This window comes from Pseudomonas sp. GW822-FHT02D10 (assembly GCF_058802345.1).
The window spans coordinates 1-115,343 of record NZ_JBXAOB010000006.1 but is presented as its reverse complement, the minus strand read 5'-3'; the positions used below and the strand labels follow the sequence as shown (position 1 = coordinate 115,343).

96 protein-coding genes, 1 tRNA gene and 6 pseudogenes (1 of these 103 running past the window's edge) are annotated in these 115,343 nt (G+C 52.3%); 41 read left to right on the top strand and 62 right to left on the bottom strand.

What is annotated here, in order from left to right; genetic code table 11:
• The 8 genes and pseudogenes from AC1RPZ_RS12095 to AC1RPZ_RS12060 form a co-directional block, all read left to right on the top strand.
• Window positions 1–129 carry the 3' portion of a hypothetical protein gene (locus AC1RPZ_RS12095; protein WP_493137255.1) on the top strand. It extends 312 nt beyond the left edge of the window, so the window shows 129 of its 441 coding nt (coding positions 313–441); its start codon lies beyond the left edge, outside the window; its stop codon occupies window positions 127–129.
• Between the two features lie 77 nt (window positions 130–206).
• A complete protein-coding gene (locus AC1RPZ_RS12090; RefSeq protein WP_493137254.1) occupies window positions 207–1,916 on the top strand; it encodes a phytoene desaturase family protein in 1,710 nt (569 codons plus the stop codon).
• 15 nt (window positions 1,917–1,931) lie between these two features.
• On the top strand, window positions 1,932–3,416 hold the full coding sequence (locus AC1RPZ_RS12085; RefSeq protein WP_493137253.1) for an NAD-dependent succinate-semialdehyde dehydrogenase: 1,485 nt from the start codon (window positions 1,932–1,934) through the stop codon (window positions 3,414–3,416).
• 133 nt (window positions 3,417–3,549) lie between these two features.
• Complete coding sequence (locus AC1RPZ_RS12080; RefSeq protein WP_493137252.1) at window positions 3,550–5,061, top strand: APC family permease; 1,512 nt, start codon at window positions 3,550–3,552, stop codon at window positions 5,059–5,061.
• Between the two features lie 180 nt (window positions 5,062–5,241).
• Window positions 5,242–6,600: an aspartate aminotransferase family protein gene (locus AC1RPZ_RS12075; protein ID WP_493137251.1), complete on the top strand. Its 1,359-nt coding sequence runs from the start codon at window positions 5,242–5,244 to the stop codon at window positions 6,598–6,600.
• Window positions 6,601–6,937: 337 nt separating this feature from the next.
• On the top strand, window positions 6,938–9,916 hold the full coding sequence (locus AC1RPZ_RS12070; protein ID WP_493137250.1) for an FAD-binding and (Fe-S)-binding domain-containing protein: 2,979 nt from the start codon (window positions 6,938–6,940) through the stop codon (window positions 9,914–9,916).
• 729 nt (window positions 9,917–10,645) lie between these two features.
• Window positions 10,646–10,861, top strand: coding sequence for a hypothetical protein (locus AC1RPZ_RS12065; protein ID WP_493137474.1), 216 nt, complete (start codon window positions 10,646–10,648; stop codon window positions 10,859–10,861).
• A gap of 89 nt (window positions 10,862–10,950) precedes the next feature.
• Window positions 10,951–11,402, top strand: a pseudogene (locus tag AC1RPZ_RS12060) (DUF1206 domain-containing protein); the annotation flags it as partial.
• Between the two features lie 15 nt (window positions 11,403–11,417).
• On the opposite strand, the pseudogene AC1RPZ_RS12055 reads toward AC1RPZ_RS12060, so the two are convergent.
• Window positions 11,418–11,633 (bottom strand): annotated as a pseudogene (locus AC1RPZ_RS12055) (DUF4427 domain-containing protein); the annotation flags it as partial.
• A gap of 267 nt (window positions 11,634–11,900) precedes the next feature.
• On the bottom strand, window positions 11,901–12,545 hold the full coding sequence (locus AC1RPZ_RS12050; protein WP_493137249.1) for a hypothetical protein: 645 nt from the start codon (window positions 12,543–12,545) through the stop codon (window positions 11,901–11,903).
• A gap of 793 nt (window positions 12,546–13,338) precedes the next feature.
• On the opposite strand from AC1RPZ_RS12050, the gene AC1RPZ_RS12045 reads away from it, so the two are divergent.
• The 5 genes from AC1RPZ_RS12045 (at window position 13,339) to AC1RPZ_RS12025 (ending at window position 16,322) form a co-directional block, all read left to right on the top strand.
• Window positions 13,339–14,244 carry a phytanoyl-CoA dioxygenase family protein gene (locus AC1RPZ_RS12045; protein WP_493137248.1) on the top strand — a complete coding sequence of 302 codons (906 nt, stop codon included), beginning with the start codon at window positions 13,339–13,341 and terminating at the stop codon, window positions 14,242–14,244.
• Between the two features lie 64 nt (window positions 14,245–14,308).
• Window positions 14,309–14,761: a flavodoxin domain-containing protein gene (locus tag AC1RPZ_RS12040; RefSeq protein ID WP_493137247.1), complete on the top strand. Its 453-nt coding sequence runs from the start codon at window positions 14,309–14,311 to the stop codon at window positions 14,759–14,761.
• On the top strand, window positions 14,758–15,069 hold the full coding sequence (locus tag AC1RPZ_RS12035; RefSeq protein WP_493137246.1) for a hypothetical protein: 312 nt from the start codon (window positions 14,758–14,760) through the stop codon (window positions 15,067–15,069). Before AC1RPZ_RS12040 ends, AC1RPZ_RS12035 begins: the two co-directional genes overlap by 4 nt.
• A 257-nt stretch (window positions 15,070–15,326) precedes the next feature.
• On the top strand, window positions 15,327–15,938 hold the full coding sequence (locus AC1RPZ_RS12030; RefSeq protein WP_493137245.1) for a cytochrome P450: 612 nt from the start codon (window positions 15,327–15,329) through the stop codon (window positions 15,936–15,938).
• Between the two features lie 180 nt (window positions 15,939–16,118).
• On the top strand, window positions 16,119–16,322 hold the full coding sequence (locus AC1RPZ_RS12025) for a hypothetical protein (RefSeq protein WP_493137244.1): 204 nt from the start codon (window positions 16,119–16,121) through the stop codon (window positions 16,320–16,322).
• A gap of 1,073 nt (window positions 16,323–17,395) precedes the next feature.
• Here the strand turns inward: AC1RPZ_RS12025 and AC1RPZ_RS12020 are convergent.
• The 7 genes from AC1RPZ_RS12020 to AC1RPZ_RS11990 form a co-directional block, all read right to left on the bottom strand.
• Complete coding sequence (locus AC1RPZ_RS12020; RefSeq protein ID WP_493137472.1) at window positions 17,396–17,965, bottom strand: MFS transporter; 570 nt, start codon at window positions 17,963–17,965, stop codon at window positions 17,396–17,398.
• Between the two features lie 264 nt (window positions 17,966–18,229).
• Window positions 18,230–18,916, bottom strand: coding sequence for a TetR/AcrR family transcriptional regulator (locus AC1RPZ_RS12015; protein ID WP_493137243.1), 687 nt, complete (start codon window positions 18,914–18,916; stop codon window positions 18,230–18,232).
• A gap of 77 nt (window positions 18,917–18,993) precedes the next feature.
• Complete coding sequence (locus AC1RPZ_RS12010) at window positions 18,994–20,460, bottom strand: APC family permease (RefSeq protein ID WP_493137242.1); 1,467 nt, start codon at window positions 20,458–20,460, stop codon at window positions 18,994–18,996.
• A gap of 228 nt (window positions 20,461–20,688) precedes the next feature.
• Entirely contained in the window at window positions 20,689–21,870 is a 1,182-nt protein-coding gene (locus AC1RPZ_RS12005) for a cytochrome P450 (RefSeq protein ID WP_493137241.1), read from the bottom strand.
• A gap of 13 nt (window positions 21,871–21,883) precedes the next feature.
• Window positions 21,884–22,312, bottom strand: a complete 429-nt coding sequence (locus AC1RPZ_RS12000) for a flavodoxin domain-containing protein (RefSeq protein ID WP_493137240.1) — start codon at window positions 22,310–22,312, stop codon at window positions 21,884–21,886.
• A 36-nt stretch (window positions 22,313–22,348) separates the two neighbouring features.
• Entirely contained in the window at window positions 22,349–23,641 is a 1,293-nt protein-coding gene (locus tag AC1RPZ_RS11995; RefSeq protein ID WP_493137239.1) for an FAD-dependent oxidoreductase, read from the bottom strand.
• Window positions 23,642–24,400: 759 nt separating this feature from the next.
• Entirely contained in the window at window positions 24,401–25,618 is a 1,218-nt protein-coding gene (locus tag AC1RPZ_RS11990; RefSeq protein ID WP_493137238.1) for a DUF3422 domain-containing protein, read from the bottom strand.
• Window positions 25,619–26,073: 455 nt separating this feature from the next.
• On the opposite strand from AC1RPZ_RS11990, the gene iolG reads away from it, so the two are divergent.
• On the top strand, window positions 26,074–27,066 hold the full coding sequence (gene iolG, locus AC1RPZ_RS11985; RefSeq protein ID WP_223507686.1) for an inositol 2-dehydrogenase: 993 nt from the start codon (window positions 26,074–26,076) through the stop codon (window positions 27,064–27,066).
• Between the two features lie 25 nt (window positions 27,067–27,091).
• A complete protein-coding gene (locus tag AC1RPZ_RS11980) occupies window positions 27,092–28,054 on the top strand; it encodes a Gfo/Idh/MocA family protein (RefSeq protein ID WP_493137237.1) in 963 nt (320 codons plus the stop codon).
• Window positions 28,055–28,205: 151 nt separating this feature from the next.
• Here the strand turns inward: AC1RPZ_RS11980 and AC1RPZ_RS11975 are convergent, their stop codons facing one another.
• The 21 genes from AC1RPZ_RS11975 to AC1RPZ_RS11875 all read right to left on the bottom strand — a co-directional run bounded on the left by AC1RPZ_RS11975 (window position 28,206) and on the right by AC1RPZ_RS11875 (window position 50,328).
• A complete protein-coding gene (locus tag AC1RPZ_RS11975; protein ID WP_493137236.1) occupies window positions 28,206–29,480 on the bottom strand; it encodes an NAD(P)/FAD-dependent oxidoreductase in 1,275 nt (424 codons plus the stop codon).
• 318 nt (window positions 29,481–29,798) lie between these two features.
• A complete protein-coding gene (locus AC1RPZ_RS11970) occupies window positions 29,799–31,409 on the bottom strand; it encodes a purine-cytosine permease family protein (protein ID WP_493137235.1) in 1,611 nt (536 codons plus the stop codon).
• A gap of 387 nt (window positions 31,410–31,796) precedes the next feature.
• Window positions 31,797–32,684 (bottom strand): alpha/beta fold hydrolase, encoded by an 888-nt coding sequence (locus tag AC1RPZ_RS11965; RefSeq protein ID WP_223507682.1) that lies wholly within the window; start codon window positions 32,682–32,684, stop codon window positions 31,797–31,799.
• Window positions 32,685–32,726: 42 nt separating this feature from the next.
• Window positions 32,727–33,500, bottom strand: coding sequence for an SDR family NAD(P)-dependent oxidoreductase (locus AC1RPZ_RS11960; protein ID WP_223507681.1), 774 nt, complete (start codon window positions 33,498–33,500; stop codon window positions 32,727–32,729).
• A gap of 179 nt (window positions 33,501–33,679) precedes the next feature.
• Window positions 33,680–35,116 (bottom strand): NAD(P)(+) transhydrogenase (Re/Si-specific) subunit beta, encoded by a 1,437-nt coding sequence (locus AC1RPZ_RS11955; RefSeq protein ID WP_493137234.1) that lies wholly within the window; start codon window positions 35,114–35,116, stop codon window positions 33,680–33,682.
• On the bottom strand, window positions 35,113–35,469 hold the full coding sequence (locus AC1RPZ_RS11950) for an NAD(P) transhydrogenase subunit alpha part 2 (protein WP_493137233.1): 357 nt from the start codon (window positions 35,467–35,469) through the stop codon (window positions 35,113–35,115). Before AC1RPZ_RS11950 ends, AC1RPZ_RS11955 begins: the two co-directional genes overlap by 4 nt.
• Before the next feature lie 11 nt (window positions 35,470–35,480).
• Entirely contained in the window at window positions 35,481–36,602 is a 1,122-nt protein-coding gene (locus tag AC1RPZ_RS11945; protein WP_493137232.1) for a Re/Si-specific NAD(P)(+) transhydrogenase subunit alpha, read from the bottom strand.
• Between the two features lie 53 nt (window positions 36,603–36,655).
• Window positions 36,656–37,717, bottom strand: a complete 1,062-nt coding sequence (locus AC1RPZ_RS11940; RefSeq protein ID WP_493137231.1) for a Gfo/Idh/MocA family protein — start codon at window positions 37,715–37,717, stop codon at window positions 36,656–36,658.
• Window positions 37,718–37,801: 84 nt separating this feature from the next.
• Window positions 37,802–38,779 (bottom strand): Gfo/Idh/MocA family protein, encoded by a 978-nt coding sequence (locus AC1RPZ_RS11935; protein ID WP_493137230.1) that lies wholly within the window; start codon window positions 38,777–38,779, stop codon window positions 37,802–37,804.
• Window positions 38,780–38,870: 91 nt separating this feature from the next.
• Window positions 38,871–40,034, bottom strand: coding sequence for a Gfo/Idh/MocA family protein (locus AC1RPZ_RS11930; RefSeq protein WP_493137229.1), 1,164 nt, complete (start codon window positions 40,032–40,034; stop codon window positions 38,871–38,873).
• A 136-nt stretch (window positions 40,035–40,170) separates the two neighbouring features.
• Entirely contained in the window at window positions 40,171–41,892 is a 1,722-nt protein-coding gene (locus AC1RPZ_RS11925) for an acetyl/propionyl/methylcrotonyl-CoA carboxylase subunit alpha (protein ID WP_493137228.1), read from the bottom strand.
• The gene (locus AC1RPZ_RS11920) at window positions 41,889–43,487 is read right to left on the bottom strand and encodes a 5-oxoprolinase subunit B/C family protein (protein WP_493137227.1); all 1,599 of its coding nucleotides are present in this window, start codon (window positions 43,485–43,487) and stop codon (window positions 41,889–41,891) included. The genes AC1RPZ_RS11925 and AC1RPZ_RS11920 overlap by 4 nt, the downstream gene beginning before the upstream one ends.
• The gene (locus AC1RPZ_RS11915) at window positions 43,480–44,265 is read right to left on the bottom strand and encodes a LamB/YcsF family protein (protein ID WP_493137226.1); all 786 of its coding nucleotides are present in this window, start codon (window positions 44,263–44,265) and stop codon (window positions 43,480–43,482) included. Before AC1RPZ_RS11915 ends, AC1RPZ_RS11920 begins: the two co-directional genes overlap by 8 nt.
• 48 nt (window positions 44,266–44,313) lie before the next feature.
• Window positions 44,314–44,604, bottom strand: coding sequence for a putative quinol monooxygenase (locus AC1RPZ_RS11910; protein ID WP_493137225.1), 291 nt, complete (start codon window positions 44,602–44,604; stop codon window positions 44,314–44,316).
• A gap of 31 nt (window positions 44,605–44,635) precedes the next feature.
• Window positions 44,636–45,085: an OsmC family protein gene (locus tag AC1RPZ_RS11905; RefSeq protein WP_493137224.1), complete on the bottom strand. Its 450-nt coding sequence runs from the start codon at window positions 45,083–45,085 to the stop codon at window positions 44,636–44,638.
• A 26-nt stretch (window positions 45,086–45,111) separates the two neighbouring features.
• Window positions 45,112–45,915: a putative hydro-lyase gene (locus AC1RPZ_RS11900; RefSeq protein ID WP_493137223.1), complete on the bottom strand. Its 804-nt coding sequence runs from the start codon at window positions 45,913–45,915 to the stop codon at window positions 45,112–45,114.
• Window positions 45,916–45,947: 32 nt separating this feature from the next.
• Window positions 45,948–46,361: a GlcG/HbpS family heme-binding protein gene (locus AC1RPZ_RS11895; protein WP_493137222.1), complete on the bottom strand. Its 414-nt coding sequence runs from the start codon at window positions 46,359–46,361 to the stop codon at window positions 45,948–45,950.
• A gap of 15 nt (window positions 46,362–46,376) precedes the next feature.
• Window positions 46,377–47,198 carry an SDR family NAD(P)-dependent oxidoreductase gene (locus AC1RPZ_RS11890; protein WP_493137221.1) on the bottom strand — a complete coding sequence of 274 codons (822 nt, stop codon included), beginning with the start codon at window positions 47,196–47,198 and terminating at the stop codon, window positions 46,377–46,379.
• Between the two features lie 6 nt (window positions 47,199–47,204).
• Window positions 47,205–48,326 (bottom strand): acetoin dehydrogenase dihydrolipoyllysine-residue acetyltransferase subunit, encoded by a 1,122-nt coding sequence (locus tag AC1RPZ_RS11885; RefSeq protein WP_493137220.1) that lies wholly within the window; start codon window positions 48,324–48,326, stop codon window positions 47,205–47,207.
• Between the two features lie 5 nt (window positions 48,327–48,331).
• Window positions 48,332–49,339 (bottom strand): alpha-ketoacid dehydrogenase subunit beta, encoded by a 1,008-nt coding sequence (locus AC1RPZ_RS11880; protein WP_493137219.1) that lies wholly within the window; start codon window positions 49,337–49,339, stop codon window positions 48,332–48,334.
• An 11-nt stretch (window positions 49,340–49,350) separates the two neighbouring features.
• Window positions 49,351–50,328, bottom strand: coding sequence for a thiamine pyrophosphate-dependent dehydrogenase E1 component subunit alpha (locus AC1RPZ_RS11875; protein WP_493137218.1), 978 nt, complete (start codon window positions 50,326–50,328; stop codon window positions 49,351–49,353).
• A 331-nt stretch (window positions 50,329–50,659) separates the two neighbouring features.
• Here AC1RPZ_RS11875 and AC1RPZ_RS11870 point away from each other — a divergent pair, with 331 nt between their 5' ends.
• Complete coding sequence (locus AC1RPZ_RS11870) at window positions 50,660–51,553, top strand: LysR family transcriptional regulator (RefSeq protein ID WP_493137217.1); 894 nt, start codon at window positions 50,660–50,662, stop codon at window positions 51,551–51,553.
• A 525-nt stretch (window positions 51,554–52,078) separates the two neighbouring features.
• Window positions 52,079–52,696 (top strand): annotated as a pseudogene (locus tag AC1RPZ_RS11865) (class I SAM-dependent methyltransferase); the annotation flags it as partial.
• 540 nt (window positions 52,697–53,236) lie between these two features.
• Here the strand turns inward: AC1RPZ_RS11865 and AC1RPZ_RS11860 are convergent.
• Together AC1RPZ_RS11860 and AC1RPZ_RS11855 are read right to left on the bottom strand one after the other, a co-directional pair.
• A complete protein-coding gene (locus tag AC1RPZ_RS11860; protein WP_493137216.1) occupies window positions 53,237–54,703 on the bottom strand; it encodes an APC family permease in 1,467 nt (488 codons plus the stop codon).
• Between the two features lie 335 nt (window positions 54,704–55,038).
• Entirely contained in the window at window positions 55,039–55,974 is a 936-nt protein-coding gene (locus tag AC1RPZ_RS11855; RefSeq protein ID WP_493137215.1) for a LysR family transcriptional regulator, read from the bottom strand.
• 131 nt (window positions 55,975–56,105) lie between these two features.
• Between AC1RPZ_RS11855 and AC1RPZ_RS11850 the strand changes: the two genes are divergently transcribed.
• Genes AC1RPZ_RS11850 through AC1RPZ_RS11840 form a run of 3 tightly spaced genes read left to right on the top strand, consistent with a single transcriptional unit; the run spans window position 56,106 to window position 58,687 of the window.
• Window positions 56,106–57,110: a threonine ammonia-lyase gene (locus tag AC1RPZ_RS11850; RefSeq protein ID WP_493137214.1), complete on the top strand. Its 1,005-nt coding sequence runs from the start codon at window positions 56,106–56,108 to the stop codon at window positions 57,108–57,110.
• 39 nt (window positions 57,111–57,149) lie between these two features.
• Window positions 57,150–58,220, top strand: a complete 1,071-nt coding sequence (locus tag AC1RPZ_RS11845) for a glutamate cyclase domain-containing protein (protein WP_493137213.1) — start codon at window positions 57,150–57,152, stop codon at window positions 58,218–58,220.
• Entirely contained in the window at window positions 58,217–58,687 is a 471-nt protein-coding gene (locus tag AC1RPZ_RS11840) for a RidA family protein (protein ID WP_493137212.1), read from the top strand. The genes AC1RPZ_RS11845 and AC1RPZ_RS11840 overlap by 4 nt, the downstream gene beginning before the upstream one ends.
• A 49-nt stretch (window positions 58,688–58,736) precedes the next feature.
• Here AC1RPZ_RS11840 and AC1RPZ_RS11835 read toward each other — a convergent pair whose 3' ends face one another.
• Complete coding sequence (locus AC1RPZ_RS11835) at window positions 58,737–59,639, bottom strand: LysR family transcriptional regulator (RefSeq protein ID WP_223545226.1); 903 nt, start codon at window positions 59,637–59,639, stop codon at window positions 58,737–58,739.
• Window positions 59,640–59,748: 109 nt separating this feature from the next.
• On the opposite strand from AC1RPZ_RS11835, the gene gcl reads away from it, so the two are divergent.
• The 3 genes from gcl to AC1RPZ_RS11820 all read left to right on the top strand — a co-directional run bounded on the left by gcl (window position 59,749) and on the right by AC1RPZ_RS11820 (window position 63,323).
• Complete coding sequence (gene gcl / locus AC1RPZ_RS11830; protein WP_493137211.1) at window positions 59,749–61,530, top strand: glyoxylate carboligase; 1,782 nt, start codon at window positions 59,749–59,751, stop codon at window positions 61,528–61,530.
• Between the two features lie 23 nt (window positions 61,531–61,553).
• The gene (gene hyi, locus AC1RPZ_RS11825) at window positions 61,554–62,336 is read left to right on the top strand and encodes a hydroxypyruvate isomerase (RefSeq protein ID WP_493137210.1); all 783 of its coding nucleotides are present in this window, start codon (window positions 61,554–61,556) and stop codon (window positions 62,334–62,336) included.
• Between the two features lie 93 nt (window positions 62,337–62,429).
• Complete coding sequence (locus tag AC1RPZ_RS11820; RefSeq protein WP_223545227.1) at window positions 62,430–63,323, top strand: 2-hydroxy-3-oxopropionate reductase; 894 nt, start codon at window positions 62,430–62,432, stop codon at window positions 63,321–63,323.
• A gap of 189 nt (window positions 63,324–63,512) precedes the next feature.
• On the opposite strand, the gene AC1RPZ_RS11815 is transcribed toward AC1RPZ_RS11820, so the two are convergent.
• The 9 genes and pseudogenes from AC1RPZ_RS11815 to AC1RPZ_RS11775 form a co-directional block, all read right to left on the bottom strand.
• The gene (locus AC1RPZ_RS11815) at window positions 63,513–65,468 is read right to left on the bottom strand and encodes a DUF262 domain-containing protein (protein WP_493137209.1); all 1,956 of its coding nucleotides are present in this window, start codon (window positions 65,466–65,468) and stop codon (window positions 63,513–63,515) included.
• The gene (locus AC1RPZ_RS11810; RefSeq protein WP_493137208.1) at window positions 65,465–66,943 is read right to left on the bottom strand and encodes a DUF262 domain-containing protein; all 1,479 of its coding nucleotides are present in this window, start codon (window positions 66,941–66,943) and stop codon (window positions 65,465–65,467) included. Before AC1RPZ_RS11810 ends, AC1RPZ_RS11815 begins: the two co-directional genes overlap by 4 nt.
• A 213-nt stretch (window positions 66,944–67,156) precedes the next feature.
• Window positions 67,157–68,362, bottom strand: coding sequence for an MFS transporter (locus AC1RPZ_RS11805; protein ID WP_493137207.1), 1,206 nt, complete (start codon window positions 68,360–68,362; stop codon window positions 67,157–67,159).
• A gap of 186 nt (window positions 68,363–68,548) precedes the next feature.
• Entirely contained in the window at window positions 68,549–69,184 is a 636-nt protein-coding gene (locus tag AC1RPZ_RS11800; RefSeq protein WP_493137206.1) for a TetR/AcrR family transcriptional regulator, read from the bottom strand.
• A 796-nt stretch (window positions 69,185–69,980) separates the two neighbouring features.
• A pseudogene (locus AC1RPZ_RS11795) lies at window positions 69,981–70,565 on the bottom strand (SDR family NAD(P)-dependent oxidoreductase); the annotation flags it as partial.
• Window positions 70,532–70,780 (bottom strand): SDR family NAD(P)-dependent oxidoreductase, encoded by a 249-nt coding sequence (locus AC1RPZ_RS11790; RefSeq protein ID WP_493137205.1) that lies wholly within the window; start codon window positions 70,778–70,780, stop codon window positions 70,532–70,534. The gene AC1RPZ_RS11790 and the pseudogene AC1RPZ_RS11795, both read right to left, overlap by 34 nt.
• 7 nt (window positions 70,781–70,787) lie before the next feature.
• Window positions 70,788–71,738, bottom strand: a complete 951-nt coding sequence (locus AC1RPZ_RS11785; protein ID WP_493137204.1) for a C-terminal binding protein — start codon at window positions 71,736–71,738, stop codon at window positions 70,788–70,790.
• A gap of 83 nt (window positions 71,739–71,821) precedes the next feature.
• Window positions 71,822–73,297, bottom strand: a complete 1,476-nt coding sequence (locus AC1RPZ_RS11780; RefSeq protein ID WP_493137203.1) for an APC family permease — start codon at window positions 73,295–73,297, stop codon at window positions 71,822–71,824.
• Between the two features lie 236 nt (window positions 73,298–73,533).
• Window positions 73,534–75,066: an aldehyde dehydrogenase family protein gene (locus tag AC1RPZ_RS11775; protein WP_493137202.1), complete on the bottom strand. Its 1,533-nt coding sequence runs from the start codon at window positions 75,064–75,066 to the stop codon at window positions 73,534–73,536.
• A gap of 401 nt (window positions 75,067–75,467) precedes the next feature.
• On the opposite strand from AC1RPZ_RS11775, the gene AC1RPZ_RS11770 reads away from it, so the two are divergent.
• The 3 genes from AC1RPZ_RS11770 to AC1RPZ_RS11760 all read left to right on the top strand — a co-directional run bounded on the left by AC1RPZ_RS11770 (window position 75,468) and on the right by AC1RPZ_RS11760 (window position 79,050).
• Window positions 75,468–76,733, top strand: coding sequence for an aspartate aminotransferase family protein (locus tag AC1RPZ_RS11770; RefSeq protein ID WP_493137201.1), 1,266 nt, complete (start codon window positions 75,468–75,470; stop codon window positions 76,731–76,733).
• 132 nt (window positions 76,734–76,865) lie between these two features.
• Entirely contained in the window at window positions 76,866–77,987 is a 1,122-nt protein-coding gene (locus tag AC1RPZ_RS11765; RefSeq protein WP_493137200.1) for an LLM class flavin-dependent oxidoreductase, read from the top strand.
• Window positions 77,988–78,165: 178 nt separating this feature from the next.
• On the top strand, window positions 78,166–79,050 hold the full coding sequence (locus AC1RPZ_RS11760) for a fumarylacetoacetate hydrolase family protein (RefSeq protein ID WP_493137199.1): 885 nt from the start codon (window positions 78,166–78,168) through the stop codon (window positions 79,048–79,050).
• 66 nt (window positions 79,051–79,116) lie between these two features.
• Here the strand turns inward: AC1RPZ_RS11760 and glcC are convergent, their stop codons facing one another.
• Window positions 79,117–79,896 (bottom strand): transcriptional regulator GlcC, encoded by a 780-nt coding sequence (gene glcC / locus AC1RPZ_RS11755; RefSeq protein WP_493137198.1) that lies wholly within the window; start codon window positions 79,894–79,896, stop codon window positions 79,117–79,119.
• 265 nt (window positions 79,897–80,161) lie between these two features.
• Between glcC and glcD the strand changes: the two genes are divergently transcribed.
• The 4 genes from glcD to AC1RPZ_RS11735 are packed head-to-tail and all read left to right on the top strand — an operon-like array spanning window position 80,162 to window position 84,361.
• Window positions 80,162–81,661: a glycolate oxidase subunit GlcD gene (gene glcD, locus AC1RPZ_RS11750; RefSeq protein ID WP_493137197.1), complete on the top strand. Its 1,500-nt coding sequence runs from the start codon at window positions 80,162–80,164 to the stop codon at window positions 81,659–81,661.
• The gene (glcE, locus tag AC1RPZ_RS11745; RefSeq protein ID WP_493137196.1) at window positions 81,661–82,713 is read left to right on the top strand and encodes a glycolate oxidase subunit GlcE; all 1,053 of its coding nucleotides are present in this window, start codon (window positions 81,661–81,663) and stop codon (window positions 82,711–82,713) included. Before glcD ends, glcE begins: the two co-directional genes overlap by 1 nt.
• 7 nt (window positions 82,714–82,720) lie before the next feature.
• Window positions 82,721–83,938: a glycolate oxidase subunit GlcF gene (gene glcF, locus AC1RPZ_RS11740; RefSeq protein ID WP_493137195.1), complete on the top strand. Its 1,218-nt coding sequence runs from the start codon at window positions 82,721–82,723 to the stop codon at window positions 83,936–83,938.
• A gap of 9 nt (window positions 83,939–83,947) precedes the next feature.
• Entirely contained in the window at window positions 83,948–84,361 is a 414-nt protein-coding gene (locus tag AC1RPZ_RS11735) for a heme-binding protein (protein ID WP_493137194.1), read from the top strand.
• Window positions 84,362–84,574: 213 nt separating this feature from the next.
• Here AC1RPZ_RS11735 and AC1RPZ_RS11730 read toward each other — a convergent pair whose 3' ends face one another.
• From AC1RPZ_RS11730 to AC1RPZ_RS11715, 4 genes are all read right to left on the bottom strand, one after another.
• Window positions 84,575–86,395, bottom strand: a complete 1,821-nt coding sequence (locus AC1RPZ_RS11730) for a sigma-54-dependent Fis family transcriptional regulator (RefSeq protein ID WP_493137193.1) — start codon at window positions 86,393–86,395, stop codon at window positions 84,575–84,577.
• Window positions 86,396–86,647: 252 nt separating this feature from the next.
• A complete protein-coding gene (locus AC1RPZ_RS11725; protein ID WP_493137192.1) occupies window positions 86,648–87,397 on the bottom strand; it encodes a glucose 1-dehydrogenase in 750 nt (249 codons plus the stop codon).
• Between the two features lie 241 nt (window positions 87,398–87,638).
• Window positions 87,639–89,786, bottom strand: a complete 2,148-nt coding sequence (locus AC1RPZ_RS11720) for a methyl-accepting chemotaxis protein (RefSeq protein ID WP_493137191.1) — start codon at window positions 89,784–89,786, stop codon at window positions 87,639–87,641.
• A 54-nt stretch (window positions 89,787–89,840) separates the two neighbouring features.
• A complete protein-coding gene (locus tag AC1RPZ_RS11715; protein ID WP_493137190.1) occupies window positions 89,841–90,308 on the bottom strand; it encodes a 6,7-dimethyl-8-ribityllumazine synthase in 468 nt (155 codons plus the stop codon).
• 614 nt (window positions 90,309–90,922) lie between these two features.
• Between AC1RPZ_RS11715 and AC1RPZ_RS11710 the strand changes: the two genes are divergently transcribed.
• The 4 genes from AC1RPZ_RS11710 (at window position 90,923) to AC1RPZ_RS11695 (ending at window position 94,997) form a co-directional block, all read left to right on the top strand.
• Window positions 90,923–91,444, top strand: a complete 522-nt coding sequence (locus AC1RPZ_RS11710; protein WP_493137189.1) for a flavin reductase family protein — start codon at window positions 90,923–90,925, stop codon at window positions 91,442–91,444.
• A gap of 166 nt (window positions 91,445–91,610) precedes the next feature.
• A complete protein-coding gene (locus AC1RPZ_RS11705; RefSeq protein ID WP_493137188.1) occupies window positions 91,611–92,075 on the top strand; it encodes a 6,7-dimethyl-8-ribityllumazine synthase in 465 nt (154 codons plus the stop codon).
• Window positions 92,076–92,639: 564 nt separating this feature from the next.
• Window positions 92,640–93,749: a sugar diacid recognition domain-containing protein gene (locus AC1RPZ_RS11700; RefSeq protein WP_493137187.1), complete on the top strand. Its 1,110-nt coding sequence runs from the start codon at window positions 92,640–92,642 to the stop codon at window positions 93,747–93,749.
• A gap of 105 nt (window positions 93,750–93,854) precedes the next feature.
• Window positions 93,855–94,997 carry a glycerate kinase gene (locus tag AC1RPZ_RS11695; RefSeq protein ID WP_493137186.1) on the top strand — a complete coding sequence of 381 codons (1,143 nt, stop codon included), beginning with the start codon at window positions 93,855–93,857 and terminating at the stop codon, window positions 94,995–94,997.
• 17 nt (window positions 94,998–95,014) lie between these two features.
• Here the strand turns inward: AC1RPZ_RS11695 and AC1RPZ_RS11690 are convergent.
• The 5 genes and pseudogenes from AC1RPZ_RS11690 to AC1RPZ_RS11670 form a co-directional block, all read right to left on the bottom strand.
• Window positions 95,015–95,173 (bottom strand): annotated as a pseudogene (locus tag AC1RPZ_RS11690) (isocitrate/isopropylmalate family dehydrogenase); the annotation flags it as partial.
• Window positions 95,174–95,394: 221 nt separating this feature from the next.
• Entirely contained in the window at window positions 95,395–95,760 is a 366-nt protein-coding gene (locus AC1RPZ_RS11685) for a histone-like nucleoid-structuring protein, MvaT/MvaU family (RefSeq protein ID WP_493137185.1), read from the bottom strand.
• Between the two features lie 278 nt (window positions 95,761–96,038).
• Entirely contained in the window at window positions 96,039–96,386 is a 348-nt protein-coding gene (locus AC1RPZ_RS11680) for a hypothetical protein (RefSeq protein WP_493137184.1), read from the bottom strand.
• Between the two features lie 548 nt (window positions 96,387–96,934).
• On the bottom strand, window positions 96,935–98,593 hold the full coding sequence (locus tag AC1RPZ_RS11675; protein ID WP_493137183.1) for a UvrD-helicase domain-containing protein: 1,659 nt from the start codon (window positions 98,591–98,593) through the stop codon (window positions 96,935–96,937).
• Complete coding sequence (locus tag AC1RPZ_RS11670; protein WP_493137182.1) at window positions 98,590–100,524, bottom strand: ATP-dependent nuclease; 1,935 nt, start codon at window positions 100,522–100,524, stop codon at window positions 98,590–98,592. Before AC1RPZ_RS11670 ends, AC1RPZ_RS11675 begins: the two co-directional genes overlap by 4 nt.
• 456 nt (window positions 100,525–100,980) lie before the next feature.
• On the opposite strand from AC1RPZ_RS11670, the gene AC1RPZ_RS11665 reads away from it, so the two are divergent.
• Window positions 100,981–101,397: a hypothetical protein gene (locus AC1RPZ_RS11665; protein ID WP_493137181.1), complete on the top strand. Its 417-nt coding sequence runs from the start codon at window positions 100,981–100,983 to the stop codon at window positions 101,395–101,397.
• A gap of 23 nt (window positions 101,398–101,420) precedes the next feature.
• On the opposite strand, the gene AC1RPZ_RS11660 is transcribed toward AC1RPZ_RS11665, so the two are convergent.
• The 5 genes from AC1RPZ_RS11660 to AC1RPZ_RS11640 form a co-directional block, all read right to left on the bottom strand.
• Window positions 101,421–102,743 (bottom strand): type II toxin-antitoxin system HipA family toxin, encoded by a 1,323-nt coding sequence (locus AC1RPZ_RS11660; protein WP_493137180.1) that lies wholly within the window; start codon window positions 102,741–102,743, stop codon window positions 101,421–101,423.
• Between the two features lie 153 nt (window positions 102,744–102,896).
• Window positions 102,897–103,313: a DUF6957 family protein gene (locus AC1RPZ_RS11655; protein ID WP_493137179.1), complete on the bottom strand. Its 417-nt coding sequence runs from the start codon at window positions 103,311–103,313 to the stop codon at window positions 102,897–102,899.
• 100 nt (window positions 103,314–103,413) lie between these two features.
• Complete coding sequence (locus AC1RPZ_RS11650) at window positions 103,414–103,809, bottom strand: DUF6957 family protein (protein ID WP_493137178.1); 396 nt, start codon at window positions 103,807–103,809, stop codon at window positions 103,414–103,416.
• 380 nt (window positions 103,810–104,189) lie between these two features.
• Window positions 104,190–104,525 (bottom strand): hypothetical protein, encoded by a 336-nt coding sequence (locus AC1RPZ_RS11645; protein WP_493137177.1) that lies wholly within the window; start codon window positions 104,523–104,525, stop codon window positions 104,190–104,192.
• Between the two features lie 23 nt (window positions 104,526–104,548).
• Entirely contained in the window at window positions 104,549–105,277 is a 729-nt protein-coding gene (locus AC1RPZ_RS11640; protein WP_493137176.1) for a metallophosphoesterase, read from the bottom strand.
• Window positions 105,278–105,585: 308 nt separating this feature from the next.
• Here AC1RPZ_RS11640 and AC1RPZ_RS11635 point away from each other — a divergent pair, with 308 nt between their 5' ends.
• Complete coding sequence (locus AC1RPZ_RS11635) at window positions 105,586–106,047, top strand: helix-turn-helix domain-containing protein (protein WP_493137175.1); 462 nt, start codon at window positions 105,586–105,588, stop codon at window positions 106,045–106,047.
• Between the two features lie 508 nt (window positions 106,048–106,555).
• Here AC1RPZ_RS11635 and AC1RPZ_RS11630 read toward each other — a convergent pair.
• The gene (locus tag AC1RPZ_RS11630; RefSeq protein WP_493137174.1) at window positions 106,556–107,797 is read right to left on the bottom strand and encodes a DUF4427 domain-containing protein; all 1,242 of its coding nucleotides are present in this window, start codon (window positions 107,795–107,797) and stop codon (window positions 106,556–106,558) included.
• Window positions 107,798–108,852: 1,055 nt separating this feature from the next.
• Here AC1RPZ_RS11630 and AC1RPZ_RS11625 point away from each other — a divergent pair.
• The 3 genes and pseudogenes from AC1RPZ_RS11625 to AC1RPZ_RS11615 all read left to right on the top strand — a co-directional run.
• Window positions 108,853–109,341: pseudogene (locus tag AC1RPZ_RS11625) on the top strand (L-asparaginase family protein); the annotation flags it as partial.
• Between the two features lie 199 nt (window positions 109,342–109,540).
• Entirely contained in the window at window positions 109,541–109,822 is a 282-nt protein-coding gene (locus AC1RPZ_RS11620; protein ID WP_493137173.1) for a DUF1654 domain-containing protein, read from the top strand.
• 4 nt (window positions 109,823–109,826) lie between these two features.
• Window positions 109,827–110,516, top strand: a complete 690-nt coding sequence (locus AC1RPZ_RS11615) for an endonuclease (protein WP_493137172.1) — start codon at window positions 109,827–109,829, stop codon at window positions 110,514–110,516.
• A gap of 14 nt (window positions 110,517–110,530) precedes the next feature.
• Here AC1RPZ_RS11615 and AC1RPZ_RS11610 read toward each other — a convergent pair whose 3' ends face one another.
• Window positions 110,531–110,896 carry an SPOR domain-containing protein gene (locus AC1RPZ_RS11610; RefSeq protein WP_493137171.1) on the bottom strand — a complete coding sequence of 122 codons (366 nt, stop codon included), beginning with the start codon at window positions 110,894–110,896 and terminating at the stop codon, window positions 110,531–110,533.
• Between the two features lie 248 nt (window positions 110,897–111,144).
• Here AC1RPZ_RS11610 and csrA point away from each other — a divergent pair, with 248 nt between their 5' ends.
• Window positions 111,145–111,339, top strand: a complete 195-nt coding sequence (gene csrA / locus AC1RPZ_RS11605; RefSeq protein WP_060838422.1) for a carbon storage regulator CsrA — start codon at window positions 111,145–111,147, stop codon at window positions 111,337–111,339.
• Window positions 111,340–111,679: 340 nt separating this feature from the next.
• Here the strand turns inward: csrA and AC1RPZ_RS11600 are convergent, their stop codons facing one another.
• From AC1RPZ_RS11600 to AC1RPZ_RS11590, 3 genes are all read right to left on the bottom strand, one after another.
• Entirely contained in the window at window positions 111,680–112,135 is a 456-nt protein-coding gene (locus AC1RPZ_RS11600; RefSeq protein WP_493137170.1) for a DUF2214 family protein, read from the bottom strand.
• Window positions 112,136–112,528: 393 nt separating this feature from the next.
• The gene (locus AC1RPZ_RS11595) at window positions 112,529–113,245 is read right to left on the bottom strand and encodes a metallophosphoesterase (protein ID WP_493137169.1); all 717 of its coding nucleotides are present in this window, start codon (window positions 113,243–113,245) and stop codon (window positions 112,529–112,531) included.
• A gap of 274 nt (window positions 113,246–113,519) precedes the next feature.
• A tRNA-Val gene (locus AC1RPZ_RS11590) sits at window positions 113,520–113,596 on the bottom strand.
• A gap of 184 nt (window positions 113,597–113,780) precedes the next feature.
• Here AC1RPZ_RS11590 and AC1RPZ_RS11585 point away from each other — a divergent pair.
• Window positions 113,781–115,064: an NAD(P)/FAD-dependent oxidoreductase gene (locus tag AC1RPZ_RS11585; protein ID WP_493137168.1), complete on the top strand. Its 1,284-nt coding sequence runs from the start codon at window positions 113,781–113,783 to the stop codon at window positions 115,062–115,064.
• Window positions 115,065–115,343 lie beyond the last annotated feature (279 nt).

Sequence of the window (115,343 nt, the reverse complement as noted above, 5' to 3'; positions counted from 1 at the left end):
ACTTGGCGGGTACTAGGCGGCAGCGGGATTTTTGAAGGCGCATCGGGCACCGTCACCGGTAACTTTGTTGGCAATCCTGACGACACATTCACAGATCACCAAGTATTCAAGCTGATCCTGCCAAACTGACAGGAACAAGCGGCCCGCGCTCGGCACCTCCAACAAGGGCACGGGCTCACAGTATGGTTCTGATGGGGATCATGAAAATGGCACATGAAACGTTCGACGCAGTAATCATTGGAGCAGGACACAATGGCTTGGTTTGCGCTAACTACCTTGCGCGGGCAGGCTTAAAGACAGTTGTCCTAGAAGCTCGCAACATCATTGGCGGCGCTTGCACTTCTGAAGAGCTGATACCCGGAGCAACCTTCTCCTCGTGCTCATACATTCAGATGATGCTTCGTTCTGAGGTGGTCGACGATCTCGAACTGAAACGCTTCGGGTTGAATTCAGTTTCCCCTGCGATGCAGGAAATGGCCCTGTGGGATGACGGTGACAACGTCATGCTGTGGCAGGAGATCGACAAGACCCTGCGCTCCGTTGAAAAGCACAATAAGGTTGATGGCGAAGGCTTCATGCGCTTCGCCACTCGCCTAAAGCGGTTCGGCGATCTCACGCACGAAATTCAGCTGAGCGATCCTCCCAGCCAAGCGCAGTTGCGCGAAATCTTCCAAAAAGCAGGTGAGATCGAACTCTACGACGAGTTCATGGAAGCTTCGGCAGAAGAGTTGCTTCAGAAGTACATCCAGTCCGACCGGCTGCGTGGCTTCATGATGTTCATGGGGTTGGTGTCCACATGGGGCAGCCCCAACACTCCAGGTACAGCGTACGTATACGGTTATCACGCGCTTGGCGAGTTTGAAGGTTCATTCGGCCGTTACGGGTTGCCGGAAGGTGGCATGGGCAGCATCAGTCAATCCATGGTCAATGGCCTAGTCGCTCATGGTGGTGAGGTTAGACTGTCTGCCGCTATCTCAAAAGTCTTGGTCGAGGACGGCAAGGCCGTCGGTGTAAAGCTAGCGAACGGGGACACGATAAGCGCCTCGCTAGTTGTTTCCGGCGCCGATCCTACGAGATCCCTCGTTGGACTTTTGCCAGAGGGAGCTCTGCCGCCAAACGTCCGCGCGTCGGCTGAAAACATTGACCAGCGCGGCTCTATGGCTCGAATCCACCTTCTTGTAGATGCCTTGCCCGACTACGTCGGTTTCGAACCAGGATCTACTGGCCCCCAACACCAAGGTCTAAATATCCTCGGGCCCTCTCCAGCTTTGTACGAGAAGGCATGGCAGGCTCAGCAGAAAGGTGAATTCCCAGACGACATGGTCGTCGAAGCGTTGATTCCATCAGTGACACATCCAGGACTGGTTACGAAACCTGGTACTCACACGTTGTCACTCGGTGTTCAGCAACTGCCATTCGACCTGGCGCATGGTGATTGGGACAGCCGCAAGGAAGAATGGGCAGACAAGGTTCTCGAAATCTACTTCCGGTATGCCCCCAATATGCGTAATCACATCTTGGCTCGGCATGTCATCACACCGTTGGATCTGCACCGCGACTACAACATCACGGGTGGGAACATCTTTCATCAATCGATGATCGGTTTGAATAACCTGTTCGACCAGCGACCGATTCCCGAAGCGGCTCACTACCGTACACCGGTACCTGGCTATTACCTCTGTGGCTCAGGAAGTCACCCTGGAGGCGGCGTCAGCGGAATGCCAGGGCATAACGCGGCGCAGCGCATTTTGGCCGACCTAGCAGGCAACTCTGACACCGTGGCAGGTCGCAAGATCAAGAAAAATCAAGGCGGCTTCTTGGATGGCTTACTGAAAACCGAAGTGGGACAGAAGCTCGGATATCAAGTGGCCCGCTCTCGGATTTTCCGTAGTTTGACTGAACGCTTGAGCAAGTAAGCGAAGGGTACTCCAATGAAATTCCCAATTTTCCCAAATGACAACGCGGCCCCAATTGAATGCTCATTCTTCGTCGGCGGAACCTGGGGAGTTACTGACCGTTTCTTCCAAGTTTATTCGCCGTCGAAGGGCAAGGCGATAGCGAATGTTGCTGCAGCCGACGCTGATGTGGCACACCAGGCCGTAGAAAAAGCAAGCTCCACTTTTGAAGTCTGGCGCCGTACTACTCCCTATGTGCGAAGTGAATTGCTGAAAGCATGGCATGCTGCAATGCTCGAACACATCGAGGGACTGGCACTCACGATCTCCATGGAGATGGGGAAGCCTATCCAGGAAGCGCGCGGTGAGGTGCGGTACGCGGCTTCGTTCATTGAGCTTTATGCTCGTGAAGTACTACGTACTGCAGGCGATGTAATCCCAAGCCACGCGGGCGACAAGAGGTTGGCTAGCTGGCACCAACCGGTAGGCCCAGTCTACGCGATCACTCCTTGGAATTTCCCAGCAGCGATGATCACTCGCAAACTGGCCCCTGCGCTCGGGGCCGGTTGCACCGCAATAGTGAAGCCGGCAGAGCAGTCACCTTTGACTGCACTGTACCTAGCTTGGCTTTGGGAAAAGGTCGGAGGCCCAGCCGGGACATTACAGGTCATTACAACTAATGACCCTGTGGCGGTCTCAAAAGTCATGTTTGATGATGCCCGTATTCGGAAGCTCACATTTACAGGCAGCACTGAGGTCGGCAAAGCACTCTATCGGCAGTCGGCAAACACGCTGAAACGTGTGTCGCTGGAGCTAGGGGGGCATGCACCCTTCATCATCTTTGAAGACGCTGATCTGGATGCTGCCGTCGCGGAAGTCATTTCTTGTAAATTCCGCAATGCGGGGCAGACCTGCGTTTGCACCAACCGAATATACGTTCACCGCTCTATTGCGAATCAGTTTGCTGACAAGCTAGGACATGCAGTATCAGACTTGAAGGTCGGTGATCCGCTCTCAGAGGACACTCGTATCGGGCCTTTGGTGGACGCTCAAGGTCGGGACAAAGCACTAGCGCACATCAAAGATGCTATAGGGAAAGGAGCTTCCGTAGTGGCGGGCGGCAAAGCTCTCGATGGGTTATTCGTGCAGCCTACAGTGCTCAACGGTGTTACCGAAGAAATGCTCATCATGAGCGAAGAAACTTTCGGGCCAGTTGCACCGTTGATCGTCTTTGATTGCGAGTCAGAGGTGGTGCGGAAAGCGAACGCGTCTCCCTATGGATTGGCAGCCTACCTTTGGACGCGTGACCTCACCAGGGCCTACCTAGTAGCTGAAGCGCTGGACTACGGGATGATTGGAATCAACGACGGCGCACCATCTACCGCACAGGCCCCATTCGGCGGTGTGAAGGACAGCGGGCTTGGTCGAGAGGGCGGCCCGTGGGGCTTGCAGGAATATATGGACGTTAAGTTTGTATCCACAAAACTCACTCGAACAGAACTTTTCAATGAGGCGCCCTAGCACCTAAAAACACTCAGGGTAAATATTGCCTTATAAAAAAATAAATACTAGAGATAAGGCGCTTTTTAAGTGCCTTACAGAAAAAATTAGTTCTGCCTCGATTTACAATAAAATCACATACGAGGTTTCACCCATGTCGATCAATATTAGCAACAAAGCTGATCGGGGCTCGATGCTCCATTCGATGGACGAAAAATCGGCGAACGCTTCTGCGCAAGGTCTACAGCGCAACAGCGTCGGTATTATGGGAATAGTATTCTTTGTTATCGCTGCAGCCGCGCCTCTAACCGTGGTGGTTGCCTTGTTCCCGGTCATTATTGGCTCTGGGAACGGCATCGGCATTGCCGGGGCATTTTTGACCGTAGCCCTAATATTGCTGCTCTTCTCTTTCGGCTACGTCGCCATGAGTCGCCATATCACTAATGCTGGTGCTTTCTATGCTTATATCACTAAAGGGCTAGGTCGCCCTGTTGGTTTGGGTGCCGCCTCACTGGCGATTTTCTCATACAATGCCATTCAATTAGGATTGTATGGTGGCATTGGCTATTACTTGAATGAACTACTAAGTAAAAGTGCAGGGATACATTTACCATGGTGGGTATACTCCTTTGCATCAATGGCTGCATGTCTATGGTTGGGGCTGCGCAGACTGCATGCTGGCGCTGTAGTGCTCGCGATATTGCTGACATTGGAGACCGCCGTAATTCTCGTCCTCGACATCGGGATATTGATGAGCAACACCACACCCGCTGTCAGTACGTTCTCGTTCGAGCCGTTCAGCTTGAATGCAACGTTTTCTGGAGCAATTGGCGTTGCTATGATGTTTGCTCACGCATCTTTTATAGGGTTTGAGGGGACTGCCATTTACGGCGAGGAAGCTCGTAATCCCAAAAGAACAGTACCAATCGCGACTTACGTGGCTGTTATTTTCATGGGTGTATTTTACTCCGTCACAGCGTGGCTGCTGATCAACGCAATGGGTGTAGAACATGCCGTAGAAATTGGGAAGCAGCAATCGGGCGAACTGATTTTTTATGTAAGCAATCAAGTACTTGGAGGATATGCATCACAGGTTTTCCAAGTGTTGGTTATCACAAGCTTGTTCGCAGCCATTGTCACCTTCCACAACAACGTGGCTCGCTATTTGTTTGCACTTGGGCGTCAGGGACTGATTTCCAAAGCACTTGCACTGACTCATCCGGTGCAGCGCTCTCCCCACATTGCGTGTTATGTGCAAACGGTGATGGTCGCTGTAGTTGTCGCGTTCTTTGCGATTATGCAATTGAGCCCATACGAGACTTTGTTCACCTGGTTTACAGGAGTTGGCGCTGCGGGGATCATCATGACCCAAACATTAGCAAGCATCGCAATTTTCGTATTTTTCCGCCGAAACAAAGTTGATAACCGTTCTTGGCATACGTTCGTTGCGCCTCTGCTCAGTGTCGCCGGGCTGTTGCCTTTGCTCTACGTGGCACTTACAAGCTTTGATGTGCTTCTCGGGGTTCAAGGGGTCTTGGATTACATCTTCAAGGCGATGATGCTTGGGTCTTTTGTCATTGGAGTAATTGGGGCTTGGTATCTCAAAGTCTGCGAGCCGAAGAAATATGAGCGTCTAGAGTCTTCACTGGGCGATCAAACGGCGTGAGTGAGCACATCTGGAGCCAGGACTGCCGGCCTATGATTAGTCAAAGTCTAATTTAGTAATCCGAAAGCCGCATTACTTACGGTAGCGGGCTTGGAGATCTATGAGATTTCCAAGAACGCATCCCTCTTCCGAACGTGCTCAGCACTTCGAAGCTGAAATTTTTAGATCAACACAATAGGTATGATCATGAGCAATATTCCGAAAGGCTACCGTGGCGACATGGCCAACGGCATGGATCCAAACGCAGTACATCACTTGGACGCTGTCACTCAGAAGCACATCGAGCGGCGCAAGGATTTGCTAGGCCCAGCTTACCGACTGTTCTACTCTGACCCTGTAGAAATTGCGCGTGGTCAAGGTGCTTATCTTTACGACAGCCAAGGTAACGAATATCTCGATGCTTACAACAACGTGGTATCCGTAGGGCATAGCCACCCTCGTGTAGTACAGGCAATAACTCAGCAAGTTCAAACTCTGTGCACCCACACCCGATATCTTCAAAAACCTTTGCTTAACTACGCTGAGCAACTGCTGAACACCCATCACGGCCGTATCGGTAGCGAAGGCCGTACGATGTTCACTTGTACAGGTTCAGAAGCAAACGATCTTGCAATGCGTATTGCTCGCTACCATACCGGCAAGACTGGCGTGATCGTCACAGCTGAGGCGTATCACGGTAACTCGGCCGTTACTGCCGGGTTCTCGCCATCCTTGGGCCGCAAGTCGAAGCTTGATCCATTCGTCAGGGTCGTACCCGCGCCGGACTCTTATCGAATCCCTCGTGAGGGAATGGGCGAGTGGATGGCGGCAAATGTGAAACGTCAAATCGAGGACATGGAGCGTCATGGCGGTGGGCTAGCTGCGTTCATCGCTGATTCCCTATTCTCGTCAGACGGTTTGTACAGTGAACCAACAGACCTGCTTGCTCCGGTCGCAGAGGTAGTTCGGGCGGCGGGTGGACTGTTCATTGCGGACGAAGTCCAATCCGGTTTTGGTCGAAGTGGTACCCACATGTGGGGTTACCAGCGCCATGGGGTCGATCCGGACATTGTCACCATGGGTAAACCGATGGGCAATGGTTATCCTGTAGCAGGCGTGGTTGTCAGAGAGGATGTTGTCTCCGCATTTGGTCGTGACATGCGCTACTTCAATACCTTTGGCGGCAATAGCGTTGCCATTGCTGCAGCGCAGGCGACCTTAGATGTTATCCAAGAGGAAAAACTCATGGAGAACTCCCATAGAATGGGCCAGTTCCTCCTGGAAGGACTCCGTGATATCGGCACCCGTTACGAGGCAATCGGCGATGTTCGCGGTGCAGGCCTGTACTTTGGTGTTGAACTGGTTAAAGACTTGGGTGGCAAGCAACCGGATATGGATCTTGCCCTGGCTGCTGTCAACCGACTCAGACAGCATCGTGTTCTTATTTCCGCGACCGGAGCTGATGCCAACATCCTCAAAATCAGACCGCCTTTGATCTTCCAAGAGAAGGATGCGACCCGTCTGTTGGAAACCGTAGAGGCAGTATTCGCTAGTTTCTGAGTTGCAAGGCGGGACTATGGCCTTGATAGGTAAATAGCCCCGCCGTCACTTGACCTACGGCAACACAAACCAGTTGGGTGACCTGCAGCTTTATATTCTCATTCCAAGCGCTAACTTACACTTAAAGCTCATAAAATTATCGTCGATTCCGAGACTCGAATTTCTCGTGAGAGCATTCAACATGCAAGCGATCATATTTTTACGATAGCTGGCGCATTATTTCTAATTCTTGATCCAGGCATAGTGATTGCGTTGGGTGGATAGCGAAATATTGACGTCGGGCTCTTATCCATAAAGCGCCGTATATGCCAATTTACCCTGATTGTAGGTTCTGAAGATGCTAAATAATGCCTCTCTGACTAAAGACGAAGAAACTACTCCAGTTTCCCGTTCAATATCGCCCGGTACCGCTCGCCCCGACCTCAACATTTTGCTAGGACTAAGAGATGGCCTGGAAAAGAGCTCAACTTGCGAAGTTAGGTTTGATTCGGCAACTCGCGCCGTTTATGCATCCGAAGCCTCAAACTATCGCCAATTACCCATAGCAGTTGTCATTCCCAAGACGTTGGATGATTTGGTTTCGGCGGTAAAATTCTGCAAAAAAGCCGATTTGCCCATCTTGCCACGAGGCGCTGGTACATCAATGTGTGGGCAGTCGGTGAACGCGGCTGTAATCATTGACGCGTCTAAATACCTGAACCGTATCGTGCACATGGATCAGACAAGGCGAACAGCTGTAGTCGAACCTGGGGTTATTTGCGATCAGTTGAAAGGAGCAGCGGTCGGGTTAGGCCTTACTTTCGGCCCTGATCCGGCGACACATAGCCGCTGTACCCTTGGTGGAATGATTGGGAACAACTCTTGCGGCGCACACTCGGTAATGGCCGGCAAGACGGTTGAAAACATCGAGCGTCTGGAAATCCTCACCTATGACGGCGCGCGATTTTGGGTTGGGCCAACCGACGAAGCGGCCTACGCGGAGCACATGCGTGCAGGTGGACGAAGAGCCGAGATTGTCAAATCCTTGAAATCACTGGTCGACGAAAACGAAGAGGCAATCCGGACTGGGTTTCCCAAATTGAAGCGCCGGGTATCTGGCTATAACCTCGACCAGTTGCTGCCCGAAAACGGTTTCAATATTGCACGCGCCCTGGTTGGGGTCGAGGGCACCTGCGTCACCATCCTGCAAGCAGAGACGACACTCGTTAAAAATCCGACCCATCGCGTGCTCGTCGTGCTGGGATTCACCGACATCGTATTCGCTGCCGATTCCGTCCCCCAACTTCTACCTCTAAGTCCTATCGCAATGGAGGGCCTGGACGAAGGGATCGTGGGGGGATTACGACTGAGGGGAATGAAGCTCCACGACATCGCAGAGCTCCCTGAGGGTCAGGCGTGGTTGATGGTGGAATTTGGGGCCGACTCCGCGGACGCTGCGATAAGCGCTGCTCAGAAGTTGATGGCTATCCAGGCCAATCTGCCCGGATCGCCTTCTGGACGACTGATTACGGATAGCGGATTGATGAATCGCATCTGGACTATCCGAGAAACAGGCGCCTCCGCCACATCATTGGGTCTAGACCCTAACGAGCCTGATCCGGTGGTGGGCTGGGAGGACGCAGCAGTCGAGCCCGTCCATCTGGGGGCGTACCTTCGAGAGTTTTCTGCACTGGTCTCCCGTTACGGATACAAAACTAATCTTTACGGCCATTTTGGTGATGGCTGCATCCACTCTCGAATAACGTTCGACTTGAAGTCGGACAAAGGTATCGCTGACTGGCGAACGTTTTTGGATGAAGCCGCTCACCTTGTAGTGAAATTTGGAGGGTCGCTCTCGGGAGAACATGGTGATGGTCAGGCCAAAGGCGAGTATCTCCATATCATGTATTCGCCAGTCATAATGGGCGCTTTCCGGAAATTTAAAGGTATCTGGGATCCGCTAAACAAGATGAACCCTGGGAAACTGATCGATGCTATGAGCGTCGACAGCAATCTTCGGCAGGGCCCAGACTATCAGCGCCGGGCAATCCCAAGCCTATTTACTTACAACGAAAAGCTGGGAGAAAAAGGCTTTGCTCGAGAGACTGAACGCTGCATCGGGATGGGAAAATGCCGTTCGCTTGAGGGAGGGACTATGTGCCCCAGCTTCCGAGCGACCCGTGATGAGCGTTACTCGACCAGAGGGCGGGCACGGTTGTTTTTTGAAATGCTCAAGGGCGAGGTGATTGAAGACGGCTGGGACAGCAGTGAGGTGAAGGACTCGCTCGATCTGTGCCTTGGCTGCAAAGGATGCAAGACCGATTGCCCCACGAACGTGAACATTGCTCGTTACAAGTCTGAGTTCTTGTATCGGCATTACGCCAAACGGAGCCGCCCGTTGATGGACGCGGTAATCGGAAGGATCGGGCAATGGCTGCCCCTCGCCACACACATTGCTGCGCCATTGAACTATGCAATGAAAAACCGCCTCTTCCGAACGATAGGGAGCATGGCTGGTTTGGCTCCCGATGTGAAGTTTCCTGTGATCACCTCTCAGAGCTTTCTGTCCAGTACCACAGCGAAGCGGCTGCTCGGTCGTAAGGGCAAGCGAGGTCAAAGAAAAGAGGTTCTACTCTGGGTTGATAGCTTCAACAATGGTTTCACGCCGAAGGTGCTGGAGGCCGGTGTGGAAGTGTTGGAAAAATTGGGGTTCACCGTTCTGCTCATGGAAAAACACGTCTGCTGCGGCCGCCCCTACTACGACGTGGGAATGCTCGACCAAGCGAAGGTGAATCTTGAGGCGATCTTGACTCAGCTAGCGCCAGCTCTTAGCGATGAGCTTCCGATTGTGGTACTAGAGCCAAGCTGTCTATCGGTATTCAGAGATGAAATGCCAGATCTCTTTCCGACCGACTTGCGAGCTAAACAGCTTACAAAGTCTATTCAAACGATCAGCGAGTTTTTGGTCAGAGAAAAGGTCGAGCTTCCTGAGTCCGCTCAGAGCCTGCATGTTCATGGCCACTGCCACCAAAAGGCATGCGGTGGTATGGGAGCAGAGGAAGATATATTGAAACGCCTTGGCGGCGATGGGAAGGTTATGGCCACAGGATGCTGTGGAGTTGCAGGAGCGTACGGATACCACAAAAAAACTGCGCCGGTAGCTAAATCCATTGGGCTTAATGAATTTAAACCTCACTTGGACGCGATACCTGAGGATGCTCAGGTGGTGGCCGACGGCTTTAGCTGTAGAGGTCAAATACGCAACGTCAGCGGCCGTGAACCCGAGCACGTTGCTGAAGTTCTTGCGAAGCTCCTTCGGAATGAACCGATGCGCTGAATAACGGCATTAACATCCTCTAGCCGCCCTCACGTCTTGTTGGCTTGGTGAGCAATCTTTTCGTGGTTGAGGTTTTGTCGAAAGCACACGCGTTAGTACATTCGACAGTATGAAGTGGGGCTATCCGATGGTAGCCCTTCTTACGCGATGATAGATGGACTTGGTTTGGCAAGGTACCTATCACCGAGGAATCGACGATGCCAGGAACATTGCATCCATCATTAAGGAGATATGGGCATGCGATGATTTGAACACAACCTACGCCTCCCACGAAGTCTCTGTCCTCATGCAGAGAATCAGTGAGCCCTGTCATAAATTGTCTCAGCTCAGTCCTGCATAATTGTTGAAATCATGGAGTCATACCGGTACTCCTAAAGCACCAGTTTCAGCAGGGAACGCACCATGCATTCGAGATTCAGGGTCATCGAAACAACCAGAATGGATGATGGCATCAAGCAGTATCGGGTTGTGGATCTCGTCGAGGGAGGCTCTGCTAGCAAACACGGTGTGTTCAAGTCCAGGATCGAGGCGGAGGATGTTTGTTCGCTCCTGAATGCCGAGCATCCTCGTCAGAGTGGCGTAGGGCGTACGTCCCTGAGTCTTTGAACCACGCGTCTCGGCACGCCGATTACAGGTGACTATTTCGGATCGGTGAATACCTACAGTGCAGACATAGGCTGCACAGTCTTTAACACCTCCTCCTGCTACGCTTCTCTTTTCCACGGAGGAATCGCGACGGACAACGAAGACCTGCTCCCTTCCCTGCTGTTCGAGATCAATCAGAATCAACTGGCTCTCGAAGCCGCGATCATGGAGCTCACGCTTTGGGTCGAGGAGCGTGGATCGGGTGACGTTGCCGAGAATGTACGCGGAGCTCTGGCTACCATCGACCGCAACGAAGAATTTGTCACAATGATGCTCGCAGTACTCATAACGCCTGAGTGACCCTTCTGAGTTACTGAAGATTTCTACCTCTACCGAACCCCTCCCGAAGCGATAGGTCTGCTCCTATATGACCTTCGGGAATAAATCCAATGTCCACTCAACACACACTTGTCATGCTCGCTCGAGGCGGACATGCTGCTCGGGGCATTCTGTATCTGATCATAGGTATCTTCGCTCTGCTGGCTGCTCAAGACTCGACAAAACCGAAGGACAGTCACAAAAGCCTGGAGGCATTGTTAAGCCAGCCATTCGGATATGTTTTGGTTGGGCTAGTGGTGGCTGGTCTACTCGCCTTCGCAGGATGGCGTTTGATGCAAGCTATTCGCGACGTCGACTACCACGGTACGAAACTCAAGGGGTGGTGATTCGTGCAGGTTTGTTGGTGGGAGGTTTGATCAACGGCGCTCTCGCGTTTGCCTTGGGCCTGCTCATTAGCGGCGTCAGAAGCTTAGACAATTCCGAAAGTGGGGAGACGAAGTATTTACTGGCGCATCTTTTGTCTTTGGATCACTCAAACGTGTTGGTTTACCTCGTGGCGCTCAAAGCAGCCAGTTGCTCAGGACGAGCCCCCTGCATAGCAAGGAACACCATTTGGATCCTTGGAGTTCAGGACACTGAAATAGCAGCTACGTAGCCCCCACCGCTCTTCAAGCCCTTCTGAAATCTTGGTCGCTATCAACTCACGCTCACGAAGATCACGGTTCCAACCAAACTTATCTAGCTCCTCCATAGATGCCAGGTAGCGAGCCTGCTTGTCGACCTTGATCCGGCCTGTGACGACTAATTCCTAACATATATGTGCGTGTTGTCTTCAAACCACAGCCAGCACCTGCCCTCTTCCCGGAGCTCCCCCCTTGGCGTTGAACGATCCAGAATGGATACGCGATGGGAGAAATCGTCTTAGTACCGATAAGCCAACAGATTGCTGATCTCCATGCATTTTTTGAAGTAAAAGCACGCCTTGAAGAAAGCATGTTGGATTGATACATCGCCAAGCCCATCGAGCGTGGCTGGGAGCTGATCGCAGACAAGAATGTGGTCAAAATGGGTCGACGAGACCAGCTTCCTGTCGATCAGGGAGAATGTCGTACTGAACCTTCTGTGTCGCTACCAAGTCCGGCACCACTACACTGATTTCAGACCACTTCTTCAAGGTCAGCTTGAGCCCCGGAATCGGACAGCGATCAAACCCATCGTCCGCAATCCTGGCGATGCGGCCATCGTAATCGCCGGCAAAATTCCATCGCCATTCGACAGACGTCTTATCCGGCTCTTGGGCAGCGAACCACACCTTCTTTCCAGGCAGTCCATCATCTTCCGAGGGGGTGGTCGCGACTGGGGTAATGCCACCGCGTTGCGCCACCTTCGCCTGGAACGTCAGTGCGCACTGCCTCACAGCAGGATTCTGAGCTTTTAGGCCATTGCGCACAGTGATGAGGTCGGCCAGGTGGAAGTCGCTGAAGCAGACCGCTGGCTGAGCATCCTCAATGGTGCACTTGCCTTCCCGTACACCATAGGTCGCCCAGACATGCTGAGACCGGATGGACATTCTCAGTAGCAACCCCCCAGGCCATTCATCATCCGGGTGGTCACAGCTCACTGGGAAGGCTTCCGGCACAAACTCTGGACTTGATGTCACTCTCAGATCCACATCACGAAAATAATGAGCAATGCGTGCAGGCATTCTCACTTGACTCTTCTTGGGTTTGGACTCTTCCTAGTTAGGTATATCGACGTTCTATTGGCCTTACCCTATATCGGATCTCGAACACAGATGGCTTTAGGCCTATCATAAACCCTAGCCCCTACATTCCAAAAGTCCAGCGCCGACTAGAACTTTACCATCAAGAGAAAATACGAACAATCAATATCACCTTAAATATAGATTACTTGTTTTGCAATACATAACAAAAACGCGCTAACCAAAAAACTAGATTCACCTTACTGCACTATCAGAAAGTAAAATTATAGTACCCCAAGACACCAATATAACTAAAAATGAAAATAGGACTCGACCAGATCAAAATTAAAAAACCACACCCATCACACCCCGTCATAACGGATACAAGACGAACCACCCGCCTCAATCTGGTATCCCTATACGGCTCACAATCATCCTTTACGCCCGCCTCACCCAGCGCATCAAAACGGGGCCTTCGTGCTGAGATGTGGTGCATAAACGATGCCGTACACCTATGCCCACAACCTCAGCTCTCAAAGCCCGAGCGCCCGTCGCGCTCAGATGCGCGGCGGCATTTGATTGCCGCGCGATACCACCTGTAATTCTTATAACAACATGAAATCAAAGGGTTAAATCACTATTTGGCGCCGTTGGCCGAGGCACGTCCATCCCCTACAGGCCGAGCCCAAGCTCCAAAGTGGCATACCCCTTGCTGCACCCTAACGAACGTTCGCTAGCGTTCCGTTCCAAACGTTATCGCTGCGACTTAATCCACAAATGCCGGTTAGGAGTGTTTATGTCGCTTATCCACCTTCCTCACGATGCCTCGGTTGACGACGTTGTCCGCTGCCTGGACGCCGAAGGCTACTGCATCATCGACCACGCCGTCTCTGAAGAGGTGGTCGATGCGATCAATGATCAAATGCAGCCCTACATCGGCGCGACCGATGACGGTACCAATAACGCACTGGGTAAGCAAACACGCCGCAGCGGCGCCATCATTGCGCGTTGCCCGGCTGCGCACCCACTGATCATGCACCCGGCGGTGTTGGGTGCCACCGAAAAATACCTGGGCCGTAATGCTTCGAAAATTCAGCTGCACCTCACACAAGTGATTTCAATTGGCCCAGGCAACAAAGAGCAATTCCTCCACCGCGACGAGGGCTGCTGGGAATGGTTTGATCATTTCCCACTAGAGTTTCAAACCCAGGTCAGCACCATCTGGGCACTGGATGATTTTATCGACGCCAATGGCGCTACTCGTGTCATTCCAGGCAGCCACAAGCACACAAAAATCCCGACCGATTTCGGCTTGGCAGACACGGTAGCGGTGGAGATGAAAAAGGGGTCGGTGCTCATTTACTCCGGAAAAACGATTCACGGGGGCGGCCCGAATAGCACGGATACCTGGCGCCGTGCGCTTAACGTTGACTACTGCATCGGCTGGCTGCGCCAGGAAGAAAACCAATATCTGGTGGTTCCTCCTGAGCTGGCCAAAAAACTCCCAGAGGATATGCAGCGGCTGATCGGCTATGACTTCGGTGCGGCTGCACTGGGCTATGTCCGCGAATTCGAAGACCCAATTGTCTCGCTGTACCCAGAGAGAAAAGGCGACGGAAAGATCTTCATGCAGTTGCTGGAGAAAGCCTCGGCCTACTCCGAGAACGCTAAGGGCGTATTTGACTTCGTTTCGAAACAGTAAGCGGCTGCGGCCCTGCAGAAAGGCCGTGCTCTTTCTTGGATGCAGTAAAGGCAGGTAGTTAAAGATGAGTGCTTATATAGTTTTATTCGGAACAGAGAGTGGTAACGCGGAAGTCATTGCGGACGATATCGTCGACGCGCTGGCTACTCAAGGACTGCAGGCTGTCGCCATTCCCATGGACGAGTACGCCGTTGAAGATCTGTCACCCAGCGAGCGTTATGTGTTCATTACCTCGACTTACGGTGAAGGCGAACTGCCAGAGACTACACAGCCGTTCTTCGATGCCTTGAAAGGCGTGACGATCCTCGCCGGTGTCGAGTTTTTCGCGTTTGGCTTGGGTGACAGCACCTACGCGAATTACAACCGGGGCATTCATATGCTGACCGATAGCCTGCAAGGCCTCGGCGCTACGTTGATCGGTACCATCGGCATGCACGATGGCAACAGCGGGGTGACCCTGAGCAGTGCCGCTCACACCTGGCTTAGCCAAAGTTTCCAAGGGCGGACACAGGCATGAACATCGACCACGACTTACTGCCTTGGGGCAATTCGGATTTCCGGAAAAACCCGTATCTATGGTATGCCCGCCTTCAAAAAGAGTACCCGCTCTATCGCGAGAACGAAAAAACCTGGGTCATCACCCGCTACAGCGACTACATGGAGTTCGTACGCCACCCGGCGATGACAATAGTCGAGCCCGAATGGGTTGGGTACTACCCATGGCGCGCGATCGAGAGCACTGTCCAGGGCGTAGAAGGCGCTGATCACACGCGCCTGCGTCGACACAGCAACAAGTGGTTTACGCCCAAGTTGGTGAAGGAATGAGTGAAGCACGCTGCAGAGATTACCTTGGAGTCGCTCAAGCATGTGGATGCCCACGGCTATCTGGAGGCACATCATCACCTCTGCGTCATGCCATCACACGTGACCATGTGCCGGGTTCTGCAGGTTGACGAAGGGGATGTCGACAGCGTTATTCAGAACACCTCAGGATCGTCGGTGCGCAAAGTCCCACGCCCACGGATGCGCACAAGGCCAGGGCGATCGAAGGGTTCGAATTTCTCCTCGGCAAATGCCGGGCGATGAGTGCGACCAAGCGCGAACAACCCGGAGATGGCCTGCTGGACGCCCTTCTGAGCGCTCAAGATAAAGGAGAGCTCAGTGAGAAAGAGGTGCTGGAAACACTTCTGTTGTTCTATTTCTCAGGTGCTCCAAACCCTGCGTTCCTCCTTGCATCGATCCTGGATCATTTCACGCGCGAGCCTGCGCTGCTGGTCATGTACCGTGAAAACCCCGAACAGCGCTCTTCCATGATCAACGAGTTTATCCGGCTGCATCCTCCGGAAATGTCGTTTGTTCGCTTCCTGACCGAAGACCTGGAAATCCATGGCCAGTTGTTGCCACGTGGTTCCTACTTGCGCTTCATGACGGCAGCGGTAAACCGCGACCCGACAGTATTCACACAACCGCATACCTTAAATCCGTTGCGCGGTGGCCAGGAAAGCCAGCAGATGTCGTTTGGCATCGGTGCGCATTCTTGCGCGGGACAAGTCATTACGCGTGCGGAGGTTGAGACCCTCTTGAACATCATCACTGAGTGTTACAGTAGGATTGAATCCGCCGGTGAGCCGCTGACGCTAAGTGACGACCGTATACGGAACTACTTGGAACTGCCGCTGCGTTTTTTCGCATAACGCCAGCTCCCGATAATAAATAGAGAGTGCGTTGCCAGACTTCAGACTGACCCCTTGGTACTCGATCTGTATTGCCTGATGCAGATCCGAATGAATAACCCAAATTTCGGAGTGGATCTAAGTACGATTTCGTTGCAGGCGCTACTGCCTGAGACTTAGAAAAAGAAACTTAAAGGCACCATGAGCACGACGGAAATCGTCTGTTCGGTGCTGGCCTTCAATGGCCCCTTCTTGGTCGTGACCGGGTATGCCCCGGTGATCTTCGGGGTAGGCCACACCCTCGGTGTGCCGCTTATATTTTTGCTCTGCGGCGTGCTGTTCATGTTGTTTGCCGTGGGCTTCACGGCAATGGGCCAACACCTTGAAACCCAACTAGACGCTTAGCTTCTAACTCGTGTTGTTTCACTATGGGGTAACGGGGCGATCCCCGAGCTGATGATTGCTTGGCCCGTCGCTCATCCCATCGCGCTCAAGTGGCCCCGCTGAGTCCCTCAATATGTCTAGATGGATTGCGTTCAACTGCTATGAAGCGTGAGGCACACTTAGATATGAGAGGCCGTGACCACGAAGCTCCTACAGCGTTGTTGTTCGTTCGAGAGCAAAGAAAGTTTCAGAGCAGCACGATGGTTACCTGGATATCAGATGACTACCTTAAAGCGCCCAGCATGGTTTACTCAGGCCTCAAGCAATTGATCATTGGCTGTGTGTCATTGTGAACCACGAGGTACAGGGATGGCACGGGGGCGGCTTAGGGGCGTTGGTGTCAGATTACGCTCGCGAGAATGGAGTCTGGCGCCAGCTGGTGATGCGATTCAATCAATCTAATGCTTCTCCGACACTGAGCAAGAGGAGCATAATCTCACGCGAGCTGGGCCCATCCTTTTCCCGTTCCGCCCCCCTCGAATACCGAAGTGCGCTGGAACAGGTATGTGCGATGTGCAGGTGCATTTGTTGCCTTCAGAGGGCCAAGAATTTTCTAGAATTGCCTCTGCAGATTTAATCCAAGGCTATCTAGCCCCTTCCTTGTTGAAAAATCGTCGTGTGGAGATGTAATAAAGGAGGCACGCAAGCATAGCCATGCCTCCGCCTACATATCCTGGAGACGTCCAGCCATAGCCCGCTTCGATAATCATCCCACCGATCCATGGGCCTAGTTCGTTAGCAAAATTTAGCGCTGCATGATTGCTAGCCGCAATGAGAGTCTACCCGTGCCTGCTTACGTCCATAAGTCACATCTGCAGAGCCGGGGACAGCGCGACCATGCCGCCTAGCAGCAGCGTTCCAATTGATACGCCAATCCGGCTTGATGCTAAACTGGGGAAAAAAAGGATCAAGGCTATGGCGGACGCTATGAGTACCATGAGAACCGCTTGGTAATTGTACCTATCGTAAAGCCAGCCCCCTGCGTGATTACCTACCATCGTGCCGAGGCCAAAAAGCATGAGCATTGGCGCAACCTAAGTTGCGCTCAGGTGAGTCACCTCTTTCAGGATCGGTGCCAGATAGCTGTAGACTCCGAACATCCCGCAAAAGCCGATTGATGCGATAGTCAATGCAAACCAGACCTGCCAATTCCTAAAAGATGCTACCTCGTCACTACATCTCAGAACTCGTTCCTGTTTGACGCTTGGAGCGTGACGATGGATGAGCACCAGGCTGAAGCATGCAATAACAGCAATGCCGTCAGAAACGATCCGCCAGCCGTAATTTTGCCCAATCCAGGTTGCGCCAAGAGTTCCACCCAAGATGGCAAATATAACACCGAGAAGAATTCGACTGATCGCTTCTCCACGCTTATGAAAAGGAGCCATTGAAGCGGCCATTACAGCAGCAAGCCCAAAGAACGCCGCATGTGGAAAACCTGCAAACACTCGAGTTATTAGCAGAAAATAGTAGGAAGGTGACAACATACTTAAGAGGTTCGCCATCATATAAATCCCGATCAACCAAATGGCCTGCGATCGTTTATCAAACCTAGCGCCGACAAAGACCATCACTGGAGCGCCAATCACAACCCCCAATGGCATAACCACTAATTAAACCTGCAACTTTGGTCTCTGGCAGCTCAAAAGACTCCGCCATTGTGGTTATAAGTCCCATCAATGCAAACTCACCAGTGCAGTTGGAAAAAAATCGACAAGATCAAGCCGAGTTCAACCAAAAAACGCTGCTCAGAAAAATAGAATTTAGACGCAGCAGTAAATCTACGAAACCTTGACATCAATCACACCTTCTCCAGCTAAATTGCGAACATTTACGCGTGACTCATCACTGGAGAAGCAATAAGCACGTTACATACCGATTATCGATCTTGATATACGCTTACTGTAATCAACTGCTTCATCCAGGTGCTCCTGACTTCCATTCCATTTCCACCAAGAGCCCACAGCATCCAAAGTTTTCCTGAGAACCCTAGAACTGAGGTCTACATTAACGTAGCCTAAATCTTGAGCGATCGCGCTGTACATATAATCACAGAAGCTTTCCCAGCTCTCGATCTCAGCCTTTAACTGTTGCGGCAGTAAACCAGCAATTCTATCTGTTGCGATTAATGCATCCCACATATCATTCTCTGGACGACGAAGTTGCTGACTCACATGAAATTTAATTAGACATTCCCAGTATTCCTCTGGACTTTCGCAAGACGAAAAAACGTCTTTTAGAGCGTGTGCGAAATTACTGTAGTGCCACCTCATGGCTGAGGCTAGGACTTGATCTCTCCCGTCTGGAAAGTGAGAATATATAGTGGGAGGCTTGACCCCAGCTGCCGCCGCCAAGCCCCTCATAGAAACATTAGCTATGCCTTCACTAGTCGCCACCCGCAAAAACGAATCAAGAATAGTCTGCTTGCTCTTAGTCAAAGCGCTCCAATCGAACCCCCTTAGAAAACTCTCGAGCTGGCGGAGCATTTCCGCAGAATTTAGACCTCGGTTCATCATTACACCATTGCGAAAGTAGTTTATTTTCTCAACATGCATGAATACTCCCGCCAGCTCTACATGTCAAGGCAGGATCGAACGAGTTCACGCTCGATCCAACTAAAGTGTGACCAGCCTCAATGGTGGCTGCGACCCAACTTATTATATGTATCTGGGTGCAGTTTTTTATAAATCTGCGCTAATCCCATCCCCACAAGCTGAACCACACCCAGGCTGTAAAGCATCCATGTCCGCTCACCCGGTTCGCCCCCCACTAGAAGCTCGAAGTTTTTTGCCACCAAAATTACCAGCACAAGAAAGAATGCGGAAGATACAATGGGCGCAATCAAAGATTTAATTAAACTCGCACCTGCCTGCTTGCCTTGGCAAAAATACCAGGACAGTGCAGAAAAATTCACAAGCGTCAGCAGAAAGATTACACCTGCGGTGCCAACACCAGAAAGCTGCCCGTAAAGTAAGTCAGGCTTAACCTCGAGTGTTATGAAAGGTAGCATTACGGCCAAAACCATGCCAGAGACCACCATCGATGCAAAGAATGGGGAACCATGCTTAGGGTGAACCTGCTTTAAGGGTGCGGGAAGAGCACCGTCCGTACCTAGATTATACAGATAGCGAGTTAGCACATTATGGATCGAGAGAATGCTGGCAAAAGCCGATGTCAAGATCAGCGCAGAAATTAACACATGAAACTTGCCAGATACGAACTTTGCAAAAGCGTCATTAAACATTGTTGCAGGCGAGCTTGTAGAGACACTTATGATATCGAGACCATACACTCTGACTAAAGCATAGGCGCAAACTGTATAAATCACTCCGATAAATACAATGGCGCCATAGGTCGCGATCGGGATCGTCCTATCTGGCAATCTTACTTCATCACGGAATAAGGCTGTTGCCTCAAAACCCATAAAAAAAGATACGACGAACAACATTGCAAACGGCAGATTAACGCCTGGAGTTTTCAAATATGAAGGATCCAGCGGGACTGCAGCGCCCACAGTGGTATCACTCCCCCCCCAGAAGACACCACCCACGAAAAAAAAGCAGACGACGATCTCACACACCATAACCCACGTTAATACCTTTGCAGACAACTCGACATGGAGATATCCGAGAATACCGACAACCAGCCAGCACCCGATTGAATACCAGTACCACGGGTATGCTTGTCCGCTGATTTCCTTGTGCAGGTCTGCGCAAGACACACCAAAATAAGCTGCCACTCCAGTCAAAATTAGGAAATAAGAAACTGCCGCCATAAGGCCAGAGCCAAGTCCTGCACTTTTGCCTAGGCCGTATGTAATGAATGCATAGAAGTCACCTGGACGTTTGACTTCAGCATTGAGAGTAATATAACCCACACCAAACACTAAGATCATTAGCGTTACAAATATAAACGCCAGTGGACTTGCTACTCCGCCGAACATAAGCGCAACTGGTATATAGCCAGACACCGTAGTCAGCGGTGCCGAAAATGCTAGAACGGTCAATGCCAAGCTAAAAGCGCCCATCTGACCGGTCAATTTTGTATGGCCCGTGGGCGATGAATCTCTAATCGCCTTAGCCTCAGCTGTCATAGTCATGTTTAACTCCCATCCGATCCTGATTGATTAATGTTTGGCAGAAATGGGCAGTAGATTATTGTTTTATATATAATTCGAATAAACTTCCAAAATCAATATTTTCAGTGCGACTTTAACAATTGCTTTAATATGAGCCAAAGCTCTAGCGATACAACCAGACCTCATATGGCACCCCTTATATACTGAATTATTCAGCTGCTGTAATATCGCTAGAGGTCTAAGATTACTTCAGGCTTTTAGAAACAACGGCAAGGTTAAGTAATTACGGATCCGGTCATCGTTTAGCGTGACAGGCTCATCCGCTAGTTCGATGCGTGTGTAGCGTTCGCTCAACACATTTAGAGACGCTTCCACTTCCGCCCGACTGATCACCTGACCAGCACATGTATGTACACCAACCCCGAAAGAAACATGCTGGCTTGCCTCTTGAGGGCGACGATGATCGAAGTGATTGGGCCTTTTGAAAATGGTTTCGTCCCTATTCACTGCGGCTGTCATAAATCGAATGCATGATCCAGCGGGAATATGAACCCCACGAATAACTACATCCTCAGTAGGATAACGGGTAAACGACTGCTCTGGAGGATTTAGGCGAATGAATTCGTTAATCATGGCCTGGCGTTGCTGCGGTTCTTTTCGGTACAAATCAAAGAGGTGAGGCTGGCGCGCGAACGTCTCCAAGATTGAAGCTAGCAGGTAGGCAGGATTTGGCGCACCAGAAAAATAAAACAGCACCAAAGTTTGGATAACTTCTTTATCAGACATTTCCCCTTCAGCTGCCAGCTTGATCATAGCATCAAGAAGTCCGTCTCCCGGACAGACTTTTTTGGCTTCAATCATGCCCAAGCACTTTTCAAACAACCATTCAAAGCCATCTCGAGCGCGGTTCTTATCCGCCTGGGTAGCAGCAGGCGTCTGCATGCCAACAATTTTAAGTGCGTTGATCGTCGCGAGTTCGATATCGTCCTCGGCAACCCCAAGCACTCTGCACATCGTTACATGGTTAGGTACGACGCAAAGGTTGTGATGGGCCTCAATGTACCCATCAGCCTCTACCGATTGAAGTGCCTGCTCTGTTACCGTTGTCGTATGTTTTGCCCATTCCTTAACCAATTTTGGAGTGAACCATTTATTGGTATGCCTGCGAAGCGCGGTGTGTTTCGGCTGATCGTAAAATAATATGGTATCTAGGAAAACATGCCAATTATGAGGTTTGACCCAGCTGGGCTCTTTCATGCTCATGGCAGGGTGCTTTACAAATTCGACGTAGTCCTCGTACCGCGAAACCACGAAGGTAGTGTCATTTTCTTGATACACAGGATATTCACGCTGTAGCCGCGCGTACCATGGATAAGGATTCCTGCGAAAATCAATATTATCCCAGGGAAGCACTTCATGTGTGATGTTCATAGACGTCTTCCAATCAAATGTAGGTTGCTTTAGCCCATTCGGTTGCAACAGTTGTTACTGACATACCGCTAGCAGCATCGTGACGTCCAGTCACGCCAACCTGTCGAGCGCCTAAGCCAACAAAGTGATTAACAACGACATCAATTGCGTTGTTATATTTTTTGTAGGTGCTATCACCCAAACCGAAAGCAGCGAAATTGAGGGTACTGAGATTAGGTGTTGACTGCTGAAGCGCATCAATGAACGGTGCAGTCGTTTCTGGAAGCTCTCCTTCACCGTAGGTCGAGGTAATGACTACCACATTGGCCATCGAAGCCAAATTCTCGACCGGTATATCCTCCATGGAGATGACTTCAGTCTCGAAGCCACGCTCGCTGAGCGTGGCGGCCACGTCATCGGCCGCCATTTCCGCGTTGCCACTTTCGGTACCGAAAATAATCATGACTTGGCTCACTGTGATTTAACTCCCCTTAATGGTTTAGACAATCAATGCCGGCATGTCCGACACTGGTTCCGCTCGATCATCTACGTCGTGTGCTAATCTAAGCATCACTCGCATTTCTGTAACTTTTCTACGGCACCGCTCGACGCCTGCGGTCGCTAACTCATATTTGTCAATTCGTTTCCATCCATTAAAGTTAACGGCAGTGATAGGTAGATCTTTTCTCAGGGATTCATATCCAACCTTACGAGCCACTATTAATCCATCATCAAATTCACTAACGATAGTTTCAGCTACTGCTCTGGCATCTTTCCTATTCTCTGCGACTGTCCCTTGCGGCCCTCTGTGGTACCATCCCACTTTATATATGCCTGGCTCACAGCTATAATCAGGCGGCAAAAGGTTACTTTCCACAGCTGCATTGTCAAAACCAATTGCCGTGACAACTGTGTCGACTTGAAGGGAGGACTCAACTTGACCGCTATTTACCAAAAAAACCTCAGCACCTTTCCCCCGCTGGTCTACTCTTACCGGAGTGGCATCAAATACGAAATCCAGAAAAATGTTGCTATTAATTTGATGTTGGCTGGCCCTCGCGCTCCTCAATACAGCTTCGACAATCCTCCCCTGCTCGTCCTCCTCAATTCCATGCACCGAGACCGAAAGACCTGGAAGTGAAAGAAGCTCTTCCACCATCGACAGATCGCATTTCGCAACCGTCGCTTTAGATCGGCTCACGACCGTAACCCTTCGTACCTGCTCAGTACCAAGCATTGCACGCGCCTCGTCTGATACATCGGAGCCTGATAGATCTTGATCGCGCTTCAATATAAGTCGTGCAACATCAATTGCGACATTTCCGGCACCAATCACGCAAACATCATTGCCTAAGCGACGCTTGCTCCCCTGCTTAAAAGCCAACTCATTCATCTGGGGATGACCATTTAAATATTTCAGCAGAGTACCCGCCCCCAATATTGGCGGTTCCCCGGTAGTCGCAACCTTTAGCTTCGTATCACTGCCGAGGCCGATCGCGAGTACAACTATGTCGAACGCAGCGACAAGCTTGTCGTAGGCGATGTCCCTGCCCACAGATACATTGCCGACGAATTTCGTGCCGGGTCTCGATAACACACGCTCAAACTGCTGGATCACCGATTTACTTCCTTGGTGATCTCCTGCGACGCCGTAGCGCACGAGCCCATAGGGCGCAGGTAGGGCTTCAAGGATGGTGATCTGCACCTCAGGCCACTTCTTTTGAAGGGCTTGCGCCACATAACAACCAGACGGGCCACTACCTACAATCGCCACAGTCGGGTATCGACTCATGTATGCACACCTCCCGTAAATCGATGACATAAAACTAGACCTACGCCTAAACTCAGACTCAATAAATTAAACGTACGAACATTCGTTCGCCTCGAATAGAAAAGCATTTTGCGTGCCATATTGCTCTGCGCATCAAATACACGATCGAAGCCGGCTGCTTGTTGGTGGATTGCACCACGATGAAGCTGTGAATAACCTCTGCGCACCTATTAAGTGCCTAGACACTAGGTTGCTTAGCGCTATACCCCGGGGCGTTGGACGTAGCAACCTCACGCATCGCCCAGTAGTGCCCAACTAGCTAGTCTGCCCCGACATCAAAAGGGTACAGGGCCACTAGCACGAGCTTGACCTGTGAGCAATGAGCAATGAGCAATGAGCAATGAGCAATGAGCAATGAGCAATGAGCAAATTTTGCCTATTGCATTTCTTAAAAGTTCCGTTGACGCAGGTCAATCCTGGCGTTAAGGCGATCGTGTCCGGTAGGAACAGGTGCACTCATTTGCTCCCAATGCCTGAATTCTGAGGGTGCATTCACTGGACACTTTGTTGCTGCCGCTGACCGGGACTGCTAGACATACTTATCAACGCTCCACACTTGGAATGCACCGGCCTAGCTACCTGTATAAGTTCTTTGAGCGAGGAGGCCTGCATGACACGCCGCACAGACCGCGCCCGATACAATTTCCAGCCTTGCTCAGTCGCCTCGACTCGATAGGTTTGCATCAGCCTGCCATCTTAAGCGGAGTAAAATTGGTTGCTTCAATGCTCTTTGACCTTCTTGATACGGAGCACAATCAACGTAAGGATGGCAATGGCGAGAGGTGTTGCGCCCACCAAGGCCTCTCGCTGAGACAACGGCACGCCGAGTAGATGCAAACCCGAGTAACCAAGCTTCAGCAAACTGAGTAAGTAATAGGTGATGGCGATAATCGACAGTCCTTCTACCGCATGCTGAATCTTGATTTGGGCATCCGCACGGGCATTCAAGTTTTTAAGAATTTCCGAGTTTTGCTCCTCCATTTCCACCTGGACTCGTGCCTGCAGCAGATCGCCTAGGTTTGCCACGCTTTTAGCCAAGTGCTCCAGTCGCTGTTCAGTCGCCGAGCAGTACCTGACCGTTGGTTTGAACCGACGCTCGATAAACACCCCGAGGCGCTGACAATCACCTACGTGACTTTCACGCAACTCACCCAGTCGCTCGGAAACCAGTTGTGCATAGGCCTGAGTAGCGCTAAAGCGGTGACGGGTCTTCGCACTACTGCTCACCACCTGGGCCGAAAGGTTGGAAATATCAGTGAGAAGAGCTTTCGCATTGTCTCCATCGACAACGGCGTTACGCTCAGAGAGGGCCACCAACGTCTTCTCATAAATATCGAGCTGCGGACTCAAGGTCTTGGCCGTGGTCAAGGATAACGAGGCCATCATCCGGTAAGTTTCGATTTCCAAAAGGCGGCGTATCATCCGCCCCTGACGGTAGGCATTCAGGTGGCGATTGATGAACAACATATGGTTGTTTCCATCCTTACTGAGACGAAAATCGCTCCAAACCACTGCATCACCACCACCTACGCACGAGCCACACGGATCCTTGAAACCATAACGGGACAGATCCAGGTCGATCTCACCACGTACTACGATCTGCATTGAGTTGATAAGCACTGGCAAAAGTACTTCGACCTTTTGCGCCAATGCCTCAGGCAAAGTTGTCCAAGTCAGGTCACCCCGGGATGAAGTGACCACCATAGTCAGAGTAAAAAACTCAGCGTGGCGCTCCCATTTCAGTGCGTGGCCATCGAGTTGGGTAATGCCTTGGGTGGGATTCAGATCGAGGTTGTCAGGGAAGCACCTCAGCAGAAACGTATTGCACTCTTGATCACTACCGAGGAACGCCAGATGAAACACATGAGCTGGCTCATCGAAGTACAGTGACGGGCGTGCGTGCAGCTCGTTGTGAAGGTTTTTACGTAGCGGATGCATTCTGGAATGACCACGCTGTAGTTGAATTAGCATTCGCGATCAGTGGTAACCCATTGCTCGTGAACGTAGCCAAACGCTGATCGGCCTACGGAATACCAAAGCATGCCGCCATTTAATTGCACCGGCCTAAGGACTTTACAGCCCTAATTCAGCGACCAACACTATATAAATAAAACATAGCCATCAGCAGAGCTAATTTTTAGCTGTGAATGTTCAGAGCACAAACTTATAACCGTCAACACTTTTGAAAAACACAACTGCAGTAAAGCACGCTCAAACCAACACGCCAACCACTAAATAATAAAACCGACAAACGAAACAACACTGAAAACTTAAACTTTTCACAGCTCATAAAAAAATACGATCTCAGCCACTATTGATGCCGTTAATCAGCACTGCCACCCTGACACAGCCTGCCGAAACAGATCCAACCAACAAAAAAAGAGACTTTCATAATGATCAGAGTAGGAATACTCGGCTGCGGTCGAATTGGAAATGTACATGCTGCGAGCTTGCTTCAAATCCCGTCCGCTAAACTCGTTGCGGTAGCAGATGCAGTGCCAGAAGCCGCGTCGACTTGTGCAAAACGATTTAATGTTGAGGCACGCTCTGTTGAGGACATCATTTACGGAGCTGACATCGATGCAGTAATCATCGCCTCACCATCACCCACTCACTTCGATCTGATTCACGCTGTCGCAGACGCCAAAAAGCCAATTTTCTGTGAAAAGCCGATAGACATGTCGTCTGAACGGGTGCGGCTGTGCATTGCAAAAGTTGAGGCAGAAGGCGTGCCATTCATGACCGCGTTTAACCAGCGCTTCGATCCTCATTTCGGTGCCCTTCAGCAACGCCTGGCGTCTGGTGAAATCGGTAACGTGGAAACAGTCACCATCACATCCCGAGACCCTGCCCCACCACCGATCGAGTACCTCAAAGGGTCTGGTGGGATTTTCCGCGACATGATGATTCATGACTTCGATCTCGCTCGCTTTCTGTTAGGCGAAAATCCCACTCGGGTCTTTGCGACCGGTTCAGCGCTAGTCGATCCTGCCGTTCGAGAGGTGGGTGACGTCGATACTGCAGTTGCAGTGCTGATGACCAAGTCGGGAAAAATATGCCAGATATCCAACTCTCGTCGGGCTACCTATGGTTACGACCAAAGACTTGAGGTGCATGGATCTGAGGGGATGTTACGTGTCTCAAACGTGCATGAATCACTGGTAGAGAGTGCGACCAATACGGGCTTCTCGATGCCTGTCGCCAAACCATTTTTCCTTGAACGCTTCGGCCCCGCATATTTGGCTGAGATGCAGCACTTCATCAACTGCATCACTAACGGCATTGCCCCCACCCCTAACGCCAACGACGGCTTATGCGCACAACTGATTGCTGATGCGGCAACAGAATCCCTAGCGCGCGGTGAACCCGTCGACATCAACTACTGATTGCAACAGAACAGGGGGAAACAGAATGAAAGTAGGAATTCTTGGGCTCGGTAACGTAGCCGAACTCCACGTTACTGCCCTGCAGGAAATTGATCCCGCAGCCTACGTCGGAGGCTGGGGTAGGACATCTGCGAAAACCGCTGCGTTTAAGGAGAGGTTTGGCGGAGAGGTTTACGCTTCTCCTCAAGCACTCCTGGCAGATGAAAGCATCGATGCAGTGTTCGTGTGCACAAATGCCGAAACTCATTTCTCTTTAGCAAAGGAAGCTTTACTGGCTAAAAAACACGTCCTTCTAGAGAAGCCAATCTGTGACACCCCAGAGCAAATTCGAGAGCTAGCTAGCATTGCGCAAGTAGTGAACAGGGTCTGTATGCCTTCGCACAACTATATCTATGCAGAAACAATGCGGCGAGTTAAAGCCCATATAGACAAGGGACATTTGGGTGACATTCTAAATTTTTGGGCGATTTACAATAAGCGTCACCCCGCTGAAATGGGGAAGCCCGATTTAACAATGCACGAATTGATGATCCATCATACCTACAGCATGCTTTACTTCCTGGGCCGCCCGCAGCGGGTCTTTGCTACAGGATCAAATGTGCATTTCAATGATCCTCAAGCACAAGACCAGTTAATGATCGTCGCTGAATATGAGAACGGTACCATTGCCAACCTATGGGGCAGCTTCTCAGCAGACGACCGCAGTCGTGAACCATGGTCGGTGTACTTCAAACTCATTGGTAAAGCTGGTTCGACCGTCGTTCCCTGGGACACCATGAGGTTTGGAGAGGCAAGGCTGCCGTTCTGGGACGATGGGACTTACTGGGACAGTTTTTACCAAGCCCAGAAATTCTTCCTTGGAGAATGCTTGGCGGAAGGCAAAGCACCGTTGTCAACAATGAATGATGCCTACGATGCGGCAGTGGTAATGGACGCCGCCCGTCAATCCATTCTTCAAAGACGCTCAATCGAAATCAACTACGACTAGAGCTCTGGGTGAATCGCCACCATCGGTGCGTTCAGCACCAAGGGGTACATGTCTTTCTGTACCCCTTGGTGCTGAACGCACCGAGGGTATGATCAAGTCAGTCCTCATGACTGTCAGACAGGCATCGATAAATATACGAGCACTGCTTCATTTAATGCAGCTTAAGCCGAGGCCGCGTCTTACGCTGTAACCACTCGGCAAACGCCTTAAGTAGCATCCGCGGGGCCCCGTAGAGTGATGCTTGGTGCAACCGATAAAGCGACATGTAGAGGGTTCGTGCGAAAAGCCCTTCTGTGACCTTCTTGTATCCAAGCAAGCCGGTCAGCGTACCTACAGCATTGAATGACGCCATCGAAACGAGAGTACCGCGATCTTCATAATTGAATTTCAAAGGCGATCCTCCGGCAATCAACCGAGACAAGCTCCTGCTAAGCATTTCAGCCTGCTGGTGAGCTGCTTGTGCTCGAGGTGGAACAAATCCGCCCCCCTCGTCCGAAATTGGGCATGACGCACAGTCGCCGATGGCAAAGATTGATTCATCTAGAGTCGTCTGCAATGTGCGGCGTACCAGGAGCTGGTTGATCCGGTTCGTCTCAAGCCCAGCTAGTTCTTTGAGGAATGCCGGTGCTTTGATACCAGCAGCCCAAATCGTCATATCTGCACTGACGATGCTACCGTCAGCTAAACGTACGCCCTCAGCAATGACTTCCTTCACAGCCGTGCTTACGCGGACATCGATACCAAGATCAGTGAGTCCGGAATGGACAGTTTCGCTTACGTCTTGATTGAGAACAGGGAGAACGCGCGGCCCGGCCTCCACCAAAGTTATCTTTAGGGTTGACGGTGAAGCGTGACGAACACCATATCCCTCGATAATACGAATGGCATGCTGAAGCTCTGCACACAGCTCAACACCGGTCGCTCCCGCTCCCACAATTGAAATTCGCAGAGGGGTAGATTTGTCCGTGGCATGTGCACGCATGTAACGAGAAAGAAGCAGCTTGTGAAGCTTCTCAGCCTGGGCGCGACTATCCAAGAAATGGCAAAACTCCTGAACACCTAGAGTCCCAAAATCGTTGCACTGGCTGCCAACCGCCATAACCAAGGTATCGTATTGAATCTCACGCACCTCGGAGTTCGAGGACTTAAACGTTATGGTTTTCTGGTCACGATCCAAGTCAACCATACGACCATATTGGAACGAAAAATGATTCCATTTTGCTTGAGCGAAGTAGTTGAGCTCATCAATGCTTGGATCCAGTGATCCAGCAGCCACCTCATGAAGTAATGGCTTCCAAATATGTGTCAGATTTGCATCAACCAACGTGATCTCGGCGTTTTTGCGCTTTCCGAGTGTTCTCCCAAGTTTAGTCGCCAGCTCAAGTCCACCTGCTCCACCACCAACAATTACAACCTTATGCTTCATCATCTCACCTAAGACTAATACAAGCGCTGATGCTCACAAAAAAGCCAGCCGCAGTAATTCAGCTAAAAATGGCAGATAGCGAAAAAATAAAAAATTGGGATCTTATTTATTTTTTTTAAAAAACAATCGATTCAACACTCAATCAACCGCAGAAGTTGTTTTAGTAAAAGCTCGACAGCATAAAACCTCATCCTGAAAACAGGATAAGGTTTACGGCCAAACACAAATCCAAGGACAGCTGAGTTTCAGTTTGTGAGATGGCTCACCCAATCTCAGGTTACGAGATGAAGTGGCCATCCAACTGATTACTAATCACTTCTATCTCAAGCCTTCCACACCTGACTGATTTTTTGACAGCACACTCAACTGATGAGATTCAAGTTTCACGGATTTTAAGAAGTTCTGATTTCCTTCAGCACACCCAGTGCAGATGGCTTGCTGACTTGCCGACGGATCCCTGTCCATTTCAATGGCACTGTAAGAGCGATCGCAGACATGGCACTCAATGTGCTGGCACCACACATCCTGCACTTCCTCACGAAGCTCAGCCAAACGCACAAGCGGACGACTTTCCGCTAATTTATTGATAATCCAATAGCTCGAAGCTGCGAGAATCGCGATCAGTATTGGCGCGATCTCCACATACCAGGCGCCCTTATCTCCTAACTCGATCAACGATATTCCGACAGCGGTTGATAATAGAATTGCCCACGCACCAGGCATGATTGCCTTCACTCTGCCAGGCCGGAACTCGTCACTTTTGGGGTCTGGATATAGAGCGTAATGAGTCAGGAGAATCGCGACCCAAGATGTAACTGCAACACCCTGCCATGCCAACGCTTTGAGCAAATAGCTGAAGACATTTGTCAGCATCAGTAGGTAAACACATGCACCGACGAACAGTACCCATACGCCTCGAGACCATCGCAGTCCGAGTCCTCGCGCTGCAAACCCTGCCATATTTAAAGATGCCATATAGTAATTAGCGGTGTTGATACGAGTTTGGCTGATCAGGATGAATAACAAACCCACCAAGCCTGAAGACTTCAGTACTGCTTCAGCTATCCCTTGCTCACTGGCCTTCAGACCAGGAAAGACGGTGTCCATAATGAAGATGCCAGCCAGTCCGTTTACAGCATAGAGCGCAAAGTAGAATAGTGGCCCGAAAGTGATAACTCCATGGAATTTTGCATCCTCAGGCTTGCCAAATCGAGAGAACTCTGCGGTAACCATCATGTTAACGCAGATTCCCATGTAGACAATGAACGCCCACAACCACCCGGGCATACTGGTATCCAACGAAGGCTGTATAGAGAGAAAGTCTGTCGAAAACCCAAAGCGGTTGCCCGCCATTACAATAATCAACAGCAAGCCTCCAACATACAGCGGCAATAAAGCTCCGTTGAGTTTGTCCATCCACACTTGTACCCCCCCCATAACGAGCGGCATAGCATAGAGAACCACCAACAAATACCACCATCGAATGTCACTGTCTGGTGCAAAATACTGTTGAAATGCAACAGCGATGATAGAGCCTTCAAAAACTGCGTAATAAATTGCAGTGACAGCAAACAGCAGCGACGAAATGATTGCGCCTGCGTTACCGAAAATACCTCTGGAGAGCAGGGCTACCGAAAGTCCGTTTTTTATAGAACGCTGACAGATAATGTAGTTTATCAATCCGTAGAACAAAATCGACAATCCAATGCCAATCAATGCACTACGAGTTCCAACTGCCTGCGCTACAGCCACGCTAATATAAAGATAGAACAAAGCACTGAGCACCGACCAAGATGCCATTGCCAGACTCCAACGGCCAGATCGCGCGGCGAGAGGAACTACATGCCGAGAATAGTCTTCTGCCGATTGCTCGGTCAACACTCGCGGGTCATCATGATAACTCACCTTTATCTGGCTGACATTCGTCATTATTCTATCCCCTATTATATATATCCAACTTACCAAAAGCTTCGCAATAAAATCCCGCGCTAATTACTTCCACGTACTCTGAGATTTTTACGTGAGGTGCGCCCATATCTCGCCGAGGAGTCTAAAGCGCTGCACGAGATTGTTTCTGGATCATTTTGGGACACAAAAAAAGCGACTCACGGCGGCAGCCGCGTGAGAAGACAATTAATCAGATAAAAAGGCTAGGAGCCGCAGCAAGACGAACTCCTAGCAAAGCCATGTAAAGCGTAGAATGTCCCTATGAAGAGCCTGCAGCAGTCTCACCACTGACACGTTAACGACTGACCTTTCCCCAAGCCGCTAACGTTCAGTAGACATCCTCTTGATCAGTGCAGCCCCCGTAAGGCGTCACAGATCAGAGAAGTACTTCACCAGTTCGTTGACCAGCTGCTCAGGCTGCTCTTCTGGGATGTAGTGACCGCTGCGCACCATGGTGCCGGTGACATTAGTTGCGATTTTTTGTAGCTCACCTACCAAATCAGGCATCGAGCCTTGGTCGGCACGCACCGCGAGGATCGGGACTTGCAACTTGCCTTTCTTGGTCAGCTCCCGGTTCTGGTCGGCGGACACGGACATGGCGCGGTAGTAAGCCAACCCGCCCTTGAGTCCATTGAGCTTGAACACACGCAGGTATTCTTCAAAGTCGTCTTGAGTGAAAATCTGCGGGATTGCAGCTTTGCGCTGCAGATACCATTGCAGATAAATGTGCTCACGCCCTTCCAACAAGGCTTCTGGCAAATCTACAAGGTTATGGAATCCGCAATGCCAGGTGCGCCAGGCGACATTGGCGGCCCAAGGAAGGTTGTCAGGCAAACTGATTCCTGGAATACCACAGTCCAAAATAGCCCAACCGGTGACCTTGTCACCGTAGTTTGCGCAATAGGGGTAGCTAACCCAAGCACCAAGATCGTGCGAAACTAATGAATGCTTATCTACCCCGATCTTGTCCATCAGACCGCGCAGAAGGCGAGCGATATTGGCGGTATCACAGTTGGCAGGACGATCCGAATCACCCTGACCAGGGAGGTCTGGTGCAATAACGCGATAGTGTTTACCCAATTCAGGTAGTACTTTACGCCAAGCATACCAACTCTGCGGGAAGCCACAGACCAGCACCATCACTTCGCCATCTTCAACGCCGCCACTGACGTAGTGCATACGCACGCCATCTACGGTTTCAAAACCGCGTTTGAAACCTTCGACGCCACAATCAGGCCATTCACGCTTGCTAAACATCATGTTCACCCTTGCGAGTTTTAAGATAGGAACCGCTATTATTTAGAACGGGTCACGGGCAGCAGCTAGCCAACCACCATCCATGACATACTCACTACCGTGAACAAAGTCGGCTTCATCCCCACCTAAAAACGCGGCCAACTTGGCAATTTCGCTTGGCTGACACCAGCGGCGTGCAGGGAATTTTTGAAGAGCTGCGGCCATATCAGGAGAGTTCACCGTGACAGGATCAGCCATGGCCAAAGGTGTAGCGGTAGCACCAGGGCAAATGGTATTGACTCTGATGCCACGAGCACCATATTCGAAGGTTAGCTGCCTAGTGAGGCCAATCACGCCATGTTTCGAAGCCGTATAAGCGGTGCCACCACCAGCTGCACTGAAACCTGACGTTGAAGACGTATTAATTATCGCGCCTTTCTTTTGCTTGAGCATTTGTGGAATTACAGCGCGGGCCATAAGGAAAGGCCCAGTCAAATTCACTGCAATGACTTTATTCCACTCCTCTAGCGACACTTCGTGCGCAGTGGCATGACCATCGAGAATCCCAGCGTTATTACAAAGCAGATCGATACGGCCCCACTTCTTAATAACAGCATCGATCGCTTCTTTTACACTTTCAGGGTCACTAACATCCACACGATGCGCAAAAGCAAACTCAGGATTTGTCAGTTGAGCGACAGATTCTTCTGCAGCCTTCAGATTTATATCTAATACAGCAACATATGCTTGGCGAGAAACAAACTCGGCAACCATTGCCCGCCCCATTCCTGACCCTGCTCCAGTAACAACAACCACGCGATCTTTATAATTGTTCATAGTGCGCTCTCAGTCGAAAATTAGTTCATTCGAACAGTTACTAAAAAATCCCTTACATCATCCATAAGGCTCGTTTGATATTCAGCGATCCAATCGACGTAGTCCAATCTCCATTTGCGATATTCGGCGATAAGCTATTGTTATCACCGAGCGGGGCTCGGACTGATGGGCTCAGTGAACTACGCAACCGCCTTGACCATATCCTCAATAGTCTTTTTCGCGTCGCCGAACACCATCATGGTCTTGTCTAGGTAGAACAGTTCGTTGTCCAGGCCGGCATAGCCGCTGGCCATCGAGCGTTTGTTGACGATGATGGTCTTGGCCTTGAACGCTTCGAGAATCGGCATGCCAGCAATCGGCGATTTCGGATCGTTCTTCGCGGCCGGGTTGACCACGTCGTTGGCGCCCAACACCAGTACCACGTCGGCCTGGCCGAACTCGGAGTTGATGTCTTCCATCTCGAACACCTGGTCGTAAGGCACTTCGGCCTCGGCCAGCAACACGTTCATGTGGCCCGGCATACGACCGGCCACCGGGTGGATCGCATATTTCACGGTCACGCCGCGATGGGTCAGCTTCTCGGTCAGTTCCTTCAGCGCATGCTGAGCACGGGCCACCGCCAGGCCGTAGCCCGGAACGATGATCACGGTGTCGGCGTTGGTCAGCAGGAAGGTCGCGTCGTCTGCCGAACCGGATTTGACCGGGCGCGCTTCTTTCGAACCACCAGTGTCACCCGCATCCGCGCTATTACCGAAACCACCGAGCAGCACATTAAAGAAGGAACGGTTCATCGCCTTGCACATGATGTACGAGAGGATCGCACCGGAGGAGCCCACCAGCGAGCCGGCGATGATCAGCATCGAGTTGTTCAGCGAGAAGCCGATACCCGCCGCTGCCCAGCCGGAGTAGCTGTTGAGCATCGACACCACTACCGGCATGTCGGCGCCGCCGATCGGGATGATGATCAACACGCCCATGACGAACGCCAGTGCCAGCATCAAAGCGAAGGCGCTGAGGTTGCCGGTCAGCATGAAGGTCACGCCCAGCGCCAGTGTGGCCAGGCCCAGCAGCAGGTTCAGTTTGTGCTGACCGCTGAACTGTACCGGTGCGCCCTGGAACAGGCGGAACTTGTACTTGCCCGACAGTTTGCCGAAAGCGATCACCGAACCGGAGAAGGTGATTGCACCAATGGCCGCGCCGAGGAACAGTTCCAGGCGGTTACCGGTCGGGATTTCGTCGCCCAGATGCTGGACGATGCCCAGGGACTGCGGCTCGACGACAGCCGCAATGGCAATGAACACCGCGGCCAGGCCGATCATGCTGTGCATGAAGGCGACCAGTTCCGGCATTTTGGTCATTTCAACGCGTTTGGCCATGATCGAACCGGCGGTGCCGCCGATCAGCAGGCCGACGATCACGTAGACGATACCGTCATGGGCCAGTTCGGCACCGAGTTTGTAGATCAGACTCACCGTGGTGAGGATCGCCAGGCCCATACCGAGCATGCCGAACAGATTGCCGCGGCGCGAGGTGGTTGGGTGCGAGAGCCCCTTGAGCGCTTGGATGAAGCAGACCGAGGCGATCAAATACAGGGAAGTAACCAGGTTCATGCTCATGCTTGTTGCACCTCAGCCTTGACTGCTTCGGCCTTGGCTGCCGGAGCCTTTGCTGGAGCCGCTTTCTTCTTGAACATTTCCAGCATGCGCCGGGTGACCAAGAAGCCACCAAACACGTTGACCGCCGCCAGCGCCACGGCCAGGGTGCCCATGGCCTTGCCCAGTGGGGTGACGGTGAGGGCGGCGGCGAGCATGGCGCCGACAATGACGATGGCGGAGATCGCGTTGGTCACGGCCATCAGCGGGGTGTGCAGCGCAGGTGTCACGTTCCAGACCACGTGGTAGCCGACGTAGATGGCCAGCACGAAGATGATCAGGTTGTAGATACCGTGAGAGATCAGCATGTCTTCCATTGTTTTTATCCTCAGCCGTTCTTGCGCACGATCTGGCCATCGCGGCACATCAGGCACGCGGCGACGATATCGTCTTCAAGGTTGATGTCGAACTGGCCTTCCTTAGTGAACACCAGTTTCAGGAAGTCCAGCAGGTTGCGGGCGTACAGCGCCGAAGCGTCCGCCGCGACCGCGCCGGCCAGGTTGGTCGGGCCGACGATGGTCACGCCGTTTGCGACGACCACCTGGTCGGCCACGGTCAGCGGGCAGTTGCCGCCCTGGGCGGCCGCGAGGTCAATGACCACCGAGCCCGGCTTCATCTGCGCCACGGTTTCCGCGCTCAACAGCGTCGGCGCCTTGCGGCCCGGAATCAGCGCGGTGGTGATGACGATATCTGCCAGTTTGGCGCGTTCATGCACGGCCACGGCCTGGCGTTGCATCCAGCTGGCGGGCATGGGGCGCGCGTAACCGCCGACACCGACGGCGCATTCACGCTCTTCATCGGTCTCGTAAGGCACGTCGACGAACTTGGCGCCGAGGGATTCGATCTGCTCTTTAACCGCAGGACGCACATCGGACGCTTCGATCACTGCACCCAGGCGCTTGGCCGTGGCAATGGCCTGCAAACCGGCCACACCGGCACCGAGGATCAGCACTCGAGCGGCTTTCACGGTACCTGCAGCGGTCATCAGCATCGGCATGAAGCGCGGATAGTAATGAGCGGCCAGCAGCACGGCTTTGTAACCGGCGATGTTGGCTTGCGAGGACAGCACATCCAGGCTTTGAGCACGGGAGGTACGTGGTGCAGCCTCCAGCGCGAACGCGGTGATGCCGCATTCAGCCATCTTGGCGATGGTTTCATTGCTAAACGGGTTGAGCATCCCCACTACAACGGCGCCACGCTTGAACAGCATGAGCTCATCGTCGTTAGGTGCGACCACTTTGAGGACAAGGTCAGCGCCAAAGGCATCGCTAGCCTCCCCCACACTGGCACCAACGGCCTCATAAGAGCTGTCCGAGATACTGGCTGACAAACCGCAACCTCTCTGAACAACAACTTGATGGCCAGAAGCGACAAGTTTTTTGATCGTTTCAGGTGTCGCAGCAACACGCGTTTCGCCAGCTGCAGTCTCTAATGGCACTCCGATATACAAAAAAAATACTCCCAATAATTTACTTTTCTAGACAGGTTTTTTTAGCCCAGACGTCAGTGACTAACACCTTTTTCAATCATCCGAAGTGTGCCTTTTGATGGCCCAACACGAGGAGACTTCGGATATAGTCGCTGCGGAACTCCAGAAGCAGCCGCGCGCTCAATAGCAAACAAGACCTCAAGATCAGCAAGGCCTTCTTCACCATTTGGGCTCGGCTCTACCCCTACCTGAATACACTCAGAAAAATATGAAATCTGGCCAGCGAAATGATCGAAATGCGGAAAGCTAACAAATTCACTTTCATGTGCGTTCTTGAGTTTCATCGCCATTGATGTCTCAAATCGAAACCCTGGATCCATGCATAGGGTGCCGTGTGTTCCGACGACTCTATAGGTATCAACAGAGTAGGCTCCAAAACTACAATAAAACTGGGCCATCCGATTATCTGGAAACTTCAAAGTAACAGCTATTGAGTCATCCAAGCTTGAGAAGCGAGGATCATCTGCGCGGCGAGTACTCGTCGCCGATACTTCAATAGGCTCTGCATTGAATATATGCCGCGCGGCATTCACACAATAAATACCAATATCTTGTAATGGCCCGCCCCAATTCTCGACATTCAGCCGATGATTTTCCGGATCACTTTGGAAACTAAATACTGCCGAAAAAAACAAGGGATCCCCAATACGTCCATCGCGGACTGCATCAAGTGCTGTAATCGTACCGATATCGTGATGAAGCCGGTAACTTGTCATTAAAAATACACCTGATCTCTTTGCAGTAGAGATCATCGCATCCGCATCGGGCAGCGATGTTGCTATCGGCTTCTCAACAATGACGTGCTTTCCAGCATTCGCAGCTTGAATTGCAAAAGATGCATGAAGAGGGTTTGGCAGAGCGATGTAAACTGCATCAATCAGATCGCTTTCGACCAACTCTTCGTATCCCTCATAATCGAATACGTGAGGAATATCATATTTTCGAGCCAACTCGCTTGCACGTTCAGGGCTACCTGAAACCAACGCCGTTATCTTCGAATTACCAGTAAGATTTACAGCGGGAATAAAAGCAGTTTGCGAAATCCAACCTGCCCCTACGACGGCGTATCGAATCACCTTGACCACCTCTAACTAATTATTGTCTTATGGTCAGACATGGCTAATTAAAGCCAACAAAATTGATGTACTTCTTCGACTAAATCAAGAATAGAACTCAGGCCGCTCAGCAACGCTTAGTTTAATGGTCTCGCCAGCACTTACCGACGCAACAATCCGTTCAGCTACAGCAGTAGTTACATAACCATCCCATGCGGATGCGCCATGATTTTTTCTACCCGATATCACGGTATCCACCCAGGCTCGCGACTGTGCTTTGTAAGCTGCCCTGAATCTTGGAATCCAATTACTCGGTACAAATGAAGATTGGGTTCGCATTTTATTAAGCAACGTCGATGCAAATGGTGGAAGAGCTAAAGTCCCTTCACTCCCTACTAACTCGGCCTGTACCTGATAGCCGAACTTACAGTTCATGAATAACTCCGTTGACACGATAGATCCGTTAGCCATACGGGCTACAATCATCATCGGATCCCCCTTGTCAGAGGACACGACCCTCACCGAGTCAAGCTCACTTCCCAGCACCCAGCGAGCAACATCTATTTCGTGAACGAACGCGTTTGTCACGAGCATCTCGCCCGTCATCCACTCAGGCGCAACTGGATTGCGGTGAATATTGTGAAGGATCTCTGGTGCGCCAATCACGCCTTCATCAAAGTTGGTTTTCAAATCCATATACCCTGGATCGAAACGGCGCATATAACCCACCTGCACCAGGCTTTTGCCTTTCTTAATTTCGGCTTCGACAATTATTAGCGCCTCTGCGCTTTTCATTGCCAAGGGCTTTTCACAAAAAACAGGTTTCCCTGCTTCGATACAAGCCAATACGAGTTCAAAATGCGTGGAATCAGGAGATGCGATCACAACAGCATCCACATCATACGAGTGAATTAACTCCAATGGGTCTTTGAAGACACGTCCTTTTCCGACGATATTTCGTGCCCGAGCCTCATCGTAATCGCAAACAGCAGTCAGAGTGCTGCGCGGTGTGTCCAGCGATAGAATTCTACCGTGCTCGGAGCCCATTACTCCTGCACCAATCAAACCTATAGAAGCGCTCATCTCCTAGTCCCCCAGAAACATCAACATGGATATTTTTCGGATGACAGCAAGCAGGCGCGGTTTACGCGCCCACCTCGGAATGCGTCGAAGGTTACTTAGACGGCTGCTCGATATTTTCCCACTCACCACTCACGCCGGAGTTCAAAATCGCGTCAGCAATACGCTCAATTTGAAGCCCATCGTTGAAGTTAGGCGAAGCCGGGCTCTTCTCAGCAATTGCTTTCAAGAAGTTGTACCATTCGATCGATTTAATATCGATATAACCCTGCCCCATACCAGCAACAGGCCAAAGTTTGTCACCAAACGGCTGGTGAGGGCCGGAGTAGATGGTACGGAAACCAAATACATCTTTAGGATCATCAGCGAACGCAACACGGAGCTCATTCAGGCGCTGGTAATCGAATGCAATCGAACCTTTGGTACCGTAGATCTCAAAACCAAGTTGGTTGTGATGACCCCAAGCATTACGAGTTACTTCGATAGTGCCATAGACGCCATTGGTGAACTTGATCATGGTAAGTGCGGCGTCATCCACATCGACCTTGCCACGCTCAGAGGAAGCTTGTCCGGCTGGGCCGAAGAAACGACCCGCTGGCAGCGGGCGCTCTTCGATGAAGGTTTTCACAATGGAGTTCACCGAGGAGAACTCACCTACCAACAGGCGCGCGGCGTCAATGACGTGAGTACCGATGTCACCCAGCGTACCTGAGCCAGCTTTGGCCTTGTTGAAACGCCAGGACAGTGGGAGCTCTGGATCTGCGCCCCAGTCTTGCAGGTAGTAGCCACGGAAATTCAGGATGTCGCCGATACGACCTTCATCGATCAGGCGCTTGGCCATCTGAACAGCCGGAGTATGACGATAGTTGTAGGAAACCATGGTAATCACACCGGTTTTCTCGGCAGCTGCCTGCATCTTCTCGGCATCTTCAACAGTCATGGCCATTGGTTTTTCGCACATGACATGCTTGCCTGCCAGCGCCGCAGCGATAGCGATCTCGGCGTGAGAGTCGTTCGGAGTGCAGATATCGATGATGTCGATATCTGGGCGATTTACGACATCGCGCCAGTTCGTAGTGAACTCAGAGAAACCATATTGCTTTGCTGCGTTTTGAGCCAGCTCCTCGTCGATGTCGACGATGACCTTGCGTTCAATTTCTACCGGCGCGCCGAAAAGAATTGGAACGACAGCTGTAGCAATGGAGTGGGCTTTGCCCATGAAGCCAGTTCCGATCAGCGCGACATTATACTTTTTCACGATCCATACTCCGTTGGGTCGACGTGGACGTCGTTACCCTGCTTCAGATTGAAAAAAACTCCAGACTTCAGGAAACCTAAAATCTGGCTCTCCAGCGCGGGGGCCCGCTAGTCAACCGCGCCCCCTGAAATTGAGCTCAGGCATCAAGCGGTGAAATCTTTGCGATTTCCTGCCCTAACGACACCAGTGCTCCCACATTTGCATTCAACTTGATTGTTCCGCTTACTCGAGCAACTACCTTGGTTTCCATTTTCATGGCCTCCACTAATGCAACTGCGTCTCCTACTTGTACGGTTGCCCCCTCCTCAACCAGCCATTGCTGCAACGTTCCTGGTATAGGTGCTTCCACAGAGGAAGAATCAGTCACCTCGTTCGGGCCTCGGGTGGACAATTGCGGTGAATTCGCCGCAAACAATCCAGGGGGTAAGCCAAGCTCATGCCGCTTACCGTCAATCTCGATAAAACAGCGAATGAGGTTGCTTTCCGCGGGCTCCACCCGACTAGCAGGTGCGACACCCTTGAACTCGGTTTCGATCCAAGTTGTGTAGACACCGAATTTTTCGGCGCCATTAAAAGCTGGCTCCTCAATCACAGCACGATGGAATGGAAGCACCGAAGCGACACCGCCAATCTCAAACTCCGCCAGTGCACGGCGCGCCCGATTGATTGCCTCTTCACGCGTATCACCCGATACGATGAGCTTGGCCATCATGGAGTCGTATAGCCCTGGAATCATTGACCCTGATTCCACGCCAGTATCGAGTCGAACACCCGGGCCGGACGGCGCACGGAATTTCTCTATGCGACCTGGTGTAGGCAGGAAGCCTCGACCTGGGTCTTCAGCATTGATCCGAAACTCGAATGCATGCCCGCGGACTGCAGGTGTTTCAGTGATGGAAAGCGGCAAGCCGTCTGCTATACGCAATTGCTCTACAACAATATCCACCCCGGTAGTGACCTCGGTCACAGGATGTTCTACCTGCAGCCGCGTATTGACCTCCAGGAAGGAAATTGTCCCGTTCTGAGAGAGAAGAAACTCTACGGTGCCCGCACCGACATACCCTGCATGTGCGCAAATAGCTTGTGCGGAATCATGGATCGACTGGCGCTGCTCCGAAGTGATAAAAGGGGCAGGTGCTTCTTCAACCAGTTTCTGGTTACGCCTCTGCAGAGAGCAGTCTCGAGTTCCCAAGACAACCGTATTGCCATGAGTATCAGCGAGCACTTGTGCCTCGATATGCCGCGGCTGATCCAGGAACTGCTCTGCATAACACTCGCCTCGACCAAAAGCCTCTGTGGCTTCTCGTACGGCTGAGTCAAAGAGCTGTCCAACCTCTTCAAGGTTTCGCGCTACTTTCATCCCACGACCACCGCCACCAAAAGCTGCTTTGATCGCTAGCGGAAGGCCAACCTCTTTGGCAAACTCCACCGCCTCGCGAGCGTTGGCCAACGGGCCTGGTGTGCCCTTAACCAACGGGGCACCCACAGCTTGAGCGATCCGACGGGCCTCAACCTTATCCCCCAGCGCTTTGATGACATCAGGCGATGGCCCTACCCACGCGATGCCAGCATCTAGAACTGCCTGAGCAAACTCAGCACGCTCAGAAAGGAAACCGTATCCAGGATGGATAGCATCGGCACCGGCTTTGATAGCGATATCTACAATTTTCTGAATATTGAGATACGTCTCTGCCGGACGCCCAGGGCCCAAGCCGTATGCCTCATCTGCAAGCTCCACATGGAGCGACTCGGCATCTACGTCGGAGTAAATCGCAACAGATTTAACTCCGTAATCACGTGCGGCTCGGATAACTCGGATGGCGATTTCGCCACGATTAGCGATTAGTAGCTTCTTCATCGATCAAATTCCTTAACCTGCGGATCGAAATTAGCAATCAGGTTGAAACGGACTCGCACGCCGATTGGGAGCTGTGCTGCCAAGGACAAGTGATGGTTAGCGACGACCGCAATTACTGGATATCCACCAGTGATAGGGTGATCTGCTAAAAACAGTACAGGCTGACCATTGCGTGGCACTTGAATAGAGCCTACGGAAGTTCCCTCAGATGGAAGCTCTTCTACGTTATCTCGCTCGAGTGCAGTCAACCCATAGAGCCGGACACCGACTCGGCTGGATTCAGGTGTCACTGTCCAGGGTTGCTCAACAAATGTGCGAATCGCTTCCGGTGTGAACCAATCTGTCCGTGGCCCCATGATCACATCCAGAACAACGGTGTCGGAGCCCTTTGGAAGTGATGCAACAGCAAGCGGATGAGCACTGACAGCAGAACTTGGGCCATGGGCGGGAACGATCAAATCACCAGCTTTAATCGCAGCCGGGCCTATCTTCGCCAACGTGTCTGTAGAGGACGAACCCAAAATCTCCGGAACGTCATAACCACCGCGGAGGGCAAGATAAGTGCGTACACCTGTAGATGGCGCACCCAAGTTAAGGGTTTCACCGGCATCCAGCGCGAACGGCATTTCACCGGAAATCGAAACACTCCGACCATCTACAGTAAGGATCGTAATCGGGGTTGGAGCGCCTGCTACCGCTAGCGTTTCCGGCATATCAGTTCGAAGTGAGAACCCACCATACGTGACCTCGATCGCGGCTGTAGCAAGGGGATTGCCTACTAAGCCATTCGCATTTCGCAAAGCCTCTTGATCTGCTGCACCTGACTGGGAAACGCCTTGATGGGCATTGCCCGGCCGGCCGATATCCTGGAACAGCGCTGGCCGATCGGTAGCCAAAATCCTTAAACCCTTTCCGTCCGAGCCTTGGATCACGTCGCTGTTTTCATAGGAAAACACAGGCGCAAATTCAGCCTCCGTAATGGCTTTGAACTTGACGCGATCCCCCGGGCTCAACAGTGCAGCCTTCTCCCGGTTCAAATCCCACATTGGCACGGTAGTCGTACCAAGTAGCTGCCACCCTCCTGGAGTATCCGAGGGGTAGATACCACAGAATTGGCCTGCAAGCGCAACAGACCCGGCTGGAATCCGAGTACGCGGGCTATCGCGACGAGGGAGTTCGAATGCTGGATCGTCACAAGTCATGTAGGCAAAACCGGGGGCGAAGCCGGTAAACGCCACAGTAAATGTTGCCTCGGCATGCCGCTGAATGAGCTTCTCTACTGTCCATCCCAAGTATTCGGCGACAAAGGAGAGATCCTCCCCGTCATACCTCACGGGAATTTCGACGAGCGCACCAACGCGCTCAGTCAGGGCATTTGGGGTGACTGCCGAGATCGCTTCGTAAAGATCGCGCGGTAAAACGACCAAAGGGTCATAAGTTACTGACAGCGTACGAGCGCCAGGCACAATCTCGACGATTCCTGGAATAGGAGAGCTCGAGAGAGCGTCAAACAGCTGGATGGTTGTATCGAGGTCATCCAAATCAATGAGAAACCGGTTGCTTCCAGCAGGCAGAAACTGAAGTGTCTTAGGCATCGTTAGCTACCTCTGCGCACTGAGTGAAGCTGCGGAGCTGAACATTGCTAGAAACGAAAACATCTCTCAGCACCTGAGCAGTTTCGACCGCCGCCGGGTTATCGCCATGAACGCAGATCGAACTCGCCTCTACTCGGACTAGACTCCCATCTATAGCGTCAATCAAGCCTTCACGAACCCAACGGAGCATTCGCTGCGCGATCACCTCCGGGTCATGCAAGACTGCTCCTGGGTGGCGTCGATTAACCAACGAACCGTCAGGGTTATAAGCCCTGTCAGCAAACGCCTCACAGACGACCCTGAGTCCGCTCTCACGTGCCTGCTCAACAATCGGAGCGCCAGCCAGTACGAGAAGAGTTAGCTGCGGATCTACTGCCTTGATCGCGGCAATGACATCAGCTCCCTGCCTGTGATCCTTGGCAATGGTGTTGTACAAGGCACCGTGAGGTTTTACGTAACTGATGCGAGTTCCTGCAGCAGTAGCTAGTCCTTGAAGCGCACCGATCTGATAAATCACGTCGCCAATCAACTCGGCGCTCGAAGGCTCCATTACGCGTCGACCAAACCCCACTAAATCTCGATAGCCAACGTGAGCTCCAATCGCCACACCTCGAGCAGCCGCTTCCTTCAACACCGCGAGAATTCCAGCGGGGTCGCCCGCATGAAAGCCACACGCAATATTGGCGCTGGTGACAATCTTTAACATCGATGGGTCGTCACCCATTGTCCAGGCGCCGAAGCTTTCACCGAGGTCGCTATTGAGGTCGATACTTACCATAGCCCAACACACTCATTGAAGGTCACGTTGACAAACTTCCTACTGTAATTACAGAAGGTTGTACTTCTTCATCGAAGTAGACTTGAGAAGATGACCGTATTTTTCACCGAATGCCTTCATGTTGTCCGTGTTGCCATGAAGCTCGAGCGATTTTTCATCATCCCAGATTTCATAAAACAAAAACTCGCCAGGATTTTCTTGCGACACATGCAAGTCGTACTTAACGAAGCCAGGCTCGGTCTTGGCGTAACTAACCAGCTCGAGCAGAGCTTTCTGCAGCTCTGCTTCCTTGCCAGGCTGAGCATAAGTCACTGCAACAATAAACAGTTTACCTTTCATTTACTTCACCTTTTTCGTTAATGTTTGCAAATCACGCAATCTCAATAGCGACCGCAGTCTTAATTGAATTTGCAATAAAACAACCTTTATGAGCTCGATGATGTAGACGCTCAAGCGTTTGGCGATCGGGTTGCTTAGCTGATGAGAACTCGACTTTCGGCCGTAGTACTATTTGAGAAACCCAGAACCCACCTTCAGCGCGCTTGTTAACGAACCCTTTCGCGGAATCGCTGTAACTGCTAACCACATACCCCTGCCCTTCGCAAATGGCCAAGAAATAAAGCATATGGCAGCTAGCGAGCGCACTTACCAACAACTGTTCTGGATCTGCCTTCTCAGGTGAGCCCATGTAATCGGCTGCCGCAGAGGCCGGGATAGTAATTTCCTCGCCAATGTGAACTTCTAGGTCGCGACTGTAGGTATCCGCTTTTTCAGGATGTTGCGCGGCGACCCATACGACTTCAGCATTGTGCTCTGACATACACCACCGTTCTTACAAATTATTCATTAAGCGACTGAGAGATTTGGTACATCTGCCGGAATATCCGTCACAAGCATGTAACCTGGCTCATGAGTAATCGCGATATCAACACCGGCTTGTTTAATCGCCATTTGAGGCGTAACGCCACATGCCCAGAACCCAAAGATGTCTCCATCACGATAGACTGGCGCATCACCGAAGTTAGGATTGTCGATGTCTTCGATACCGATTTGGGCAGGGTCTCCAATGTGTACTGGAGCGCCGTGAGCAAGCGGGTACTGGTTCGACAGAACAATCGCATCAATCGCATCTTTCGGCCGGAAGGCTCTCATCGACACAACCATGGATCCCTTGAATGGGCCATATTCCTTGGTTGGCAGATTAGTCACGTACATGGGCACATTACGATTAGCACTGATGTGGCGAATTTCGATACCTGCATTGAGAATAGCGTTTTCAAATGAGAACGAGCATCCCAACGCAAAAATGACAAAGTCATCACGCCAGACATCAAGCAGGTTATCTACAGTTTCGGTGTGAACACCGTTGCGATAGATACGATAACGGGCGACATCAGTACGGATGTCAATTTGCCCAGCGCTCGGAAGGCCTGGGTCACCAGGCGCGCCCATCGCTACGAGCGGGCAGCTCTTCGGATTCAGATCGCAGAAGACTTTGAAGTCGTCAGCAAATCGCTTCGGCAGAATCATGAGGTTCGCTTGCATGAAGCCGTCAGCAAACCCACTGGTCGGCGCGCGCAAGCTACCATCGCGAATCAACTGCCGTACTTCGGCAGCGGTTTTCGCTTGCATTTCTTTGATCGGATCCATGATGGGATTCCTACCGTTATAATTTTAAGTGCTTACTTCGCTTGAAGTACGGCAACCATGGCTTCCGCAATGGCTACATCAGCTTCTTCAGGCCCACCTGAAACACCCACACCGCCTACTACATTGCCATTCACAGTCACTGGAAGACCGCCACCAAAAACCACGAATGGCCGCGCGCATGAGCGCTCAATGCCATACAACTCTTGGCCTGGCTGAGAGAGCGACATCCAAGTGTCGGATGACTTTCGCAAAGCTGCCGCGGTATAAGCTTTGTTATTGGCGATCTCAATCGTGCCGAATGCAGCATCCTCTACACGAGCAAATGCAACCAGGTGGCCGCCTACATCAACAATTGAAAGCGACGAACGTTGATCCAGCTCTTTAGCTTTCTGAATCCCTGCTTGAAGAGCTACCATGGCCACTTCATGAGTAATCAGTACAGTCATTTAAAAGCTCCAGTATCAGTTGTAAGCGCCACCGCAAACGTTAATTGCTTGCGCGGTTACGTAAGAGGACTCATCCGATGCCAGGTATACAAAAAGCGGCGCCACTTCATCAGGTGCAGCTTCGCGGCCCAGCGGGATCAAGGACTTAACCAGCGACTCCTGCTTCTCTTTACCACCAATAAAGTCAATGACAGGATCATTGAAAGGGGTATTGATCCAACCCGGGCATACCGCGTTAACTCGAACACCGTCTTTTGCGAGTTCAATGGCCAACGTAGTGGTGAGTCCAATCACTGCGGACTTGGACGAGGAGTAGCAAGAAAGCCCTGGTGCACCACGTTTACCCGCAAGCGAAGACATCAAAACAACGGAAGACTTCTTAGCCTCACGGAGGTATTTGAGCGCTTCCCGAATGAAGACAAAGTTAGCCCTAACATTGATGGCATAGACCTTATCCCACGCCTCAGTAGAAAACACTTCAATGCGGCCGGAAAGCTGAATGCCGGCATTCAGACAGAGAGTGTTAATCCCACCCATCCATCCAGAGGCGTCGTTCACCACGTCACGAATTTGGGACTCACTGCTCAGGTCAGCACGGAAAAACTTAACCACTTCAGGGAATCGTTTTTCAACTTGTGCACCACGCTCTGCATCAATATCGATCACTGCTACTTTGGCGCCTTCTGCAACGAAAGACTCCAAGATAGACAACCCGATATTAGCTACGCCACCCGTTAAAAGAACGAGCTTGCCCGTCAAGCGATTGGCCATATAAACCTCGCAAACTTTCAAAATTCTCTGTTTATCATCAGCATGTAAAAACACGCTGATGATCACTTAAAACTAAAGAGACTTGCTGATATTAGCCAAGATAATGGAGTTAACTTCTGAAGACGCCTCCATTTGCGGCATATGACCAACACTTTCAATAACACTCAACTTCGCATTGGAAGGAATTTGCGAAGCTTCTGGCAGAGGAACAATCTTGTCTTTATCGCCCCAAATCAATGCGACTGGGCCAGAGAAGTCAGCAAGAGTTCCACCAATCGAATGACGTTGCACGTCGCCATCAACAATCGTATCCCTGATAGCTGCGAGCGCTTCCGGCACACCCTCGAGACGCTTGAAGCGAAGGGTGCCCTCAATCATGTCGTTGCTAATCTTCGAAGGATCGGCAAGCAGACGCTCCAACACATCCTTCAACGGCTTACGACGCTCTGCCGTGATGAAGTCATCCAGGAAGTCCTTGTTGATATCCTTGCTGAGGCCAACAGGAGCGATCAGCGTTATCGAGGCAACCCGGTTAGGCTGATGCGCTGCGATAGCAGCTGCTACAGCGCCGCCAAACGAATGCGCTACCAAATGCAATTTTCCAGGAGCAGATACCTCAAGCGCTCGCTCAACCGAACCGACCAGACTTTGGAAAACATCATCACCCTGAATAGGCGTAGAGGCGCCATGACCAGGTAGATCTACCGCGACGACTCGATGCTGTTGGGCGAACGCGTCCTGGTTGAACAGCCAAGTAGAAACGTCACCACCGAAACCATGCAGCAACACTACGTTGCTGTCCGACTCGGCACCAAGAGTAAGAACATTAACCACCGCCCCATTGCCCACATCGATCACTCTGATCGACGCTCCATTCGGGTCTGCTTCTTCTTCCGCGCCATTCGCGCCAGCGAAAGAAGCAATGAACGCATCAATATCTTCATCGCTCACAGAGGCATCAGCAATCACGCCAACCAGAGCACCAACCGGCGCAGTTTCGCCGACCTCTACTACAATGCGGCGCAGGATGCCGCTCGCCGCTGACTCAACCGCGTTAGTCGTCTTGGTAGATTCGACTTCGATAATTTCCTGACCGCGTGAGACCTGGTCACCCTCAGCAACCAGCCAATCGCTAACGATCCCCTCGGTCATAGTCATCCCCCATTTGGGGATAGTTACAGCTTCAATCGACATGTCTCTTACCTCTCGATGATCGACTTGACCGCCTTGATGACCGCGTCCGCATTTGGCACATAAAGGTCTTCAAGGTTGGGGGCGTAGGGGACAGGCGTATGAGGCGCAGTAACCATTTTGATAGGCGCACGAAGCGAGTCGAAGCATTTATCAGCGAGCATTGCGGAAATGTCAGCTGCCATACCACAGCGGGGAGTGGCCTCGTCAACAATGACGACTCGACCGATCTCCTCGGCAAACTCGATCAGCGTGTCTTCATCGAGGGGCGAAGTGGTACGAGGATCAATCACACATGCAGAAATGCCATCCGCCTGAAGTTTCCGAGCAGCTTCTTCTGCAATTTTAACCATCCGACCGATGGCAACGATCATCACATCCTTACCATCGCGCACGACTTTGGCTTCACCAAACGGCACGGTGTACGAACCATCGGGCACTTCACCCATGGTGTCGTACAGCATCTTGTTCTCTAGGAAAATGACTGGGTCATCGTCACGCATAGCTTGAAGCAACAAGCCTTTAGCATCGTAAGGGTTCGACGGTATAACAACTTTCAACCCTGGAAAGTGCGTGAAAATCGGGTAGAACGCCTGGGTATGCTGTGCTGCAGAGCGAGTACCGGCCCCGTAGGTAGCTCGGATCACCAACGGAGTTCGGGCGCGACCACCGAACATGTATCGAAACTTCGCGATCTGGTTGACGATTTGGTCTAAACAAACGCCCGCGAAGTCCACAAACATCAGTTCCGCGACGGGGCGCATACCAGTCAGAGCCGCGCCTGCCGCAGCGCCGATGAAAGCAGTTTCACTGATCGGGGTATCGCGAATTCGCTCGGGGCCGAATTCACCAAGCAGACCACGCGTCACACCGAAGGCGCCACCCCAAGCATCCTTGACACCATTGCCACCGGCACCACCAGTCAGGTCTTCACCCATCATGATCACACGTGGGTCGCGAGCCATTTCCAGGCGGAGAGCATCGTTCAACGCCTGACGGAAAGAAATTTTAGCCATTGAAGCGCTCCTTACACGTACTTCACGTAGACGTCAGTGGTTAGTGCAGATGCCGGTGGGAATTCCGAGTTACGAGCGAATTTCACAGACTCATCGACAGCAGCGATTACCTCTGCATCAATTGCCTCAAGCGCAGAACCTTTAACAAGATCCTCAACAGAAACTTTGTTGCGGAACTTGATTAAGCAATCTTGTTCCTGACGCATGATTTTCTTTTCTTCAGGAGTACGGTAAGTATCCGGATCTCCACTGTAGTGGCCGTAGTATCGAGGAACATGGACATGGAGTAGCGACGGCCCGCCACCTGCACGTGCTCGCTCGATGGCTTCACCGGCGGCGGTATAGACCTTGAACACGTCTGTTCCATCAACCTCCGCAGATGGAATGTCATACCCCTCAGCACGGCGCACGAAACTACCGGCCGAAACGAACTCGTTCGCTGTAGCCTCACCAAATCCGTTGTCTTCAATAACGAAAATGATGGGAAGCATCCAGATCTTAGCTAGGTTGAGACTTTCGGCCATCGCGCCTTCGTTCATGGCTCCGTCACCGGCAAAAGCGATAGCTACGCGATCGGTCTTCCTCAGTTTCGCGCTGAGTGCCGCTCCGCAGGTAATTGGCGCACCGCCAGCCACAATACCGTTAGCACCCAACATTCCCTTGCGCAGATCGGCAATATGCTGAGAGCCACCCTTACCACCGCAAGTACCTGTTACGCGGCCAAACAGCTCAGCCATCATCGCGTTGATATCGCACCCTTTGGCAATGCAATGACCATGGCCACGGTGAGTCGAGGAGATATAGTCCTCATCCGTCAGATGCATACAGACGCCTACAGCGCTTGCCTCTTGGCCTGCATAGAGATGGGTACTTCCAGGAATATCCCCAGTCCCCATCTCAGTGATGACGCGCTCTTCAAAAGAACGGATGGTCTGCATAGTTCTGTATGCTTCGAGCAGTCGCTCGCGGGGCAAATGTAGCGAGAACATTCCACTTCTCCTCATTTGAATACTTGGTTACTTATACTTCTTCTAGTTTGGCAACTGCCGGAAATGTCCTAAAACTCTCATCAATCAGACGCATGAGGAGCAATACGAGCACGCTTCCGGCCACCTGCCTCTTGTTATCAATCCTCGCTCGGAAGACTGATAACGTCCAATTGCGATTATGGATTGCCTCAGATAACGTGCACCTATCACACGCTTCTCAAGGGAAAGGAGTGCTGTAAGCTTCGCGTAGGTAGACACTCCCCAGCCATTTTGATGTAACGTGTCTACTCCGGCACCTGCAGGCCAGGCGACAGCAAACAAGAGGCCAGCCATGATCGATCTAAGAAGCCTACAAACCTTCCATGCAGTCGCACTGCTCGGCGGTTTCCACAAAGCAGCAGAGAAATTGCATACCTCACAGCCAGCCGTCTCAGCTCGCATTGCACAGCTGGAACAGCAGCTCAAGGGGCGCTTATTTGAACGAGATAAACGCGGTTGCTATCTGACGACGCAAGGGCGCGAATTACTCAATTATGCGGAACGCATGCTTGCTCTTGAGACAGAGATGGTAGAAGCGGTCGCGGGGAGAAAAGGCTTAAGTGGCACGGTGAGCCTGGGCGCATCAGATACGATCGTCCACACTTGGCTATCTGACCTTCTCAAGCTACTTAATCAAGAGTACCCAGAAATCACATTAGATGTTGTGGTAGACAGTACCGCCAGCATGACTGCGGGGCTGACAGATTGCACACTAGATATTGCACTGCTCATGGGCCCAGTTAATGCTGGTAATACGGAAAACCTCCCTCTCTGCAATTATCCGATAAGCTGGATAAAATCTCCTGATCTAGAAATTACCAGCGATCCTCCAAGTCTGTCCGAGTTGGCCGCATATCCGATCATCACGTTTGCGAGGAGCACTCGCCCCTATTGGCAGCTCAAAGAGATGTTTGCGCGCGAAGGAGTCCATAAAGCAAGGCTATTCTCGAACTCCTCCCTTTCTTCGATCGTCCGTATGGCCATTGATGGCATAGGCATCGCCGCGATCCCTGAACATGTTGTGCCTGAAGAAATTGCTAGCGGAAAGTTGCACGTTATTGAGACGTCCTACGAGATGCCTGTTATGTCCTTCACAGCGAGTTTCACCGAACGCGCCGATATGCCTCTGAACCGCATCGTGGCCCAGCTCGCGCAAAAGGTGGCAGCTGCTTACTGGCGAGTATAGAGACCTATTAAGAGCTGCCAAGAACGACGCTCTTGACCCTCATGAAAACTAAGCCGCTATGCGTATCTTGATGATGTGCTGACGCGGCTGCCAGTTCAACGTGCCAGTGAAATTGGTCAACTCCCAACCATCAGTGGATGTGCCCAGAGTTTAGTAAGGTCAAGTCGGCGCACGCTACTCCCCTGCTACGCCCCCATCCAAACCCCCACCGTGGGCGCTTTAAACCAGCGACTAATGGGTTCGCCTGTGATGGGCGTCCGGTGCGAAATTGCGCTTCACCTGACCAGTCGTTTGCATTCGTTCTGACCAGCGATTGCATCGGATTTGACCAGTACGCTTTGTCACCATGAGCGGCAGCGAACAGCCCAAAAACATACGGTGGCGACTCAAATCTAACGATCTATCCAGCCTGCCAGCCGATTCTGTTGAAAAAGTAGGCTTCGGTGCTCACCGCAAAAAAGTACGCGACTGAGATTGAAACCTGTGTTTTGCGCAGAAGTTTCATAACTCGGATTTCACGTAGCAGCGTGCAAAGGAGCGGCGTGCATGCTGGCGGCGAGCCTCAGAGAAACAAAATCGGCAAAAATACTGGTGGTGGGCGCTGGTGGTACAGCGCAGGAGATCATTTCTATGGCCAAGCTTGAGCCCGGGTGGCGCTTCACTGCAGTTGATCCATCCAGGCCGATGCTAGAGGCAGCGAAGCCGCAGTTAGAGGCAAACAACTTGCTTGAAAGAACGGTAATGCTTCTTGGATATGTTGAAGACCTGGTAGCAGACGAGTCTTACGACGCAGCCACACTTATCGGAGTACTCCATCATCTCGAAGGGGATGATATCAAGCGACAAATTCTACGATCCGTTCGGGCTCATCTAAAACCGGGTGCACCGCTGATTGTCGCGGGGAATCAATATTCTTACGCCAGTCAGCCGTTACTGCTGGCAGCCTGGGGGCAGCGATGGCGACAGCATGGAGCCAGCCCGGATGAAGTGAAGTTCAAGCTAGGGAAAATCCTTCAGGGCGCTGATCCTCCACATTCCGAGGAGGCAGTTCAGAAGCTATTGCATGACGCCGGATTCGGGAACGCTACCCGCTTCTTCAGCAGCCTGTTCTGGGGTGCCTGGTTGACCTGCAAAACGGTATGACCATAGAGGTGCGTGGCTATCTCTGGCAGTAAGCTGCCTTCCTCGAAAGGCATCTTTAGGTCATTTTCTGCCGATAATATGCACGAACCGTCCTGGTCAAATCCGATGCAAATGACGGGTCAGGTCGAATGCAAATGGATGGGTAAGTCCGCGCAATTACTCACCCGGAAAGCGTGGATGGCTGAGTCAGATCAGCGCATGTTAATGAGTATGGACGTGCCCCTACCCCATTCCACTCAAACGAATAAACGTGATGGTGGCACCATTGGGAACATGGCGGTGCCCATGCATCAGTGGTAGGTGCTGATATTCTTGCGAGTGGGTTTCAGAATAGGAGAAGCCATACCCAGCTTCCATTAGGACAGCGACTGCCCAAAACGACAATGCGACGGGCTCGCTCATAACCGGGATTTCTGTGACTGTCCGCACAACGAGGGAATCCACAACGGAAATGCTCCATACCTTTCGATATGGAGCATTTTTTACATCGCGTAGGTCGCTAGTTTTACGCCGCCTGCTTAGGCTGCAATTTGACTAGGATCATGGATGACTACGACCCAACCTTTCATAAACTGCTGGACGATTGCGCTTGAAGTATTGAGCAAGCGCCATGCCCGCAAAAAGTACACCTACCAAGCAATACAGCAACCAGGTGCGTTCTCCAGGCTCTCCACCTACCAACAGATCAAAGCGGTAGGCAACCAGACCAACGAGACCGATGAAGAATACCGACGAGATTGCTGGAGCCAAAAATGCTTTTGCGAAACTGATGCCTTCGTACCGACCTTTACGCAGGTACCACGTCAGGGAGGACAGGTTGACCACAGTCATCAAAATGATGACACCCGAGGTTCCCACACCAGAAAGTTGGCCATAGAGCAGCTCAGGCTTTGCCCCAATGACAATGAATGGAAACAGTACCAGGAGCACCATAATGGAGACTGCCATTGAAGAAGCGAAAGGCGAGCCGTGCTTAACGTGGATTCTGCTTAACGGCTTAGGCAGTGCACCATCTGTTCCCAAATTAAAGAGGTAACGAGTCAGAACGTTATGAGTCGACAGCGCGGAAGCGAAAGCCGATGAGAGGACTAGGACAGTGACTATCATCTGGAGCCGAGGATCAATGAATTTACCAAAGGCGTTGGAAAACATCGTAGCCGGGGAGTCGGTTGCAACAGCCTGAGCGCTTGGGCCATAGGCCATGATCAGTGCATATACGCAGATGGTATACATGGCTCCGATAAACAGGATGGAACCATAGGTTGCACGAGGAATGGTCTTATCGGGATCCTTTACCTCATCACGATAAAGAGCTGTCGCCTCGAAGCCCATGAAGAAAGACACAACAAACAGCATAGAGAATGGAATGTTGACGCCCGGCTTAGAAAGCTCACTTGTAGAGAATGGTGCCATTGCAGTCAGAGTGTTATCGCCACCTACCTGCAGCACACCGAATGAGAAGCCCAAGCAAACTACAATTTCGGCCAACATTACCCACAACAGTACCTTGGCTGATAACTCAACATGCAGATAGCCAAGAATACCAACTACCGCCCAACAACTTAGCGCGTACACATACCAGGGAAATGCCGAGCCGGTTAAAGTTGTTTGAAGTTCAGTGCATGAAACACCAAAATATGAAGTAACACCAGCAAGCAGCACAAAATATGAGACTGCAGCCGTCAAACCAGCGCCAAGCCCTGCCGATTTACCTAACCCATAGCTAATAAATGAATAAAAGTCCCCGGAACGCTTCACAGCATTATTCAATGTAATGTAACCAATACCAAACAGTAACATCATCACCGAAACAAAAACGAAAAGTAGTGGGCTACCCACTCCACCAAACATTAAAGATACAGGTATATATCCAGCCACCGTAGTCAGTGGCGCCGAGAACGCCAAGACCGTCATCGCCAAGCTTAAAGCTCCCATATTCCCTGATAATTTCTTCTGGGGGGTAACGGTTTCGCCGAGGCCCTCAGCAGCACCGATATTTATAGCCATTTCCTTTCTCCTGCGAAATAGTGGGCGAAAAACCTTGGTAATAGACAGTGTAAAGTTATTACTCGCGGCCATACGCCACAGCTTTTGTTATTTTTTGGATACTCGGCTTAGTGCACACAACTCGTTATTGTTCACTGGCAATCCGTGAAAAAAATCCAGTGATCCAATCAACATTCAACATCATGTTGAGCGTGCTCATCGCGCTGTGGATCATCGTCGCGCCGGCTACCGATAACGTCAAATTTTCATTAACGATTTCAACTGATAATCAGATTTTATCAGTCAACGGGGATGCCGCTATCAACCTTAGGTTAGCAAGCCTTCCTCGCTTCTACTCAGTCGCCCGACATCCCGGCGACAACCTCGCTACATGTGCCTTCAGCTAGATTGGTGGCAACCTCTGAAGCAAGGCTTACCATCCTTAGAGTGGCAGGAGAGGCGTTGTTCATGTGCCATCTGTACACCACCATGGGCGGAGGCGGTGTGACCGGCAGGATCTCGAGTTCGCCGCGCCCAAGCTCCTCGGCAACCAGCAATGCCGGGATTACTCCAACCCCGATGCCATTGCGAATGAGGGCGATCAAAGCAGAAATGGAGGGCGTGCTGGAAAGCTGAATTTCTGTTGGATTGATACCGTATTTGAATGCCATACGCTGGACGGTACGTGTGGCTTCATCGTGCGGTGCGGTATTGCTCATCGGTGTCAAAATCTGGTAAGCAAAAATCGACGACTCATCCCTCATCTCTTTAATCAGCCCAGCCTTCGCCACCCAGTTGGTTTCTAGTGAAATCATTTTTTCTGAAATCGCATAGGGGTTTTGAGGTTGTCGATCCAGGGACAACACTAAATCAAGCTCTCCCCTATTGAGTTGCTCGAGCAGATCCGCGGTGAGCCCCACCACCCAACTAACCGAAATTTTTTTGAATTCTGCCTCAATTCGTTTCACTAGCTCAGGCAAAAGCGTATAAACCGCAGCTTCAATCAGACCAACTCTAACGACCCCGCCCACCTCATTCGCTTCTAACGCCGCAGTTCGAAACTCATTCAACGCCGAAATAGCTGCTTCTGCATAAGGAAGTAGACGCCGTCCGACATCCGTTAGCACGAGTACTTTGTGATCAGAAGTGAAGAGTTCGACACCCAGCTGTTCCTCAAGACTCTTAACACGCATAGACAAAGCAGAAGGAGTTGCATGCAACCGATCCGCTAATTTCCTCAGGTGCGGCATATGCGCGAGCTCAACAAAAGTTTCTAACAGCTTAATGTTCACTTTACTTCTCCAGCAGCTGTTCAATTTTGCTTAACAGGAACACTTAGTATTTCTGAATTTACAGAATTCTTAGCCTGTTCATACACTCGACGCAGAGTTAACAGAAATGCCATCAACACTTGGAAACCAATATGTCCAGTATCGAAAAAGGCGCACGACCAGTCCCTCCTACGCTCAATGACATCCAGGAGGCAGCTCATCGGATTAAGGGCTTCGCAATCCGCACCCCGCTCTTGGAAAACCGAGAACTCAATGAGATTGTTGGTGGCCGCCTGATTTTCAAACCTGAAGTCTTGCAACGAACGGCATCCTTTAAGTTTCGTGGTGCGTGCAACCGACTGCTTCAGCTGTTTCCAGAACAACAACGCGCTGGAGTCGTAGCCTTTTCGTCAGGGAATCACGCGCTTGCAACCTCTGAAGTAGCTCGGATCCTGGGAATACCCGCCACCATCATCATGCCGGCAGACGCCCCTCAAGCCAAGGTAAAGGGTGCAAGAGCCAATGGTGCGACAGTAATTCTTTACGATCGTAAAAAAGACGACCGTGAGGCGATCGGCGCGGAAATAGCTAACCGAACCGGAGCAACGATTGTTCCTCCGTACGATGATCCTTACGTCATCGCAGGGCAAGGTACCGTCGGCCTGGAGATCATGGAAGACCTGGACGCATTCGGAATCGAAGCCGACAGCGTCCTTGCCGCCTGCAGTGGTGGTGGCCTTATTGCCGGTCTAGCAACCGCAGTTCGTGCGAAGAGTTCGCGGACTCAAGTCTATGCAGTTGAGCCTCAAGGCTTCGATGAACTCGCTCGCTCTCTCGCAAGCGGTAAGCGCGAGCGTAACGCTCCCGATGCTAAATCCATCTGTGATGCATTGCAGGTAGTCACTCCAGGTGAGCTGACATTCGACATCAACCGCCGACTTCTGGCCGGTAGCCTGGTTGTCAGTGACGACGAGGTGCGCAAAGCCATGCGGGTCGCCTACGACAAACTGAAGTTGGTACTCGAGCCAGGTGGTGCTGTTGGCTTGGCAGCAGCCCTTGAACAACGCATTCAAACACGCGATCGGACGACCATGATTGTCCTGAGTGGCGGCAATGTCGATCCCGAGCTCTACGCCGAAATCCTGACCGCCCAGTAATGCCAATGTCCTCTCTAACCGCGAAAGGGATTAGAAGAAATGTTAAAGCCTGAAAGTGCACGCTATCAGCGAGTGTCACAGACCATCGATGAATTCATGAAGATCGACTTCACAGGCGTCGGTCTGATTTCGAATCTGTATGCCGCGTTGCAGAAAAACCAACCTGGTTATTGCTGCATGGGTGCTGCAGAACGCTTGGTGGAGGCTGCACGCTCTAAGCCAAATCAGCCGATCGTTATTGCTACGGGCTTCCCCGAAGGTGGCGGTGTTCCCGAGACTGATGGCCCCATTGGCGCAGCTCTCCTTGCCCGAGCGTTGTTTCTGGGTCTCGGTGTAATGACCGTGATTGTGATCGACGAAGATTGGGTCGAGATGATGGAGGCCACATGTCGAGGCGCGGGGCTGGCCCCACGACTGCTGCCGGCCTCCGGAAAGGCCGAAGTTATTGAGTATCTACGCCCGATCTATATCAAACCGGTTTCGAAGGAGAAAAACGCCTGCCATCGAGCTGCGGATAACCTGCTAGACATTACGCAACCTTCCCTGCTGCTTTCGATCGAGCGTCCTGGCTGTAACTCGAACGGCCTTTACCACGGCCTCGGTGGCCGACCATTGGATGGCATGGTTGGTGACCTTGATTACTTGTTCAACAAGGCGAAATCTCGCGGAATCATGACGCTTGGCATTGGAGACGGTGGCAATGAACTGGGCATGGGCGTAATCGCTAAGGAACTCCCGACCTTCTCACCAAAAGCTGTGGATTGCGGAACCCCGGGACGTGGCGGTGTAGGCGCTGTCACAGCAGCAGACTGGCTCGTGATCTCGAACATCTCCAACTGGGGCGCTACGGGTATCGTGGCAGCGCTTTCGGCTCTTCTCGAGAATCCAGTTGTTTTCCATGAGCCAGAGATTGAAACGCGAAGCACCGAACTTTGCATTGCTCACGGTGGCGTCGATGGAATGTTCATGGGGCCTGAGCCGGCACACGACGGCATCGCCATGCGTGAGTACGAAGGAATGGTGAGATCTCTGCGCGGTAGCGTCATGCGTGCGATGGGGCACTCAATTAACTGGAAAGGCGATCAAGGCGACTGGAGGCAGATCAAATGAGTTACCGCACTTTTACCGAAGCACTTAAAGAGCTGAATCTGGAATTGCCGCTTTCCAACGCTCCCTGCGGCAGTTACGTCCCAGCGGTCAAGGCCGGCGACTTACTGTTCGTTGCTGGGCAGGCGCCACGCGTAAATGGTGAGCTCAAGTTTTCCGGGCGGGTTGGTCGAGATCTGACCGTGGAGCAGGGTCGTGAAGCAGCGCAGCTTTGCGCGCTTAACATTCTGGGCCACCTAGCCCAAGCCACTGGCGACGACCCATCCAAAGTGGTGACGGCCGTGAGGTTGGCAGGCGTGGTCAATTGCGCAAAGGACTTCACCGCGCATTCTCAGGTACTCGATGCTGCCTCTGATCTCATAGCAAAAGTACTGGGAGCCTCGGGACAACACGCCCGGATTGCAACTGGTGCCTCTTCCCTACCATCGGGTATGGCCGTTGAGATCGAAGCTATCTTCCAGCTGAAGTGACAATCTGGGGCGGCTAATCACCGCCCCCTTTTCACGCTGAGCTGCGCCATCACAGCCAGTAATCAGGATGCTGATAAACACCCTTCAAGTAGTCTATAAAATGCCTGACCTTCGCCGGCAGAAATCTCTGCTGAGGATAAACCGCCTGGATGTCGTAGTCATTCAAGGCGAACTCATCCAATACCGTAACAAGCTCGCCACTCTCCAGTTCTCTGCGAATCTCCCAGATTGAACGCCAGCCAATTCCCAGCCCCTGCCTCATCCAAGAAAAAAGTAACTCACCATCGTTGCATGCCAGGTTCCCATTCACTCGCATAGCAATTTGTTTTCCATCCCTTTGGAACGTCCATCCCCGCGGCTGACCGCCCTGTAATGTGAAGGCCAGGCAGTTGTGATTTGAGAGCTCCTCCAAGGTTGTCGGCCGACCATGTTTAGCAAAATACTCAGGCGTACCGCACACCACTCTTCGGTTGGTAAATAGCTTTACGGCGACATAGTTGGGGTCGGTTACCCAGCCAATTCGAATGCTGAGGTCGTAGCCCTCCCCGACCAAATCAACAAGGCTATCCGTGAGGTTGAAAGACAGTTTGAGATTTGGAAATTTCTCATGGAAACCCAGCGCATGAGGAGCTACGTGCAGCCTTCCAAATGCAGCAGGCGCAGAGACTAGCAGGTTGCCCGAGACGAGCTTGGCGCTGTTGCTGATGCTCGCCTCCATGTCATCGAACTCTCGCACCAAATACTTTGCCCTTTCCAGCAGCTGCTCTCCCAGCTCTGTCAGATGCAGGCCTCGAGTCGACCTGTGCATGAGTTTTACCCCCAGCCGTTTCTCGAGCGAATCCAGCCTCCTTCCCAGCATCGCGGGGGTGACACCCTCGCTGAGGGACGCTGCAGCAAAACTGCCTTTCTGGGCGATCTGAATGAAGCTTTGGAGTTCTGTTAGACGCGCCATTCGATACCTTTTATATCGGCAGAAACTAATTTATGGGGCTTCAAGGCCTGCACGTGCTGCTCCACACTGGAATTCAGTATAAAAATATTGTTATTCCGGAGGAATTGCTATGCCGAAGATGAGAGCAATTGACGCAGCCGTTCTGGTAATGCGCCGTGAAGGGGTTGATACCGCTTTTGGCATCCCTGGTGCCGCCATCAACCCGCTGTACTCCGCCCTGCAAAAGGTCGGCGGCATCGATCACGTCCTCGCCCGCCACGTTGAAGGCGCGTCGCACATGGCCGAGGGCTACACCCGCACCAAGGCCGGCAACATCGGCGTGTGCATCGGCACTTCCGGCCCTGCCGGTACTGATATGGTCACCGGGCTCTACAGCGCCTCGGCCGACTCGATCCCGATTCTCTGCATCACCGGCCAAGCACCCCGTGCCCGTATGCACAAGGAAGACTTCCAGGCAGTCGACATCACCAGTATCGTCAAACCGGTTACTAAGTGGGCAACCACCGTTTTGGAACCGGGCCAGGTGCCTTACGCGTTCCAGAAAGCCTTCTATGAAATGCGCTCCGGCCGCCCAGGCCCGGTGCTGATCGACCTGCCGTTCGACGTGCAGATGGCGGAAATTGAATTCGATATCGACGCTTACCAGCCGCTGCCAGTGGCCAAGCCAGCCGCTACCCGCGTTCAAGTAGAAAAAGCCCTGGCACTTCTCGATCAAGCCGAGCGCCCATTGCTGGTGGCCGGTGGCGGCATCATCAATGCCGATGCTAGCGACCTGCTCGTGGAGTTTGCCGAGCTGACCGGCATCCCGGTCATCCCTACCCTGATGGGCTGGGGCACCATCCCTGACGATCACCCGCTGATGGTCGGCATGGTCGGTCTGCAAACCTCGCACCGGTATGGCAATGCCACGATGCTGAAATCCGACGTGGTGCTGGGCATCGGTAACCGTTGGGCCAACCGTCACACCGGTTCGGTCGACGTCTACACCGAAGGCCGTAAGTTCATTCACGTCGACATCGAAGGCACACAGATCGGCCGCGTGTTCACCCCGGATCTGGGCATCGTTTCCGACGCCGCTGCCGCGCTGACCGTGTTCATCGAAGTTGCTCGCGAATGGCAAGCCGCGGGCAAGCTGAAAAACCGCAACGCCTGGCTGCAAGACTGCCAGCAGCGCAAAGCCAGCCTGCAACGCAAGACTCACTTCGACAATGTACCGGTCAAGCCGCAACGAGTTTACGAAGAGATGAACCAGGTGTTCGGCAAGGACACTTGCTACGTCAGCACCATCGGTCTGTCGCAGATTGCCGGCGCGCAGTTCCTGCACGTCTACAAGCCGCGTCACTGGATCAACTGCGGCCAAGCCGGCCCGCTGGGCTGGACGATTCCTGCTGCACTGGGCGTGGTCAAGGCCGACCCGACTCGCAAGGTTGTCGCACTGTCAGGCGACTACGACTTCCAGTTCATGATCGAAGAACTGGCGGTGGGTGCGCAGTTCAACCTGCCGTACGTCCACGTATTGGTGAACAACTCGTATCTCGGCCTGATTCGCCAAGCGCAACGCGGTTTCGAGATGGACTTCTGTGTTCAGCTGGCATTCGAAAATATCAATGCCCCGGAGCTCGATGGCTATGGCGTAGATCACGTGGCCGTTGTGGAAGGACTTGGTTGTAAAGCGATTCGCGTACACGAGCCTTCGGAGATTGCTCCTGCACTGCGGGAAGCTCAGCAGATGGCGGAAAAATTCCGCGTTCCAGTCGTAGTTGAGATCATTCTTGAGCGCGTGACTAACATCGCTATGGGTACAGAAATCAATGCGATCAATGAATTCGAAGAGCTTGCGGTTACTGCCGATGACGCCCCCACTTCGATTCTGCCATTGAATCAAAACTAAGTTTTCAGCAGAAGGAAAGCCCCATGCTCCGTATAGCCGCCAACCTCTCGATGCTGTTCACCGAACATGAGTTTTTAGCTCGTTTTAAAGCCGCATCTGATGCTGGATTCAAAGGAGTCGAGTACCTCTTCCCCTATGACTTCAGTGTCACCGAGATTAAACAGCAGCTCGAAGCTCACGGCCTTACTCAGGTGCTGTTCAACCTCCCCGCTGGCGATTGGGCCAAGGGGGAGCGCGGCATCGCATGCCATCCCGACCGAGTGGAAGAATTCCGTGCTGGCGTCGACAAGGCCATTGAGTACGCAAAGGTTCTGGGTAACACCCAAGTCAATTGCTTGGCTGGCATTCATCCTCAGGGAATGGGCTTAGCCACCGTACGCAAGACCTTCGTCGAAAACCTCAAGTTCGCCGCCAGCAAGCTCGAGGCGGCTGGTATTCGCTTGGTAATGGAAATGATCAACACGCGAGACATCCCGGGTTTCTACCTGAACACTACCGCACAGGCCCTCGATATCCAGGCAGAAGTCGGCAGCGCCAACCTGTTCCTGCAGTACGACATTTACCACATGCAGATCATGGAAGGTGACTTGGCTCGCACCATGGAAGGCAACCTCAAGCTGATCAACCATATCCAGCTGGCGGACAACCCCGGCCGCAACGAACCAGGCACCGGTGAGATCAACTATCACTTCCTGTTCGATTGGTTAACTCGTATCGGCTACCAAGGTTGGATCGGTGCAGAGTACAAGCCGCTCACGACTACCGAGGCCGGTCTCAGTTGGCTAAAGACCCACAACGTAGTTTGAAGAATCGCCACATTTAGGCGCTTTCCGATTCCTTCAATACAGCCACACCCTCAATGAGGGACGTGGCTCCAGAAATGATAAGAGGCAACCCACATGGCGAACATTGGTTTTATCGGCACAGGCATTATGGGCCGTCCAATGGCTCTGAATCTGCAGAAGGCTGGCCACAAGATCTATCTCTCAACTCATCACAGCTCCGCTCCGGCAGACTTGCTCGCCGGCGGAGCCATTGCGCTGGCCAGCCCAAAAGAGGTTGCTCAGGAAGCAGAGTTCATCATTGTGATGGTGCCCGATACTCCTCAGGTAGAAGGAGTGCTGTTCGGTGCAGACGGCGTGGCGGAGGGTATCGGGCCTAACAAAGTAGTCATCGATATGAGCTCCATCTCTCCGTCAGCTACCAAGGTGTTCGCTGAGAAGATCAATGCTACTCAGGCGACTTACCTGGATGCTCCTGTATCCGGTGGCGAGGTGGGAGCCAAGGCAGGTACTCTCAGCATCATGGTGGGCGGAAGCCCAGAGACATTCCAACGCGCCCTTCCCTTGTTCGAAATCATGGGGAAAAACATTACGCGTGTTGGCGGGAACGGTGACGGCCAGACTGCGAAAGTCGCTAACCAAATCATTGTCGCGCTGAACATTCAGGCAGTGGGTGAAGCCCTGCTGTTCGCAGCAAAAAACGGTGCGGATCCTGCGATGGTGCGACAAGCGCTGATGGGAGGCTTCGCGTCCTCAAAGATCCTTGAGGTACATGCTGAGCGGATGATCAAGGGAACGTTCGATCCTGGATTCCGAATCGGCCTGCACCAGAAAGACCTGAACCTGGCACTACAAGGTGCCAAAGAGCTAGGACTCAACCTGCCAAACACATCCAATGCTCAGCAAGTTTTCAACACTTGCGTAGCACTGGGCGGGGAAAATTGGGATCACTCGGCATTGGTGAAGGGTCTGGAGCACATGGCTAACTTCTCCCTGAGAGACGAAAGCTAATCACACCTTGTATACGGTAGGCATGGAATCAAAGTCAGCAGAAATTTTAGCTGGCCCCTCCGGGAGCGCGATCAGGGTGCTCCCGTCTTCAATACGCCGTTTCGAAAGGAACGGTGAGTCATCCAGCTGTACGTAGAGTCGAAGCTCCAATGCAGCTTGGCGCGCACAGAGCTTCAGTTGTTCTAACCTTCAATCCTGACCTTGACCATAATGGCTAGCGATCAAGCCCAGCATCTTTTTTTGATGCCCCTCAATCGCTGTCTCATCCCAATCACGCTCAGCCTTGGCATTGAACATGTGGGCGAGCTTGAGCGAGTCGTATCGACTTTTGCCTTTGAAGTCTTCTCGCTTCTTCCCAACGCTCTGGTTGCTATAGGAAGAATTCTCACCAGGACTTAAAAGCACCAGATTGCCGAAACTATCCAAATGCTTCGCATCCATGAGGCGGCCAAACTCCTCCTTTCTTGGGTGGACGTGTTCTACAGAATTCTTTGACGTCACTCGATAGCCACCCAATTTCTTTGAGTCATAGAAATTGAAACGGCCACGCTCACGCCACAGAATGTATTCGAGCTTCTGAAACCAGTAATGCTCAAAACGTGTTCCTTGAGGTACGTTCAAGTCTTCAAGGACACTACCAATGTCTCGCTGAGCAGGACGATCGCCCATCAGCAGCATGAAGCTGGCATCTTTCTGGCTGTCTTCAGCTAGTGACAATTCGTTATCAATGCGCTCCAACAGTGCGACAACGCGAGCTTGCGTTCTGGCTGTCCCGGCCACCAACTCTCCAAGGAATGGCGTCAACCAGTACTGCGCACTCCGCTCGCCAGTAAAATTTCGCACACTTTGGAGCTGGCTCAAATCGCTGCTCTCCAGAGGGGTACGAGTAAGCCGGTACCCTTCCTCAGACTGCTTTAGCTGGACGTTAGTCTGACGTAGATACCAGGTATCGCTATCGGGTTCCGGCAGCCATTTCACCACCCAACGGTCAAACTGATATCTCACCTGCCACAAGCACTCGATAAAGGCTTTAGCCTGCTTCGCCTCCGCGCTATCGATAAAGTCTTCAAAATACTCGTTCAGCCGACTGTCATGCAGACGAACTTCGACATCCTCACCGCCATGCATTTGCTGATAGATACGGAAGGTGTGCATCAACAACAAGCTGAAACTGATAATGGGCCGGCAGTACCGGATACGCTCCACCTTCTCTTGTGGCTCACCGCTGACTGGCACTGGTTGCTTGGCCAACTGGGCAATGCTCACACCCTGTCCAACTTGGGACGTGACAGGCTGAAGCGGAAAAGTCTCAGCACAATACTCAGCTAGATCTTCATTCTTGAGACGCTTCCAATCAGCGGCAGGGAAAACCCGTCGTAGATTGCGCTCAAAAAAATCGTCCATATTTTCGCAGGCTTGCCAAATCGCATCGTAACGCAGCTTCAATCTTTCGATTTTGCTCAACAGACGCGCCTTGAGAATGTCGCTTTGCTCGAGCTGCACACCGCTGTTGTTCATGGTGGAAAAAAGACGATTCAAATCCATGCCCTTAGGCATGATGTTATTGACCCATCTCACCTTCGAAAAGATGTAGTCAGCGATACTCGCCAGATACTCTTCATCCTTCTGCTTCAACAAGGAGCCCAGGTGATCCGCGAGAGCCTTCCGGGCTGCGGACAGATGCTTGAGGTAGTCTTCGTCTGCAGGTGACGATCTCCTAGGGCCCTCTTCCTCTTCAAGCCCGGCCCAGGCGCCAAACAGCCGCTGGACTTCATCGCGAATGGCGAACACGAGCCGTGGCTTCTTATCAAGCACGACGAATTGCGCAAGAGCGTTGTCGGGTACAACTGCAGTGAGAGCGAGCGCCAGGAGCATCAACGTTGTCATGCGTTGCTGGCCGTCGATGACCTCATAAGTAGTACGCGCATGACTTGGTACCCGTGACGTCACAACAGAGGTCAATACCGTGCCAATGTAGTAGTGAGGCGCCTTGGTGTCGTGGGCAGTAATGATCTGATCCAGTAGTGCAATCACATCCTCGCTAGGCCATACATACGGACGCTGATAGCTGGGAATGATCAGAGCAATGTCCGTGTCACACAACACTGAAGGTGCCTGGACATAGGAAAGGACGCTAGTGCTCATAGGACACCTACCTGGCTCAAGGAATGCTTCACAAGCATCCGGCCGATAGCTTGCTTGAGCTCCTTGTCGTAGGTGTCCGGCAGGGCTTCACCGGGCTTTGCCAATGGCATTGAAAAATACTCCTGCACTGCCCGCACGAACCGAAATTTCACACTGTTTTCGTCAAGTCGATTGGATATTGGGCATTCGAATCTCTTCAACGTCGCCACCAACTCATCGTGAGTGAAACTGCTCGCAATCCAGTCCAACACAGGGTTCTTATGGACGAAACTCTGCGCGGTGCTCTCACGCACTGCTTTGTCATTTATCAACCGAGGTGCAAAAACCACGCGGAATAGCCAATACCCAGCTTCCATGAGTCTCTGTCGACCAAACTGACTGACGTACAACAACACAGCGCAATCAAAAAGCCTGAGCAAAAACTCGCTACCGTTGGCTTTTTTCACCAAGTCATCGTAAAACTGATGAAAGGACTGAAGGCTGCCATCATCCCGTTGGAGTAGCACATTTCGCCTCAACTGCTGAAAGTAGTCGAAGTACTGAATGACGTTCACACCGGCGTTCAGCGGCTGACGCATTGCGTAACCTCGCATTACCGCCTGATGCGCTTCGTCTTCAAGGAAGTGACTGATTTTGGCGGTGCGATAGGCCACATCTGCTCCCCTCCCCGTGCTCTCAGCAAGCTCAGTGACAATTTCCTCTCTCTCCTGAATAGGCTGGCGATGGCTGGATAGCGGACGCCATCTGAGTGCTTGCCAATGGCGCGCCTTCATCACCGCATCCATCGTGCCATTCAAGTTACCCCACGCTTCCCACCGCCTCGCAAAGTTATCCTGATCAACCTGTGGCACCATCCGTAGATGATGTGCTTTCAGAATCGCCGCACCATTGAGTCTGACGCCACCGGTATTCTGAGTTTCAAAAAAACGGTAAGCATCGTCCTCGTGCGGTGTCACCACCAAGGTGACGTTCACCTTGGAGAAGTCTACCTTTGGCAAGGCCTGCTGCTTAAGCCACTGCAGATTCTGCTGGGCGCGCATTTGAGACTCTGGTGAAGCTAACCAAACACCATTGGCCAGCGTACGCTCACCAAGCAGATGGGCGAGCAACGCCATGCTGATCAAACGTTGCTGGCCATCGATAATATTCAGTTGTTCTTTATGCCTCCAGGACTCACGAGTCTTGTGCACGATAATGCTACCCAGATAGAAATCATGCTGGGGGAGAGTTGCATCTGCAGGAGGGGAAAAATATTCAGTGAGATCATTCAGCAAGCGTTGAAGATGCTTTATTTGCCAACGATACGGGCGCTGGTACTCGGGAATGTTCAAACGCCCTTCAATCAGACTGCCATCGCTCCCACGAATCGATTCGGCAGCCAGCAAAGCTTCAACCGATGTGCTAGCCACTACGATTTCAGGAGTGACTAGACCACTGATCAAAGTCAGGTGTTCGTCCTTGAGTTGTTCGGTCATTCGCACCCTTTCCCTGAGATTAAGCAAACCTGAGCATCGGCGACAACTTGGAGAATCCTAGCCGCCATATAGTGGCCAGATGATCTCAACCAATCTGGGCAAATACAAGAACGGAAGCCTGAGCATTCACCCAGAAGGAGTTAAATCGAGGCCCTAACACGTTTTGTAAGGCCTCGTTATACGGAAAGCTTGTGTATTCGTATTCGAGGGGCTTTATCGCTGAAGCCCCTCCTCCACCGTGCTCGTAGTACTGACAAGTGATTTACGCTCTAGAGCGTAAGACCAGAAGTAAATCAGGCATCCAATGAATGCCATGGCAGCCCCCACATACCCCGTTGAAGTCCAACCCCAACCGGCATTAATCGCCAATCCACCTAACCACGGGCCTAGAGCATTGCCAAGGTTGAGAGCTGCATGGTTGGACGCGGCAACAAGTGATTGCCCATGTTTACTGACGTCCATGAGCCGCATTTGCAGTGCAGGGCAAAGCGCGACCATGCATCCAAGCATCAGTGAGCCAACGGCCACACCTGGCAATGTCAGCGACAGTACGGGGAACGCAAACAGCGCGAAAAAGCTGAACACCATGATGTATTTCACAGCAGAAAACTTGAATCTATCGTATAGCGCGCCTCCTGCGTAATTCCCGATCAATGTGCCCAGGCCAAACATCACGAGCATAGGCGCGATCCACTCGACCTCGAGTTTTGTGACATTCAAAATCATCGGCGCGAGATAGCTGTACACACCAAACATGCCAGAGAAACCTATTGAAGCGATCGCCAAAGCAAGCCATACCTGAGGATTGGCAAATGAAGCCAACTCCTCTCTCACATTGAGTGGTCGCTCACCCTCAACTTCAGGCGCGTTGCGATATAGCAAAAAGAGACTTGTTAAACTCAGTACAGTGATCGCTGCAAATACTGAACGCCAGCCAAAAATCTGACCAAAATACGTTGCACCTGGTGCACCAACCAGAATTGCTGCCGTCACACCCAGAAGAACCCTACTGACTGCTTTTCCTCGCTTATTAAAAGGCGCCATGGAGGCTGCGAGCACTGCAGCGACCCCGAAATATGCAGCGTGAGGGAACCCAGCCACGAGCCTTGAAAAAAGCAAAGTCTCATAGTTTGGCGCCATTAAGCTCACAGCATTTGCAAGAGTGTATATTCCCAACAAAAACAGAATGAGCTTTCTCTTGCTCAGATAAACACCTACAAAAACCATAACGGGCGCACCTATCACAACCCCAAGCGCATATGCACTGATGAGATGAGCCACGCTCGTCTCAGGCTTGGAGAAGGCTTCAGACAGGTTTGAGATCAGCCCCATCATTGCAAATTCGCCGGTGCAAAGGGAAAACACGCCGACAATCAAAGCCAGTTCAACTAGAAAGTTTTTATTCCTAATCCAATTCACAGATAACTTCCTCTCGAGAAGCGGTAGATCCCTCTCCACAGCAAATTCGAGCCGCGAACAGGGGAATGTTAAATAAAACTTAAAACAGCCATGAAACTGAAACCAGTTTAAACCTACCCCTGTACACGAGAGCGAGTTCTCACCTAAACTGCGTCACCCACCTTTTTCATTCCATAAATACAAAAATTACAATTTCAATATTCTTTTAGAGACACCTACACAATAGGCCACCGCCGCTTCCAAGCTGGCTTCACTTCCATCCCACTTCCACCAAGCCCCGATACTGTCAAATAGTTTCCTCAAGGCTCGTGCTTCAATAGAACACTGTTTAGCGCCCAGGTTCTGCGCAATGGAAAAATACATAAAATCAACAAACCCTTCCCAATCTTCAATTTCTTCGCGCAACCCTTCCGGAAGTAACTTAGCGATCCTATCGGTAGCGATAAGCGTGTCCCAAATATCATTCTCTGGTCGCTGCAATTGCTGACGGATGTGGAAGTTTATTAATGCGTGCCAACTCTCCTCTGGTGCTCGCAAATTTTTTAAATCTTCAAATAGCCCATGTGCGTAGTGGTTATAGTGCCAGCGCAAAGCATTGGATAAAATTTCTTCTCGGCCGCCTGGAAAATGAGAATAAATTGTAGGTGGCTTTAATCCCACTGCCGCAGCAAGGGTGCGCATTGATACACTTGCAATACCATCACGCGTTGCAACTCTTAGAAATCCTTCGAGAATTACCTGCTTACTGGTAGTCAGGCTATTCCAGTCGAAGGTACCGAGATACTTCTCCAACCGCGCAAGCAATTCCTTTGAGCTTTCCATAATTCCTCCGCCTTATCGGCCACTCAATCTTGTATCGATTGCGCTCTCAACACACTGCATCACCAAAACAACTGAGGTTCCCTAGCAGCCCGTATCGCCTCATCGAGAAAGCGTTTTGATGCCAAAACGGAAAACCGTACGAACAGTCGTTCGGGCGCAGTATATGGCAAAGGCAGGTCACGTAGCAATCAGGTACCCGACACGTGTTACGGAAAAAATTACCTTATAAACATCAATGCTTTAACTCTAAAAACACGTATAAAATCCTCAGCATGAAGCTGAAAAGCGCGAAAAAAAATACTTCCGATGACCCGATTGGCAGAGTGAGCACCGATCTGAAGACAATTTCTCCCACCATGCGACGTCGACAATCGCGCAGGCATAAAAACACCAGGAGCCGGCATGTAGGTCTCCTGGTGAAAGGTGAGTAAAGCGCAGTGTCGCCCTATGCATGGCCTGTTCACAACCTGTGAGACAGCGCACAAGACCAGCAAAAGAATACTCAAAGACTTAACCGAGGAACTGTGCCAACTTGATCCAACCCCCAAATAGAATCCATAACTCAGTACAAGCAAAATAAGAAAAATTTACTGAAAGTAAAAATAAAACTTCTATATAGCAAGATATATTACAGGCACTCCGGAAACAGGCGTCACCAAAAATCAAAGTGACGCTTATATCGGGCAGTCGCAGAAAAAAGGCATAGCAAAATCCTCTGCTGACCAATTAGCAGAGGTTTTGCTATGCAAAGGGTGACTAAAACAACGAAAACTGACCCTAACGCTTTACTTAAAAACTACTGTGCGGTCACACCGCCATCAACGACCAGCTCACTACCCGTCATATAAGACGACCGGTCAGAAAGAAGGAACACAACAGTTTCAGATACCTCGGAAGGCTTACCAACCCTTTTCAAGATTGCAGCATTGGCCAGAAGCTCTTCGGTGCTCTTGTCAGCAAAAATACTCGGCAACCATAGAAGTTTCGATAGTTCCCGGATGAACCGAGTTATCCCGAACACCATAACCAGTATAGTGAACAGCCGAACCGCCCCTTTAGTTGCGCAGTAAGCACTGAGACCTGGCAAGTTAGCTACCATACCCGAAGTCGACGAGATATTGACGATCGCGCCGCCACCAGCAACCTTGAAGCCCGGGAGTGCGAACTGGCATCCAAATAAGGTGCCTTTGAAGTTTACGTTAATGCAAAGATCGAGCTCTGCTTCCGTAATTTCTTCCACTGGTTTAGACAGTACGATACCGGCATTGTTGACCAGCCCATCGAGGCGGCCATGCTCTTTCAATATGGAATCGATCACGCTCTTCCAGTTGTCGGGGCTGGTGACATTCAGTTGGTAGAAGCTTGCGCCTGCCCTCCTCCGTCCCTGATGCTTTGCGCTACGGCTTCACCTTTCTGATCCAGGTCGACCAAGACAACAATTGCGCCGTAACCTGCGCAGACGCGCGTATGAGACTCACCCATACCTTTTGCGGCACCAGTGATGAGGACTACTTTATTCTCTACATAACTTACTCCGACATCAGAGTTGGAACGAAAATCTTCAACGCGTGCTAGAGCCACTCTAGCACGCACCATGCGTGGATTAGCTCACTAGGTCAGGCAACTGCTCGCCTGCAAGCGCTTTGCGTGCACGCTCAACCGCACCGTCTTGCAACGCACCAAGGGAAGTGTTGGAGCGCCATGCTATATGCGGTGTGAGGATCAGATTCGGAGCGTTGCGAAGCGGACTGTCAGTTGGGAGTGGCTCTTTCGCAAAGACGTCCAAAGCTGCGCCGGCGATTTGGCCCGAACGAAGTGCATCAGCCAAGGCAGGCTCATCGATAAGACCACCGCGAGAAACGTTGACGATTACCGACCCAGGACGCATACGCTTCAGCACCTCAGTGGAAATCATGTCCCGGGTATCAGCATTCAGCGGCAGGTGCAGCGAAACCACATCGGACTTCTCCAAGATTTCCTCAAGCGACGCCTGTGGGACATCAGTGAATTTCGCAAATGGGTCATAGGCTCTCACCTTGGTACCCAGTGCAGCCCACCAACCTGCAGTCAGTCGCCCGATCCGCCCCATGCCTACGATACCCACCTCAAGATTAGCGAGTTTTGGGGTGTCATAAGCGATGGTACCCGCCCACGCATTATTCTGAATGGATGCTTGGCCTTGTGGCAGTCGACGAGCTAAGGCGATACCCATAGCAAGGGCATGGGCTGCAACTTCTTCAGAAGACGCGTCAGGAACGATGGATACAGGAACCCCAACTTTTGTTGCAGCTATGACATCGATGTTGTCGTAGCCCATGCCATAGCGGACAACGGCTTTGCAGCGTGTCATGCGCGCTAATTCGGCTTCATTGACCTTTCCATAAGGGGTGACCATTACAACTTCAGCGTCGGCCATTCCATCAGTAAAGGCTTGCTGATCTTTAGCCACTACGAGTTTGAGCCCAAACTGGTCAGCCAGTTTTTGTTCACGCTCAAGATGCGGAAATTGATGAGGGGCAACCAAAAGGGTGCCACGATCGGCAATAGTCGACATATCTAATACCTAAATTAATGAGAAATCGTGCAGCGATACATCGCCACCTGGACTAGATAATCCAAGTGGCCTGTCAGCAGGAATCAATCAACTTTTCGTCCGATCCTTGCGTATTTCGGAGACCCTTTTTTCTTCAACACAAGTGCAACCACAACACCTAAGCCAACAGAAATATAGGTAATGGAGAGAAGCGACCAAATAACCACGCGGGGAGCATCAATAAGCAGCTCAATGTTTGTACTTGCAACCGCCACCACAGCGCCTACCCCGATAGCTGCAATCACGGGAGCCACAAGTGTCTTCCATACGGAACTTCGCTGCCCTTTACGATGGAAAAATACCAATACCGCCACCGATGTCATAAAGAGGAGCAATAGCATCCCGTAAAATGCGATACCCACTGCCGCACCGTAAAGTGCAAGCGCCTTAGTATTAGTGAAAATCAAAGCTACAATCGATAACAGAATCACACCACCGACGGCGAGCGCAGACAAGTATGGCGAACCATGCTTGGGATGCACTGCCGCTAACGCCCGAGGAAGAATGCCATCAACACTAAGAGAGTGCGTATAACGCGACAGAATATTCTGCAAGGACAATGTAGATGCGAACATACTTGTCAGCAACAATGCGGCCACGACTTGGTTAGCAAACACACCAAAATAACGAAGCAAAGCATCTGGCATCATCGCTGCCGGATTCGCCTGCGCACTGGCGACTGCGTTTGAAACACCGGCAGAGAGAATTAGTGCGTAAGAAGAGATGGCGTAAAACACACCTAAAAAGATAATCGCAAGGTAGGTCGCGCGTGGGATCGTATTCACCGGATCGCGCACTTCGTCTCGATAGATAGCCGTCGCTTCGAATCCATTGAATAATCCAACACTAAAAAGGAGCAGCAGCCCCAGCGTCGGAGTCATCAGATTCAAAGGATTCCAGGGCTGAATGGACTGACCTTCGGGGCCACCATTGAAAATCATCACAACGTCAAAAATAATAATTGCGATAACTTCTAAAAACAGCAGAACCGTCAGAACCTTTGCCGAAAACTCGACATTGAAATAACTCATTCCCCATACAACCGACAACATCAACAGCGACCACACCCACCAAGCAACAGTGCTCTCCCCTGCAAAGCTGGCAATGAAGTTATTAACTGCAATACCTGCGAAAACCAAGGCAGCAACAATGTTGAATCCATAGGTAACAAGAGCAAGGAATGAACCTCCAAGACCGAGTGGCCGACCAAGCCCCTCCGCGATATAGGTATAAAAAGCACCTGGTCGCGGAACCTGCCGAGTCATATTGGTGAAGCCTACTGCGAACATCATCATCAGTACGGTGACACCCAAAAAAGCAATTGGCACGCCAATTCCGTAGCTAATGTTGAAAGAGAGGAAGCCGAATACAACACCCAGCGGAGCTGTGAAGGCCAACACGGTAAATACAAGGTCGAAAGTCCCCATATTACCTTTTAGCTTGAAATCAGTTTTCGGCGCGTCCATCACCTCAGAAGACAACTCACCTGTTAGTCTTGTTTGGTTTAAAACTGAGCTCATTTTCATTTTCCTGTGAAGATCTTAGTCACTTCGCCTTTCGCCGAAGATTTATTTGTTATGGCAGAAAAATTTTTAGGGACGCCTTCTCGCACGCAGACTTGTCAAAATTATTATCATCCTGATGGCTCGACTAGAGCATGCTCTCGCCAGTCCCAATCTCTCTCTGTGCCTCTTGAGAGAGTTCGCTAGCTTCAATCTGGGTGGAAGCTCACTTTCCACCCAGACTGTCACACCTTTTACTCCGAGAGCAGCGATTCCAGGCCAGCTACAGTCTTTCTACTCTGCTGACGCGCGAACTGCTGCACGTACCATTTGCCCAACGCCTGCTTCCCTGTCGAGCCACTTGCCTTCCAACCACCGAATGCTTGAGGGCCTGGCCACCAACCGGTGGTCGCGTGACTAGGAACGTTAACGTTGACGCAGCCGGCTTCGATTTCCCGCAAGAAAGTTCGAGCTTCCTCAACATCCCCTGTGTAGATGCCCGCAGTCAGCCCCATCGACGTACCATTGGCAGCCTGCATGGCCGCTTTAAAGTCCGGCACGACACTGATGGACACCAATGGTAGGAAGTATTCGGTAACAGCCAACTCATGATCTGCAGGCATGCCCGAGATGACGGTAGCAGCGACGAAATAGCCTTCTTGATTCAGCACTTCACCGCCGTCAACGCGGAAGCCTCCGGCCTTGGCCTGCTCTACAACCTTCTTAAAGCGTTCAACTGCTCGCTTCTCGACTACAGGCCCACCAAAACTGTTTTCGACTGTTGGTTCAGCAATGACTAACTTGTTGCGGCGCGCCGCAACGAGCTCAATCAAACGGTCATACGCTTTAGGCGTGGCGATGACGCGAGACAGTGCACTGCACTTCTGACCGACCAGATCAAATGCGGAAAATACAATGCCATCCGCAGCCATTTCCAAGTCAGCAGTATCAGTGACAATGACGGGGTTTTTGCCGCCCATTTCCGCGATGACTGGCCGTGGGTACGCGCCATTACTGAATTGACGAATGATCTCCTGCCCAACGGACACCGAACCTGTGAAGGACATGCCGTCGACATCGCTGGCGACCAGAGCGCGACCTGGATCATCGGCCCCGTGGATAATGTTGACCAAGCCAACAGGCAGATCCATCGCCGCACACATTTCGTATACCGCGTGGCAAGACCACGGGCCATGGTGCGTGGTTTTGATCACCATTCCGTTGCCAGCAATAATCGCAGCAATCGTTGGGCCTGCTGCTTGGACAATCGGATAGTTGAAAGGCGTGATGAAACCAAATACGCCATAGGGACGAAGCACGGAGGTATTTACCAAGCCCGATGGATCGTCTTCACGCTCGTCCTCGAAAGCACCTGGACGACTGGAGTACTCAACGTAGTACTTCAACAGCTCCAGCACTTCCGTTGCCTCAGCACGAGCACCGGCACGGGTTTTACCGATCTCTACAGCGACTCGCACAGTCCAGTCATCGATTTTACTCGCGACGTAGTCATATGCCTTGGCAACACGAGCAATGCGCTCGTCTAAAGGGACTTTTACCCATTCACGCTGCGCTTCGCGACTCTTTTGCACTGCGAGATGAACCAGGTCAGACGGAGCATCGTGACAACCCGAAACGATGACAGATGGGAAGCTTGGATCTTCGCGCTGCAACAACGGGCCATCAAAATACTCTTTGCCCGCGATCACATGGGGAACAATCACCGGCTTGCTCTTACGCTGGGCCGATACTGCTTGGGCAAATACTTCATGGTTGGCGGTAGACATTATTATCCTCGTACCAGTCAGGTTGACACTCGGTCGAGTGCACGCTTGGTACTAGGCTAACCTCGGCCACCTTTTGCGACTGTGCCAACCTGACACACGCCTTTCTCCCGCTCCTTAACTCGACTCTCAGCACCTATCTGAAGTGTAGTCATGTACCTCAGAACGTCTCTGTAGAACTCGACTCTCTCCTCCATCACATTTTGATAGCGCCTGTTTTCACGCCTGCAAACACCCTCTCCTACTTAGTAGCGTTTGCTACTACCCCCCGCCATAGCTCCAAGCCACACATAAAACCGTGGTCTTGTCTCAACTCGGCACAGTTCGCCGCCAAACCTGAGCGATAGGCTAACACCACGATGTCGACCCCACAGGTCATTCTTCCAGGAGACAGGCGCACTATCATGGCTATCGAAAACAAAGGCGACCAAGCTCGTAACCCTACTGAGGACGCAAATGTACGTCGGAACGCAAAGGGGTTTCCCCTGCTGCCCGGTGGCTTTGGCCGATCCACCTATTACACCGGCGCACCGACGCCCTACGCAGTGCGTGGTGAAGGTTATAAGGTCTGGGATGACCGTGGGCGTGAGCTGATTGATGCCAACAACAACTTCACCACTTTGATCCACGGCAACGCCCATCCTCAGCTTGTTGAGGCTGCCACCCGTGTTATCAAGAGTGGTAGCTGCTGGGGCATCCCCAACACGCATGAGTGGGATCATGCCGAACTTCTGCTGGCACGCCTCCCAGGTCTTGACCAAGTTCGCTACTCCAACTCCGGTACCGAAGCTGTGATGACCGCGGTAAGGGTCGCCCGAGGCGCTACGGGTCGCGATGGCGTGATCATGATGAAATACGGCTATCACGGATCGTCCGATCTCGCACTGTGCACCGGTGGCCCTCAGTATCGTCGTGGCATTCCGGAAGGCGTCTCAAAGGACGTCACGCTGATTTCGCTCAATGACTTGAGCGCGCTAGAAGAAGTCATTTCCGCCAAGCCTAGCTATTTTGCGGCGATCATCATCGACGTTCTCCCGAACCGTGCTGGCTTGATCCCAGCAGATCCAGAGTTCATTCGTGGTGCACGCGCATTGGCGACCCGCTACGGAATCGTTCTCATCATTGATGAAGTCATCAGTTTGCGTCTTGGCTTCAATGGGGCTTGCGCTGAATACGGCATCACTCCGGACATCCTGACAACCGGGAAACTAATTGGAGGCGGCTTCCCAATTGGTGCTTTCGCGGGGAAAGAGGAGCTGATGCGCCATCTTGACCCCACCGGCCCTAATCCTCTGCCCCAGGCTGGAACATTCTCTGGCAACCCGGTGAGTATGGCTGCCGGCGCTGAATCGCTTCGACTGCTGACCCCCGCAGTGATCGACACGATGAATAATTTAGGCAACTCCGCAAGGCTCTCAATCGACGCCCGGGTTGCTGCAGCAGGCTGGGAAGTTCGCGGGAAAGGTTCCCTCCTGCGCCCATTCCCGAAAGCAGAAGGTGCTTACACCACCGAAGTGCAACAAAAGCTTTGGTGGGCCGCGTATGACCGAGGGGTGCTGTTGTCGCCGGCAAACTTGGTCGCACTTTCATCGCCTATGACAAAAGAAGTCGTGAGCGATATGGCTGAGCGCCTGACCGACGCAATTCTCTCTGTGTCGGCTTCTTCCTAAGTATTTCTACCGCAACACAGCCTTATCAGTTGGGCTGCGATGAGAGGGATGTTCGCGACGTTTGAACAAGCGTTGCCAGCACCCTCTCGATGAATCAATCACAAACAAAAATGAACCCTGTTGGAGGTTTTCATGGATATCGGTCTGTTCCTCGTGCCATTTCGCGCACCACAAACCAGCTTGAAAGACGGTTACGACTGGGATATGCAAGTCATCCGCTGGGCGGATGAATTCGGCTTGTCCGAAGTTTGGGTTGCCGAACACAGCACTATGCGCTGGGAACCCGTTTGTAGCCCAGAACTGTATCTGGCAGCAGCCCTGGCTCAAACCAAGCAAATCAAACTGTGCACCGGCGCCAACGTACCCGCTCACCACAACCCAGTCGCACTGGCTCACCGCCTGATGCAACTTGACCATATGTCCCAGGGCCGGCTGATCGTGGGCCTGGGCGCTGGCGCGTACCCGTCCGACCACAAAATTCACGGCAACGACAACCCGCCTGAGAAGATGGCTGAGGCTGTCGATATCATGCGCAAGGTCTGGGAAACCAAAGGCGCTTTCAAATACGAAGGCAAATACTGGCAGTTTGAAATCCCTGAATATGATGCAATTCAGCAGGGCCCATTCTTCGAGTCGTTCCAGAAGCCACACCCACCGCTGGCAATGGCAGGCCTTAGTCCAAACTCCAAAACCCTCACCGAAGCCGGTCGCAATGGCTACCTGCCGATGAGCTTCAACGTTGGTCGCGAATACCTTGCTGGTCATTGGTACCGCTACATGCAAGGCGCGGAAGCAGCCGGTCATGCCGCAGACCGTAACCAATGGCGCGTAGCCCACAACATCCTGGTTGCTGACACCGATGAAGAAGCAATCGACATGGCGGTAAATGGCGCCATGGGCCAGGCCTACCGTGAATGGCTGCTGCCAGGCTATGAGCGCGGCGGCTTCCTGCCTGTCATGGTGCCTGAACTGGGCAAGGTGACCGCGGCCGACATCGATATCGAATATCTCGCTCGCGAGAAATGGCTTGTAGGCTCCCCTGACACCATCATCAAGAAGCTTCAGCGTGACCTGGATGCTTCGGGCGGCTTCGGCACCCTTATCCACTTCTCATTCGACTATCTGGATCAGGCTGAAAAATACCGTCGTCACTTCGAACTGCTGGGCACTGAAGTACTGCCTCGCATCAAGAACCTCAAGCACAAGACTGAAACGCTGGCACAGCTCAAGCGTCCTGATGGCATCAAAGACTAATGAGCACCTATCGATCGGGCGGCACCGCCCGGTCGATGCAGCTCAATAAGTATCTGTCCCTATTCGGCCAGCAAATCGCGAGTTGACCTTCCCGACGGGCGACAGCGCCGATATGCGATCACGTGCATGGGGCCTGCCCTAGGCACACAGTTGCAAACTCATTTTTCAAGGCGGAACAATGAAACTCGTTAGCTACGAAACTCAAGGCAAACTGCAGCCAGGCGTTCTAATCAATGACCTGGTTTTTGATACGCGTAAACTGCTGGAGGCCGCGGGCGAAAAAAGCACCGCCGACCTTACTAATCGGACTCTGCTCGCAATTTGGCAGGGCAATCTGGCGGCGCTGGAAGATAAGTTGGTAAGCGCTGCAAAGAGCACTCCTGACGCGCTGGCAGGTAACGTGAACAAGCTTCGACTTGGCCCTCCGGTTCATGATTCCGCGAAGGTTCTCTGTGTTGGTTTGAACTATCGCGATCACGTAGCAGAGACAGGTCGTAAGCTGCCATCTGCTCCCGACATTTTCTGCAAGTTCAACACCTCCCTCATCGGTCACACGGACGATATCGCGTGCTCCAAACTCACACCCAATCTTGACTTCGAAGGTGAGCTGGCAATCGTCATTGGTAAAGCCTGCCGCAATGTCTCTTCGGAAAATGCTCTGGAGTATGTAGCCGGACTGACCGTTTTCAACGATACCTCCGCCCGTGACCTTCAGCTTCGAGGAACACAGTGGACACCAGGCAAAGCTATTGATGGCTCCACTCCATGTGGGCCAGCATTGGTAACCCTGAACGAGATCAGCAATCCACAAGCTCTCGACATTCAGACCCGGGTGAACGGCAACGTAATGCAGTCCTCCAACACCAGTTACCAGATTTTCCAGCTCGCTGACGTAGTGTCATTCATCTCCAGTTTCCTGGAGCTTTCTCCGGGTGACATTATCGCAACTGGAACTCCCGAAGGTATCGGTAGCAAACGCACCCCTCCATTCTGGTTGAAACCCGGCGACGTGGTTGAAATTGAGATTAGTGAGGTTGGTAAGCTGCGTAATATCGTCCGGTGAATCCAACGCCTCGATGACAAAAAGCCTGGGCCGAGTGCTTGGGCTTTTTGACTCTCCACCCTACCCCTAACTCCACCCCTCCATACGCATTGTGGCTCGCACCAGTCGCTGCTCCTCTTGCTCAATCTCCCTGAGGTTATCCCTGATGCTGTGGATGTGTTCTCGCGCGGCTCGTTGAGCCTGCTCCGGTAATTGCTCCATTACGGCGTGATAAAGCTTTGAATGCTGACGGTCAATCTGGCGCTTCTGAGGTGGGCGGCAATAGAGGTTGTTGACCGAGGCAAAAACAGTACTCAGCGTAAGCTCGCTGAGGGTTTGCAGGGTATGCACCAATACAGGATTGTGGGATGCCTCACTAATCGCGCGATGAAACGCGTGATCCAGTTGAGCCTGCATACGAGGATCATGACGAGTTGAGTCTTCTTGGGATCCAACCATCTCGTCGAATCGGCGCTTAATGATCATCCGATCTACATCAGTTGCACGCAATGCGGCCAATCGTGCCGATTCGCCCTCCAGCAACGCGCGAACCTCCAGTAAATCAAACAGCGTTCGCGGTTGCGAACTGAAGAGGTGCATCAGGGGGGAGGTATTGTCGGAACTGCTTAAGTTCGCGACATACGAACCTCGACCATGCTCAGTTTCAATGATCCCTTTCCCGCGCAGAATCCTTAATCCTTCCCGCAGGGCCGTACGAGAGCAATTTAACTTCTCAACCAAACGCCTTTCCGATGGGAGCGCCTGACCCACTTTCAGAATCCCGTCAACGATGAGCCGTTCGATCCTCTCCGCTACATGATCCGCAACCTGTGGTTTGCTCTGCTTGCTTGAACTGGAATCAGACATCAAAACGCACTCCACAACTGGTACTACCAGATGAAAACCACCATGTGGCCCTTACCTGATTCTACCGTGATAGCCCGTAGCGCACCTCCTACGGACACCATTTACACGAATAAAGTGGTACTACCAGTTCAAATCTACGTCGACCTACATGCTCCCTTACCTGCATTGTTGAGATGTTCAGCTTCGCGAGCCAGTACCCGATCACACCGTGCACTAGCCTTCGGGAACCGGCTCCAACAAAAATAAAAACTGACAAGTGAGCTTCATGAACATTCTCTATGACGAGCGCGTCGATGGCGCACTGCCGCGGCCAGACAAAGCAAAGCTGCTCGCTCAGCTTGGCGATGCCATGCCCAGTCTCGAAATCCTTCATACCCTAGAAGATCTAAGACCTTATGAATGTGATGGTCTGTCTGCTTATCGTGTTGTTCCTCTGCTTGTAGTGCTTCCAGATCAAATCGATCAAGTTCAATCGATCCTCAAGCTGTGCCACTCCAATAACGTACCGGTGGTGGCTCGCGGGGCTGGGACAGGTCTTTCCGGAGGTGCACTTCCCCTGGAGCAGGGCGTCCTGCTAGTCATGGCTCGCTTCAATCGGATCATTGAGGTGAATCCAGACAGTCGGTATGCACGAGTACAGCCAGGTGTTCGCAATCTCGCGATTTCCCAAGCAGCAGCACCTCACGGCCTTTATTACGCGCCCGACCCCTCCTCCCAAATTGCCTGCTCGATCGGTGGCAACGTTGCAGAAAATGCCGGTGGAGTGCATTGCTTGAAGTACGGACTCACCGTCCACAATTTGCTTCGGGTGGATATTCTCACTGCCGATGGCGAGTTCATGACACTCGGGAGTGATGCACTAGATTGCCCTGGCTTTGATCTTCTGGCTCTTTTCACGGGCTCCGAGGGAATGCTTGGGGTTGTCACCGAAGTCACCGTCAAACTGCTGCCAAAGCCACAAGTAGCGCGGGTGATGCTGGCTAGCTTCGATTCGGTGGAAAAGGCCGGCCGTGCGGTCGGAGACATCATCGCAGCAGGCATTATTCCGGGAGGCCTAGAGATGATGGACAACCTATCAATCCGGGCAACAGAAGACTTCATTCATGCGGGATACCCTATCGACGCAGCAGCCATGTTGCTTTGCGAGTTAGATGGGGTTGAGGCTGATGTACATGAAGATTGTGAGCGCGTTGAACAGGCACTGAAACTGGCCGGTGCAACCAGTGTTCGCTTGGCGCGTGATGAGGCCGAACGGGCTCGATTCTGGGCTGGCCGCAAAAATGCCTTTCCGGCGGTAGGCCGAATCTCTCCAGACTATTACTGCATGGACGGCACCATTCCAAGGCGGGAACTGCCCAAAGTTCTCAAAAGGATCGAAGAACTCTCGAATGAGTTCGGGCTGCGCGTTGCTAACGTCTTCCATGCTGGAGACGGAAACATGCATCCATTGATCCTTTTTGATGCCAATCAACCTGGTGAGCTGAACCGAGCCGAAGCACTCGGTGCCAAGATCCTTGAACTTTGCGTTGATGTGGGCGGAAGCATTACAGGTGAACATGGGGTCGGTCGCGAAAAGATTAACCAGATGTGTGCCCAGTTCAACAGTGACGAGATCACGCTTTTCCACGCTATCAAAAAAGCCTTCGACCCCAACGGTCTGCTCAATCCGGGCAAGAACATTCCTACGCTTAATCGATGCGCCGAATTCGGATCGATGCACATTCACCGCGGAAACCTGCCCTTCCCAGAACTGGAGCGATTCTAATGCGACAAGATCATGACGACTCCACTTCGATGATGGAGCAGGTTAGTTATGCGCTTAACAAACGCGTTCCGTTGCGCATCCAGGGTGGCAACACCAAAGCCAATATTGGTCGCAAAGTGGTAGGTGAGATACTCCACACGCGTAGTCACCGCGGCATCATCTCCTACGATCCTACCGAGCTGGTGCTCACTGCACGAGCCGGCACTCCTCTCACAGAAATCGAGGCGGTGCTCGAAGCAGAAAACCAAATGCTGCCTTTCGAACCTCCGCACCTAGGGCAATCAGCAACATTAGGCGGGATGGTCGCTAGTGGGTTTTCAGGCCCCCGTCGTCCGTGGGCAGGCTCTGTCCGTGATTATGTGCTGGGCACACGTATCATCACGGGCCATGGCAAGCTTCTGCGCTTCGGTGGCGAGGTAATGAAGAATGTTGCGGGTTACGATCTCTCGCGCCTGATGGCGGGCAGTTTTGGATGCTTGGGTCTGCTGACAGAGATTTCCCTCAAGGTACTTCCAAAGCCCCGACAGTGTGCCAGCGTGAAGCTGGAGTTGGACACACATAAAGCCCTCGCAAAACTTGCCGCGTGGGGCCAACAACCGATCCCCATCAGCGCAGCCTCCCACGACGGTGAATTTCTCCACCTGCGTTTAGAGGGAGGTGAAGGATCGGTGAAATCAGCGTGTGAGCGCCTAGGTGGCGAAGCGCTGGATGGCAGTTACTGGTCGAAGCTGCGTGAACGGCAACTTCCATTCTTCGACACCTCAGAACCACTCTGGCGCATCTCTGTTCCGAATAACTCAGCTGTCCTAAACCTGCCAGGTAAGCAACTGTTGGACTGGGGTGGAGCGCAACGTTGGTTGCTCACTGACGAGCCGGCTGAAGTTGTTCGCCTGGCTGTAACAGCGTTGGGTGGCCATGCCACTCGCTTTGGTACTCATGAGTCCCCTTTTCAGCCACTGCCTGAGCCACTGCTGCGTTACCACCAAAGGCTGAAACTGCAGCTTGACCCACAGCGCATCTTCAACCCTGGCCGCATGTACGCGGAGGTCTGAGTACGCCATGCAAACGAATTTGAGCGAACAAGCAAAACGCCTCCCTCGCGCAGAGGAAGCCGAGCGTATTTTGCGGTCATGCGTGCATTGCGGATTCTGTACTGCAACCTGTCCAACCTATCAGATTATGGGTGACGAGTTAGATGGGCCCAGAGGCCGTATCTACCTAATCAAGCAAGTACTAGAAGGGCAAGAAGTCACCGCTAAAACACAACTACATCTTGACCGTTGCCTGACCTGCCGCAACTGCGAAACAACCTGCCCATCGGGTGTGCAGTATCACAATCTTCTCGACATCGGGAGAGCTGTGGTCGAGGAGCAAATACCTCGTGGATTTGGAGAGCGCTTGCTGCGAGAGAGCTTGCGCGCCGTTGTCCCGCGCCCAGCTGTATTCAAAGCATTGACCATGGCAGGTCAGTTATTCCGACCTTTGCTCCCAGGAGCGCTCCAAGCCAAGTTGCCTCGTAAAGCTCATCCAGCGAAAACTCGGCCTTCCGTTCGCCATGGTCGAAAAATGCTGATGCTCGAAGGCTGCGTACAACCATCGCTATCCCCGAATACGAATGCTGCAGCTGCGCGCGTACTGGACAGGCTCGGTATATCCGTAGTCCCCGCTCGCGAAGCAGGGTGCTGCGGTGCAGTCGACTACCATCTGAACGCTCAAGATAAGGGTCTTGATCGTGCACGACGTAACATCGATGCATGGTGGCCAGTCATTGAACAAGGCGCGGAAGCACTCATTCAAACAGCAAGTGGCTGCGGAGCCTTCGTGAAAGATTACGGGCACCTGCTCAAGGACGATCCAGCCTATTCCGAAAAAGCGCAGCGGGTGACCTCCCTCAGCAAAGATCTGGCCGAAGTCCTCAGCGCCGAACCCATCGAACAGCTCGGCATTGAGGCAGATCGTCGCTTAGCCTTCCACTGTCCTTGCACTCTGCAGCACGCCCAAAAGCTCAGCGGCGCCGTTGAAGGAATCCTTGGCCGTTTCGGGTTTAGTCTCACCGCAGTGCCTGACAGCCATCTCTGTTGCGGTTCGGCCGGCACCTATTCGCTCACACAGCCTGAGCTATCCCGCCAGTTGCGTGACAACAAGCTCAATGCCCTGGAAAGCGGTAATCCAGAGGTCATCGTGACCGCCAACATTGGATGCCAGACTCACCTCGACGGTGCCGGACGTACGCCAGTGCGCCATTGGATCGAGTTGGTGGAAGAAGCACTCGCCTAGGAGAAATTCATGCAACGCAAAGCCGTTCTGGAAAGCGCTGAGGTCAACCGTATGGTTACGGCCGCTCGCGCGGAAGCACAGAAAAACAAATGGCCGGTAACTGTAGCGGTGGTCGACGACGGCGGGCATTTACTTGCATTGGAGCGCCTCGATGACTGCGCGCCAATTTCCGCCTATATCGCAACGGAAAAAGCTCGCACCGCAGCGCTTGGCAGGAGAGATACCAAAAATTACGAAGAGATGATCAATTCTGGACGGACAGCACTAATCACCGCTCCCCTGCTCACTTCATTGGAAGGCGGCTTACCATTGGTAGTAGAGGGGAAGGTAATAGCAGCCATTGGCGTATCGGGTGTCAAACCAGAACAGGACGCTCAGATTGCGGCTGCTGGAGTTGCGGCACTTTGTCTAGGCCATGCTTAGAGTTACAAATTTGTCTGTGCCCTGAGGGAGTTTAGTTTGCCAGAGTGCAAGCATCACTAAAGTAGGGAATCGAGCAGACCTCAAGCAGCTTAAAGGCTATGAGGATCTGCCCGATTAAAGCACCAGGCTTTAACCAGTCCCCGATGCTTTCTCAGTCAGGACGCACCCTAACCTTCACGTACTAAGGTCATTCGTTTTCCTGAGGCATATAAGTCAGCACTTAACGTCGATATCAAAGCCTCTGCTGGTGTATGAGTCGATTTTTCGGTACAGCGTTGAACGACCGATTCGCAAAATTTCAGCAGCACGCAGACGGTTTCCTCCGGCTTCGATCAGTGCTTCTCTGATCTGATCCAATTCAGCCTTCTGAAGCCGGCTCAAACGGCTTCGTGCAAGCGCACGACGATGCAGTTCAGTAAGGTCTTCTATCTTGACCTCACTCCCCGATGCTTTCAGGGCGGCAGCCTCAACAATCTCTTTCAACTGTTGAACGTTACCGGGCCACTCCGCCCCCACCAGGATTTCAAGCAGACGAGCCGACACCCGACGCTGTTGTGGAAGCTGGCTGAAGAAATGATCCACCAACAACGGAATGTCTTCGCGACGAGTCCGAAGCGGGGGCATTTGGATTTCGATGCCGTGCATACTGGAGATTAAAGGCAACATTTCGTCAGTGACTTTTTTTGCCGTCATGACAATTCGTGGTGCATCGATAGAGGACAGCACAGTAGTCAGTCGATCTCTGAAGATGGCCGGCAGCGTTTCGATCTCATGCAGGATTAACGCCTGGCCTTGGGCGAGCTGGTTTTCGATCTGATGCAGATCCAAGGGGTTATCGAGACTGATGGCGCAACATTCGTAGGCAGAAGTTTTATCTGACAACCTTCCAGCGAGCGCTTCTGCCAGAAGGCGCTTCCCTGTGCCTGCCTCACCAACGATATAAGCTGCGATCTCACGACTGGCTGCAGTTGTGGCACCTTCGACAGCACGTTTGAATGTAGAGCTTTTACCCACCAACTGCCCGAAAATATCCTTGCCAGCGACTGGCCGAGAAAACGCCGCACGCGGGCGTGATTCAACCTTGCGCAACCTGATTACTGAGCCGGCCTGAGTATCTCCATTTGATACAGGACGAACCTGCAAATGAAGGGTGCGATCAGGGCCACAGCAGATCTCACGCTCCATTGGGCGATCAAGGCTTTGAACTTCCTGCGCATATCCAGCCAAGACGGCATAGTCACTCTGGTCGAGCAACTGCATCGCTCCCTTACTAGCAATCGTAGTGCGCCCGTCCATTGCAACTACAGCGTCAGAACCACGCTTACGAACTTCTCGAAGATACTCCGCTAATAGTGACTGCTCACGTGCAGCCAACCGAGCGTGGAGTGCACTTGTGATTTCTGCTGCAGCACCCTGCAGAATCAGCATGATCGAACGTGGATCCATCCCAATGATTAAGCGCTCAGGAAAAGCCAGACTCAGCACCCCACGGATGGAGCGACGAAGGGGATCGCGGATTGGTACCGAAGTACAGTACATGTCCTGCAAAGCGTCATTGAAATGCTCTGCTCCCCAAACCTGGACAGCACCGCCCTCTTCAATTGCAGTGCCCTCGGAATTGGTACCGATCTGATCCTCGGACATGCATCCCCCTTGGATGGGAAAGCACTTTTCAGCACGCTTCACCATCGTGGGATCACCCCGGAAGTCTGCAAGCGTGCCCATGGAATCAGAAAGGGTCACCAGGCCTTGCGCATCAATACACAAACGCTCAAGTTCGGAGAGGATTGGGCTAGCAATTCGAAGAATCTGATCATCAAGCTGAGGCGTAGCCACAAGCTCCATCGCCTTTTGGGCTGGGCTAACCTGACACAGAATACTGCGCTGCCAAGAGCGAGCAATAACCGGGCGTAAGCCAGAGAGATCAGTGTTTTTCGGGTCAGAAAGGAATTGCTCTCTGAGAGAAATGATCGCTGACTTATTCAGAGAGCCCGCAGCAATTTCATGCTGCCCGTTTGTATTCGTATGGTTCATGTATTCCTCCGCCCCGGAAGGGAAGCAAGGCTCTGCGTGCAGGTTGCACGCATTAGCTGGCGCAGGCTGATAAGCCAGGCGATATCGCGGGGCGCCAGTGACGAATAACGCTTCAACTGCAGCTTCGTCAATCGGCAAAGAGTGCAGTCCGTCCGAAGCCATACACAGGGAAAGCGATGGCTTCGAACCACTAAGCAAAAGTACTTATTTTTCGGCGAGCCCACGGACTCGCTAGCACCAGCATTTGAATCGTTACTGCGCGGTGTAACCGCCATCAATGTAAAGCTCAGTTCCGGTGACGTAGCTGGATTCGTCACTAGCGAGGTACAGCACTCCGTAACTGATTTCTTCAGCACGGGCAGCACGCGCCATTGGTGTAGCAGCTACGAAAGCCTTGACCGACTCCTCACCCTCTTCCTCAGCCATAGGTGTCAACACCTGGCCAGGGCAGACAGCGTTGACACGAATATTTTCCTTGGCGTACTCCATAGCGGCTGCTTTGGTCATCATGCGTACCGCGCCCTTGGAGGCTTGATAGGAGAACGAACCAGGGCCGCCAACCGTTGCGCTGATGGAGCTAATGTTCACAATGGCTCCGCCGCCAGCACGTCGCAACGCAGGAACTACGTGTTTGATCCCAAGGAAAACACCTTGTTGATTGATGGCCGTCACCTTAGTCCAGGCACCCAACTCCTCCTCGTGAACTGATTTCATGGAACCCACGATGCCTGCATTGTTGATCAGGATATTCACACGTCCCCAACGTCGCTCGGCCTCAGCCACAGCTGCAACCCAATCCGACTCCGAAGTCACATCCATGTGGAGGTAATGGACATCATGACCCGCATCGCGCAACTCCTGAGCAACGGTCATCCCAGTCTCATCAAGGACATCAGTCATCAAAACCTTCGAACCTTCCGCGGCAAACAGACGAGTGTGCGCTTCGCCTTGTCCACGAGCTGCGCCGGTAATAATCGTGACTTTTTCCAATACTCGATTCATCGCTAACCTCAAAATTATTCTTGGCTGGTGCCATTGTTTTGCAGGATCACCTTAACGCTGACCTCAAGCGACTACTGTGCCATTTCGAGACAAGTGCCACATCTCAGTCAGGATCCATTTTTTCGCGCGCTTTTGCTGCACTCACTCGCCCAAAAACGATCTAGCAATTCCCTTGATGCACTCAAAATGAGCAGGCCGTTCTACACACCGAACCGAGACATACCCAATAATTTGGAGCTACTCACACTCTGAAATGATCCATCAGCCTCATCTGTTCAACTGTAAGTACGTCAAGCTGCCCTGTGATAAGCGCGGACTGATTGGCTTGGTTTGTAAGGGATTCCGTGACTCCCCTGATGTTGGCAACGTTTCGATTAACTTCTTCTGCCACAGCTCCCTGCTCCTCCGCAGCACTCGCAATCTGAAGGTTCATGCTTGTAATAACAGACACGGCCTCCCCTATACGATCGAGGGCCTCCATAGCGCGCTGGATGCTATGAGCATTGTCCTGAGCTTTGGCCTGACTGTTATGCATCATCGTCACAACGCCTCGGGTATGACTCTGAATGCGCTCAACAACATGCCGAATTTCTTCAACGGAGTCCTGGGTACGCCGGGCTAGTGCCCTTACCTCGTCCGCAACAACGGCGAATCCACGACCGCTTTCCCCCGCTCGTGCTGCTTCGATAGCTGCATTCAATGCCAGTAGATTCGTCTGTTCTGCGATGCCTCTGATGACTTCGAGAACGGAGCCGATCTGCTCGCTGCTCACAGCCAATTCCTCAACCTGTTGAACAGCCTGGCTGACTTCCGCACAAAGAATGTCTATGTCCTTCGTGGTTTGACGGATGATTTCTATCCCATCCTGAGCAGCCTCGTCTGCACCTTGAGCTGCTGTCGCGGCGCTTGAGGCGTTGCTTGCAACATCTTGAGCCGTAGCACTCATTTCGTTTGAAGCGGTTGCTACCTGATCAATCTCTCGAAACTGGATCTGTATGCCTTCGCTGGTTTCTCGGGCCACAGTAGAAGAACGATCGGCCGTGTCGCGAGTCTCGACGATACTTTGCTTAATCCGTGCAATCGTGGGTTGAAGCTTGTCCAAAAAGCGATTGAACCAACTGGCGAGCTCTCCCAATTCATCGCGTTTTGCATAACCAAGTCGGCGCGTGAGGTCACCATCCCCTGTAGCGATATCTTGCAGCATTTGTGCTACCGCATTGATGGGTCGGATAACCCCAGAAGCTGTGAACCAAATCATTACCAAACCAAACAACGCAGCTGCAAACGCAATCAATAAAGTGTCCTTCACGCCCTGCGCCTGCGCGTCACTCAGCTCTCGCTGCATCGTGAGCGTGTCCTCCAGCAACACACTCCGAGGCACCCCCAACATGACGCTCCAAGGTTTGGCACCCTCGAAAAAACTCAACGGGTGTATAGCGCGAATGTCTTCTCCACTCTCTATAACCTTTGAGCCATCGTTGTCCTTCAGGTCAGGTGTAGGATGCGAGTCACTACCTAAATCTTGCGACCATGGCTTACCGATCGCGCCCGGGTCTTTGCTATTTGCCGCGACTACACCATCATCTGAAGTGATGACGACATAACTCTTACCACCAAATAGATCAAAAGCACTTTTCTCCACCCCCGACTGCAAAGCGGCAAGAGACAGATCTACACCCACTACTCCGACCACTACTCCATCGACCAAAACAGGCATAGATACAGATGTCAGCAAAATATTCACGCCATTGGCAGTGTCCTGATACGGAGGTTGCATGCAAATCTGCCGTGTTGTTTTCGGACATAAATACCAATAGTTATATGGCACTCCACTGGCATTTAAATCTGCTCTAACAAAATACGACTCAGCAATGGTTGAGCTCACTACATCATTGCCGTTGCGGCTCCACTGCGGAGTGAATCGCCCTTTATCATTGCTACTGTGACCAGCATCATCTACAAAACCCGCATCTCTTCCATCCAATGCATTAGGCTCAAAGACAATCCATACCCCCTGCAGTCCACGCTTGGCATTTCGCTGGTATAGTTTTTTCAGACTTTGATTTATCAGTTCACGCTGCGCACCTGCATCCCCACCATGTTTTACCCAATTTTCCCTTTGAGCGGTCACTAGGTCAGCAACTGACGTGAGTAACAGAATACTCTGCTGAAAGTGGCTATCTAGAGCGGCTGCTTGCTCACCTGCCTCGGCCTGAAGCAGTCTCTTCGCATTATCGATCATCATCCTTTCGCTCGTTTTAGCAACAATTGTGTTATTGCTCTGCGAAATATGAATATTCATAAAAACCACTACAACCACAATACCGAGCAAACATATACCGGCCAATACAACTATTTTTGAACGAATAGAAAACGCGCTAAACCCCATATCACACCTAATGACGGGTGGAAGAAATATAATGACTGAAGAATGCAGCCTGGCCTACATAGGCCACAGCCATCCAACTACATTCCTAGGAAAAGGCAGAGAGGATATTAATTTTGAATCTTTTAGTGCCGAATTTGCGGTGATACGCCCTTGAGATAGAAAATACTCACTGTGTTCTTCGCGCCGCCACTCCTCCTCTTGTCCGTGGCGAGGTAGCAGGACGATAGGTAGAACGAGAGCATCAACATCCATACTGACGGCCATCAACCCGGATGCCAGTGCACTTGCAATGTGATCGTTCCTAAAATCGATATCGTTGAAAAACATCGCAGAGACAATTATTGCGTGGTAATAGCCAGATTTCGCCAAATCTCTAGCTAAATTTGGTGCTGAAAAAGGATCCGCAATCACGAAGGAATCAACGTGTTTTTGAGGGATAACCTCACAGAAACCTTTGAATGTTTTTTCAACAAATTCATCCGGCTCGCCGACCTTGATAAAGGCATATTTGTCGTTTTTCATCGCACCTACCTCTTCTTATCGTGTGTCATTTCACCGCCTACTTGACCCGGTAAGGATGCAGAGAGCGTCCTGACACGCGGAGCCTGGACAACGATGTCAAAGGCTGGCCTGGAGCAGCCAGTCAGGCGAAGCACCCGGGGTAGTCTGCCGCATGCAAATCATGCCGAACTGTCCCACCTTGAATCACTGTAGGGCAGGATTCGCACGCGCGGGAGTGGCGACATGCAAGCTGCCCATAAAATTATGATCGACATACCAAATTAAAATTCAGACATCGAATCAATGGCAGCGTTTCTCAGGTTGCCCAGTTGAAATTGGCTCTGAAGCACACCTTCGAACCACGAGAATTTCTGTCTACCGCGGATGCCGCGAGCTGCTGGCTCAACTTGGCACAGTTCCTTTACCCGTTTGTAAGAGAACCTGAGATCAGAGGCAGGCCGATCAGCCACCTCACGATTTAGATGACTTTCAATTGTGGGCTTGAACCACCTTATAGAACGGGTTGACGCGCAGCCTTCGAGGCGCCGGCAACTGAAAAAGTGATTTATGGCGGCTTAAGGGTGCACTGGCAGGGCCACGTGCATTCGCCCAGCTAAGCCTGCGGAGGTGAAAGAATGGCTGTTCTAGAGCAAGTTACCCAGTTTAAAGACTCGGTTGATAAGACGCTTTTTTTGCAAGCAATGTCGATTCTCCCTGGGCCTGTATCCCTAGTCACAACGGGGCAAGGTGATAAACGCATGGGACTGACGGTGTCGGCCCTGTGTAGCCTCTCTGCCGAACCTCCCTCCTTGATCGTATGCATCAATAAAAACGCCAGCGCTCACGAAGAGCTGCTCTCACAAGGAGTTTTCGGGGTCAACGTGCTTAAGCCCGATCAGACCGAATTCGCCACCCTCTTCACTCAAAGAGGAGTAGATCGTTTCGCCAGCTCGGAATGGGTACAGCGCGAGACCGGTGCCCCTTTGCTGCGTAGCGCTCTCATTGCCTTCGACTGCCGCCTAGAGCGAGCGATTGATGGCTACTCCCATACCATTTTGATCGGGTCTATCGCCGACATCGTGCTCGCCCCAGAAGAGCCGGCAGAGTGCCTCGTTTGGCATCAGCGCCGCTATCGCACCTCTGCAGAAATCGCATGATCAAGATTGCTAACGTCAGACACTAATCGGTGCATGACGACTCATACCTTCCATGTATGAGCTCGGATGACGTCGGACTGGGAAAGCTCAAGCGTCAATGTAATGCAACCAATCCTCGGCATACACCTGCCGAGGGCGCAAACAATAAAATGATGAGGTAGAAAAAATGGCCGCCAATCGTTACGCGTTCGTCAAAGCAGGCTGGCACAGCGACATAGTTGATCGTGCCCTTGAGGGTTTCCTTGAAACAATCTCAGCGGAACAGGTTGACGTCTTCGACATGCCCGGGGCTTTCGAACTGCCTCTGATGGCACAGGAACTGGCATTGACCGGCCGATACGCGGCAGTTGTTGCAGCAGCTTTGGTTGTCGACGGTGGGATTTACCGACACGACTTCGTTGCGCAGGCGGTTGTCGATGGATTGATGCGAGTGGGCCTGGATACCCGAGTACCCGTACTGTCGGTATCCCTGACTCCTCATCACTTCCAGGAAACGGAGCATCACCGTGAAATCTACAGCAAGCATTTCGTAGAGAAAGGACGTGAAGCTGCACAAGCAGCGATCAAGATTTCGATGACTAGAAACAAATCACTGGGTAAGCCACAGCGCAAACTGCAATCTGCTAGCTGATCCACAGGATGATCAATTGATCGCTGAGTTCTCATAGGGGGAATGATGGTTGCGGCAGTCGCTCTGTTGGTTACCAACCAACAGCAGTTCACTTAGTGGAGACCACACAGTCTACGGACTACCGACCATGTCATCCTCGCCCAACAAAAAAAGGCCCTGAAAAGGGTCTTTTGTACTCGAACCAGATCTGGGACAACCTCGACCGCAATCCGCAACGTGTTGCCGCCCTCCCCCAACTGGCCGCGATTTTTCGGGTAGTTCTGCACATAAGGGTGATCCATCGCTTCGATTCGCCCCTGAATCAATCAAACCAACCCCAGCTGTTAACACGGGGTCTTCAATGACTTCCGGACTGTTGCTGGTAGGCCGAAGGGTGGCGACGATCTTCGTTCGGCGATTAGGCATGACTAACGTCCTTACTGCGGCACCAGCGACTGGCTAGAGTGATTTAGAGGAAGATCAAGTCCATGGCTCCATCGCACCGAATTATTTGGGCGCAGTGACAAAAACTGGGGATACTTGTTGTATGTTCAACCAATTCTTACTAGAGCAAAGTCCCGAAAAATGTTCGAACTTGATCACCTGTTGGCTCAGAACATCGTGGATCGCGCGATGGCGATACTGCCCTATAACGTCAATGTCATGGACAACCAAGGCTTAATCCTGGGCAGCGGTGAGAGTTCTCGCATCAATACGCGCCATGAGGGGGCGCAGTTGGTGTTGGCCAACCATCGCGTGGTCGAAATCGATGAACAGGCGGCGCAAACCCTGAAAGGCGTGCAGGCGGGAATCAATCTACCGCTGATGCACGATGGCCGCCTGATCGGGGTGTTAGGGATTACGGGCGAACCGCAACAGCTGCGCACCTATGCCGAGCTGGTTCGAATGACCGCCGAGATGCTCGTGGCGCAGAGCCACATGCAGATCGAACAGCATTGGCGAAAACAGCGCAGTGAGGATGTGCTGGCCATGCTACTGGGCGAAGCGGGCGGTTCTCCTCGGCTTATCGACGAAGCCCGGCAACTAGGCCTCAAGCCGCAACTGGCGCGCACACCTGTTCTGATCAAACTAGAGGCTGAACTGACATCCTCAGCCTTGGCAGACTGGTTAAAATCGCGATATACCGATAGCTGGTGTTTGGCCCCATCCTCGTTTTCGCTCTTGTGGTGCTGTCCCTCCAACCTGATTCACAGCCCTGAAAAAATAATCGAGAAGCTTGGGTCGCTGGGCTGGAAAGTGGCGCTTGTGGCCTATGGCGTGCGGGCAGAGTCCCTTGAGAGTTTGCGTCGGGGCTACCGGCGTGTCGCTGAACTATTGGCCTACGCAGAGGCTGTTCTGCCGCAGCAAAGATTCGTGTCGCTGTCTCGTTATCATTTGCCGTCTTTTCTGTGGGCTCATCGAGAGGACGGTGTAGTGGACACGATACTTCTCCCTCTGCACCAGATCCAGGCAAAGGACAGCAGCGGACAGTTGCTGCGCACGCTGCGCGCATGGTGCCTACATGACGGTCAGGCACAGGCCTGCGCGGATGCCTTAGGTATTCATCGCAATAGCCTGCGTTATCGCATGGAACGGATAACAGAACTGAGTGGCAAGGATATGACTCGGCTGCATGAATCGCTGGAATTGTACCTGGGCGTCCTCCTGCTCCCGCACTCTGAGCCAACACTCTGATCATGTGCAAATACACAATTTTTATATATTGTTTTTGTCCATCCAGCTAAGGCTGGTGGCAAAGCAAAATGTCAGCATGAAGGCTCGTCGCATTTGGAGAGTCTTATGAAAATCGTTATCGCACCTGATTCATTCAAAGACAGCTTGAGCGCTGCTGAAGTCGCCGATGCGATAGCGTTGGGCCTTGAAGAAGTGCTTCCTGACGCAGAACTGGTCAAGTGCCCCATGGCCGATGGTGGTGAGGGCACCATTGATGCGATCCTGTCAGCCTTGGCGGGTGAACTCAGGAGTGCTCGCGTCACCGGCCCACTCGGTGAGCCTGTCACAGCGAGATGGGGGTGGTTGCCCCAGGCGCGCACGGCGATCATCGAAATGGCAGAGGCCAGCGGTTTACAGCTGGTTGCGCCTGAGCGACGTAACGCCTGTACAAGCTCTACCGAAGGCACGGGTGAACTCATCATTGAGGCACTCAATGCCGGAGCACGAAAGATCATCCTGACCATTGGCGGCAGTGCCACCAACGATGGCGGCACCGGCATGCTCAGGGCCCTTGGCGCCCGGTTCATGGACAGTGACGGCAATCCACTTCCCGCCGGAGGTCTAGCCCTGTCAGGATTGGCGAAGATCGACATCCAAGCGCTTGATCCACGGTTATCCGAAGTGCATGTCCAGGTCGCCGCCGATGTCGACAACCCACTCTGCGGGCCCCACGGTGCCTCTTTCACCTTCGCTCGGCAGAAAGGTGCAGACAACGAGCAAATTCAACGTCTCGACGAAGCCCTGGCCCACTACGCGAATCTTTGCGCGGCGCTGTTGGGTCAGGACGTTCGAAATGTACCCGGCGTCGGGGCAGCTGGTGGAATCGGCTTTGCAGCCAAAGCCTTTTTTCTGGCAGCCTTCCGACCTGGGGTCGAAGTGGTGGCTGACCTAATCGAACTAGCGATCCGGTTACAGGGTGCTGACCTGGTCATCACAGGTGAAGGTCGCTTCGACGCACAGACACTAAGGGGCAAAACACCTCTGGGAGTTGCCCGGATTGCCGCCCAAACTCGGGTGCCCGTTATCGTTCTTGCAGGCACACTGGGTGAAGGCTATGAGCAACTGTACATACAGGGGATCGACGCCGCGTTTGCCTTGACCTCTGGCCCCATGACGCTTGAGGAGGCCTGTCGCCATGCACCTCGTCTTCTGAAGGAACGAGCCCGCGATATTGCGCATCTGCTGTGCGTGGCCAAACGTATCAACTAGCACTTTATACATCGTCGAGGCAGTCCTCGATGCACTCGCCCGCTGTTGCCGGAGTACTCGCCCTCGGAGTTTTCCCGTGCCACCACCCAGTCGATTTGATCACCGCTATGCAGAGGGCTCTTCACACCCGGTAGAACACGAGCCGGGCGCATATTGGCGTACTGGTCGAAGCCCTTGTTGACGCCGACGCCGAATTGTCCCAAGCGCTTACGCAAGACTGCCCCACCTCCAAATCGAAACAAATTCAATAAGGGAAATGGTTCGCAAGGAACAGACTGGGTCAGTGACATCTCGGCAACTGGGTCAATTTGTCGTCGGCACCTATAAGCATCCCAAGACCACCTCTAATGCGAATGAAAAAGGGCCCTCGAAGGGCCCTCTTGCACTCAAACCAAACTCACTTGGTCAGCCAGGACTCGACAGTGTCGGAGCCGTATTCGGCTTTCCACTCCTTCAGCGTTTTGTGATTGCCACCTTTGGTTTCCACGACTTCGCCGGTGTGCGGATTTTTGTAAACCTTTACTTGACGAGGTTTGCGGCTGCCGGCATTTGATTCGTTGACCGGTGTGCGGCGGCGCGCTTGCGGATCAAGCAGGTTGATCACGTTTGGCAGGCTGTAACCGTACTCGGCGAGCAGAGCGCGTAGCTTGGTTTCGAATTCAATTTCTTTCTTGAGGCCAGCATCGCCTTTCAGCGCTTCAAGAGCCTGGAGCTGTTCAGCTAGGTGTTTTTCGAGTTGGCGGAACTCAGCGAGTTTAGACATGACAAGCCTCTTTTCAATAGTTACCTAACAGTATATTGCAAATTGGGCTTCGCAGAATGGATTGCTTGCGAAAAACTGAAATCGGAATAGAGCAGCCAACAATTATGGCTCAGCAATAATTATGACTGAACCATAATTTGGGATAACTCAGTTTTTCCGGTTCGGCGCTTCATCGATTGCGAAACTCAGATCGCTTACAGTACACAGTCCACAATTAATGGGTAGCCGGCTGGAAATTCGAGTAAAAATTGAGCTGAACTCTCCCTAACGTGGAGCCTTTACAGCCCCAGGTCTCGCCCCAACTGATCCTCCTTCATTTCGTCACAGGCCTGCTCCGTCCTCATAAGGTGCATTTGCAATTGGTCGCGCAAATGCATTCTCAGACGAGACCTAATCTCGACGTAGCCTGCAGTTGGGCCTGCATAGATATCACGACGTATCAGGACATCACGCAGCACCCTTACGCCCTCAGTTCCAATCCCTGATGCGTGCAGCCGCACGGTAGGATCGAACCCAGGATCTCTCTTGAAACTACCGACAGCCGCTTCAACCAGTCTCACAAATGCTCCCGCGTCACATGCCTGCTGCGCTGAACGCCAAACCTTAATCTCCAGCTCATTTTCCATCTGCTCTCTCCAGTTCATATGCGGACTTCACTCGCACGAAGTTGTCCGACACGGGTATTTTTTAAAAAAATGACTCGTTGTTTGAAATCAAACTGGATAGCAGCGGCTTACGCCGCTAAGGGGCAACTTTGCTATGCCCAGAGGGCAGTCACACATCAGCGTCAGCAGGATACATCGCAAGAAAAGGCCAGAAGCAGGAGCACAGCAAAAGCGAAAACCAACACCGTATCCTCGTCAGGATTTGCGGTAGGTGGAGCGTCGAGATCGCTGCTTTTTTGTTGGTCTCAAATATAAAGATCCGTTGCTCAAAAATTTTTTCAAGGGGCCTTCTGAAAAAATATTTCGGTTGACACGACTGCACAACAAAGCGCATCGGTTCGGCTATGCGTGTGAACTGCAACCTGAGATCTTTCAAAGAATCTAGATCTACGCACACACGACTTATTGCCTGCGCACGAGCGCATCCTCTACCAAGTTCAAAAGGCAAAAAGATGCTGCATCCAAGCGCCTACTCAGGGCCGTTCTCTACTTCGTTCGAACGCGCTGGCTCAAAGATAAGGCGCCGCATAGCTCAAGAATTCCTGCTGCGCAGACCTGTTTGTGTCCCAGCGTTTTGCCGGGGCTGGAGGAGGAGAACGATAGTCTGCGACGGTGAGAATGAGTCGTTGTTTAGCTCTAGAAATCGCAACAAAAAAAACGGAACGCTCATCTGCTACATCACCAAAGAAAGCCTCATTCTCTACGCCGAGGACAATCACGTTGTCGAACTCCAACCCCTTCGACTTATGGATTGTCATCAGCTTGACAGAGTCATCGTCCACGAAATGAGCCAACACCTGTGCTGGCGTTCGCGATTCAAGAAAGAGTATCTGCAGCCGCTCATAGGCTTGTTTAACCAGCTCTCGCAATCTGCCCCCTTGCCTGTATTCGTGAGAGAGCATGCAGACTGTATCCCGCCCAATCAGCGTTAAAAAATCATTCGCCCAACGCCGCATCTGCTCAAAGGTACACGCATCCCTAATCCGACGAGCCTCCTCGCGAACGTTGGACACATGATTACGCAGGCGCCGTTGCACCCTGTAAGCGGACTCATCATCCATCCCTGTAACGTTCAGTACAGAAGCGATCCGAGCTTGGGCCTCCGCCTGCCCATCACCGACTACCACCAAGAGGAAGTCGAGGATTAGGCGAACAATCGGTTCGCTAGCGAAATCCTGCAACAACTGTTCATTGCGAAACGGCACTTGCAACAACCGCAACCGCTCCATCAAGGGATGCCCATAGAGATCCAGTTGCTTTGAGACCAGGATGCCAATTGACGACGGAGCCATCCCCTCTTTCTGTATCCATTGCTGCACCAAAGCACCAATCTTTTCCGCCTCATCCAAGCACGTTGCATATCGATGAATTGCGATCTGGCCCTCTTCCCCTAAGAGTTCCTGATCATCTAATGCCGAAGCTGGCTCCATGATTCGCACCATAGCGTTTTGCATTCTTCGAAGACGCGGTGCCGACCTGAAGTTGTAAAAAAGAGTCAGCGGTTGGGCCTGAAAGTCTTCAATGAATCGTTTGAACACTCCCTTTAACGCTCCCGCCCAACCCATGATCCTTTGCTTGTCGTCACCGACAGCAGTGAGCAAAGCGCCAGATCCCATGAATGCTTCTTGAATCAAGCTGTATTGCTGGGAGGTGCAGTCTTGAAATTCGTCCAAGAAGACGTGGGTATACGTAAGCCGTACGGCGCTTCTTGCCATTTCGCTTGATCTGAGAATCTTGATAGCCAAGGGCACCAAGTCATCAAAATGGATCTGGGTGCCGGGCTTGCGAGTCATACCAACGCTGTACTCCGCGTCCAGTGCGTCTCGGCCTGTGAGCAGAGGTCTGAATTTATCAATCAGGCTTTTGGCGAAGGCATGAAAGGTGTGGCTGTCGACACGCCTGCCGTCGACCTGGCCGCACCGATCAAAAACCCTCTGCCTGAGATTTCGCGCAGCATCTGTCTTGAATGAAATTGCAAGAATACGTTGCGGATACCAACACTGACCGGTACTCAATAAATAATGAGCTCGTTGAGCCAGCACCTCGGTTTTTCCTGCTCCAGGCCCAGCTGATAATGCGATTGAGTGAGCGTTCTCCGATATCGCGGCAAGCGCATTGCGCTCAAATTTCATTCCGTTCTCTGGTCGCCAGGCAGATAGGGCGATCATTCGGGCAGGCTCTCTAACTTGCTCTTGACCATGGCTATGAGTCGGCTGATGGACGGCGGCATCCATTGCAGTAATTGCACATCCGAAAGAGTAGCCAAAGCGGCAATATGCTCTGCAGGTTTACTACCCAATTTGAAGCGAGCGTGGTACGCGCCGAAATAGCTTTTCTGCAGATCACTGTACTGATCCAACGCAACCGGGGCTTTGCCAAGAACAGACAGGACGACCGGCAAGACTGGAGCGACAAGCTCCTCAGACGTGACTCCGTAAGCAATCGAAAACTGCGTCATCATGGAAAAATCTAGATCGAGTGGGGACGAATAGAAAACTCCATGCCCCTCCAGCCAGTTCACCCACGCGACACCAGCCGTCGATGTTAAAACATGATCTACACCATTCCACTTCGGCAGCTTCTCACCCTGCTTTTCTTTTGCATCGATGACGTTTATTGCACCTAGTTGGTCGACCGCGTACTTCAACCGCCCCCATCCCGCTTGGTGTCGACCAAGATCCAGGTCAAGCAAGGTGACATAGGGAATTTGAAGGCCATTTAGCAGCCGCCAGAAGTGATTGACATGCCGCCCTCCCAGCGGTGCGACAACGACAGAAGAATCGTCTTCAGCAACACCCGCCGCCTGCAATAGACGTGGAATCACAATCTCCTCGCTGTCTCCTTCACCCAGGATGACCAAGCGGGAAAAGTAGAGCTCAGGAAATGCCTTAACTGCCTCTTGCACGAATTTATGGGCCACATCCGCTTTATCCGGCATGACAATTTGCGTCACTTGGGTATGACGAGCAGGGGTTAACCGCAGATAACGTATGTGCTCTGGATCTACCCGCCGCAACAATGCCGGAGCATGAGTGGCTATGATGGCTTGTCCGTCATCGCCGGCAGAAAACGCCTTCAACGATTTGATAACGCGCCCCAGATAATGCGGTGACAAGCTGTTCTCCGGCTCCTCCATCGCAATCAATGTGAACAGAGCTGGACGCAGTTTCAAAATATCAAAAGCTTTCAGGCTGCCCTTAAGCACTTGACTGGCAATGGCCTGAGACGTCAGCACGAGGGTGATGTACAGAAGTGATTGCTGACCATCGCTCAGCCTTGAAAAGTCGACTTTGGCAGCGTCATGTCCAGGCGTAAACCCTACGGTCAAATGCCGTAACAAGCTGTCCATTTCATTTCGATCGAACGAGATTGAGGGCTTCGCGTAAAACGTACCTTTATGCAGGCCATTCCAGGTTGAAGCCAGAACCTTATCGATACCACCTATGGCTGCGTTTCCAGCCAATAGCTGACTAATCTGCCCCGTCAGTTCGGCTAACCCACACTGCTCAATCTGCCAATCAGCCGAGCGTAAAAGCCGCCCAAGCAAAGAGTTGGCTGCGTACGAAATATGGTCGGCTGGATCCCGCCGAGCGGGCAGGTAGTGGACTTGGATTTCATTGCGATCATGCTTGTTTACGGGCATCACGCGCGACGGCTCGTCAGCACTGTCAACCGCGATAACGTACTGAAACAACTCCTCGACATCACCATCTTCATCAAGGTTAGCCGTGAGGCGAAACCGAACTCGGGGTACGGCGTCTGCAGTGACAAGCGTCAGGTGTGAGTAATTGGATGCAATCGTAGGTCGCGGTTCTGTCCCGGGCTCACGTAATTCCGGAAATTCAAACTGAGCTTCGACCCATAGCGTGGTGGAAAAAGTTGCTGCCCCATCAATCGCAGTTTTTTGACTGTGAAAGTCTGATCGCTGTACTCGTCTTAGCTGTGGGTCGGTAGCAAACATCCTTGCTAGGGCCTGTAGCACAGCCGTTTTACCCGATCCATTCGGCCCCAGGAGATACGTTAAGTCCTCAAACCGAATCGTCGATGGAACGGGCCCAAACGACTGAAAGTTAGAAAGCCGCAGTTGTGTAAGCTTCATCGTAATCCTTCCCCCATGAGTCTGCTCTTTACCGGTGAGGCATTCAGACCAATCAACGCGGTAGATCGTGGATTTCCTATCCCTTCCACCTGTGCTTCGAGGTGTGTCAGCGCACGGGTTGTGACGGGCTACGTCGGCATCGGGAGGATCAATGCAAGACCAATTCCCTGCAGATTGCTATATCTCACGAAATGTTCGTCTTACGCAGTTTTTTTTAAAACGTGCAGATTATTAGATTCAACTTATAAAACACTGGCTTTCAGCCGCGAAGGTGAGCGATTTTGGGATGCCCAACCTACAAGGACAAACCGGTACCGCTATTTACTTCGAAAGAGGTGTTACCGGGCGTTGAGAAGATACAGCAACGCAACCAGGCCCTCCCACAGACCTCACCATACCTAGTTAGGCACGTGATTCGCGATCTGATCTACGAACTACCGTGACAAGGAAACATTGATGGAAACCGACCTGAAGACTTTATGGCTGCGCGAGAACCAACGGCGCAGGCTGCTTTGGACGTTAGAACGATTACGCCCTGGCACTGAGGAAGCAAAACCGTTGCTCGAAGAGCTCAGAAGCATAGAGCGCCAGGATCTCGAAAGCCCAATTGGTGACGCCTATTCGATGTCGGTCGATGAGCTGCGCGAGCGTGTTCCAGAAACAGAATTCCTAGGGAGCGATGGCCACCTTTTCGTTATTGTGCTTGATCAACACATACCCCTGCCCTGGCGTGCGCGATTCGAAGCAGCGAGCGCTCTCTCTTCACGGTTGCCGCAAGGAAGTTATGCGCGCGACTGGCACCGGTTTCTTCGATGCTGGGTGCAAGATATGCAGCACGTTGCTGCGCACAGCGAGAGGTGCGAGGCCGATTGAGTTTGATTTGAGCATAAAGGGCCTCACATCAAATTCCACCTGCGAAACGTATCTTCGAGACACCTGAGCGGAATCATCGGCGAGCGCCAGGCTTCCTGGCGCAGTCCTAGATCCTGTAGCAAATCCGGCAACGCCAGCAACACCCGAGCATCCGCCTGTAAGCGATCGAACAACCATTCCGGATCTGCCCTATGCGCGAAGCGAGCACACACAGCCCCCCAATCGACTGAACCTAATCGTTCAATATTTGTTGTCCACCGTGTGATCCGCACAACGCCCTCGATATCCATCACCATGGGCGCAAGATCGTAGATGGGTGCAAAGCTCACTCGCTCCTTGCCCCGAAGGATCGAGAGATTTCCGCCATGGTTGTCGGTGTTCCCGACGATCTGATTGATTAAATCCCGTCGCAAGTATTCGCTAACCATGTCCGGTATTTCAGATTCTTGGCCAGCCGCAATCCATGTTTCCGTTAGCCGATCCACGACATCGAAATGACTCAAACAACTACCTCGATGCCTGACGCCACATAATGAATACATTGACTCGACTGCGATGCGCTCCACTTCCCCCGGAGAGACCTTCCGATCGAATCTTTGCATCCAAATGCTAGGCATCTTCGCTGCTTCGTGGGTCAGACCATCGGCGGCGATCGTGTCGATCCCCAACTTGCCCAGCGCGCGGTAAAAGCAGTATTCGGAATGCAAGATGTCTCGGTCTAGTCTGGTTGCGGTGTTACGCGGGAATTTAACAAACCAATGCCGGCACACCTCCGCGTCGCTTAGCACCCCGTCGGGATAAAGCTGCCCCGAAGCATCCTCGACCAGCAGCATTTTTGGAGCTTCACCGCCGGCCCCGAGAGCGCCGGTTATTGCCATCCCGTTTTCCTTGGCATGGTCGAGAAAACCCATGCCTTTTTGGACAACCTCTTCTCGGGTAGCCCCATCAGGCACTTTGCCTGCGGAATATAGCGTTTCTGCCGCGCTCTTTATGCGCAGGTGTCCAATGGGAGCAGCAGCAAATTGCTGCAACAGAAAGAGATCAATCGACATCCCTGGCGGTACTACCGATCTCGACAAGATGTGCCGACGTGCAGCACCAGCCGGGATGACATCGTGCAAAAAAGCTGGGGCAGTCTCACGCCGAATGTCCCACTCCAGCGCGAGACTCGCACTCACGGCTGGTGCTTTAACCGTACCCAGCTGAATGAACTGATCCGCAAGGTATTCGGGCAGGTAGTTGATGTTGCATCGGCTTCGAAGGCTATCTCCGGGTGAATCAAAGCTGAGCGCCAATGCATCATGCCAATGGCCTGCCGAGTGAATCTGGAGCGTGATGGATTCCATACTTATCGGCCAATTGCCGAAGCCTCACTGTGTTTATCTTGGGGGCCTAGGTAGCACCGGACAGCGGGGAAAATTTTCTCAATCAGCGTCGCTGAATCACTCCAACCGAGCAACGCACTCCGCCCAACCATGAAGCTTTTCCCAATCTCGCAACTACCTGATGAGCCGTGACAAACTTTTATGCAAAGCTGCGACAGCAGGCACACTCACGTGCTTTCTTGCACCACGACCAGCCAGGATGTACAGCATGTCTTTGCTTTCAAAATTACAGCCGTCAAAATCGCGTTGGTAACCGCTGAGGATGCTGTCGCCAGGTCGATACTTGTCTTGACTGTCGTGTACGGTCATCGGGGAATACAAAATGGTTGGCTTCAGCCCCTCCACGTTGAGCTCATGTTCCGTCGACGCGGACACCATGACATCCAACAGCATCCAATGCCTCACGACGCAAAAAAGTCGTCCATCGAATGCCTCACGTGATGCTCGAATCAGCTCGGAGTCGTCGAGCTTTGCGCCATTCAAAACACGCGCGGGGCCATGCAGCAGATCCGCCAACAATTCTAATTCCACACTATCCCACTCAATTTTTAGGTACGCGCAGTACCGTTTCCACGGGTGACAGGGAGCCACATACACGCACATGTTTTAATTGAAACTTGCATGGCCGTGCCTATTGACCAATGCTCATAACTGCCCGGGCACTGCCTTTTTTGCGCACGCCGCGCCCAAGCAGGACGTAGACTGTATTGGTGCTTTCGAAAAGATAGCCAAGAGTGAACGAGCGCTGAAAAGTGCTGCGTACCCACTCGCCTTTACGTCGCTTTCCGCTGCTATGAACAAGCACCTCCGCGGCGTACAGCACGTAGGGGGCAAGGCCATCACTCAACAGCGAGGCCCTGTAACTTTCATCGACGTCTAATTCGATTATTCGCCACCCCTTCACAATGCAGAACGGCTTATCGGGAAAATTCAGAAGGGCTTCAACCTCAGCTTCCCAAATCTCTTTTGCAAAGCCATTGATGGGCTCACCACCACCGTGTAGAAGCTCGACCAATTCGCTATACACTGCCACCTCCATTTCCGAAACCACCAGACCAGGCCCGACACCCGGTGATCCTCAGTGGATCATATTGACCAAGGGAACAGCTCCGTTCTCGTACCACCAATGGCAAACAACGTATCTGCTTCCACTGTATGTCTCGCAAAGCTTGTAGCCCAATAGCTCGAACACCCGTCGCAGCCTGGAACTACGGATTGTTTTTCCATCCATAAAGCGCCCGCGTGTGTCACAAAAAACAACGCCGACTACGCAAGGAGGCTCGAATTCGGCGCAACACAGATACCCAGTAATTTGAACGCCAAAGTCAATTTTCCTTGCGTCAATTACGCACTGTGGCAAAGCCATTCGTTCCCCCGTATTGGTGAAAAACAGACCGCAAACCGGACTTAATGAACTCGGTCAAATCGATCTAACGCACCGTTCTCATACAGCCAGTGAGCGACCACGAAAACCCCACCATCGATTACCGTGAAAAGGTCGTAGCCTGCACGCCGACACCGATTGATGACCGGCAGCGCATGAATGGGCAAACCATCTGGGTACTTTTTCGCCGGCTCGCAAAACAACAGACCTGTGATTTTTGGAGGTCGCTCCAAGGCGCAGAGCAGATACCCGACAACATCCGGATCAGTAATGGCTTCACGTGCTCTCTCAATGGCTTTTGGGTATCTGTGAAAGCGGAGATCCGAGAGCCTAGCTCCATAAGTTTTTATCCAGTACATCCCGGCTACCTTTCTCAGCTGGATCAGATTCCAATCGTGAAATTCGAAATGAAGCCTGTGTCTTCTTGGGGATAACCACGCGGATTTGAGATCAGCCGGCACCCGCCCAGCTCGATATCAATAGCCCTATGTGTATGTCCAAAAATCCAAACGTCCACCATCGACAGAAGCGAGTGCCACCGGTTTGTATAAGCCGCACTCAGATGGCCGTCATGCTTATCGCCAGCCACTTCCGGGATCGGGCAATGATGCGTGACAACGATTGTTTTCCCTTCGAACGGATTGGCGAGTTCACCGGCTAGAAAGTCAAAGGCATCGTGGTTCCGCTCAATCACATCTGCGGGGCGTAGGCGGCGAAAACTCTCTTCCGCTCTGATCACCTGGAAGTCATTCATCCACAGGGCGCAGGTCACCATGGCTTCCAAGGTGTCTCCAGTAGAGGAAAAATCCGTCCAGGACGTTGTGACCAAAAAACGGGTTTGGTTGCAAATCCAAATCTGGTTTTCCAATACGTGCACATGTGGTGCAGCTATCTCTCGCATTTTGTGGAGCGTGTGGTCGATGTGGCCTTTGTAGAACTCGTGGTTCCCGCAGACGTAGATGACGGGACAGTTGAAGGTGTCGTTTGCCCAACTGACGCCTCTCGCCTGGGTGTCGATGTCCCCCGCCAAGACGACGATGTCTGCGTCTGTTGTGGGCGGTTCGAACGGGGCGAACTCGTTGTGCAGGTCTGAGTAAATCTGGATTTTCATATTCCGCCCATTTCCATAAAGCGCGTCGACGCCTCGAAAGCGCCATGCGTTGCCGGCACCACAAAGCGGGAGGCACAACCAAGGCTCTAACTCGATTTAGCTCTATATTGAAGATATTGAGGGTGCACTTCTTTCAAAAGGAACGTTCGATGCTTGCACCTACGAGCACCGCAATCGGGAGCTTGCCCAAAGGCTCATCCCGTTCGCCTATCTCAGATACTGCGACTTCGTCAGACCATTATGCCAATACGCATTTGCGTCTGACAACAAAAATTCGACATATCGTTCTGTTTGACGGGAACGCTTGAATGTCGCTTCGCACCGCCTATGCCGCAACGCTGCAATTTCTCAGAGCGCACAAAAAGCTCTCGCAGCAGAACATTGCAAAGCGTATTAACCAATCTCAAATCAGCCGTTTGGAGGCCGCTGAAAGATCGGTGTCGCTGGAGGTAAGCGAGCAGCTTGCTGAGTCTTTTCAACTTGATCCGTTGTCTCTTTTGACGGTCGTTTACGCGGCTCAGAACGGACAGTCCCCACGCGAAATCCTTCGCCGCCTCCATGACGACCTCGACTCATCGAATTTGCTGGACGTCTCGATTTCCAATGAACTGGGTCAGACCGCACACCCTGTCACCGCGAAAGCGGCCAAACTGAGGAGCGACATCTTCGAATTGATGAATGAAGGACTCTCACAGGCCGAGATCGCCCGCCGGTTAGGGGTATCGAGGGAAACAGTCAGCAAGCATGTTCGCGAGCAAAAAAAAAACTGATCCAAGGGTGATAGCAGTACCACCTATACCGTGCCTTCACCCGATTAACCACCAAGAGCCGGTAGAGAACATCAAGCTCTGGGCAATCAAGAACGGCTGACTGCCGAAAGCAACGGAAAGACTGGAGATCTTGGTTGAAAAGGCGTTCGCATTGCGCGCAAAACCGAAGCTCGATAATCCGGTTCATGCCGAGCAGAGCTACCAGCGCTGGGCTGATGCAGCCAACTCGTAACACTCTGCCGACCGACAGCTACCGCCCCCCCCTAACAGGGACAGCATCCAGGCATTCACTTGGTAGCGCCGACCTCTGTGATGCTGCGCCCCTTATTTGCCTGACGCTGTCGCTGCCGAAACCGCTTGATGAAGTTGGCGCCCAGACCATTGGGTTCCGACGCTTCGTGCAGCCGTGATTTTCTTGTACACATTGGAACCGGGCTGCTTGATGATTAAGCCCTGTTCCTTCATCAAACCTCTGACCTTGAGAGCCTTGGCGCATTTGTACAATTCACTATTCATCGTCATCAGGGGCAGGCGTAATGAAATACCCTCCTCCCCAAGGCCTTCCACTGTAGGCAGGATCATCATCGGGGCACTGCGAGTTCAATACGCTAAAATAGCTGCTCCGAATGCCAAAACTTTCCAGTAATTGCTTGGAGAGCTCTACGGCAATTTCTTGGCGCTCACGCAGATCCCGGGAGGGATCCAGCTCCTCCAAAGAGGCAAGATAGCGTCCCCGCTCGTTAGCCTTGACCCGGCCACTCTTTATCAAAGCTCTGATATATGGGTGTGCGTTGTTTTCAAACCAGAGCCAGCACCCCCCTCTTTCCCTGACTGACCTCTTGGGTGTCGAAGACTCAAGAATCAATAGGCGGGACGAAAAATCGAGCGAAGTAACAGAAGCCTTCAAGGTTGAGACTGCCATACAAGACTTGAAATCAAAACAAGCTTTGGAGAAGGCTGCCTGCAGTTCTTCCTCACCAAAGCCGTCTATGTTCACTGGCAGTTGATCGCAAACCAAGACGTGATCAAATTGTGTCTCCGATACAATCCCCCGGTCAATCAAGGAGAGTATGTCGTACTGAAGTACACGAGCAGTCGCCATGTCAGGGACTACCACACCTATCCCCGACCATTTCTTTTGAGTTAACTTAAGTCCAGGAACAGCATTTCCTTCCACACCACCCATTTCAATCCTTTCGATGCACCGGGGATAGTTTCCGGAGTACTGCCACCGCCATTCTGAACAACCTCTTAACTGATTAGAAAGATTGTATTCGGCGTCGACGAATCTAAATTGATTCTGGGGCTCCTCATGCCCGTTCAATTCTAGTGGTGTCCCATCCTGCAAATACGCTCCTCCATGAGACCAATGCGCCAATGGCTGAATACCACCCCTCTCCGCAGCCTTTACTGGGAAAGTAAGGGCGTACTGGGTTACGGCCTCGTTCTGTGGGCGAAAACCATCTCGCACAGTGATCAGGTCGACCAGGCTGAAGTTCGAGAAGCACACCACTGGTTGCGGGCCTTGAATTGTCCTCACGCCATCTCGGGTGCCATAAGTAGCCCAGATGTGTCGGAAGCGCACAGCAATTCTGAGAAGATAAGTAGCTGACCACTTGTCATCATCATTCTGGCAATTGAGGGGAAATCCTTCTGGTATAAACTCGGGACGTGACTTACCAACAAGATCAACATCTCGGAAATAGTGGGCTATGCGTGGTGCAGTACGCAAATCGAGCTTTTTAGACATCCAATATATCTCCACATTTTAAACCACAACCCAAACCTACCATCAGAAATACATTGCCAAGATCACAAATCACACAATCTAGCTACTTGGTAAAACATAGACACAAGATGACAACCACGCAAGCACCTCAAGAAACTTTTTTTGTCAAACTCAATATTGCGAATAATATAAACACCGAACAACAAAAGTTCACCCACAGCAAAAACCCATATAAGCCTTCAAAAGAGACATCTGAAAACACCAATATCAAAATAACTCGACAATTAATTATCTTAAATATTATCGAATAGTAACCACCAACCAAGAGCGCCCCTTACTCGGACTTTTACAAAGCCTAACCAGGCATCCATATCCCAAGCCCATTGCGCGTGGAGGCGTTCGACAGCGACTCGTCCTTGGAGAAGCTATGCAACTCACATCGTTGGGCGTCCGCTCATTACGCTGGAGTGTGCCAACAAGGTCGGGGGATCTCATGAGGTACATCGATGCCTCAGGGAAGCCACGGAGCAGCCCCAGCCTCCACATGCAATTTGGTAGCGTTAAGGCTCCCTTGGATCTTGGGAAGGAAGCCGCTCCCATTCGCCGCTTCCTTCCTGAAGATCAGCGCTGATTTGTTTGTTGGCTTGCCCTTAAACAAGAACGCTGAGACGTGCTTCCGATGCTGCGCCGTGGTCGACCGCCCCTTTCCTTGCCCTCTTCCGAACTGGCCAGCGAGATAGACCGAATGGCGTTTTGTTTTCCAAAGCCAAGGTGGTTACCGGAGGCCCCCCCCAGGAACACGAAAGCGATGAAGACGCCAAGGCAGAAGCTGAATTACCGATTGGGCCTGTCGCGGGCTTCTCTGCGCAGCCGACATGCGTCGGCACGACCGTTGTATTTACAGACCGTAGTGCTCGATCTGACGACCGCTTGTCGGATAGCGATCAACGGCATTTTGTCAACGTTGACAGGGAAAATGGGCAGGCTAGGCTTGGAGAAAGCGGCCCTAAACGATTGAGAGATTTGATTTATTTTTTCGGTGAAGGCTTTGTCAACAAAATGCATTAGTAGATAACGACATCAAGACCGAAGCGTTCAAAAGCCCATGGGGCTCGTTGGGCATGGTGATCGAAGGCAAATCCTATTGGTTCCGCTTGCCAGCCAAGCGCCACACCATGGATTCGGAATTCGACATCAAAACCATCAAGAGCCTGCCTGACGTCGAAATCGCCTACTCCTATGGCAATGTCGACGGCACGGCTTACAAGGCCCTGGCCCAATCTGGCGCCAAAGCCATCATCCATGCCGGTACCGGCAATGGCTCGGTATCTTCGCGTTTGGTTCCAACCTTGCAGGCACTGCGCAAGGATGGCGTACAGATCATTCGTTCTTCTCACGTCAATGCCGGCGGCTTTGTCTTGCGCAATGCCGAACAGCCAGACGACAAGTATGACTGGGTCGTCGCGCATGACCTGAACCCGCAAAAAGCTCGGATCCTGACGATGGTTGCACTGACCAAGACTTCGGACAGCAAAGAGCTGCAACGGATGTTCTGGGAATACTGATTCATTGCGTCCGGCCTGATCAGGTCGGACGCTTGCCACACCCACTCGCCCGCTCGGGCGAGTGACCTGCCCTCCCGCCGTCCCCGCGCCATATCTTCTGAATACTCTCCACCCGGTTTACACCAAACGGAAAAACTCGCCGTCAGGGGATTTTCTTGAGTTTTAAGCAGTTGCGAAATTGCTTACAGTTAAATACTGTATGCACGTACAGCTTAATAAGGATTACTCCGTGACCACGACTTCTTCTGCAGCGACTAACCCTCCAGGCTCTTACGAACGACTCGGTTTGCGCATTCAAAAAATCATCAACTCCCCGACCGCCCAAAAAGCCAAGACCGCCTTGATCTTTCGCCTCCCTGACGAGCCGGTAGATGAATGGGAACGCTTGCTCGAGGAAATCGCCGAAAACGACAACGTCACCCTCGCTTATCGCGACGATGGCGGCGTGCAGATTTTCTGGGTAGTGCCGAAGGAAGACTGAGTCAATGACTGTTCGTTGTTTAGCATTGCTGTTGCTTTTCGTTGTCGCGGGCGCTCAAGCCGATGCACCACGTACCTACAACGAAGCGAAAAAGGTCGCCTGGAAACTCTACGCCCCACAGTCCACCGAGTTCTATTGCGGCTGCAAATACACAGGCAATCGGGTCGACCTGAAAGCCTGCGGTTACGTGCCACGTAAAAACGCCAACCGCGCTGCACGTATCGAATGGGAGCACATCGTTCCTGCATGGCAAATCGGTCACCAACGCCAGTGCTGGCAACAGGGTGGACGCCAGAACTGCACACGTCACGACCCGACCTACCAACGTGCCGAGGCCGATCTGCACAACCTCGTGCCAAGCATCGGTGAGGTGAACGGGGACCGCGGCAACTTCAGCTTTGGCTGGCTCCCCGTGCAATCCGGGCAATACGGTTCGTGCCTGACCCAAGTCGACTTCAAGGCCAAGAAGATCATGCCCCGCCCGCCTATTCGCGGGATGATCGCTCGCACTTATTTCTACATGAGCAAGCAATACGGGTTGCGTCTGTCCAAGCAGGATCGGCAACTTTTCGAAGCCTGGAACAAGACTTACCCGGTGCAAAGCTGGGAGCGCCAACGTAATCAGAGCATGGCGTGCGTGATGGGGCGCGGCAATGAGTTCGTCGGCCCCGTCGATATGAAGACCTGTGGTTAATCAGGTGGAGTCAATTACTGAGCCGTGCCGTGCTCAACGACCCTTGATTCGACATTCATCTTCTTCGCCTTGATCAGAGCTGCGGTCAGCTCGGCCTGCCTGGTCTCAGCTTCGGCTTTTGAGTTGAACGGCCCGACCAGCACGCGCTGTTTGCCGTCTTGCGTTACCACGTAGGAAACAAAACTGTGCTCGATCAGCCAGCCGGTGAGATCACTGATCGCCTGCACGGTCTCGCCCTGAACCAGAACATCCCATTGCGGTGCAGCAGCCGTTGCGGGTGCCGAGACAACCGCCGCCTGAGGCTTTTTCGACTCCCCGGCCTTTTCCTGGCCACATCCAGTCAATACCAATACCGCGACCACCAACGCCATTTTGCGCACAACTTTTCCCTCAGAATGCCAAAGCCAGGATTTTATCACCCGAAAATGCCTCATGACCCAGTAAACAGGCCTCAAAACAACGAGAAGGATGTTTCTCGCCTCTGTATAGTCGCACCTTGGGAATTAATGCAGCGTCTGCACGTCAGAAAGAGGCACCCAAACCGTGACACTTCGCACTAACCTATAGGTACTACCGACATCTGCATTGTTTGAGTCAGGTGCCCTACAAAGCTATCAAGGAGAAGATCATGCTGATACTCACCCGCAAAGTCGGTGAAAGCATAAACATCGGTGATGACATTACAATCACCATTCTGGGCGTTAGCGGCCAGCAGGTCAGAATCGGCATCAATGCCCCGAAAAACGTTGCGGTGCATCGCGAAGAAATCTACCAGCGTATACAGGCCGGTCTTACTGCGCCGGACAAGCGCGAAACCCCCTGAGCCCCGCCAGCAATCAGTAGCCAGCCCTTTCTCTTACAGCAACGGCTGGCTAAAGATTCTGTGCACTATCGCCCTCCATTCCTTTCTCTATGGCAATGGCGCACGCCAAAGCCGCGACCAGCACCGACACACCCCACCGCAAACCCCGGCAAACTCAAACCTATCGGCCTCAGACGCTGGATGAATGGATGTCATGGCATTTTTCTGTGATGCCACTGAAAAGGTGATACCGATACTAACGACATCGCCATGAGCGTTACTGTCAGACCATTCGGATTCAGCCTGGTGAAAACTTCACAATCGGCCTGGGCGCTCCAGCCCATTGCGCAACGATAGCCAACTATCCGAACGTCACACCTCGCGCCATGCCTGTCGCGGCCACAACCATCAAGATAATCAACAGCGCCTCGATATGACTGATGCGCGCAAAGAGCTTAGACCTCCCGACATCAATCGACGCACCTCGGCTCAAAGCGATCCGCCATTTGATCAAGGTCACCATCGGCGCAATCTCGAGCAACAGGATGATGACGAACAAGGTCATTTTCAGATGGAACAGCGGCTGATGCAGATAATAGTCCGAGCCCTTTTCGTACCCGCCAAAGGCACGAATCCCGCCGGTAATCAGAAGAATCGCCGCGCAGATTCCCCAGAAGTTATCTGCCAGCAGGACACTACGAGCCCCCGTGCCATCCAGGGCAACTCGACGGAACGCCATACCACGCGTAAGCACTCCCCAGAGTGCCAGGGCATAGGCCAAGAGATGAACCGCTGCAAGAAACCAGTGAACCAGCATCGATTTGCTCCCCATTCAAGACGAAAAAGCATCGGCCTGTCAGTAGTAGCCCAAAACGCCTGGCTTCGCTCACAAGACAAACAAGCATCCTGCTCCTCCTGCCTTCGGCTAGCCCCCGATCAAACTGGCACACAACTGCTGTTTTATTCTGGCGTTTCGTCGCCATTCGGTTGATCGGGCTTGAGCCGCGGAGCACACTCCAACACGTTGAAGGATCAACGCCCCCCATCGATAAAAAGCCCGCCCAAATGCGGGTTTTTTTTCGTCCGTGCAATGGTCGTGACCCGAAGTATATGAAGAACCCAGCGCGATGGCTGGGCTCTGTCTATTGCCTGCGTTTCATCATCTTTTAGCAAGAAGCTCGACCCTCTCGACCAACAGGTCCGGAATTCATCAGTGCATTTTTGGATTGACCGGCGGGAAGCACTCGAGAGTGGCCAGATCAATCAGCGTGAAGTGGCCGCCCATCCAGCCGCCAGTGTCGATATGGTAGACGTTGCCCAGCACCGCTGGCTGATGGACCACTGTGTGGCCGACGATCACCGCCCTGATGCCACTCACGCCAGTGTCGTTTTCGGTGGTAATGCGAGTGCGCGACCACTGGCAGATTGTTTGGACACTACGCTGCATCGCCCCTTGCTCCCGCTCAAGAGCGCCAAGCATTTGCGCCCAATCATCGAACGGACAATCGGCATGCACGATCCCCACCAGACCAATAGGCGTCATGACCTCAATAGCGATAGGCAACTCGGCAAACAGATCGACATAGAAGGCCTGCTCAGCGGTGGACCGACCGTACAACCAGGCGCCACCGTTGATTATGTGCAGGTAACTGGCCTGACCTTTATGGTTGAACCGATGGGCATCGACCGCCATTTGCTCATGATTGCCCTGCACGGCAAAGAACCACGGCTTGGCCAGCCACCTATCGACGTCGGTAGACTCGGGGCCGCGGTCGACCATATCGCCAACACTGAAGAGGCGGTCGGTCACGGGGTTGAAGCCGACAGCATCAAGCGCAGCCTGAAGCCTGGTGAAATGGCCATGAATATCACCCACGGCAAAGTCGCGGCCCGTGGTGTTGATTGTGAAACGCTGAACCTGGGTCATGCTGCCACCCCCGGCACCTTCATAAGGCCCTTTTCAATTCAGTGCATCTGGGTATCGGCCAGTGCGCGGATCAAATCGCGGTCAGTGTATTCGCCTCGCTTGCGACTCTCATGCTACCCCCTTGAGCGCTTCGGACTCAGCCATTTGCGAAGGGAAATACCGGCCTGAAGAGGGAATGCGGAAAGGTTTTGAAACGTTTATTAAATCGCAGGCACAAAAAAGGGCCAACCTTTCGGTTGACCCTTCTAGACCGCCCAGCAGAGCGGATTTTGTTTGGTAGGCGCGATTGGACTCGAACCAACGACCCCCACCATGTCAAGGTGGTGCTCTAACCAACTGAGCTACGTGCCTGCTGTGAGGCGGCATTCTACGGAATTCCGGAGGGGTGTCAACACCTTTTTTTTCACCTAACCCTATGAATATGCAAAATATTTAATTTTGGTACTACAAAGAAGATATTCCGGTGGCTGGCAGTCGATTTTTAACTCAGGTAGGATCGGAGCACTCGTAAAATATATTAAACAGAGGCGACAGGATGGCGAACACCCCTTACCCGGAATCCTATTATGCCGCGTCGGCCAACGCCGCCCCGTCGCGCCCTTCGCTACAGGATGACGTAGAGACCGATGTCTGCGTCATTGGCGCAGGCTATACCGGCCTGTCCAGTGCACTGTTTCTGCTGGAGAACGGGTTTCGGGTGACGGTCCTGGAAGCTGCCAAAGTTGGCTTCGGCGCCTCGGGTCGCAATGGCGGTCAGATCGTTAACAGTTACAGCCGCGATATAGATGTGATCGAACGCAGCGTTGGCCCGAAGCAAGCGCAAATGCTCGGGCAAATGGCATTCGAAGGCGGCAGGATCATTCGCGACCGCGTGGCCAGATACCAAATCCAGTGCCACTTGAAGGATGGCGGCGTGTTTGCAGCCATCACCAGCAAGCAGATGGGCCACCTGGAGTCGCAGAAGCGCCTGTGGGAACGCTACGGCCACACTCAGCTGGAACTCATGGACAAGCGCCGCATTCGCGAAGTCGTCGCTTGCGATCAATACGTGGGCGGCATGCTCGACATGAGTGGCGGCCACATCCACCCACTCAACCTCGCCCTGGGTGAAGCCGCGGCCGTCGAATCGCTGGGCGGGACCCTTTATGAGCAGTCGCCAGCGATACGCATCGAGCGCGGCGCCAATCCCGTGGTGCACACACCTCAAGGCAAGGTCAGAGCCAAGTTCATCATCGTCGCCGGCAACGCCTACCTCGGCAATCTGGTTCCAGAACTGGCCGCGAAATCGATGCCATGCGGCACTCAGGTGATCACCACCGAGCCCTTGAGCGATGAGCTGGCGAAGAGCCTGCTGCCACAGGATTACTGCGTCGAGGACTGCAACTATTTGCTCGACTACTATCGCCTTTCTGGCGACAAGCGCCTGATCTTCGGCGGCGGCGTGGTGTACGGCGCTCGGGATCCGGCGAACATCGAAGCGATCATTCGACCGAAAATGCTCAAAGCCTTTCCGCAGCTTCAGGACGTGAAGATCGACTACGCCTGGACCGGCAATTTCCTGCTGACCTTGTCGCGCTTGCCGCAAGTCGGACGCCTGGGCGACAACATCTATTACTCCCAGGGCTGTAGCGGCCATGGCGTGACTTACACGCACCTGGCGGGCAAAGTCCTGGCTGAAGCACTGCGCGGCCAGGCAGAGCGCTTTGACGCCTTTGCCGACCTGCCGCACTACCCGTTCCCGGGCGGCCAATTGCTGCGAACGCCGTTCGCCGCGCTAGGCGCCTGGTATTACGGCCTGCGAGACAAGTTCGATTTCTGATTTATCGCGCTCACAAAAAACCGCCTGCACAGGCGGTTTTTTGTGGAAGTGAGCTGACGCACCACCTTGACAGGGTGACAGGTCAAAACCCGAATTCCAGACACAAAAAACCCCGGTCTTTCGACCAGGGTCTTTGCTATCGACTCGAAGCAGCCAGTGGCTTTCTTCGTAGCTTCAAGGCGTTCAGTGGGCCTTGAGGCAGATATGGCGCAGCGGACGGGACTCGAACCCGCGACCCCCGGCGTGACAGGCCGGTATTCTAACCGACTGAACTACCGC

Coding starts and splice junctions, on each gene's coding strand:
- AC1RPZ_RS11675 (WP_493137183.1), bottom strand. CDS start 98,593: ATGATCGCCCTATCTGCCTGGCGACCAGAGAACGGAATGAAATTTGAG.
- AC1RPZ_RS12040 (WP_493137247.1), top strand. CDS start 14,309: ATGAGTGCTTATATAGTTTTATTCGGAACAGAGAGTGGTAACGCGGAA.
- AC1RPZ_RS11995 (WP_493137239.1), bottom strand. CDS start 23,641: ATGAGTCGATACCCGACTGTGGCGATTGTAGGTAGTGGCCCGTCTGGT.
- AC1RPZ_RS11730 (WP_493137193.1), bottom strand. CDS start 86,395: ATGAACCATACGAATACAAACGGGCAGCATGAAATTGCTGCGGGCTCT.
- AC1RPZ_RS11835 (WP_223545226.1), bottom strand. CDS start 59,639: ATGGCGCGTCTAACAGAACTCCAAAGCTTCATTCAGATCGCCCAGAAA.
- AC1RPZ_RS11970 (WP_493137235.1), bottom strand. CDS start 31,409: ATGACGAATGTCAGCCAGATAAAGGTGAGTTATCATGATGACCCGCGA.
- AC1RPZ_RS11870 (WP_493137217.1), top strand. CDS start 50,660: ATGATCGATCTAAGAAGCCTACAAACCTTCCATGCAGTCGCACTGCTC.
- AC1RPZ_RS11760 (WP_493137199.1), top strand. CDS start 78,166: ATGAAACTCGTTAGCTACGAAACTCAAGGCAAACTGCAGCCAGGCGTT.
- AC1RPZ_RS11680 (WP_493137184.1), bottom strand. CDS start 96,386: ATGGAAAATGAGCTGGAGATTAAGGTTTGGCGTTCAGCGCAGCAGGCA.
- AC1RPZ_RS12005 (WP_493137241.1), bottom strand. CDS start 21,870: ATGAACATCACACATGAAGTGCTTCCCTGGGATAATATTGATTTTCGC.
- AC1RPZ_RS11595 (WP_493137169.1), bottom strand. CDS start 113,245: ATGACCCAGGTTCAGCGTTTCACAATCAACACCACGGGCCGCGACTTT.
- AC1RPZ_RS11850 (WP_493137214.1), top strand. CDS start 56,106: ATGTCCAGTATCGAAAAAGGCGCACGACCAGTCCCTCCTACGCTCAAT.
- iolG (WP_223507686.1), top strand. CDS start 26,074: ATGATCAGAGTAGGAATACTCGGCTGCGGTCGAATTGGAAATGTACAT.
- AC1RPZ_RS11725 (WP_493137192.1), bottom strand. CDS start 87,397: ATGAATCGAGTATTGGAAAAAGTCACGATTATTACCGGCGCAGCTCGT.
- AC1RPZ_RS11915 (WP_493137226.1), bottom strand. CDS start 44,265: ATGGTAAGTATCGACCTCAATAGCGACCTCGGTGAAAGCTTCGGCGCC.
- AC1RPZ_RS11775 (WP_493137202.1), bottom strand. CDS start 75,066: ATGTCTACCGCCAACCATGAAGTATTTGCCCAAGCAGTATCGGCCCAG.
- AC1RPZ_RS11880 (WP_493137219.1), bottom strand. CDS start 49,339: ATGGCTAAAATTTCTTTCCGTCAGGCGTTGAACGATGCTCTCCGCCTG.
- AC1RPZ_RS11810 (WP_493137208.1), bottom strand. CDS start 66,943: ATGACCGAACAACTCAAGGACGAACACCTGACTTTGATCAGTGGTCTA.
- csrA (WP_060838422.1), top strand. CDS start 111,145: ATGCTGATACTCACCCGCAAAGTCGGTGAAAGCATAAACATCGGTGAT.
- AC1RPZ_RS11790 (WP_493137205.1), bottom strand. CDS start 70,780: ATGGTGCGTGCTAGAGTGGCTCTAGCACGCGTTGAAGATTTTCGTTCC.
- AC1RPZ_RS12030 (WP_493137245.1), top strand. CDS start 15,327: ATGAGTGCGACCAAGCGCGAACAACCCGGAGATGGCCTGCTGGACGCC.
- AC1RPZ_RS11695 (WP_493137186.1), top strand. CDS start 93,855: ATGAAAATCGTTATCGCACCTGATTCATTCAAAGACAGCTTGAGCGCT.
- AC1RPZ_RS12090 (WP_493137254.1), top strand. CDS start 207: ATGGCACATGAAACGTTCGACGCAGTAATCATTGGAGCAGGACACAAT.
- AC1RPZ_RS11860 (WP_493137216.1), bottom strand. CDS start 54,703: ATGGCTATAAATATCGGTGCTGCTGAGGGCCTCGGCGAAACCGTTACC.
- AC1RPZ_RS11765 (WP_493137200.1), top strand. CDS start 76,866: ATGGATATCGGTCTGTTCCTCGTGCCATTTCGCGCACCACAAACCAGC.
- AC1RPZ_RS11840 (WP_493137212.1), top strand. CDS start 58,217: ATGAGTTACCGCACTTTTACCGAAGCACTTAAAGAGCTGAATCTGGAA.
- AC1RPZ_RS11935 (WP_493137230.1), bottom strand. CDS start 38,779: ATGAGCGCTTCTATAGGTTTGATTGGTGCAGGAGTAATGGGCTCCGAG.
- AC1RPZ_RS11980 (WP_493137237.1), top strand. CDS start 27,092: ATGAAAGTAGGAATTCTTGGGCTCGGTAACGTAGCCGAACTCCACGTT.
- AC1RPZ_RS11645 (WP_493137177.1), bottom strand. CDS start 104,525: ATGTACTGGATAAAAACTTATGGAGCTAGGCTCTCGGATCTCCGCTTT.
- AC1RPZ_RS11700 (WP_493137187.1), top strand. CDS start 92,640: ATGTTCGAACTTGATCACCTGTTGGCTCAGAACATCGTGGATCGCGCG.
- AC1RPZ_RS11905 (WP_493137224.1), bottom strand. CDS start 45,085: ATGTCAGAGCACAATGCTGAAGTCGTATGGGTCGCCGCGCAACATCCT.
- AC1RPZ_RS11845 (WP_493137213.1), top strand. CDS start 57,150: ATGTTAAAGCCTGAAAGTGCACGCTATCAGCGAGTGTCACAGACCATC.
- AC1RPZ_RS11630 (WP_493137174.1), bottom strand. CDS start 107,797: ATGTCTAAAAAGCTCGATTTGCGTACTGCACCACGCATAGCCCACTAT.
- AC1RPZ_RS11955 (WP_493137234.1), bottom strand. CDS start 35,116: ATGAGCATGAACCTGGTTACTTCCCTGTATTTGATCGCCTCGGTCTGC.
- AC1RPZ_RS12050 (WP_493137249.1), bottom strand. CDS start 12,545: ATGCCTGCACGCATTGCTCATTATTTTCGTGATGTGGATCTGAGAGTG.
- AC1RPZ_RS11965 (WP_223507682.1), bottom strand. CDS start 32,684: ATGTTTAGCAAGCGTGAATGGCCTGATTGTGGCGTCGAAGGTTTCAAA.
- AC1RPZ_RS12045 (WP_493137248.1), top strand. CDS start 13,339: ATGTCGCTTATCCACCTTCCTCACGATGCCTCGGTTGACGACGTTGTC.
- AC1RPZ_RS11660 (WP_493137180.1), bottom strand. CDS start 102,743: ATGGAATCCATCACGCTCCAGATTCACTCGGCAGGCCATTGGCATGAT.
- AC1RPZ_RS11780 (WP_493137203.1), bottom strand. CDS start 73,297: ATGAGCTCAGTTTTAAACCAAACAAGACTAACAGGTGAGTTGTCTTCT.
- AC1RPZ_RS11640 (WP_493137176.1), bottom strand. CDS start 105,277: ATGAAAATCCAGATTTACTCAGACCTGCACAACGAGTTCGCCCCGTTC.
- AC1RPZ_RS11785 (WP_493137204.1), bottom strand. CDS start 71,738: ATGTCGACTATTGCCGATCGTGGCACCCTTTTGGTTGCCCCTCATCAA.
- AC1RPZ_RS11685 (WP_493137185.1), bottom strand. CDS start 95,760: ATGTCTAAACTCGCTGAGTTCCGCCAACTCGAAAAACACCTAGCTGAA.
- AC1RPZ_RS11720 (WP_493137191.1), bottom strand. CDS start 89,786: ATGGGGTTTAGCGCGTTTTCTATTCGTTCAAAAATAGTTGTATTGGCC.
- AC1RPZ_RS11815 (WP_493137209.1), bottom strand. CDS start 65,468: ATGAGCACTAGCGTCCTTTCCTATGTCCAGGCACCTTCAGTGTTGTGT.
- AC1RPZ_RS11670 (WP_493137182.1), bottom strand. CDS start 100,524: ATGAAGCTTACACAACTGCGGCTTTCTAACTTTCAGTCGTTTGGGCCC.
- AC1RPZ_RS11715 (WP_493137190.1), bottom strand. CDS start 90,308: ATGAAAAACGACAAATATGCCTTTATCAAGGTCGGCGAGCCGGATGAA.
- AC1RPZ_RS11735 (WP_493137194.1), top strand. CDS start 83,948: ATGCAACGCAAAGCCGTTCTGGAAAGCGCTGAGGTCAACCGTATGGTT.
- AC1RPZ_RS12010 (WP_493137242.1), bottom strand. CDS start 20,460: ATGACTATGACAGCTGAGGCTAAGGCGATTAGAGATTCATCGCCCACG.
- AC1RPZ_RS12085 (WP_493137253.1), top strand. CDS start 1,932: ATGAAATTCCCAATTTTCCCAAATGACAACGCGGCCCCAATTGAATGC.
- AC1RPZ_RS11910 (WP_493137225.1), bottom strand. CDS start 44,604: ATGAAAGGTAAACTGTTTATTGTTGCAGTGACTTATGCTCAGCCTGGC.
- AC1RPZ_RS11800 (WP_493137206.1), bottom strand. CDS start 69,184: ATGGAAAGCTCAAAGGAATTGCTTGCGCGGTTGGAGAAGTATCTCGGT.
- AC1RPZ_RS11875 (WP_493137218.1), bottom strand. CDS start 50,328: ATGTTCTCGCTACATTTGCCCCGCGAGCGACTGCTCGAAGCATACAGA.
- AC1RPZ_RS11990 (WP_493137238.1), bottom strand. CDS start 25,618: ATGCATCCGCTACGTAAAAACCTTCACAACGAGCTGCACGCACGCCCG.
- AC1RPZ_RS12070 (WP_493137250.1), top strand. CDS start 6,938: ATGCTAAATAATGCCTCTCTGACTAAAGACGAAGAAACTACTCCAGTT.
- glcE (WP_493137196.1), top strand. CDS start 81,661: ATGCGACAAGATCATGACGACTCCACTTCGATGATGGAGCAGGTTAGT.
- AC1RPZ_RS12075 (WP_493137251.1), top strand. CDS start 5,242: ATGATCATGAGCAATATTCCGAAAGGCTACCGTGGCGACATGGCCAAC.
- AC1RPZ_RS11705 (WP_493137188.1), top strand. CDS start 91,611: ATGGCCGCCAATCGTTACGCGTTCGTCAAAGCAGGCTGGCACAGCGAC.
- AC1RPZ_RS11665 (WP_493137181.1), top strand. CDS start 100,981: ATGGAAACCGACCTGAAGACTTTATGGCTGCGCGAGAACCAACGGCGC.
- glcF (WP_493137195.1), top strand. CDS start 82,721: ATGCAAACGAATTTGAGCGAACAAGCAAAACGCCTCCCTCGCGCAGAG.
- AC1RPZ_RS12080 (WP_493137252.1), top strand. CDS start 3,550: ATGTCGATCAATATTAGCAACAAAGCTGATCGGGGCTCGATGCTCCAT.
- AC1RPZ_RS11960 (WP_223507681.1), bottom strand. CDS start 33,500: ATGAACAATTATAAAGATCGCGTGGTTGTTGTTACTGGAGCAGGGTCA.
- gcl (WP_493137211.1), top strand. CDS start 59,749: ATGCCGAAGATGAGAGCAATTGACGCAGCCGTTCTGGTAATGCGCCGT.
- AC1RPZ_RS12035 (WP_493137246.1), top strand. CDS start 14,758: ATGAACATCGACCACGACTTACTGCCTTGGGGCAATTCGGATTTCCGG.
- AC1RPZ_RS12025 (WP_493137244.1), top strand. CDS start 16,119: ATGAGCACGACGGAAATCGTCTGTTCGGTGCTGGCCTTCAATGGCCCC.
- glcC (WP_493137198.1), bottom strand. CDS start 79,896: ATGTCTGATTCCAGTTCAAGCAAGCAGAGCAAACCACAGGTTGCGGAT.
- AC1RPZ_RS11895 (WP_493137222.1), bottom strand. CDS start 46,361: ATGACTGTACTGATTACTCATGAAGTGGCCATGGTAGCTCTTCAAGCA.
- AC1RPZ_RS11615 (WP_493137172.1), top strand. CDS start 109,827: ATGACTGTTCGTTGTTTAGCATTGCTGTTGCTTTTCGTTGTCGCGGGC.
- AC1RPZ_RS11820 (WP_223545227.1), top strand. CDS start 62,430: ATGGCGAACATTGGTTTTATCGGCACAGGCATTATGGGCCGTCCAATG.
- glcD (WP_493137197.1), top strand. CDS start 80,162: ATGAACATTCTCTATGACGAGCGCGTCGATGGCGCACTGCCGCGGCCA.
- hyi (WP_493137210.1), top strand. CDS start 61,554: ATGCTCCGTATAGCCGCCAACCTCTCGATGCTGTTCACCGAACATGAG.
- AC1RPZ_RS11710 (WP_493137189.1), top strand. CDS start 90,923: ATGGCTGTTCTAGAGCAAGTTACCCAGTTTAAAGACTCGGTTGATAAG.
- AC1RPZ_RS12000 (WP_493137240.1), bottom strand. CDS start 22,312: ATGATTATTTTCGGTACCGAAAGTGGCAACGCGGAAATGGCGGCCGAT.
- AC1RPZ_RS11600 (WP_493137170.1), bottom strand. CDS start 112,135: ATGCTGGTTCACTGGTTTCTTGCAGCGGTTCATCTCTTGGCCTATGCC.
- AC1RPZ_RS11585 (WP_493137168.1), top strand. CDS start 113,781: ATGGCGAACACCCCTTACCCGGAATCCTATTATGCCGCGTCGGCCAAC.
- AC1RPZ_RS12015 (WP_493137243.1), bottom strand. CDS start 18,916: ATGCATGTTGAGAAAATAAACTACTTTCGCAATGGTGTAATGATGAAC.
- AC1RPZ_RS11885 (WP_493137220.1), bottom strand. CDS start 48,326: ATGTCGATTGAAGCTGTAACTATCCCCAAATGGGGGATGACTATGACC.
- AC1RPZ_RS12020 (WP_493137472.1), bottom strand. CDS start 17,965: ATGCCATTGGGGGTTGTGATTGGCGCTCCAGTGATGGTCTTTGTCGGC.
- AC1RPZ_RS11920 (WP_493137227.1), bottom strand. CDS start 43,487: ATGCCTAAGACACTTCAGTTTCTGCCTGCTGGAAGCAACCGGTTTCTC.
- AC1RPZ_RS11950 (WP_493137233.1), bottom strand. CDS start 35,469: ATGGAAGACATGCTGATCTCTCACGGTATCTACAACCTGATCATCTTC.
- AC1RPZ_RS11900 (WP_493137223.1), bottom strand. CDS start 45,915: ATGGATCCGATCAAAGAAATGCAAGCGAAAACCGCTGCCGAAGTACGG.
- AC1RPZ_RS11925 (WP_493137228.1), bottom strand. CDS start 41,892: ATGAAGAAGCTACTAATCGCTAATCGTGGCGAAATCGCCATCCGAGTT.
- AC1RPZ_RS11770 (WP_493137201.1), top strand. CDS start 75,468: ATGGCTATCGAAAACAAAGGCGACCAAGCTCGTAACCCTACTGAGGAC.
- AC1RPZ_RS11975 (WP_493137236.1), bottom strand. CDS start 29,480: ATGAAGCATAAGGTTGTAATTGTTGGTGGTGGAGCAGGTGGACTTGAG.
- AC1RPZ_RS11635 (WP_493137175.1), top strand. CDS start 105,586: ATGTCGCTTCGCACCGCCTATGCCGCAACGCTGCAATTTCTCAGAGCG.
- AC1RPZ_RS11620 (WP_493137173.1), top strand. CDS start 109,541: ATGCACGTACAGCTTAATAAGGATTACTCCGTGACCACGACTTCTTCT.